This window comes from Streptomyces antarcticus, from assembly GCF_026627255.1.
GTDB classification, from domain to species: domain Bacteria; phylum Actinomycetota; class Actinomycetes; order Streptomycetales; family Streptomycetaceae; genus Streptomyces; species Streptomyces antarcticus.
In genome coordinates, this window is sequence record NZ_JAPNLM010000029.1 from 1 (window position 1) to 89,321 (window position 89,321).

Sequence of the window (89,321 nt, forward strand, 5' to 3'; positions counted from 1 at the left end):
GTCCCGCCGGGGGCGGGAGGGACGCCGGGGGCGGGCCGGACGCCGCCGGGGGCCGCGGGGACCGTCGGGCTCGCCCGGCGAGAACCGTCGGGCTCGGCCCGGCGAGAACCTCCGGCGCGGTTTGTGGGGGCGGCGTCGCCGGGAGTTGTCCCAGAATTCCGCGGACCGCCGCAGGAAGCGCACTCCGGACGGCCGGTCGTCTCGCAGGGTTTCTCGAACAGCGACAGCCAACAGGGCTGTCGGAGAACCAAGTTCCCGATATCGGCCTCTCTCTGACTGCCGGCGGTTTCCCCGCCCGGACCGAACCCGAGGCGAGACCCATGCCGAATCCGAGGCCGATCCCGAGGCGGATACCGATGCCGAGCCCGAGCCCGAATCCGAGCCCGATACCCGGGACGCGGCAGACATCCGAGCCCGGGCGGATACCCGGGCCGGTGCCGGTGCCGGGGCTCGGAACAGGGCCGGTGCCGGCATCCACACCCGGGCCCGGACCGGCACCCACACCCGGGCCGGTGCCGGTACCCGGGCCAGGGCCCGCACCCACGCCCGGGCCGGGGCCCGCATCCACGTCCGGATCGGGGTTCGGGACCGTACCCCGGTCGGGGCCGGCACCCACGCCCGGGCCGGTGCCGGTACCCGGATCAGGGCCCGCATCCACGCCCGGATCGGGGCCCGGGACCGTACCCCGGTCGGGGCCCGGGCGCGTACCCGCAGCCGTACCCGCAGCCGGTCCCGGACCCGGACCCGGGCCCGGCCCGTGGGGGGCGGTGCGCCGCGGCGTGCGGGGCGCGGCGCTGGTCGCCGTGCTCACCGCCGCGGCCACCGGTGTCCTCAGCGTGGCGTCGGGCCGGCAGACGTCGGCCGGGGCCGCCCAGGAGCAGGGCCCGGCCGCGCTCCCCGCCAGCACCACGGCCGGCTCGGTCGTGCAGATCGTCGCCCACCCCGACGACGACCTGTTCTTCATGAACCCCGACCTCAGCCGCTCGCTCCTGTCCGGCACCGCCGTGACCACCGCGTACCTCACCTCAGGGGAGTCCGACGGCCGCAACGCCGCGAACGGCAAGCACCTCAAGGACCCCGAACAGCCCGCCGACCGCGCCCACTACGCGGAGGCCCGGCAGAACGGCATCCGCGCCGCGTACGCCCAGATGGCCACCGGTGACCGCACCAGCACGTGGCGCCGTACGGTCGTGCCCACCGACGGCGGCGGCCGGGCCGAGGTCGACGTCCTCATGGCGAAGCCGCAGGTCAACCTGGTGTGGCTGCAGCTGCGCGAGGCCCGCAGCACCACCGGGGACAACCCCGACAGCCTGCGCGGCCTGTGGAACGGCCGGATACCGGCGCTGGGCTCCCAGCTCGCCTCCGGCACGCCCGTCCGGGAGCCGTCCGCGTACACGAAGGACCAGGCGGTACGGGCGATAGCCGGGGTCCTGGAGCGGTACCGGCCGACGACGATCCGGATGCAGGACCCGACGCCGGGCCGGTACCCGGCGACCGGCCGCTACACCGACCACCAGGACCACATGTACGGGGCGCGCTTCGCGCAGGCCGCGGCCGCCGCGTACGCGGAGCGGGTGCGGGACCGCCCGCGGTTCACGGTCCAGAACTACCTCGGCTACCACAACGGCGCCCTCCCGCACGCGCTGGACCCGCAGACGGCCGCGACGAAGACCCGCTTCCTGAAGACGTACGCCTGGCTGGACCGCGAGAACCACTGCGGCAGCCCCTCGGGGTGCGGCGACCGTAAGGTCGCGGGCAGCCCCACCGGGCGCGACTGGGCCCAGTCGCTGCGCTACACCCGCGCCGACCACACCTCCTGGCTGACGGAGGGCACGCCGGGCCGCCTCTGGGCGTTCGCCACCCTGGACGGCCGGACCGCGTACTGGACCCGGTCCCCCGGCGGCGCGTGGACCGGGCCCGTCCTCCTCCCGGGCACGGGCATCGACCCCGGGGCCACGAGCGTCCGGCTCCCCGGCGGCCGGATCGCGGTCCTGGCCACCCGTACGGACCTCGGCGCGGGCCCGGCCGGCTACCGGCGGGAGGTGGTGTACGCCGCCCAGTCCGCGCCCGACGGGCCGTTCGGGCCGTGGCACTCGCTCGGCACCCCCGAGGCGGCCGACGAGGACGGCACCTCGGCGATCAGCGCGCCCGCGGCGGCCGCGGACGCCGACGGCCGCCTCACGGTCTACCTCCGCGACGCGGACCGCACCCTGCGCGCCGCCGTCCAGCAGCCGGACGGCGGCTTCTCGCCGTGGCGGCGCCTGGGCGGCCGGGACCTCCAGGGCGACCCGGTGACGGCGGCCGACTCCGCCGGGCGGCGCCACGTGTACGCCACCACCGCCACCTCCGTCACCGCCTGGACGCAGCGCACCCCGGACTCCCCCCTGTCCGGCCCGTTCCGGACGGGCCTGCCCGCGACGACGGTCCCGCTGTCGGCGGCCCCGGACGGCGCGGGCGTCCGGCTCTACTTCCGCCGCCCCGACTCGGGGGTCGTGCGCACCGCCCTGGTCACGGCGGGCCCGGCGGCCCCGCGGGTCTCCCACCTCGCGGAGGCGGGCGGCCGGGCCGGGTACGGCGCGGTGGGCGTGGCGGGCCGTCACCTGGCGGGCCGCGCCGGCACGGGCACCATCGGCGGCACGGACCCGGGCGGCCCGCCGGCCTGGGCGGAGTCCCGGCTGCTCTACGCGGGCGCCCCGGCGGCGGTCCTGGAACCCACCGGCGCCACGACGACGGCGGTCCTCGGCCTGGACGCACGCCTCCACGTCACGGCCACCCCCGCGGACCGCTCCCCCACCCCACCCGCCTGGCACCCGGCGACCGGCTGAAGCGGGGGCCGGCCGCGGCCCTTGCCTCAGGCCACCAGGTCCGCGTAGAGAATGATGTTGTCGGGGCGGTGGCCGTCGGTGAGGGCGCCGCCGCAGGTGATCACGCGGAGTTCGGGCCGGACGGTGTCGCCGTAGACCTTCTCGGTCGGGAACGTCTTCTTGTCGACCTGCTGCACCTCGCGCACGCGGAACTCGGCCTTCCGGCCGTCGGCGCGCTCCACCTCGACGACGTCGCCCGTGTGTACCCGGGCCACGTCCTTGAGCACCGCCGGGCCGCGCACGGTGTCGAAGTGCCCGCTCCCTGCCTCGGCGGGCATTGAAGAACGTACGGATCTTGCTTGCGGGAACGGTCCCCTCCATGTCCCAGCCGTGCGACCGCCCCCGCGTCCTTGCCGGTGACACACCTCCGGGCCGGCGGTCGGTGACCGTCGGCCCGGAGGGGTGGAACGTGCCCGGTGGGGTGTTGGGCCGCCGTTACAGCACCGGCATCATCTTGCGGAGTTCGAAGGCCGTGACCTCCGAGCGGTATTCCTCCCACTCCTGCTTCTTGTTGCGCAGGAAGAAGTCGAAGACGTGCTCGCCCAGGGTTTCCGCGACCAGTTCGCTGCGCTCCATCAGGGAGATGGCCTCCCCGAGGTTCTGCGGGAGGGGTTCGATGCCCATCGCGCGGCGTTCCGCGTCCGAGAGGGCCCAGACGTCGTCGTCGGCGCCCGCCGGGAGTTCGTAGCCCTCCTCGATGCCCTTCAGGCCGGCCGCCAGGAGGACCGCGTACGTCAGGTACGGGTTGGCGCCCGAGTCGATCGAGCGGACCTCCACGCGGGAGGAGCCCGTCTTGCCCGGCTTGTACATCGGCACGCGGATCAGGGCCGAGCGGTTGTTGTGGCCCCAGCAGATGTACGAGGGGGCCTCGCCGCCGGAGCCGGCGGTGCGGGAGGAGCCGCCCCAGATGCGCTTGTAGGAGTTGACCCACTGGTTGGTCACGGCGGCCGTCTCGGCGGCGTGCCGCAGCAGGCCCGCGATGAAGGAGCGGCCGACCTTGGAGAGCTGGTACTCGGCGCCCGACTCGTAGAACGCGTTGCGGTCGCCCTCGAAGAGGGACAGGTGCGTGTGCATGCCCGAGCCCGGGTACTCCGAGAAGGGCTTCGGCATGAACGTGGCCTGCACGCCCTGCTCCAGGGCGACCTGCTTCATGACCAGGCGGAAGGTCATGATGTTGTCGGCCGTGGACAGCGCGTCCGCGTAGCGGAGGTCGATCTCCTGCTGGCCCGGGGCGCCCTCGTGGTGGCTGAACTCCACCGAGATGCCCATCGATTCGAGCATCGTGATCGCCTGGCGGCGGAAGTCCATGCCCACGTTCTGCGGGGTGTGGTCGAAATAGCCGGAGTTGTCCGCCGGGACCGGGCGGGAGCCGTCCAGCGGCTTGTCCTTCAACAGGAAGAACTCGATCTCCGGGTGGGTGTAGAAGGTGAAGCCCAGGTCGGAGGTCTTGGCCAGGATGCGCTTGAGAACGTAGCGCGGGTCCGCGAAGGACGGCGAGCCGTCCGGCATCAGGATGTCGCAGAACATCCGGGCGGTCCCGGGGGCCTCCGCGCGCCACGGCAGTATCTGGAACGTGCTCGGGTCCGGCTTGGCGATCATGTCGGACTCGTAGACCCGGGCGAAGCCCTCGATCGCGGAGCCGTCGAAACCGATGCCCTCGTCGAAGGCCTGCTCCAGCTCGGCCGGGGCGACCGCGACGGACTTCAGGAAGCCCAGTACATCGGTGAACCACAGGCGCACGAAGCGGATGTCGCGCTCCTCGAGCGTCCGGAGGACGAATTCCTGCTGCTTGTCCATGCCTTCATCCTCGCAGTTCAGACGGCCTGTGCACCACCGCCCCGAGGGCCGGGGGCACAGAGGGGCCGGCCCAGTATCGCCAGCGGTGGTTTCCGCCACATTACGCACCCGCCAAAGCCCGCCGCACCCCCGCACTGACCGTGGACCCGTCATGAGCATTACCATCTGCGCCCATGGGGGGCCGGGAGCACACGCGGGCAGGGCGTCAGGTACGCCCCGTCCCTCGGCGTGCCTTCCTCCTGACGGCCCTCGGCCTGCTCGTCGGCGCGCTGTTCCTGTGCGCGCGCCCCGGTGAGGTGTCCGTCCCCGCGGCGGCGCCGGAGCACGGGGCGCACGCCGTCTGTACCTCCCCGTACGAACTGCCCGGCTGCTCGCCCCTCGCGCACGTCGTCCCGGCCGTGCTGCCCGTGCCCCCGCCCGCCGTCGTCCTGCACGCCGGCGGGCCGCCCGCCGCGCCCGCGGCGGCCGCGCGGGGGATGGTCAGGCCGCCGCGGGCGCTGGCGCGCGCCCCCGACCTGCATGCCCTCCAAGTGCTGCGGACCTGACGGGTCCGGTTTTCGCGTCCACCCACCCCCCTCAGCAGAAGGAACCAGGGCACATCATGGCCAGCCAGCCCCGCAGGTCCGACCGGACCTCAGACAACCAGTCCCGCCAGGCGCGCATAGCCCAGATGCGCCGGGCCGACAAAGCGCGCGACCGGCGCAACAAGGCCATCGCGATCACCGCCTCCGCCGCCGTCGTCGTCGGACTCGTCGGCTTCGGATCGTGGGTGCTGATCGACCGGCAGGAGGCGCAGCAGCGCGAGCAGGACAAGGCCGCCGCCGCCCGCAAGGCGCCGGTCGACGGCGAGCAGACCTGGGAGGCCAAGAACCTCGGCCGCAACCACGTCGAGACCCCGGTGAAGTACGAGATGAACCCGCCGGTGGGCGGCGACCACCACCCCCGCTGGATGAACTGCAACGGCGACGTCTACAAGAACCCGCTGCCCGAGGTGAACGCCGTGCACTCGCTGGAGCACGGCGCGGTCTGGGTCACGTACAACGAGAAGGCCGCCAAGGGCGACGTGGACAAACTCGCCGAGACGGTGGCCAAGACCCCGTACACGCTGATGAGCCCGGTCAAGGAGCAGGCCGGCGCGATCATGCTCAGCGCGTGGGGCAAGCAGCTCACGGTGGAGAAGGCGGACGACCCCCGGGTGGCGCAGTTCTTCACCAAGTACGTGCAGGGCCCGCAGACCCCCGAGCCGGGCGCCGCCTGCACGAGCGGGCTGGCGGACAAGTGAGCCGTAGGCCGCGCACGTACTGGGCGGCCGGCACCGCCGTCCTGCTCGCGCTGCTGTTCGCGGCGGCGGCCACGGTGGCCGCCGCGAGCGGTGACCCGGACACGGCGGACCGTACGCCGGCGCTGCACTCGGCGGACGCCGGTTTCGCCCGGGACATGGCGGTGCACCACCAGCAGGCGGTGGAGATGTCCTTCGTCGTCCGGGACCGCACCCAGGACGAGGCGGTGCGCACCCTCGCCTACGACATCGCCAACACGCAGGCCAACCAGCGGGGCATGCTCCTGGGCTGGCTGGACCTGTGGGAACTGCCGAAGGTGGTGGCGGGCGAGCCGCCGATGACGTGGATGGCGCCGTCCGAAGGCTCGGGCGGGCACGGCGGGCACGGCGGGCACGGGGCGGCCAAGCCCGGCGCCCTGATGTCCGGCATGGCCACGAAGGAGGAGATCGCGCAGCTGGGCGCCGCCTCGGGGCGGGACGCCGAGGTTCTCTACCTCCAGCTGATGACCGACCACCACGTGGGCGGCGTCGCGATGGCCCGGGGCTGCGCCGACCAGTGCGTGACGCCGGCCGAGCGGGACCTGGCCCGGGGCATGGTGGCGGCGCAGCAGTCCGAGCTCACCCTGATGGCGGACATGCTGAAGCAGCGCGGGGCCGCGCCGCGCGGGTGACGGGACACGCCCGTACGGTGAGGGGAGGACATCCTCTCCCCCGTACGGGCGTACGCACGCACGCCGCGCGCCGCCCCAGGAGGGGGAGGGCGCGCCGGGACCGGCGCGCCCGCGCCCGGGGCCACCAGACACCAGATCAAGCGGCTGCCGGTGATCTAGGACGACAAGTCCGGCGGCATGATCCGCGAGGCCGATCCGGCCGAGCACCTGACGGACGCGCGGACAGCGGGCTGGGCGGAGAACGTCTACGCCCGGGACTGATCCGCGGCGTGCCGGACCGCCCGCGCCACCTGGTCCGGGCGGTCCAGCATGACCAGGTGCCCGGACGGCTCGGCGACCTCGAAGCGGGCGCCGATCCGGTCGGCGAGCGCGGCCTGCCGGGACAGCCAGCCGAGCGCGCCCCGGCCCGGGGAGCCGTCGTGGCCCACGAGCACGGTGGCGGGCGCGGTCAGCGGGTGCGCGGCGCGCAGGGCCGGGAGTTCGGCGGCCATGTCCGGGTAGCGGGAGTTCTCCAGCAGGGCCCCGCGCCAGACGCGGCCGGTGCGGTAGCAGCGGCGTACGAGGTCCCGCGCGGCCGGGTCGCCGCCGCCGGTCCGCGAGAGCCGTACGGTGGCCCGCCGGGCGGCGGGCCCCAGCGCGGCGGGCAGTCCGGCGGCGGTCGCGACCCGCCCCAGCGTGCGGGCGGCGCCGGTGCGCAGGGCGGCGGGCAGCACGGTACGGGGGTCTTCCTCGACGCTGGAGTCGAGCAGCACCAGGGCGGCGGTGCGGTCCGGGTACAGCCGGGCGAAGGCCTCGGCGTGGAACCCGGCGAGGGAGTGCCCGGCGACGGTGACGGGGCCGGGCAGCCCCAGTGCGTCCAGCAGGGCGGCGATCCGGTGGGCCTCCCCGGCGGTGGTCGGCGCGGTGCGCGCCGGGCCGCTCAGGCCGTGCCCGGGGCGGTCGAAGCGGACGACGGTGCGCCCGGCGGCGACCAGCGGGGCGGCGACCGGGTCCCAGTCGAACCAGGCCATGGCGAGCCCGGCGCTGAGCACGCAGACGGGTCCCCGGCCCTCGACGACCACGTGCAGCGGGACCCCGTCCACCCGGACGAAGCGGCCGCCCCGCGCGGGGCCGGTCACGTACGGCGCTCCTGGTGGACGGAGTACGCGAGCAGCCCCAGCCAGAGGGCCACCAGCAGCACCTGCGTGCGCTGGCCGGCGCCGAGGGCCCAGGTCCCGTGCCCGGCGGTGAACATCGCTATGGCGGTCAGGGTCCAGGCGGTGGCGAGCAGTTCGAGGATGACGAGAGCGGGCCCGTAGCGGGCGAGCGGGGCGAACCAGCCGTAGCGGCGCGCGGCGACGGTGAGGGCGACGATCCCGACGAGGGCGCCGCACATGGCGAGGCTGCTGCTGATGGCGTGGGCCTGATGGGTGGCGGGAACCAGCCCGGCGGTCTCGCGGGCGGCGCACTCGGGGTCGACGGTGGGCGTGCAGCTCAGCGGCAGCCACGCGTCGGCGGCGGTGGCCGCGCCGAACAGGGTGATCCCGGCCCAGCCGAGGACGGCCCACGGGCGGCGGGACTCCGCGTACCGCACCAGCCGGAGCAGGGCGAACAGGCCGCCGGCGAACGCGAGCAGGCCGGCGACGAAGTCGGTGGCCCGGAAGAGGCCGCCGAGCGGCTGGTTCTGGGCGGCGAGCTCGCTGACGTACGTCTGGATGGGGTTGAGACCGGTGGAGAGGACGACTTCGAGGACCCACGCGGTGTAGGCGGCGGCGCCGAGTCCGATGAGCAGCGCGACCGGCCAGGCGGTCCGCCGAGAGAGGCCGTGTGGGGACATCGTGTGACTGATCCTATGCAGACGCGGGGTCGGTCCTGCGGTCAGATACCCACCCCGGGTAGGGTACCGATCATGAAGCGCGGAGCCCGGCGAGCCGCCCCCTGGCGCCGCCTGCTGCTGCTCGCCGCGCTGCTGCTCGGCATCGTCACCATGCACACCCTGGGTCGTCCGGCTGAGTCCCACGCCATGGAAGACGGCCCCGCGGCCCACTCCGTTGCCCCGGCGGCCCCATCCGGCCCGTCCGCCCACCGTGAGCCTCACCACTCCGAGCCGGCGCCGGGGCCCTTGCGAGCCGGGACCGGACCGGCCGCGGCGGCGGCCCACGCGGCGCCGTGAACCACGGCGGCGGCGCCGCCGACACCCCCGCCCCGGCGGGGCCCGCAAGGACACCGGCGTCGTCCTGCCGCACGGAAGGCTGACCGCGGACTTCGACGCGGACAACCCGGGCCTGTGGACGATGCATCGCCACGACGTCTGCCACTCCGAGTCCGGGATGATGACGGTGCTCGACTACCGGCCCTGACGCCGGCCGTACGGTACCGGTCAGGCTCCGGCCGGGCCCGTACCGTACGGAAATCACGTGGACGCGGTGCGGCGGCGTGGGACTCTTACGGAGATCACGACAGCCGCGACAGAAGGACGTCTCCGCCGGTATGAGCACTCCGCCGAATCCGCCCAGCAACCCGACCGGCCCGCCGACGGAGCCGGACGGTACGCCGATACCCGAAGCGGCCTCCATACCGGCGCCGCCCGCGCGGACGCTGTCGTTCGACAAGACCCCGTCCCCGGAGCAGGCCCCGGCCGCCCCCGGGACCCCGGCGGACGCCACCCCGGCCGACGCCCCCGCCGCCCCCGCCCGGGACGATGCCGCCGCCGCGCCGTCCACTCAGGACGCGCCGCCCGCCCAGGACGCGCCGCCCGCCCAGGACGCCTCCGGTGCCGCCCCCGCGCCCGCCGACGCGCCCGCGTTCGGCCCGGCCCCCTCCGCGTTCGCGCCGCCCACCCCGCCCGCGGCCCCGGCCCCGCCGCCGTTCGGCGCGGCCCCCGGCGGCCCCGGGGCCCCCGCGGGTCCCGGCGGCGGCAACCCCTGGGCGCAGCCCGGCCCGGGCTACGGGTACGGCGACGGGGCCGGGTACGTCCAGAGCCCGCCGACGGCCAACGGGATGGCCGTCGCCTCCCTGGTCCTCGGCATCGCCGGCGTCCTGCTCGGCCTCGTCCCGCTGTTCTTCTGGGTCGGCGGCCTCCTCGCCGCCACCGGCCTGGGCCTCGGCATCGGCGCCCTCGTCCGCGCCTCCAACGGCGCCCCGCGCAAGACGATGTCCATCATCGGCACCGTCCTGGGCGTCCTCGGCCTCGGCGCGTCCGTCGGCGGGTTCTTCCTGACCGCGTACGTCGTGGGACGGGCCTCCGACAGCATCGAGCGCAGCGTCGAGCGCGAGCAGCGCGAACTGGACGAGCTCTACCCCGAGGACGACGCGTGGCCGTCGCAGTCGGCGTCCCCGTCGCCCTCCCAGGTCCCCGGCCTGGACACCGCGCTGCCGTTCGGCGAGTCGTTCACGTACGAGGACGGCGTCAAGGTGAGCCTCTCGGGGCTGAAGAAGTACAAGCCGGAGACGCTGTACGGCCAGGAGAAGGTGAAGAACGCGGTCCAGATGACCGTCACCATCACCAACGGCTCGACGAAGCCGCACGAGGTGGTCTACGCCGTGCCCAACGTCCGCGACGACAAGGGCATGACCGCCAAGCTCCTCTTCGACGGCACCGTGCCGAAGATGATCAGCGGCACGATCCTGCCGGGCGCCTCCGCCAGCGGGATCGTGGCGTTCGAGGTCCCCGAGGGAACCAAGAGCGTCAGCGCGGACATCTCCGCGGGCACCCTGCTCGACGACGTGCAGTACGCCGGTCCGATCGGCTGAGCCGACCCCGGAAAGGGCGGGGCCCAGGACATCGCGTCAGAAAGACGATTAGACTGGGCCCCGTGCCTCAACTACGCCTCGCTCTGAATCAGATCGACTCGCACGTTGGCAACATCGCCGCCAATGCCGACTCGGTCGTCCACTGGACCCGGCACTCCGCCGAGCAGGGCGCCCATCTGGTGGCGTTCCCGGAAATGATGCTGACCGGGTACCCCGTCGAGGACCTCGCACTGCGCGGGTCCTTCGTCGACGCGTCCCGCACCGCGCTGCGCGAGCTCGCCGAGCGCCTCGCGGCCGAGGGCTTCGGCGAGCTGCCGGTCATCGTCGGCTACCTCGACCGCACCGAGCAGGCCGTCCCCCGGCTCGGCAAACCGGCCGGCTCGCCGGAGAACGCGGCGGCCGTCCTGCACCGCGGGCGGGTGGCGCTCCGGTTCGCCAAGCACCACCTCCCCAACTACGGCGTCTTCGACGAGTTCCGGTACTTCGTGCCGGGCGACACCCAGCCGGTCATCCGGGTCCGCGGGGTGGACGTGGCCCTGGCCATCTGCGAGGACCTGTGGCAGGACGGCGGCCGCGTCCCGGCCACCCGCTCCGCCGGGGCCGGGCTGCTGATCTCGATCAACGCCTCCCCCTACGAGCGCGACAAGGACGACCTGCGCCTCGACCTGGTCCGCAGGCGGGCCCGGGAGGCCGGCTGCACCCTCGCCTACCTGGCCATGATCGGCGGCCAGGACGAGCTGGTCTTCGACGGCGACTCGATCGTCGTGGACGCCTCCGGCGAGGTCCTGGCCCGCGCCCCGCAGTTCTCCGAGGGCTGCGTGCTCGTCGACCTCGACCTGCCGGCGGCCCGCGCCGACGCCCCCGAGGGCGTGGTGGACGACTGCCTGCGCATCGACCGCGTGATCCTCTCCGAGGAGCCCGTGGAGCCGTACGAGCCGGTGGTGGCCGGCGGCTACGCCGACCGTCTCGACGACGACGAGGAGGTCTACGACGCGCTGGTCGTGGGCCTGCGCGCGTACGTCCGCAAGAACGGGTTCCGTTCCGTCCTGATCGGGCTCTCCGGGGGCATCGACTCCGCGCTCGTCGCCGCCATCGCCTGCGACGCCGTCGGCGCGCAGAACGTGTACGGCGTCTCCATGCCCTCGAAGTACTCCTCGGAGCACTCCAAGGGCGACGCCGCCGACCTCGCCGACCGCACCGGTCTGAACTTCCGGACCGTGCCGATCGCGCCGATGTTCGACGCGTACATGGGCTCCCTGGGCCTCACCGGCCTCGCCGAGGAGAACCTCCAGGCCCGGCTGCGCGGCACCCTGCTGATGGCGCTCTCCAACCAGGAGGGCCACATCGTGCTGGCCCCGGGCAACAAGTCCGAGCTGGCCGTCGGCTACTCCACCCTGTACGGCGACTCGGTGGGCGCGTACGGCCCGATCAAGGACGTCTACAAGACGGACGTCTTCCGGCTCGCCGCGTACCGCAACCGGGCCGCGGCGAGAGGCGGGGAGATCCCGCCGATCCCGGAGAACTCGATCGTGAAGCCGCCGAGCGCCGAGCTGCGCCCGGGCCAGGTGGACACGGACTCGCTGCCGGACTACCCGGTGCTCGACGCGGTCCTGGCGATGTACGTGGACCGCGACCAGGGCCTGGACGCCATCGTCGCGGCCGGCTTCGACCCGGAGATGGTCGCCGGGACGCTGCGGATGGTGGACGCCGCCGAGTACAAGCGGCGCCAGTACCCGCCGGGCACCAAGATCTCCGCGAAGGGCTTCGGCAAGGACCGCCGGCTGCCCATCACCAACGGCTGGCGCGAGCAGGCGTAACACCACGGGAAAGGGGCCCGGCCGCTCCCTGGGGGCGGTCTCCAGCAGCCGGGCCCTTTTCGCGTGCGGTACGGCTCCGGCTTACGGCCTGGCCGTGACCCGGGCCGCGACCGGCAGGTGGTCGCTGCCGGTGCGCGGCAGGGTCCAGGAGGCCTCCGGCTTCATCCCGCGGACCATGATCTGGTCGATCCGGGCCATCGGGAACTGCGCCGGCCAGCTGAAGCCGAAGCCGTCGCCCGCCGCGCCCTGCGTGGAACGCATCTGCGAGGTGACCTCGGACAGGGCCCGGTCGTTCATGGTTCCGTTGAGGTCTCCGAGCAGGATGACCTTCTTCAGCGGCTCGGAGGCCAGCGCCGCGCCCAGCGCGTCGGCGCTGTCGTCGCGCTGGTTGGCGGTGAATCCGGCGTTCAGCTTGACCCGTACGGAAGGCAGGTGCGCGACGTAGACACCGACGTCCCCGACCGGGGTGGTCACGGTGGCCCGCATGGCGCGGACCCAGCCCATCTTGATGTCCACGGGCCGGCTGGAGGACAGCGGGTACCTGCTCCACACGCCGACGGTGCCCTCGACGGAGTGGTACTTGTACGTGGCCGCGAGGGCCTTCTCGTAGACCGGGACGGCACCCGACTTCAGCTCGGTCAGGGCCAGCACGTCGGCTCCGGCCGCCGCCACCGACACGGCGGTGCCGTGGGGGTCGGCGTTGTCCGCGTCGACGTTGTGGGTGGCGACGGTGAGGTTGCCGCCGGCGCCGGACTTGTCGGTGACCAGGCCGCCGAAGATGTTCGCCCAGACCACGGCCGTGAGCAGTATCGCGATCAGCGCGGTCGCGGACTTCCGGTACACGGCGCAGGCCAGCAGCACCGGAACGGCCAGGCCCAGCCAGGGCAGGAAGGTCTCGGTGAGGCTGCCGAGGTTGCCCACGTCGTTGGGCAGGTCGGCGTGGAAGACCATGACGAGTGAGATCAGCGCGGCGACGGCGGCCAGCACCAGCCCGCGCCGCCAGATTCCCCGGTCGCCGCGCAGGGCGACCAGACGCCGCCGGAGGCGGGATTCGGAGGGCTCGGGCTCCGAGCCGCCGTTTCCCGTTTCCGTCATGTACGCCTGTGCCATGCCACTGCCCTCACTGCCGTGCTCGCGCTGCGTCCCCGCCCCTTGACCCTAGGCGATGGACGCGGCCTTCCGTGCCGTACGTCACGGCCGCTTTTCGCGACCGTACGTTCCGGAGGACGAACGACCGTGCGCACGGGGTTCCGCTTGTCACGAAACGCGCACATTGGGATCGCGCGGGTCGGGCGTGGCCCGTACCACTTCCGTCCGGGGCCGCCCGGATGCCACCATGGTGGGTGAGTCCGGGGACGCCGTGAGGGCGCCTCGAGATGACACAAGGAGCAGTTGCCATGACGCATGCCGTTTCGCCTGCCCGCGAACCCGCATCAGCGGCCTCCCCCACCCTGTACGGAGGCACGGGCACCCGGCGCATCACCGTCCGCGACCTGACCCTCGCCAAGGAACGCGGCGAGAAGTGGCCCATGCTCACCGCCTACGACGCGATGACCGCGTCCGTCTTCGACGACGCCGGCATCCCGGTCATGCTCGTCGGCGACTCGATGGGGAACTGTCACCTCGGCTACGAGACGACCGTTCCCGTGACGATGGACGAGATGACCCTGTTGTCGGCCGCCGTCGTCCGGGGCACCAGCCGCGCGCTGATCGTCGGCGACCTGCCGTTCGGCTCGTACCAGGAAGGCGCCGTGCAGGCGCTGCGCAGTGCCACCCGCCTGGTCAAGGAGGCCGGGGTCGGCGCGGTCAAGCTGGAGGGCGGCCAGCGTTCGCTGGCCCAGACCGAGCTGATCGTGCAGTCCGGCATCCCGGTCATGTCCCACCTGGGCCTGACCCCGCAGTCCGTCAACGCCATGGGCTACCGGGTGCAGGGGCGCGGGGACGAGGCCGCGCACCAGCTGCTGCGCGACGCGAAGGCGGCGCAGGACGCGGGCGCCTTCGCGGTGGTGCTGGAGCTGGTGCCCGCCGAGCTGGCCGCCGAGGTCACCCGGTCCCTGCACATCCCGACGGTCGGCATCGGCGCCGGCTCGGAGTGCGACGCGCAGGTGCTGGTGTGGACCGACATGATGGGTCTGACCGGCGGGAAGATGCCGAAGTTCGTGAAGCAGTACGCGAACATCCGCAAGACCATGGGGGACGCGGCGAAGGCGTTCGCCGAGGACGTCGTCGGCGGAACGTTCCCGCAGGCGGAGCACGCCTTCCACTGACGAGGTGAGCGGAGCGCACGGCCCGTCGGCGGGAAGGCCGGCGGGCCGTGCGGCTCCCGGCCGCCGGGCCGCCGGGCCGCGCCGGATCCGTGTGCGCCGGCGTCGGTTCCCCGTCGGCCGTCTGTCGGTGCTTTGTCAGTGGCGGATGCTCTGATGGTGGCCATGACGCGAAACGACAAGAATCCCAACGCCGTAGAGGTGCGGGGACTGGTCAAGCACTACGGCGAGACCAAAGCCCTGGACGGGGTCGACCTGGACGTCCGCGAGGGCACCGTCCTCGGGGTGCTCGGACCCAACGGCGCGGGCAAGACCACCCTGGTGCGCTGCCTGTCCACCCTGATCGTCCCCGACGCCGGCACCGCCTTCGTCGCCGGCTTCGACGTGGTCCGCCAGCCCCGGCAGCTGCGCCGGACCATAGGCCTGACCGGCCAGTACGCCTCGGTCGACGAGAAGCTCTCCGGTTGGGAGAACCTCTACATGATCGGCCGGCTGCTGGACCTCTCCCGCAAGGGCGCCCGCCTGCGTGCCGACGAGCTGCTGGAGCGGTTCTCCCTCACGGACGCCGCGAAGAAGGCCGTGATGAACTACTCCGGCGGCATGCGCCGCCGGCTCGACCTGGCCGCCTCGATGATCGGCAGCCCGGCCGTGCTGTACCTGGACGAGCCGACCACCGGACTGGACCCCCGTACCCGCAACGAGGTGTGGGACGAGGTGCAGCGGATGGTCGCCGAGGGGGCCACCGTCCTGCTCACCACCCAGTACATGGAGGAGGCCGAGCAGCTCGCCAGCGAGCTGACGGTCATCGACAAGGGCAGGGTCATCGCGAACGGCAAGGTCGACGAGCTGAAGGCGCGCGTCGGCGGCCGGACCCTGCGGATCCGCCCCTCCGACCCGGCCGACCTGCCGGGCATGGCCCGCTCGCTGGCCGAGGCCGGTCTGGACGGGGTCGCCGGTTCCCAGGCCGTCCCGGACGAGGGCGCCCTGCTGGTCCCGATCCTCGCCGACGAGCAGCTGACCGCCGTGGTGGGCCTGCTGGCCGCGCGCGGGTACGGCATCACCGACATCAGCACCTACCTGCCCAGCCTGGACGAGGTGTTCCTGTCCATCACCGGACAGAAGCCCTCCGCCGAGGACTCCGTTCCCGCCGAGAAGACCGAGGAGGTCGCGGCATGAGCACCGTAACCACGAAGCCCGCTCCCGTCGCGGCCCCCCCGGCCGCCGGGCCCGTCCTGGCCGGCGAGGGCCGGATCGGCCTGCGCGGCAACCTCCGCCACATCGGCGCCCTGGCCCGGCGCAACGTCCTGCAGATCAAGCAGGACCCGGAGTCGATGTTCGACGTCGTGTTCATGCCGGTCATCTTCACGCTGCTGTTCGTGTTCGTCTTCGGCGGCGCCATCGCCGGCAAGGGCAACCAGGGCGAGTACGTCAACTACGTGGTCCCGGGCCTGATGGCCATGATGGGCATGAACATCGCCATGGGTGTCGGCACCGGGGTCAACGACGACTTCAAGAAGGGCGTGATGGACCGCTTCCGGTCCATGCCCATCGCCCGCTCCTCGGTGCTCATCGCCAAGATCGTGGTCGAGCTCGGCCGGATGATGGTCGCCATCGCGATCCTGCTCGGCATGGGCTTCCTGCTCGGCCTGTCGATCAAGTCCTCCGTGCTGGACCTGCTCCTCTCCATCGGGCTGGCGGCCGTCTTCGGTTCCTCGCTGATGTGGATCTTCATCCTGCTGGGTCTCACCATGAAGACCCCCCAGGCCGTCCAGGGCATGGCGATGCTGGTCCTGATGCCGCTGCAGTTCGGCAGCTCGATCTTCGCCCCGACGACGACGATGCCCGGGTGGCTGCAGAGCTTCACCGACGTCAACCCGCTGTCCAACCTGGCCGACGCGGCGCGTGCCCTGATCAACGGGACCCCGCTCGGGAACTCCGTGTGGATCACGCTCGCCTGGTCGGTCGGCATCACGCTGGTGACGATGCCGCTCGCCGTCCGCAAGTTCCGCCAGAAGACCTGACCCGCGGACCGGTCCGTTCCGGATCGCGTCCCGGACGGACCCCGGCGAGGCCGGGTCAGATGAGGGCGGTGGCCTCCTCCAGGGTGAGGCCGCCGCCTTCGGCGTACGCCGCCTCGTACGCCGCGTCGCCCAGCGCCGCCCGCGCCAGCTTCTCGGCGAGGGCGGCTTCCGCGCGCTCGGTGGTGACCGGGACGTGCCCGGGCGGCAGGTGGCACCGGTAGGCGCCGACGAGGCGCGCGGCGTCGTACGGCCGCTCCGGGCCGCCGGGGGAGGCGAGGGAGACGGACGCCGTCAGCAGGTAGACGGCGGGCAGCTGCGGGGCCACCATCAGCGCCAGCGGGTCCCGGGCGGCGGGCGCCCCGCCGCGGAGCACGCCGAGCGCGTCCTCGAACTCGCCCTCCTGGTTGTCCAGCCAGGCGATCGTGGCGAGGAGGAACACCTCGAAGACGGCGTAGGCACCGAAGGAGAAATCCTCGCGCAGCGTCTGGATCTGGACGCGTGCCTCGGGGATGCGCCCGGTCCGGCCGAGGATGGTCGCGAGGAACATACGGGCGGCGGGCATGGCGTCGTTGCCGGACATCCGGACGGTCGCGGTGATCTCCGTGAGGATCTCCTCGGCCTCCTCGGACCGGCCGGCCTCGGCGAGGGCCCCGGCCATCCGTACGCGCAGCACCGTGACCTGGGCCTTGGCTCCGAGCCGCTCGGCGTGCTCGATCGCGGCCCGGAAGTCCCGGGTGGCCGCCGCGTACAGGCCGCGCTTCTCCAGCGACTCGGCGCGGGCGGAGAGCGCCTCGGCGCAGCCCCAGTCGTCGCCCAGCGCCCGGAAGAGGGCCAGGCTCTGGTCGGCGTCGCGGGCGGCGTCGCCGCCCCAGTCGGCACGGTTGGCGAGGATGTTGGCGCGTATCTGGAGGGCCGAGGCGAGCTCCCAGTCGTAGCCGAGCTCGCGGGCGACGTCCACGGTCTCGTCCACGACCCGGCGCAGCAGGTCGGCGTCGCCGGCGATCATGACGGCGTAGACCCAGAGGCCCGCGGGGGTCCGGCAGGTCTGCGGGAGCCCCGGCCGGTACACGTCGAGCATCCGCTCGACCTGGGTGCGGACCTCGGGCGTGTCCCAGGAGCCGTCGGCCTGGTCGCGGGAGGCCAGTCGGATCATCTGGATACCGCGCCAGCCCTCGGTCAGCAGCTCCCCGCCGTAGGGCGGCGGCGCGTCCACGATCCGCTCGTACACGGGCCCGGCCGGGACGGCGGGCGCCGCGAAGGGGTCGGGGCCGAGGGCGGCGGCCGCTTCGGACCAGTGGCGGGACTCGGCCCGCAGGTCGTGCATGTGCCAGTACCAGACGAGGGAGTGGACCAGGCACAGCACCTCTTCGGCGGCGCGGGCGGCGACGGCCCGGCGCAGGGCGGTACGCAGGTTCTCGTACTCGGTGGCGACGAGGCCGGCGGCCGCGCGCTGGCCGTGGCCGCGCAGCCGCGGCTCGGTGGTGCGGGCGAGTTCGCGGTAGTGGACGAGGTGGCGGCGCTCGGTGGCCGCGCGGTCGTCTCCGGCTCCGGCGAGGCGTTCGGCGGCGTACTCGGCGACGGTCTCCAGCAGGCGGTAGCGCATGCCGGAGCCGTCCGGGCCGGGGGCGGCGACGACGAGGGACTTGTCGACGAGGGAGCCGAGCACGTCGGCCGTGTCGTACGAGGGGTCGGCGCAGACCGCCTCAGCGGCGGTCAGGTCGCAGCCGCCGGCGAAGACGGAGAGCCGGCGCAGGACGGCACGCTCGGGCTCGTCGAGGAGGTCCCAGGACCAGTCGACGACGGCCCGCAGTGTCTGCTGGCGGGGCAGGACCGTACGCGCGCCGCTGGTCAGGAGCCGGAAGCGGTCGTCCAGCCGGTCGGCGATCTGCCGCGGGGTGAGCAGCCGCAGCCGGGCAGCGGCCAGCTCGATCGCCAGCGGCAGCCCGTCCAGGCGCCGGCAGATCTCCACGGCGGCGTCCGGGTCCTCGTCCACGCTGAAGCCGGGCCGGGCGGCGGCCCCGCGGTCGTTCAGCAGCTGCAGCGCCACCGGGTCGGGCAGCGGCTCCACCGGGCGCAGGGACTCCCCCGGCACGCCGAGGGGCTCGCGGCTGGTGGCGAGGATCTGCACGCCCGGGCAGTGGGTGAGGAGCCGCTCGGCGAGTACGGCGGCGGCGCCGATGACGTGCTCGCAGTTGTCGAGCAGCAACAGGAGCCGGCGCCGCGCGCAGTGCTCGACGAGGCGGTCGAGGGCGTCGTCCCCGACGCGGTCGGTGAGCGCCCGCATCTCCTCGACGGAGGCGCCGCGCAGCTTGGTCTCGCGTGCGCCGAGCGCGGCGAGGGCGGCCTCCGCGACGTCCTCCGGGTCGTCGACGGGCGCGAGCTCGACCAGCCAGACCCCGTCCGGCCAGGCCCCGTCCGGCCGGCCGGTGCCTGCGTGGGCCTCGGCGGACTCCTGGGACAGCCGGGTCTTCCCGGCACCGCCGGGGCCGAGCAGGGTGACGAGGCGGGCCCGCGCGAGGTCGGCCCCGATGACGCGGATGTCGTCCTCGCGTCCGACGAAGGTGGTGAGCCGGGCCCGCAGGTTCCCCGGCCGGTCCGGGCCGCCGGGGCGGGCGTCGGCGGCGTGCGCCGCGGGGGCCGGAGCCTGCGGTACGGCGCCCGGGGCGGGCCCGGGGCCGGAAGCGGGCGGGGCCGCGGGGGCCGGGGGCGGGGGCGACAGGAGTGCGGTGTGCAGGGCGCGCAGCTCGGGGCCCGGGTCGGCGCCCAGGCGGGCGGCCAGGTCCCGGCGGACCTCGTCGTAGGCGGCCAGTGCCTGTGCCGGCCGGCCGGTGTCCCGCAGCGCGCGGATGCGCAGCGCCTGGAGCGGCTCGTCCAGCGGCTGCCCGGCGCACAGCGCGGTCAGCTCGGGCAGGACGTGCTCCGCCTCGCCCAGGGCGAGGGCCGCGGCGAGCCGGCCGCGGCGCGCGTCCGTCCGTACGGTGTCCCAGCGCGCGGACTCCGCGGCCGCCGGGTCCGGCAGGCCGGCCAGGGCGGGGCCGCGCCACAGCGCGAGCGCGTCCTCGTAGAGGACGGTGGCCTTGGCCGCGTCCCCCTCGGCGAGCGCGGCGGCGCCGGCCCGGGCGAGCCGCTCGAAGCGGTACAGGTCGACGTCCTCGCGCTCGGCGGCCAGCAGGTAGCCGCCCTCCGCGGACCGCACGGCCGTGTGCCCCAGCGTCCGCCGCAGCCGGGCGACCAGGGCCTGGAGGGCGGCGGGCGCGTCGGCGGGCGGGTCGCCGTCCCACACCTGGGCGACCAGCAGGTGCACCGGCACCGCCCGCCCCGGCCGTAGCGCGAGGGCCGTCAGGAGCGCCCGCAGGCGCGCTCCGCCGACGGCGACGGGGCTCCCGTCGTCGCGGAGGGCCAGGGTGGTGCCGAGGATCGCGTAACGCACCGGGCCATTGTCCCCGGATCGGGACCCTGACCCGAACCCCTTTACGCCCGGGTCACGGGATAGGTTTCGCCGCATGGGTCATCAGGGAGGCCGCGGCGAGCGGCGGATCAGCGCAGTGTTCCTCGGCATCGCGGCCGTCATGGCGGTCACCGGGTGGGCGGTGTGGACGGGGTACTCGACGAGCGCCGGCCTGGCCGTGTTCCTCTTCGTCACCTCGGCGTGGATCGTCTCCCTCTGCCTGCACGAGTACGCTCACGCCCGCACCGCGCTGCACGGCGGTGACCTCTCGGTGGGCGCCAAGGGCTACCTGACGCTGAACCCCCTGAAGTACACGCACGCGCTGCTCAGCATCGTCCTGCCGGTGCTCTTCGTGATCCTGGGCGGGATCGGCCTGCCCGGCGGCGCCGTGTTCATCGAGCGCGACCGGATCCAGGGCCGCTGGAAGCACAGCCTGATCTCGGCGGCGGGCCCGCTGACGAACGTGGCCTTCGCGGTCGTCTGCACCGCCCCGTTCTGGCTGGACGCGCTGGACGGGGTCCCGCTGGAGTTCCGCTTCGCGCTCGCGTTCCTCGCCCTGCTCCAGGTCTCGGCGGCGATCCTGAACTTCCTGCCGGTGCCGGGCCTCGACGGCTACGGGGTCATCGAGCCGTGGCTGTCGCACCGGGTGCGCCGCGAGATGGCGCCGCTGGCGCAGTTCGGCCTGATCGCGGTGTTCGCACTGCTGTGGATCCCGGAGGTGAACACGTTCTTCTTCGACGTGGTGCGCGGGCTGCTGTCCGCGCTGGGCGTCCCGGACCTGGACACGTACTGCGGCCGCGAGCTCTACCGCTTCTGGCAGGACGCCGACGGCGTCTGCGCGCTGCCCCGGAGCTGACCGGGCCGGTCACGGCAGGATCCGGTCACATCACTAGGCGGTGGTGCGGGCGGCGGCGGCCTTCTCGGCCTTGGCCTTGCGCTGGTAGTACCAGGCCAGGTTGGACGTGAGGCCGGCCAGCAGGACCCAGATGATCCCGAGGAAGCTGCCCTCCACGAAGGCGACGACGGCCGCGGCCACGGCGAGGACGCAGACGACTACGGCGAAGACGGCAAGGCGGGGCATGGGAAGAGCTCCTCGGAAACACGGAACGGGGTAGAGCCCCACCAGTGTCCCCCATGCCCCGCTGTGCTTCCGTAAAGCGCGCGACCCGGGGATCCTGCGGCGACTGACCTGGGCCGCCGGGGTAGGCGCGCACCAACGACAGCACCGGAAGGCGACACTTTCGGTCACATCCGGTCCCTATTGGTCTTTTCCCGGTCTTCCGTGTGACCCGGCACTACGGTTCGGCGGTACGCGCCCCGCACGGGCGTGCACGGAGCGACAGCCCTGCCCCGCCCGGCCCGTACCGGCGGCGCCGGGAGTGGGGGGAAGACATGCAAGAGATCCCGAAGGGTGCGAACGTCAGCCTGACCGCCCTCGGCGAGGACGCCGGCTCGGTGGTCGTGAGCCTGAGCTGGACCAGCGCCTCCGGAGCCGGCGACGCCGACGTGTCGGTACTGCTCCTCGACGGGAACGGACGGGTCCGCAGCGACAACGACTTCTACTTCTACAACAACCCGGCCGCCGCCGACGGCAGTGTGCAGTTGCTGGGGAAGACCCCCGGCGAGAGCGGCGACGAGGACCGGATCAGCGTCGACCTCGCCGCGGTCCCGCAGGACGTCGTACGGATCGTGATCGCCGCCAGCCAGTACGGCGGTGCCCGGTTCGGGGACCTCGACGACCTGCGGATGACCGTCGCGGACCGCTCGGGCGAGCCGCTGGTCGGCTTCTGCATCGACGACGCGAGCGTGGAGACGGCGTTCATCTTCGGCGAGCTGTACCGGCGCGGCGAGGAATGGAAGTTCCGGGCCGTCGGCCAGGGGTACGAGACCGGCCTCGCGGGGCTGACCACGGACTTCGGCATCTCCGTCGAGGAGGAGTCCGACCTGCCCGACGCGCACGATGCCGACGCGCACGACGACCCCGACACGCACGAACCGGCCGAGCGGGAGCCGGCGGCCGCCCCGTCCCCGGAGGCCGTCCCCAAAGCACCGGCCGCGGCCGCACCGCCCGTCGCCGCGCCACCGGCCGGGGACCTGGCCGCCGCACCGCCATCGGCCGCACCCGCGGCCGACCCCGTTCCCGTTCCGGGTCAGACGCGCGGCCGCGGTCCCCGCACGACGAAGAAGAAGGTCACCCTGCCCAAGGTGGCCGGGAAGTCGCTCGCCGAGAACGACTCCTGGCGGCCCGCCCGGCTGTTCCCGGTGCCATCCCTCAGGAGCGACAAGGAACGCGAGGTAAGGGCGACCTCGGTGCTGCTGTCCGTCATGGCACAGGTACCGGAGCTGGGGCGCCGCCTCACGGCGGGGTTCGGTGCGCCCGCCGGGCGCATGCAGACGTTCACCGAGGTCGCCCTCCCCCACGGCGACGCCCCCCGGCGCCCCGACGGCGTGATCCGGGTGGAGCGCGCGGGGCGGCTGTGGACCGCCCTGGTGGAGACCAAGACCAATGGCAACCCGCTGAAGGCCGATCAGGTCCAGGGGTACGCGGACATCGCCGCGCGCCGCGGCTACGAGGCGGTCATCACGCTCTCGAACGACGTGGCGCTCGAAGGCGCCGCCGTGGTCGACGTCAAGATCGACGGCCGACGCAAGCACAAGGTCAGCCTCTGGCACCTGTCGTGGGCCGAGGTGGCCCACCAGGCGCAGCTGCTGATCCGCCACGAGGGCGTGGGGAACGCCGCCCACGCCTGGCTCCTACAGGAGCTCCTCGCGTACCTGCAGCACGAGAACTCGGGATGTCACGGATTCCAGAACATGGGCCCCGCGTGGGTGCCCGTGCGCAACGGGATCGAGGACGAGACCCTGTGCCGGGGCGACGCCCGCGCCGTGGACGTCGTGGAGAACTGGGAGCGTCTGATCCGCCAGGTCTGCCTGCGCCTCGGCGGGGAGCTGGGCCAGAAGGCCCTGCCCGTGCAGCGGGCCCGGCGCGGCAGCGATCCGCGGGCGCGCCGGGAGGAGGCGGCTGAGGTGCTGTGCGCGGACGGCCGACTGACGGCGGAGCTGCGTGTCGACGGGACCGGCGGGGTCATCGCGGTCAGCGCCGATCTGCGGACGGGGAAGGTGCGCACGTCCGTCGACGTACCCGCGCCGGAGGCTGCGTACCCGCTGGCCGGCGCGAAACGGCTGATGCGGCTGCTTGCACAGGCTCCGGCGGACCTCCACGTGCAGAGCCTGCTCGGCGCGGAACAGGGGCCGCGCGGCACGCTGGAGCGGCTTCGTCCGGAGCCGGGCGACCTGCTGCCCCGGGACGGCGCGCCGGTCACCGGGTTCCGCCTGTCGCTGATCAAGGGCATGGGCAACACACGCGGCAACACGGAGTCCGGGTTCATCCGGAGCGTGGACGATTCCGTCGACCGCTTCTATCACGGTGTGATCGCGCACCTGGGCGCCGCCGAGGGCCGTCCGGGCCGCCGGAACTGACGGCCTTGGGCGCCCCGGCGGCCGCCCGGTTCAGATGTCCGTGACGCGCAGACCGGCGTGGGCCTTGTAGCGGCGGTTCGCGGAGATCAGGTTGGCGACCAGGGACTCCACCTGGTGGGCGTTGCGCAGGCGGCCCGCGAAGACCCCACGCATGCCGGGGATGCGGGCGGCCAGGGCCTGGACGAGGTCGGTGTCAGCGCGGGACTCGCCCAGCACCATCACGTCGGTGTCGATCTCGTCGATCGACTCGTCCTGGAGCAGGACAGCCGAGAGGTGGTGGAAGGCCGCCGTGACGCGGGAGTCCGGGAGCAGGGCGGCCGCCTGCTGGGCCGCGCTGCCCTCCTCGACCTGGAGGGCGTACGCGCCCTGCTTGTCGAAGCCGAGCGGGTTGACGCAGTCCACCACGAGCTTGCCGGCGAGGTCCTCGCGCAGCGATTCGAGGGTCTTGGCGTGACCCTCCCACGGGACGGCGATGATGACGATGTCGCTGCGCCGGGCGCAGTCGGCGTTGTCGGCGCCTTCCACGCCGAGGCCCAGTTCGGCGGCGGCGCCCTGCGCGCGGTCGGCGGCGCGCGAGCCGATGATCACCTTCTGGCCGGCCCGGGCGAGCCGGTAGGCCAGGCCCCGGCCCTGGTCGCCGGTGCCGCCGAGGACACCGACGACGAGGCCGGAGACGTCGGGGAGGTCCCACGGGTTCTTCGCTGGCGCCTTGGCCGGGGGCTGCTGAGTGCTGTCTGTGGAGGTCATGGGGGCGAGGGTAACCGTTCCTAATCAGCGTGCAGGAGTGAGTCTTGGACCCATTCCTGGTCACGGCGGACACCCCGAACGGTTTTGGGTGTCCTGGTTGCCCGCGTTCCTTGTGTTGTCCCTGTCCGGGTACGCAGCTCTCGGCTGCGGTCCGTGACGGGGCGGCGGGTTTCCTCGCGCCGCCGGTCACCTGATCCGGCCTGGGCGCTCCGATGCCCGCCGGCATCGCTCTGGTGCTGGCGGGGCGGTGTCGTCCGTCGCCGGATCGGGTGTCCGAGGGCGCGTCGTGCGATGGCCACGCTCGCCGCCTGGTGGCGGGTCACGGGCCTGGTCTTGGTGGTGAGGGGCTTCTGCCAGTGCTGGCCGCCCCACATGCTGGTGTAAGCCGGGTCTACGGCGATCACCCGAATTCCGGCCTCGGTGCACATGCTCAGGAGCCGGGCCTTGAGTTTGCCGGTGGGGATACCGGACATCAACTGGCGGAAGCGGCGCTTGCGGCCGTGCTTCTCCCTGGTTGTGGAGTCGGTGAAGTCGAGGTCTTCGACCGCGATAGCGCGGACCCCGGTCGCGCCTGCCCAGTGGAGGAGCCGGGTGAGGGCGTGGCGGAGCTGTGCGTCGCGGTGGCCGGCAGTGCCGGTCAGGTTGTAGTCGAAGCGGCGGGGTTCGCCGACCGGGTTGCCGTGGGTGTCGAGGTGCCAGGCGGCGAGGTGGTCGGCGTTCATGTCCACGCCGATGATCTCGCCGGCCCGCAGGGACTCCAGCGGCACGACGGGGGCGTCTTTGCGCTGCCAGGACGCGTCCAGGTACCAGCGGCCCCGGGTCACATCCAGGTGGATGCGGTAGGCGACAGCTCGGTTCTGCGATACACGCTCACGCCATTCGTCGACCCGGTGCGGGAAAGCGACGCGGGCCGTCAGGGTGTACCGGCCGTGCTTGCCATTGGCGTATCCGGCGAGCGGAGCCGGGAGCTTGACACTGATCTCGCCGTCGGGGGTGACGCGGATCGTCTCGTTGCCGTACCGCTTGCCGGACTCGCCATCAGAGGCGAGGAACCAGCGTGCCGCTTCCCAGCGTTGACGCCACTGCGGCTCGGTGAGTTGCGCGGCGGCAAGGTTGTGGCGGGTGATGGCGAGATTCCGGCCGCCCCGCACCACACGGACACGCCCGGCTTCCCGGTCGGCCCTGACAGCCTCAAGCCGGTCCTCAAGAACATGCAGGCGGCGCGTTTTCTGGAACCACTCCCCCTTGGACCGGTAGCCGCCCGGGGCCCGCTTGCTTCCCTTCTCCCCGATCGGGAGAGACAGCCGGTGCGCAATCGTCTTGATACCGGCGTCGAGGGATTGCAGGTGGGCATGCTGAGCCCGGCGGGACAACGCCCACTGGTCGTGGCTGGCCTTGGTGATACTGCCCGCCCAGCGCGACGACGACAGGGCAGTCAGGTCCCGCTTCCGCCCGGCCCGCGTATCCGTGGAGTGCTCCAGGCCGTCGCGGACACGCACGGCGAGATCCTTCGACGCCAACGATCCGAGATGCGCGCCGACCAGGCGCAGCACCTTCTCGTCCTGGACGGTGAAACCCTTGAGACGGTCACGGACACACACGCCCGACGCCGGGTCGGCGACGAACGCGCGGGCGATCTGCCGCAGCTTCTTCGGCTCAGCCATCGGCGGCAGCCGCCTCAAGAGCTTTCTTCGCCCGGTTCTTCGCGCAGCGGCGGCCATACAGGCGGGCCCAGAACGAAGTCAACACCTCAGCCATGTCCCGGACCAGGTCGTCTTCGGCCGCACCGTCATCGAGAACCACCAGGCGACGGCCGGTCGCGGACAGGGCGGCTTCCACCAGCTCGATGTTCATTCGCCCGAGGCGGTCCTTGTGCTCGACCACGACCGTGGTCACCTCGGGATCGGCCAGCAGACGCTTCGCCTTGGAACGGGCGCCGTTCACACCCGAGCCGATCTCCGACTCGACACGCACCACACGGTGACCGGCCTTCGCAGCCAACCCGGCAACGACGATGACGTATGTGCGTCGATGTTCACCAGAATTGTTCGCGGTCCAACGCGCTCCGCCGGGACCGGCAACGTCCCCTCACGGAACCAGCGATAGGCGGTATGCGGGTGCACACCCTGCGCCTTCGCCCACTCCTTCAGGTTCATGGACACAACGTAACGACACTCACCAAAACGCACTATCACTCACAAGACTGAGCCAAAACAACAACAGCTCCCAACCCCGAGATCATCAGAGTCGAACGGCCGCGGCGCCCGCCGGCCGGGCGGGGCGTCGCGAACCGGCCACGCGCGTCCCGCGCATGGTGCAGGATGCCGCTCATGGATGCCGTGAGAGTCGCGCTGCTGCGCGAGGTCCTCGCCGGTACGCAGTGGCCGGGCGCCGCGCGCCGCTTCGCCGGGTCGCTCCGGCGTTCGGTGGCGCCGGCGGGCGGGAACCTGCTGCTGGTGGGGACGGAGCAGTACGAGCCCTGGCACCTGGCGGCGCACCTGGTGGACGAGGCCGCCTGGTCGGGCCTGCCGGAGCTGGCCCCGACGCTCGTGCGCCACCGGGTGCCGGCCGGGGAGCCACCGCACCTGTCGGTGGGGCTGGGCAGGCTGGAGGCGGCCCGGCGCGGGCACACGCTGCTGGTGGTGGCCCCGGAGCCGCCCGGCGAGGGGCTGCTCCAGCGCGTCCACGACGCCCGGCGCGCCGGGGCGACCGTACTGTCCCTGGACGGCGGGGATCCGGATCTCGGGGCCCTCGCGCACGAAGCGCTGTCGGTGGCGGAGGGCAGCGGCGAACTGGACCTGGACACGGTGCAGCACCTGGTCAGCGCGGCCGCCGGGGAGAACAGCCTGCCGGCGCAGCGCGGGCCGCGCCGCTTCCGGGACCGGCTGGCGCGGCTGGCCGATCAGCTGACCGCCCCGCCGCCCAGCCGCTGGTAGGAACCGCGGCCGCAGCCGGCACCGGTCCCGGTCGGCACCGGCCGGCACCGGTCCCGTCCGGGCCCGACGGCCCGCGGAACGCCCCCCGGGGTGCGCCCCGGGGCTCCCGCGGCTGCGCCCCGGGGCGGTCGGGCACACCCCTACGGGGTGGCCGTGCCCCCGGCGTCCCCTTCTTCCCCGCACGCCTTGTCGTTCCACTTGGGGTCGTTCTGCCATTCGAGGTTGCGCTCCTGCGCCGTCTCCATGGCGTGGTTCGCCTCCTCCGGCGTCCCGTACGGGCCGAATCGGTCCTTGGCGGGGCAGTCGGGGCCCTCTTCGACCTTCTTGTGGACCAGGCAGTAGTACCACTCGCCCGGTTTGCCCACCTGTCGCTTCTTGAACAAGGCCATCGCCGTCAGGCTCCTCTCGATGCGGCTCTTGCCGCCATGCTCTCCCATACCCGCTGGATACACTCGCTTGCATGTCCGGTCAGTCACTGCTCGTACCAGGCGAGCTCTCTCCCGTCCGTTCCGTTCCCGGAAACATCCGCCGGCCCGAGTACGTGGGCAGGCCCGCGCCCACTCCGTACACCGGACCGGAGGTGCAGTCGGCCGAGACCATCGCGGCCATGCGCACCGCCGGCCGGATCGCCGCCCAGGCGATGGAGGAAGCCGCCAAGCTGATCGCGCCGGGGGTGACCACCGACGAGCTCGACAAGGTCGCCCACGCCTACATGTGCGACCACGGGGCCTACCCCTCGACGCTCGGCTACCGGGGCTTCCCCAAGTCGCTGTGCTCCTCCGTCAACGAGGTCATCTGTCACGGCATCCCCGATTCCACCGTCCTGCGCGACGGCGACATCGTGAACCTCGACGTGACCGCGTACATCGGCGGCGTGCACGGCGACAACAACGCCACCTATCTGTGCGGGGAGGTGGACGAGGAGTCGCGGCTGCTGGTGGAGCGCACCCGCGAGGCGCTCGCCCGCGCCATCAAGGCCGTCAGGCCGGGCCGCCAGATCAACATCATCGGCCGGGTCATCGAGTCGTACGCGAAACGGTTCGGCTACGGCGTCGTCCGGGACTTCACCGGACACGGCATCAACTCGTCCTTCCACTCCGGCCTGATCATCCCGCACTACGACAGCCCGCACGCCACCACCGTCATCGAGCCCGGGATGACCTTCACCATCGAGCCGATGCTGACCCTGGGCACCCACGAGTACGACATGTGGGCGGACGGCTGGACGGTCGTCACCAAGGACCGCAAGCGCACGGCGCAGTTCGAGCACACGCTGGTGGTGACGGACACCGGGGCGGAGATCCTGACCCTGCCGTAGGGCGGGCCGCCGGAAGAGGCGGTCGTTTTACCGACAGGACGTCGGGAACACATTGACTTAGGCATGCCTAAGTAGGAAGATCGGTGTGGCGGCTGAGCCGCCGCGCCTGTTTCCCTTTTCTTGGAGGTCCGTCTTGGACGCCTTCTCTACGGTCATCCGCGTCGCATCGCACGAGCAGCACACCGAGGCCGAGACGTCGACCTTCATGAGCGACCTGCTGGGCGGCCGGCTCGGAGTGGACGCCTACACGCGGTACACCGAACAGCTGTGGTTCGTGTACCGGGCCCTGGAGGACGCGGCCGACTCCCTGAAGGACGACCCGGTCGCGGGTCCCTTCATCCAGCCCGAGCTGATGCGCGTCGCCGAGATCGAGCGCGACCTCGAGCACCTGCTGGGCGCCGCCTGGCGCGACAACGTGGTGGCGCTGCCCGCGACCGAGGCGTACGCCGCCCGGGTCGCCGAGTGCGCCGCCCAGTGGCCGGGCGGGTACGTCGCCCACCACTACACCCGTTACCTGGGCGACCTCTCCGGCGGACAGATCATCCGCGACAAGGCCGAGCGCACCTGGGGCTTCGAGCGCAAGGGCGACGGCGTCCGCTTCTACGTCTTCGCCGACATCTCCAACCCGGCCGCCTTCAAGCGGACCTACCGGGAGCTGCTCGACGCCATCGCCGCGGACGACCTGGAGAAGCAGCGCATCGTCGACGAGTGCAAGCGCGCCTTCGACTTCAACGGCGCGGTCTTCCGCGAGCTGGGCGAGCGGTTCCCGCTCAGCGCGTAGGCGTGACGGGGGAAGGGGCCGGCCCGGTGCGTGACGCACCGGGCCGGCCCCTTCGCCGCGATCAGCCCACCCGCGCGAAGCGGACGCGGCCGCCGACCTCGATCGTGCCGTCCGGGCCGGGGGCGGTGAGGATCTGGGAGCCCGCGCCCTGGATGATGTTCAGGGCGCGGTTCAGCTGGGCCGTCAGCAGGATCGCCGCCGACCCGGTGGCCTCGTCCTCGACGACGGCCCCCCCGGGGCAAGCCCCGGCTCCACAGGAGCGGCTGTCGCCGCACGAATGCCTGCGCGGGAAGCCGCGGGCGCGCACGCGGCCCGCGGTCTCGTCCTCCCAGGCCCAGGCGTACAGCCAGCCCTCGCCCGGGGGCGGGGCGGGCAGCGCCTCGACCTCGGCCGCGCTCGCGTACTGCTCGGTGCGCTTGTCCCCGACCCACTCCGGGCGGGCCGTGATCCAGGTGAACTCCCCGTCGTCACGGGCCCATACGGAGCCGGCCGGCGGGTGCAGTTCCTCGATGTCCAGCAACCACGCGACCCCGACCAGCGGGTGTCCCGCGAAGGACATCCGCGTGCCGGGGGTGCGGATGTCGACGACCCCGCGCTCGGGGTCGTCGACGAACACCGTCTCGCTGTAGCCGAGTTCGGCGGCCAGGGCCTGCCGCGACGCGTCGTCGGGGCAGGTCCGGCCGTCGCGTACGACTCCGAGCGGGTTGCCGTACCGGCCGTCACCCGCGCAGAAGACCTTGAGGACGTCGAGATCGTTCACGCGGGCATTGAAGCACGGCTCAGTTCTGGGCCGTACGGCGGCGGGCGAAGTACACCGCGCCCGCGCCGGCCGCGATGACCATGCCGGAGGCGCCGAGCAGGGCGCCGGCCGGGATCTCGGCGCCGGTGGCGGCGAGGTTGCCGCCGACCGAGCCGCCGCCGACGGAGCCGCCGCCCGCGGTGCTGCCCGTACCACCGGTACCGCCGGTGGAGGAGGAGCCGCCGGTCGAGCCGCCCGCGGCCGGAAGGATGGCGTCCTTGTCCACGGCCACCGAGAAGCTCAGCGGGTCGATGGCGTCGCCGGCCTTGTACGCGGAGCGTGTGGTGTCGTTGGCGAAGACGGCCGCGCCCTCGGCGGTGAGGGCCGCGGGGACGCCGCCCAGGGCGAGCACGCCGCCCTTGGTCTTGTAGTCGGTCTTCGACAGGTCGAGCGTGGCGAACGGGACGGCCGCCTTGCTGCCGGAGGCGTTCTTGACGTCCACGTACAGGGTGCCGGTCTTGCCCGTGGCGTCGACGCGGGGGTTGCCGAAGCTCATGTCGATGCCGTGGCCCGTGTACTGGAAGCGGAGGCTGCCCTCGAAGGACACGTTCAGCTTCTGCTTGGCGGCGTCGAGCTCGCCCTTGGCGAGGGCGAAGTCGTACAGGTCGCCGCTCTTGGCGGCGCCGCCGGAGGGGGTGATGGAGCCCGCGCTCAGGACGTATGTGCGGAAGGACTCCTTCACGCCCCACGTCAGCTTGGCGCTGAGGACCTTCTGCGCGCCGGCCGGCGTCGTGGGCTGTGCGGTGGCGGTCGCGGTGGGCGTCGCCGCAGGCTTCGTCGCGGTCGGCGTCGGGGTCGGCGTCGGCTTCGTCGCGGCCGGCGTCGGGGTCGGGGTAGGGGTCGGCGTGGGGGTGGGGGTCGGCGTGGGGGCCGGCTTGGGCTTCTCGAACTCCAGCTTGGCGGTCAGCGGATCGCCGGGCTTGCCCTCGTAGCCCGCCGAACCGAGCGCGTCGGCGGCCTCCTTGGTGAGCGTGGTCGCCAGCTTGTCCATCGCCTGGCCGCCGAAGGCGACCGCGGCGAGCGGTACGTCCTGGGTCGTGGCCCCGCTCTTGGTGACGTCGGCGGTGAGCTTCTTGGTGCCGGTGTCGATGCGGAAGTCCGAGAGCTTGACCTCGAAGCCGTGACCGGCCGGCGGCGCGGGCGAGGAGAAGGTGACGCTGCCCTTGAAGGCCGCCTTCACCACGTGCCCGGCGGTCGGGTCGTACTGGCCGGTGGCCTCGCCGAACTGCAGGGTGCCGTCCGCGTTGGCCTGGGCGCCGTCGGCCGGGGTGATGGCGCCCTTGGCCATGCCCGTCACGTACGCGCGGTAGCTGGCGAGCACGCCCCAGTCGAGGGTGCCGCCGACGATCTTGATCGGCGCGGTCGGGGCGCCGCCCGCCTGCGGGGCGAGGGCCGGAGTGCCCGCGGCAGTGGCGGGCAGGACGAAGGCGGTGGTACCCAGCGCGGCGGCGGTGAGGATGGCGGCCGCGACGGCGATCGGGCGACGGGTGGACGACATGGCGCGGTTGCTCCTGAAGCGAGGAAGGAAAAAGGGGAAGGGGGGTGCGCTACTGCGCGTCGGCGGGCGCGGCCTCGGCCGCCGCCGTACGGCGCCTGCGCACCACCAGGAAGGCCGCGCCGCCGGCCAGGACCAGCAGGGCCACGGCGAGGGCGGCGTACAGCCCGGTGTTCGAGGACTCCTCCGCTCGGGCGGCCGGAGCGGGGGCGGGAGCGGGGGTCGACGGCGCCGCAGCGGGCGCGTCCGTGGAGCCCAGGTCGGGGAGGGCCGGGAGCTTCGCGGTGGCGTCGAGTGCGACGGCGAGCGAGACGGGGTCCATCTCGGTGCCCGCCTTGTACATGGAATTGAACGCCTGGGAGCCGCCCTCGGTGAGTGTGGCCGGGGCCTCGGCGAGGGTGACGAGGCCGCCCTCGGCCTTCAGGCCCTTGGCGTCGAACTCGACGAGCGCGACGGCGGGCTTCGTCTCGGCGGCGGCGGTGGTGACGTCGGCGGACAGGACGCCCTTGCCGTTCTCCACCTTGACGCTCACCTTGCCGAGCTTGAGGTCCAGGTGGGCGCCGGTGAACTGGACGCTGCCCGCGAAGGCCGCGTCAAGCGTGCCCTTCTGGCCGTCGTACGCGCCCTTGCCCTGGGGGAAGCGGAACAGCGCGCCGCCGTCCTGGGCACCCTCGGCGAGGGTCCACCCGCCCTGGCCGATGGAGCCGGTGACGTACTCGCGGAAGGTGCGCCGGACGCCCCAGTCGACGGCGGCGTCGGTGAAGGCGCCCGCCGTCCGCGGGGTCTCGGCGGAGGTGCTCGGCTGCGGGCCGGCCGACGCGGCGGGCCGCGCCGGGTCGGCGGCCGGGGCCTTGACGTCGGCGGAGAGCGAGACGGGATCGAGCTGCGCGCCGGCCGCGTAGTAGCCGGCGAACGCCTTGGCCCCCTGCTCGGTGAGGGTGGCCGGGACATTGGAGAGGGCGATCGGGGTACCGCCGCCCTTCATGTCGATGCCGCCGAGGCCGAGCGAGGCGAAGGCGACCTGGGACTGGTTCGTGACGGAGCCGCTGTCCTTGGCCTTGCTGGAGACGTCCACGTACAGCGTGCCGCGACCGCCGGAGATCTTGACGGTGGGGCGGCTGACGGTCATGTCCAGCTCGTTCGTGCCGTCGGGCTTCTGATGGCCCTGGAAGGTCACCCCGCCGCTGAAGGAGGCACTGAACTCGCCGCTGTCCGGGTCGTAGGAGCCGGCCGCCGAGTGGAAGCGGAAGAGGCTCCCGCCGACGGTGGCGGCGCCGCTCTTCAGCTTGAATCCGCCTTTCGCGATGGGCCCCGTGACGTAACTCTGGAACGACGATTTGATGCCCCAGTCCAGCCGGCCCCCCTGTACGACGCGGTCGGCGGCCTGGGCGGCGGTGGCGGGAAGCAGGGCACCCAGCAAGGCCGCCAACAGGGCGACTGCGAACGTACGGGCGGGCCTTGCGGACATGACGGTCCCCTCCAGGGGCTAGCAACTCAGGTTAGGCTAACCTAAGCTACCTCAGCCCGGATAGGGAACCCCCGGGTTGGTTGAAAGTTCACCAGTCAGCCAGCCGCACGAACAGGACGGTGCATTCGTGCCTACGCCCGCCGCGTCTTCCCGCCCCTCCCGCGCGCGCCTCGCCCTGACGACCACTCTGGTCGCCCTGGCCCTGGCCGCGACGGGATGCGGGGGTACGGCCACACCCGCGGGCAAGCCCGCCCACTCCGCTTCGGCCGCTCCGGACCGGGTCGAGCCGCTGTCCCCGTCGCCCACCCCGGTCCTTCCCGTCACCGTGTCCTCGTTCGACGGCGCCCGGGTGACGGTCGCCTCGGCGGACCGCGTCGTCCCGCTGACCGGCAGCCTCAACGAGATCGTCCACACCCTGGGCCTCGGCGAGCAGGTCGTCGCCCGGGACATCACCGCCACCTTCGAACAGGCCGCCCGGCTGCCCGTGGTGACGCGCGGCCACGACGTCTCCGCCGAGAGCGTCCTCTCGCTGCGCCCGACGCTCGTGCTCGCGGAGACCACCAGCGGCCCCGGTGAGGCCGTCCAGCAGATCCGCGACGCCGGCATCCCGGTCCTCGTCGTCGCTCCGGCCAAGAGCCTGGAGGACGTCCCGAAGCGGATCGACGCGGTCGCCGCCGCGCTCGGCGTCAAGGACGCGGGCACGCAGCTGAACCAGCGCACCGCCGACCGGATCGCCTCCGTCCGCAAGGGCATTCCGGCCGCCTCCGGGAAGAAGCCCCGGGTGGCGTTCCTCTACCTGCGCGGCACCGCCTCCGTCTACCTGCTGGGCGGCTCCGACTCCGGCGCCGCCTCGCTGCTGGAGGCGGCCGGCGCCGTCGACACGGGCAAGGACTCCGGTCTCGGCAAGGACTTCACCCCGATCACCAGCGAGGCCCTGGCGGCCGTCGCGCCCGACGCGATCCTGGTCATGTCCAAGGGCCTCGAATCGGTCGGCGGCGTCGACGGCCTCGTCAAGATCCCGGGCGTCGCCCAGACCCCGGCCGGCATGGACCGCCGGGTACTCACCGTCGACGACGGCGTCCTGCTGAACTACGGGCCGCGCACCGACCAGGTGCTGTCCTCCCTGGTCACCCAGCTCTACGGCAAGGGCGCCTGATGTGACCCTGCCCTACGATCCCCACCCGACGGACACCACCCCCGAACCCACCCCCGCGAAGGCGGCGGCCCCGGCCCGAGCCGGACTTGCCGCGCCCGTCACGAAGCGGGACGCCGGGTCCGGGCGGGTGCCGGGGCGCTCCCCGCAGGGTGCCGAACACAGTGCCGCTTCACCCTCCGACGCCCCGTCACGTTCTGCATCCGAGGAAACGCCCCGGCGCCCGCCCGAACCCGGCACCCCCCGCAAGGCCCGCCCCCGCGAGCCCCGCCGCCGCGAGCCCCGCCGCCGCAAGGCCCTGCTGCTCACCGCGGCCCTGGTGGCCGCCCTCGTCGTGCTCGCCCTGGTCTCCGCCGGCATCGGCGCCTACCGCATCCCCCTCGGCGACGTACTCGCCTCCGTCCAGCACCGCGCCGGGCTCGGCGGGGCGCCGCTCGACCGGGTCGGGGAGAGCGTGCTGTGGAACGTACGCCTCCCCCGCGTCGTCCTCGCGCTGCTCGTCGGCGCCAGCCTCGGCTGCGCGGGCGCGCTCATGCAGGGCGTGTTCGGCAACCCGCTGGCCGAGCCCGGAGTCATCGGGATCTCGGCCGGCGCGGCCGTCGGCGCGGTCGCCGCCATCAGCCTCGGGCTCAGCTTCTTCGGCAACTGGACGATCACGGTGTGCGCGTTCGTCGCGGGCCTGATCACCGTCAGCGCCGTCTACCTGCTCTCCCGCAACGGCGGCAGGACCGAGGTCGTCACCCTCATCCTCACCGGCATCGCCGTCAACGCCTTCGCCGGCGCCCTCATCGGCCTGTTCGTCTTCTTCGCCGACAGCGGCCAGGTCAACCAGATCACCTTCTGGCAGCTCGGCTCCCTCGCCCAGGCCACCTGGCCCAAGGTCCTCGCCGTCCTGCCCTGCGCCTTCGCCGGACTGATCGTCGCCCCGTTCTACGCCCGCCGCCTCGATCTGCTGGCCCTCGGCGAGCGGCCCGCCCGCCACCTCGGCATCGACGTGGAGCGGCTGCGCCTGGCCCTCGTCCTCGTCGTCGCCCTGCTGACCGCGGCCGCCGTCGCCGGCGTCATCACCTTCATCGGCCTGCTCGTCCCGCACCTGCTGCGCATGGCCAACGGCCCCGGCCACCGCTTCCTCGTCCCCGGCAGCGCCCTCGCCGGCGCGGTCGTCCTCGTCGCGGGCGACCTGGCCGCCCGGACCATCGCCCAGCCCGCCGAGCTGCCGCTCGGCGTGCTGACCGCCCTGATCGGCAGCCCGTTCTTCTTCTGGCTGCTGCGCCGCACCCGCCGCAAGCAAGGAGGCTGGGCGTGACCAGCAGGCTGACCGGGCTGCTCACCCGGAACAAGCGGACCGTCCCGGCCCGGCCCGCCCCCGGCGCGGCCCTCGCCGAGGTCACCGGCCTGCACGTACGGCTCGGGCAGCGCGAGGTGCTCGCCGGGATCGACCTGACCGCCCGCGCCGGGGAGGTGCTGGCACTGGTCGGCCCGAACGGCGCCGGCAAGTCCACGCTGCTGGCGGCGCTCGCCGCCGACCTGCCCGCCGCCTCCGGCGAGATCCGCGTCGACGGCCGGCCGGTGGGCGACTGGAGCGCCGCCGACCTCGCCCTGCGCCGCTCGGTGCTCCCCCAGTCGGCCGTGCTGTCCTTCCCGTTCCCGGTGGAGGACGTCGTACGGATGGGCCGCGCGCCCTGGGCGGGCACCCCGTTCGCCGAGTCCGACGAGGAGGCGGTGGCCGCGGCCATGGCCGCCACCGAGGTCACGGACTTCGCCGAACGCCCGTTCTCCGCCCTGTCCGGCGGTGAACGGGCCCGTGTCGCGCTGGCCCGCGTCCTGGCCCAGCGGGCCCCGCTGCTGCTGCTCGACGAGCCCACCGCCGCCCTCGACCTGCGCCACCAGGAGCTCGTGCTGCGGATCTGCCGGGAACGGGCCGCCGCCGGGGACGCCGTGGTCGTCGTCCTGCACGACCTGGGGCTGGCCGCGGCGTACGCGGACCGGGCCGCCGTCCTGCACGACGGGCGGATGGCGGCGGACGGACCGCCGTCCGAGGTCTTCGAGGACGCCCTGCTGAGCCGGGTCTACCGGCAGCCCGTGGAGGTCTTCGCGCACCCCCGCTCCGGGGCTCCGCTGGTGGTTCCCGTACGCGGGACGGCTCCCCTCGCGGAGTCCTCCCCGCCGCGCGCCAAACCGGGTTTGACGAGCGCTTGACCTGCCCGTGGGGCCGTCGTGGGGCGTCCGTGACACGCCTGTGTCCGGCACGGAGAGGTGAGAGCGGAATCACTGTACGGGCGGGTATGGGTGAGGTAAGCCTCGGTTAAGTTAGGTCCGCCTCACTGGCCTGCCCCACCCCTGGGACGGCCCTCGTCCGAAGCCCAGGAGTCCCGTATGCGCCCCGCCCGCCTCACCGTCGTCGCCGCCGCCTCCCTGGTGGCCGCGCTCACCGCCGTCACCGGCTGCGCCGAGAAGAGCGGCTCCGGCGGCGACGGCGCGATCAAGGTCGCGGCCTCGGACACCGCCTGCGACGTCTCGAAGACGGAGTTCCCGGCCGGCAAGGTCCAGATCGACGTCGAGAACAAGGGCGCCAAGGTCACCGAGCTCTACGTCCTGTTCCCGGACGACCGGATCGTGACCGAGCGCGAGAACATCGGCCCCGGCACCAAGGCCTCCATCACCGCCGAGATCAAGGCGGGCGACTACGAGATCGTCTGCAAGCCGGGCATGAAGGGCGACGGCCTGCGCACGCAGGTCAAGGCCACCGGCCAGGGCGGCGTCGAGAAGCGCAGCCCAGAGGCGGACGCCGCGGTCGCCGCCTACCGCCAGTACGTGGTCGCGCAGTCGGAGGAGACCCTCCCCAAGGCGCAGGTCTTCGCGGACGCGGTCAAGGCCGGCGACGTCGAGGCCGCGAAGAAGGCGTACGCGCCCTCGCGCATCGGCTGGGAGCGCACCGAGCCGGTCGCCGAGTCCTTCGGCGACATCGACCCGAAGGTCGACGTCCGCGAGGACGGCTTGGAGCCCGGCCAGGAGTGGACCGGCTGGCACCGCCTGGAGAAGGCCCTGTGGGCCGACAACACGATCGGCGACGCGGAGAAGAAGCTCGCCGACACCCTGATCGCGGACCTCACCGACTGGCAGAAGAAGGTCGGCCAGGCGGAGATCACCCCCACCTCGATGGCCAACGGCGCCAAGGAGCTCCTCGACGAGGTCGCCACCGGCAAGGTCACCGGCGAGGAGGAGCGTTACTCCCACACCGACCTGGTCGACTTCAAGGCGAACGTCGAGGGCGCGGAGAAGGCGTACGCGCTCCTGAAGCCGATCGCCGCGAAGAACGACCCCGAGCTGTCCAAGCAGCTGGACACCCAGTTCGCGGCCCTGAACACGCTGCTGGACAAGTACCGCGCCGACAAGACCGGTTACGACTTCACCGCGTACGACAAGGTCGGCGAGCCCGAGCGCAAGGAGCTGTCGGACGGCGTCAACGCGCTCGCCGAGCCGCTCTCCAAGCTGGCCGCGGCGGTCGCGAAGTAAGCGGTACGGGCAACCGAGCAGGCGGGAGAGCACGATGACCGAGCAGAAGCCGGAGCAGCGGCCGGAACCGGAGGACCGCGGCACGGGCCCGGACACCTCCGCGAGCCCGGACCCCTCCGCGGCGGGCCCGGACACCCCCGCGGCGGCGCCCTCCGCCGCCGCACCCTCCCGGCGTGCCGTACTCGGCTGGGGCGGCGCCGGGCTCGCGCTCGGCGCCGCCGCGGCCGGCGGCGCGGCGGTGGCCTTCGGCGGCTCCCCGGACACCGTGCCGGTGGCCGCGGCCGGGGGGTCCGTACCGTTCCACGGCGCGCACCAGGCGGGGATCGCGAGCGCCGTGCAGGACCGTCTGCACTTCGCTGCCTTCGACGTGAAGACGAAGGACCGAGCCGAGCTGGTGGAGCTCCTGAAGGAGTGGACCGAGGCGGCCCGGCTGATGACGGCCGGTCTTCCGGTCGGCGAGGGCGGCTTCGGCGGCCTGCCGCAGGCTCCGCCGGACGACACGGGTGAGGCGCTGGGCCTGAAGGCCTCCCGCCTCACCCTGACCGTCGGCTTCGGCCCGGGGCTCTTCGCCAGGGACCGGTTCGGGCTGGAGGGCAGCCGCCCCGCCGCCCTGGTCGACCTGGAGCAGTTCCCCGGCGACAACCTGGACCCGGCCCGCTCCGGCGGCGACCTGTGCGTCCAGGCCTGCGCCGACGACCCCCAGGTCGCCGTGCACGCCATCCGCCAGCTCGCCCGCATCGGCTTCGGCCGGGTCGCGGTCCGCTGGTCGCAGCTCGGCTTCGGCAAGACCTCCTCGACCACTCCGGACGAGCAGACGCCCCGCAACATGATGGGCTTCAAGGACGGCACGCGGAACATCGCGGGCACCGACGCCGCCGCCCTGGACAAGCACGTGTGGGCCGGGGCCGGCGACGGCAGCGCCTGGATGGCCGGCGGCTCGTACCTGGTGGCCCGGCGCATCCGGATGAACATCGAGACCTGGGACCGCACCTCGCTCCAGGAGCAGGAGGACATCTTCGGCCGCGACAAGGGCGAGGGCGCCCCCGTCGGCAAGTCGAAGGAGCGCGACGAGCCGTTCCTGAAGGCGATGAAGCCGGAGGCGCACGTGCGCCTCTCGCACCCGGACAGCAACGCCGGGGCGACGCTCCTGCGCCGCGGCTACTCCTTCACCGACGGCACGGACGGGCTGGGCCGGCTCGACGCGGGCCTGTTCTTCCTGGCCTACCAGCGCGACGTCCGCACGGGCTTCGTCCCGATCCAGCGCAACCTGGCACGTCACGACGTGCTCAACGAATACATCCAGCACGTGGGTTCGGCCGTCTTCGCCGTCCCGCCGGGCGTCCGCGACAAGGGCGACTGGTGGGGCCGGACGCTGTTCGCGTAAGCACCCGCCGGAGAGGAAGAACCGCCGTGTTCGGCAACTATCTGATCGGCCTGCGCGAGGGGCTGGAAGCCAGCCTGGTCGTCTGCATCCTGGTGGCCTACCTGGTCAAGACCGACCGCAGGGACGCGCTGCGCCCCGTGTGGCTGGGCATCGCCATCGCCTGCGGGATCTCGCTGGCCTTCGGCGCGATGCTCGAATTCGGCACGCAGGAGCTGACCTTCGAGGCGCAGGAGCTCCTCGGGGGCACCCTGTCGATCATGTCCGTGGGCCTGGTGACGTGGATGGTCTTCTGGATGAAGCGCACCGCGCGGCACCTGAGGGCCGAGCTGCACGGCAGGCTCGACGCGGCGCTGGCCATGGGTACCGGCGCGCTGGTCGCCACCGCGTTCCTCGCGGTCGGCCGCGAGGGCCTGGAGACCGCCCTGTTCGTGTGGGCGTCGGTCCGGGCGAGCGGCGAGGGCACCTCGGCGCCGCTGATCGGGGTGCTGCTGGGCATCGCCACCGCGATCGTGCTGGGCTGGCTGTTCTACCGGGGCGCCCTGCGGATCAACCTGGCGAAGTTCTTCACGTGGACCGGCGCCATGCTGGTGGTCGTGGCGGCGGGCGTGCTCGCGTACGGGGTCCACGACCTCCAGGAGGCCCGTTTCCTGGGCGGGCTGGGGAACAAGGCCTTCGACGTCAGCGCCGCGGTCCCGCCGGACAGCTGGTACGGAACCCTGCTCAAGGGCGTCTTCAACTTCCAGCCCGACCCGACCGTGCTCCAGCTGACCGTGTGGGTGCTGTACCTGGTTCCCGTGCTGGCCCTGTTCCTGGCGGGACCGCGCACACCGCGCCGGCCGTCCACCCCGGCGGCGCCGTCCACCCCGTCCGCGGGCGCGGGCGCCGCCCAGGGCGGCTGACCCCCGCCGGGGCCTGCCCCGTCAGGGGATCCGGACGCCCGCGCCGCCGACCCGCACCCGGGGGTCGCCGGCGCGCAGCTCCACGGTGAGCACTCCCGGGCGGCCCATGTCCTCGCCCTGGTGCAGCGTGAGCACCGCGTCCCGCGGGACCAGGCCCAGCTCCCGGGCGTACGCCCCGAACGCCGCGGCCGCGGCCCCCGTCGCCGGGTCCTCCACGACGCCGCCGGCGGGGAAGGGGTTGCGTACGTGGAACTCCGCCGGGCCCGACCGGTGCACGAGCTGGACCGTGACGAGGTCCAGGCGCCGCGTCAGCGCCTCCAGCCGGGCGAAGTCGTAACCGAGGTCGGCGAGCCGGGTCCGGGTGGCGGCGCCGAGCACCAGGTGCCGGGCTCCGGCGTAGGCGATCCGCGGCGGGAACGCCGGGTCCAGGTCCGCCGCCGGCCAGCCGAGCGCGGCCAGCGCCTCGGCGAGGTCGGCGTCGGCGATCTCCTCGGTGTGCGGCTCGACGCTGGTCAGCACGGCCCGCAGCCGGCCTCCCTCGGAGGTGACCGAGACCGGTACGGTCCCGGCCCGCGTGGCGAACAGCAGCTCCCCGGGGCCGATCCGCTCGGCCAGCGCCACCGCCGTGGCGACGGTGGCGTGCCCGCAGAAGGGGACCTCGGCCTTCGGGCTGAAGTAGCGGACGGTGAACGCCCGCCCGGGCTCGCCGCCCAGCCCCTGCGGGGGCGCGGTCAGGAAGGCCGTCTCGCTGTAGCCCAGCCCGGCGGCGATCTCCAGCATCGCGGCGTCGTCCAGCCCGGCCGCGTCGGGCACGACCCCGGCGGGGTTGCCACCCTCCGGGTCGTCGGAGAAAGCGGTGTAGCGCAGCACTTCGGTCGTCATGACCGGCTCAACCTCCGCCGTCCGCAGGCCATTCCCGGGCCCGGACGGCCCGCCCGGCTCCGGTGCCTCAGCCGCGCCCGACGTACGGCATGTTCGTCGCCATCACCGTCGCGAACTGCACGTTCGCCTCCAGCGGGAGCTCCGCCATGTGCAGCACCGTGCGGGCCACGTCGGCCGCGTCCATCACCGGTTCGACGGCGAGCCGCCCGTCGGCCTGGAGGATGCCCGTCTGCATCCGCTCGGTCATCTCGGTCGCCGCGTTGCCGATGTCGATCTGGCCGCAGGCGATGCGGTAGGGGCGCCCGTCCAGCGACAGCGACTTCGTCAGGCCGGTCACCGCGTGCTTGGTGGCCGTGTAGGCGATGGAGTGCGGGCGCGGCACGTGCGCCGAGATGGAGCCGTTGTTGATGATCCGGCCGCCCTGCGGGTCCTGGGCCTTCATCAGGCGGAAGGCGGCCTGGGCGCACAGGAACGCGCCGGTGAGGTTGACGTCGACGACGGAGCGCCAGGCCTCGTGGGTGATGTCCTCCAGGGCGACGCCGCCCGGGCCGAAGGTGCCCGCGTTGTTGAAGAGGAGGTCGAGGCGCCCGTACCGCTCCCGCACCGCCCCGAACAGCGCGGTCACGTCGTCCGGATCGCTCACGTCCGCCCGTACGGGAAACACGTCCGCCCCCGCCCCCGCCGCCGCGGCCGTGTCCTCCAGCGGCCCGGTCCGGCGGCCGGCCGCGGCCACGGCCCAGCCGGCCGCCGCCAGGGCGAGGGCCACGGAGCGGCCGATCCCGGAGCCGGCCCCGGTCACCACGGCGGTCTTCTTCCCACTTTCGTTCATGGGGCCGCAGGCTACGTCACACCGGGCGCCGGCCTCCGGACGTTCCGACAGCTGAGAGCATGGGTCGGTCAGGGGTCAGAAAACACACGAGATGACTGGAGTTCCGCATGTCGGAGAGAGGCCCCGCGACGGCCCCGTCGCACGAGTCGTCGCCCGAATCCACCTCCGCCCCCGCGGCCACCGCACCCCTGACGGCCGCCCGCCGCACCGGTCTGCTGGTCACCTTCATCCTCGGCGGGCTCACGGCCCTCCCGCCGCTGTCGATGGACATGTACCTCCCGGCCCTGCCGCAGGTCACCACCGCCCTGAACAGCCCGGCCGCGACCGTACAGCTCACGCTCACCGCCTGCCTCGCCGGCATGGCGCTGGGCCAGCTCGTCATCGGCCCCATGAGCGACAAGTGGGGCCGCCGCAGGCCCCTGCTCGCGGGCATGGTCGTCTACGTCCTCGCCACCGCGATCTGCGCGCTGGCCCCGACCACCGAGCTGCTGATCGCCTTCCGGCTGCTCCAGGGCCTGGCCGGCGCGGCGGCGATCGTCATCGCCCGCGCCGTCGTGCGCGACCTGTACGACGGCGTCGAGATGGCCCGGTTCTTCTCCACCCTGATGCTCATCTCCGGGGCCGCCCCGATCGTCGCCCCGCTCATCGGCGGCCAGGTGCTCCGCTTCGCCGACTGGCGCGGGGTCTTCGTCGTCCTCACCGCCGTCGGACTGGTGCTCACCCTGGTGGTGTGGCGCCGGCTCGACGAGACGCTTCCGCCCGAGCGGCGGCACACCGGCGGCGTCGGCTCGGCCCTGCGCACCATGCGGGGGCTGCTCGGCGACCGGGTCTTCGCCGGCTACACCCTGGCCGGCGGCTTCGCGTTCGCGGTGCTCTTCTCGTACATCTCCGCCTCCCCCTTCGTGGTGCAGGAGATCTACGGCGCCTCGCCGCAGACGTTCAGCCTGCTCTTCGGCCTCAACTCCGTCGGCCTGATCATCGTCGGCCAGGTCAACGGCAAGCTGCTCGTCGGCCGGGTCAGCCTGGACAACGCCCTGGCCGTCGGCCTCGGGGTGATCACCGCCGCCTCGGTGGTGCTGCTGCTGATGTCGACCGGGGTGTTCGGGGAGGTCGGGCTCGTCCCGGTGTCCGCCGGGCTGTTCGTGCTGATGTCGGCGATGGGCCTGGTGCTGCCGAACACCAACGCGCAGGCCCTGATGCGGACCCCGCACGCCGCCGGCTCGGCCTCGGCGCTGCTGGGCACCTCCTCGTTCCTCGTCGGCGCGATCGCCTCCCCGCTGGTCGGGATCGCTGGCGAGGACACGGCGGTGCCCATGGCGGTGGTACAGCTGGTCTGCTCGCTGCTGGCGGTGGGCTGCTTCCTCGGGATGTGCCGCCCCTGGCAGAGCCGCGAGCCGCAGGCCGCGTAGCCCGTACGGACCGGGCCGCCGCCCGTTCGCGGCCCGGGGCCCCGTGGGGGCGCCGTAAACTTCGCGGGTGAACGCCACCACCCCCACCACCAGCGCCGAGTCCCTCCGCAGCGTGCTCGGCGGGCTGCTCGACGGGCTCCCCCCGAAGCAGGCCACCGCCGCCGTCGAGCGGCTCATCGCCAGCTACCGGGGGCAGACCCCGACGGACACGCCCGTCCTGCGCGACCGCTCCGACGTGGTGGCGTACGCGGCCTACCGGATGCCCGCCACCTTCGAAGCCGTACGGTCCGCCCTGGACGGGCTCGCGGAGGCGGCGCCCGGCTGGGCCCCCGCCTCGCACGTGGACGTGGGCGGCGGCACGGGGGCCGCGACCTGGGCGGTGGACGCCACCTGGGACGGCCCCCGCGAGACGACGGTGCTGGACTGGGCGGAGCCCGCGCTGGCCTTGGGCCGCGAGCTGGCGGGCGCCTCCTCCTCGCAGGCGCTGCGCGGGGCCGGGTGGCGGCGGGCCGTCATCGGCGCCGGGATGGCCGTGCCCGACGCCGACCTGGTGACGGTCTCGTACGTCCTCGGCGAGCTGACCCCGCAGGCGCGCACGGCCGTCGTCGCGGAGGCGGCGCGGGCCGGGCAGGCCGTGGTGCTGATCGAGCCGGGCACGCCGGAGGGGTACCTGCGCGTCCGCGAGGCCCGCGAGCAGCTGATCGCGGCCGGGATGCGGGTGGCCGCCCCGTGCCCGCACGACGGGACCTGCCCGATCGAGGTCGGCCAGGACTGGTGCCACTTCTCGGCGCGGGTCAGCCGGTCCTCGCTGCACCGGAAGGTCAAGGGCGGCTCCCTCGCCTACGAGGACGAGAAGTTCAGCTACGTCGCCGCGACCCGCTTCCCGGTGCGGCCCGCCGCGTACCGGATCACGCGGCGGCCGCAGATCCGCAAGGGGCTCGTCCTGCTGGAACTCTGCGGTCCGCGGGACGCGGACGGGGACGGTACGGGCCTGACCCGGGCCACCGTGACCAAGCGCCATGGCGACCTCTACAAGGCGGCGCGCGACGTCGACTGGGGCCGGGAGTGGCCGCCGGCCCCGTAGGACCGCCGGCCCGGAGCTGCCCGCCGCCGGGCCGCCGCCGGGCCGCGGGCAGCCGTACCCGGCCCTAGGGCCGCAGCTCCTGGGTGCAGCACTTCACGCTGCCGCCGCCCTTGAGCAGCTCTCCCAGGTCCATCGGAACGGGCTCGAAGCCCCGGTCCCGCAGCGGCTCCAGCAGTCCGGTGGCCGCCTGCGGGAGCAGGACGTGCAGGCCGTCGGAGACGGCGTTCAGGCCGAGCGCGGCGGCATCCTGCCCGTCGGCGATCAGGGCGTCCGGGAAGAGCCGCCGGAGCACGGCCCGGCTGCCCGGCGAGAACGCGTCCGGGTAGTACATGACCTCGTCGCCGTCCAGCACGCTGAGCGCGGTGTCCAGGTGGTAGTAGCGCGGGTCGACCAGGTCGAGGCCGATGACCGGGCGTCCGAAGAACTCCTGGGCCTCGTCGTGCGAGAGCGGGCTGGAGCGGAAGCCCCGGCCGGCCAGCAGGTAGCCGGCGGTGACGGCGAAGTCGCCCTCGCCCTCGTTGACGTGGGCCGGCTCGTGGACGTCCCGGTACCCGTGGGACCGGAACCAGTCGAGGTGGATCGCGGCCTCGGCGGTCCGTTCCGGGTGGGCGAACCGGGCGCCGAGCACCCGGCCGTCGACGACGAGGGCGCCGTTCGCCGCGAAGACCATGTCCGGCAGCGCGGGGTCCGGTACGAGGGTCTCGACCGTGTGCCCGAGCGAGCGGTAGCGGTCCCTCAGGTCCTCCCACTGGGCGAGGGCGAGGGGCAGGTCCACCGGTTTCGTGGGATCCATCCACGGGTTGATGGAGTAGGTGACTTTGAAGTGTGCCGGTGGGCACATCAGGTAGCGCCGGGGTGTGGCGTCTCTGCGCAAAGAAGGCTCCTCACGACTTGCACGACGTGCGCGACCACGCGTCGCGCGTGAAGAGAATCGTCTCCCCTCCGAGGGAACGGCGCAGTCAACTGACCGGGTGGTTTAGGGAACGCCGGGAAAAGACGAGACGTATCGGGTTGGTACGTTCCCGGCATGACCAAGACCCCTGACGCCGCCCGCCGCAGCGACCGCTCCCGGCGCGCCATCCTCGACGCCGCGCTCGCCCTCGTCGGGGAGGTCGGCTACAACCGGCTGACCATCGAGGCCATCGCGGCCCGCGCCGGGGTCGGCAAGCAGACCATCTACCGCTGGTGGCCGTCGAAGGCCGCGGTCCTCCTGGACGCCTCGCTGGCCCTCGCCGGGGACGCGGAGACGGAGGGCGGGTGGACCGGCTTCCCCGACACCGGGGACCTCGCGGCCGACCTGAAGTACGTACTGCGGGCGACCGTGGACGAGTTCGGCGACGCCAGGTACGAGGCCCCCGCGCGCGCCCTGGCCGCGGCCGGGGCGACCGACCCCGGGCTCGGCGCCCGCTTCACGGAGCAGCTGCTGGAGCCGCAGCTCGCACTGTACGAGGAGCGTCTGCGCACGGCGCGGGAGGCGGGCCGGATCGCACCGGACACGGATCTACGCCTGACGGTGGAGATGCTGCTCGGGCCGCTGACGTACCGCTGGCTGCTGCGCACGGGCCCGCTCACGCACGCGTACACCGACGCGCTCGTCGACCGGGTGCTGGGCGGGGTGTCAAACGTCACCGGGGGCTAGGCGGGGCGGGACGGACGGCACCTCGGGAACATATGCCCGAATAGTGTGCTTATCTTGGGGTTGTCCACTGCCCCTCCCCAACCCCCCGGTTGAGGAGTCCGGTCACCCGGGGCGCAGGATGGTGGGAGCATGGAAACGTCTGCCGGGTTAACGGTTCGGTTTGGTGAGGGGATAGATGGGGTCTGAGTCCGGCCGCGTCCAACGCGGCGAGAGCAGGATGTCCCAGTGGCTGCGCCGGCGGCAGAAACCCACCGCCGAGGATCCCGGACGCGAGCGCGAGGCGCTCCTCCTGGCCGTCGCCGCCGCCGGCCTGCCGATCTCCCCCGCCGCCCATCCCGTCGGCTACCGGTGTTCGTGCGACCGGATCGGCTGTCCGACGCCCGCGCGGCACCCCGTCTCCTTCGCCTGGCAGACCCAGTCCACCACCGACCGCGCACAGGTCGAGCGGTGGGCCCGCAACGAGCCCCAGGCCAACTTCATCACCGCGACGGGCATGGTCCACGACGTCCTCGACGTCCCCCTCGAAGCCGGCGCCGCCGCACTGGCCCGCCTGCTGGAGGCAGGGATCGACGTCGGCCCGGTCGCCGAGTCGGGCGGTACGGGCGACCAGGCCCGGATGCTGTTCTTCACCGCCACCCGCGGCACCCCCGAGGACGAGGACGAGTGGTGGCCCTGCGAGCTGGACTGCCACCCCGAGACCATGGACGAGCATCCGGGCCTGCGCTGGCACTGCCGCGGCAGCTACGTCCTGGTACCGCCGGCGGCCCTCCCCGGTGACGAGGCGGTGACCTGGCTCCGCGGCATCGAGCACCCCCTGCCGGACCCGCTGACCCTGCTGGAGACCCTGACCGACGCCTGCGCCCAGTACGCCGGTGCCTCGGACCAGGTCCCGGCCACGGTCGCCTGGCCCCTCGGCCGCGCGTAGCCCCGGCGGGCGGCGGACCGACGACGCGTGCGGCCCCGTCGGACGGACGGGGCCGGCCGCGGCGCCTCACCGGATCAGGCTCAGTGGATCCGGCTCAGTGGATCCGGCTCAGTGGATCCGGCTCAGTGGATCTGGGAGACGACCACGTCGAGCGGCCAGGCCTTGCCGGCCTTCGCGGGGGCCTCGGCCTCGACCGTGTAGCCCAGGTCCCGCAGGGCCTCGACCAGCTCGGCGGGTCCGGCCGGAACGGCCCCCGCCAGCAGCAGGTCCCGGACCATCCGCCCCTTCGTCGCCTTGTTGAAGTGGCTGACCACCGACCGCTTCTCCACGCCGTCGACGATCTGCGCGTGCAGCACCCGCACGGTCGCGGTCCGCCCCGCCACCTCGCCCTTCGGCTTCCAGGCGGACGCGTACGCCGACGAGCGCAGGTCCAGGACCAGGCCCTCCCCGGCCGTCCGCGGCAGCACTTCGGCCATCGGGCCGCGCCAGTACGCGCCGAGCGCGCCCAGCCCCGGCAGCTTCACACCCATCGAGCAGCGGTACGACGGAATGCGGTCGGTGACCCGTACCGCGCCCCACAGGCCGGAGAACACGAGCAGCGCGTCATCGGCGAGCTTGCGCGCCTGCGGGGTCAGGCCGGCCAGGTCCAGGGCGTCGTACAGGACGCCCGTGTAGACCTCGCCCGCCGGGCGGGCCGCCGCCGTGCGCAGCTCCGCGTTCTTGGCGACCTCGCCGCGCAGTCCCTCGCTCAGGCCCAGCACCTCGCGCGCCGCGGTGTCTTCGCCCGCGCCACACAGGGCGACCAGTTCCTCCAGTACCGCCGCACGCGCCGGGGCCAGTCCGGGCAGGGACAGCGACTCGGGCTTCAGCGGTGCGCCGGAGCCGCCGGCGGCCTTTCCCTCGGAGGGCGGCAGCAGCACGAGCACGGTGGTTCTCCTTCGGTACGGCACGGCGCGGGGATGCGGCCCCGGAGCCAGGGTAGACGGCTCGCCGTGCCGCTCCGGCCGGACGGCCCTAGGCTCGGTCCATGCCACGCCGTCACCTGCACATCACCGGCACAGACGGGGCTGCCCTGCGGGCGGCGCTGCGTGACCTGCGGACGAAGCTGGGGGTGCCGCGGGAGTTCCCGGCCGAGGTGCTCGCCGAGGCGGAGCGGGCCGCCCGCGGCCCCCGGCTGCCGGAGTACGACGCCACCGAGCTGCCCCTCTTCACCATCGACCCGCCGGCCTCCGTCGACCTCGACCAGGCCATGCACCTGGCGAGACGGCCCGGCGGCGGCTACCGCGTGCACTACGCCATCGCCGACGTCGCCGCCTTCGTCACCCCCGGCGGCCCGCTCGACGCGGAGGCCCACCGCCGCGTCACCACCCTGTACTTCCCCGACGAACGGGTCCCGCTGCATCCCGCCCCGCTCTCGGAGGGCGCGGCCAGTCTGCTGCCCGACCGGACCCGCCCGGCGCTGCTGTGGCGGCTCGACCTCGACCCGGACGGCCGGGCCGAGGCCGTCGACGTCCGCCGCGCGCTGGTCCGCAGCCGGGCCAAACTCGACTACGACGGGGTCCAGAAGGCCATCGACACCGGCACCGCCGAGGAACCCCTCGCCCTCCTGAAGGACATCGGCCGGCTCCGCGAGGCCCTGGAGCGCGAGCGCGGCGGCATCTCGCTGAACGTGCCCGAACAGGAGATCGTCGGGCACGACGGCGGCTACCGCCTCGGCTACCGGGCGCCGCTGCCCGCCGACGGATGGAACGCGCAGATCTCCCTCATGACCGGCATGGCCGCCGCCGACCTGATGCTCGCCGCCGGGACCGGCATCCTGCGCACCCTGCCCACCGCGCCCGACGGCGCCGTCGGGCGGCTGCGGCGGGCGGCGAAGGCCCTGCGCATCGACTGGCCGCACCACGTCCCGTACGCCGAACTCGTCCGCTCGCTCGACCCGCACCGCCCCGCCCACGCCGCCTTCCTCCAGGAGTGCACGTCGCTCCTGCGGGGCGCGGGCTACACCGTCTTCACCGGCGGCCAGACCCCCGATCCGGCGGTCCACGCCGCGGTGGCGGCCCCGTACACGCACTGCACGGCGCCGCTGCGCCGGCTGGTCGACCGCTACACCGGCGAGCTGTGCGTGGCGGCCGCCGCCGGGGCCGGGACCCCCGAGTGGGTGCTGTCGGCGCTGGCGGCCCTGCCCCGGGAGATGACCGAAGGCACCCGGCTGGCGAACACCGCCGAACGGGAGTCCGTGGACCTGGTCGAGGCCGCCCTGCTCCAGGACCGCGTCGGGGAGGCGTTCGAGGCGACGGTGATCGACGTCAGGGACGCCGAGCCGCTGGTCGGCACGGTCCAGCTGGCGGACCCGGCGGTCGTCGGCCGCGTCGAGTCCGCCGGTCCGGCGCTCCCGCTGGGCGAACGCGTCCGGGTCCGGCTGACGCACGCGGACCCGGGCACGGCGAAGGTCCTGTTCGCCCTGGCCTGAACGGGCGGGCGCCCGGCTGCTCGGCCGTCAGGCGGGCTGCCGCAGGGCGCCGACCAGAGCGCGCGGATCGTCGGCGTGGAAGCGGATCGTACGGGCCTCGCCGCGCCCGCCGAGCGGGCGGGTGAAGGGCAGGGGCCGGTTCAGCTCCACGGTCACCGTGGTCTGGCTGCCGACGATCAGGTCGAGCACCCCGTCCTCGGAGAGGGTGACGAGCCGGCCCTCGGGGTAGCGCCGGTCGACCCGGACCGAGGCCACCGCGTCCGGCGGGACGGCGAGGTCGAAGAGGGCTCCGTAGCGGATCCGCAGCGAGCCGTCGGGGCTCACCACGTGCGGCCGGGTGACGCAGGCGGCGTGCAGGGCGAGGACGGCCACGATGCCGTACAGGTCCAGGACCAGCATCACCCGGTGGACGGCCGGCCAGGGGATGAGGAAGGCCAGGGCCACCGTCTCGATCACCGACACGAAGAGCAGGCCGTACATCATCGCCGTCTGGGGTCCGGTGTACGCGCCGGCGAGGTCCCCGGGGCGCACCCCGTGCTTCCTGCGCAGCGCCCACCGGCCGAGGGAGCCGGCGGAGCGCAGCTCGTGGACGAGCAGGCGGCGCACCGCCACCGGCACCACCTGCCGCAGCGCCGACCGCCGGGCCGCCCCGCGGTCCTCGCCGCGGGCAAGGGCGGCGGCGTACAGGGAGTACAGCACCCAGGCCTCCAGCAGCAGCACCGCCAGGACGAGGATCTCGGCGCCCGCCAGCGCCCATCCGGGCGGCCGGACCCCGGCCACCAGGCAGACCGCCAGGGCCAGTTCCCCCGGCAGGACGGCGGCGACCGCGATCCGTGCCGCCCGTACGCCCCGTGCCCGTTCCCGTGCCTGTTCACGTGCTCCGCCGTCGCTCATCCCCGGCCCCTCTCCATGAAAGCGTCCATGAGCCGGCGGACGACCTCCGCCTGCGCGGGCGCGTACTCGGCGAGCAGCGCCTCCTTGAATCCGGCCACGACCGCCCCGTCGGCGGGGATCGCGGCGAACAGTCCCTCGGGGACAGCCGCCATCAGGTCGTCGGCGAGGGGGGCGATCCGCGGATCGTCGGCGGGGGCCCCGGCGAGCGCGTCGAGGCGCTCGTACAGGGCGAGCATCGCGGGGTCGGCGGCCACCGCGCCGAGCACCTCGTAGACCTGGCGGCCGCCGGTGCCGGTGGTGTCCAGCAGGGTCAGGTACTCGCGGTCCTTGGCGGCGCTCGGCGAGGCCGTCTCGGGGGCCCGCGCCAGCAGCGCGGCGAGCGCGGGCGACACGGGCCCGGTGTCGCCGGGCGGCTCCGCGAGCAGCGCGGCCAGCCGCAGGCGCCGCTCCCGCAGGGCGGCCTCCTGGCGCGCCAGGTCGGCGTCGAGCTCGGCCAGTACGTCGGCCAGCTCGCGCCCGGCGTCGTCCGCGAGCACGTCGCGGACCTCGTCGAGGCTCAGGCCGAGCTCGGTGAGCCGGCGCACGCGGGCCAGCAGGATGGCGTCGCGGACGCTGTAGGCCCGGTATCCGTTGGGGCGCCGCTCCGGTTCCGGGAGCAGCCCGACATGGTGGTAGTGCCGGATCGCCCGGGTGGTGAGCCCGACGAGCGCGGCGATCTCTCCGATCCGCATGCCCCCAGTAGAAACCTTGCCGTTGCGTCAAGGTCAAGGCACGGCGCGGCCCCGGGTAGCATGGTCGGCACGACAGACGAGTCGGCCGGGCGGCCGCGTCGGGGTCTCCGGATCCCGCCGAGGAACGTCCGGGCTCCACAGGGCGGGGTGGTGGGTAACGCCCACCCGGGGTGACCCGCGGGACAGTGCCACAGAAAACAGACCGCCGGGGGCTTCGGTCCCCGGTAAGGGTGAAACGGTGGTGTAAGAGACCACCAGCGCCTGGGGTGACCCAGGCGGCTAGGTAAACCCCACCCGGAGCAAGGTCAAGAGGATCCGTCCCCGGACGGGTCTGCGCGAACGCTTGAGGGCTGCCCGCCCGATGTTCGCGGGTAGACCGCACGAGGCCGGCGGCAACGCCGGTCCTAGATGGATGGCCGTCTCCCCGGCGACCGCGAGGTCTCCGGGAGACAGAACCCGGCGTACAGGCCGGCTCGTCTGCCGCTTTCCGCCCCGCCCCGGCTCACCCCGGGCCCGGGGCGGTTTTTTCACGCCCGGTCCCGTCCGGCCAGGCCCCGTCCGGCCCGGTCCGCCGCCTGCCCGGCCCGGCCCCCCGCGGGAGGGCGGCGGTCTCGCCTGGCGGACCGGGTCGCACCGGGTCCTCCCCGGGACGGATCCTTGACCCATGAGCAGAGAACGGTGCGACAGGTGTGAACTGATCGTCGGCGAAGGGTGCGACTGTCCCGCCAACGGAAGCAGCCCCCGCGCGGTGGACGCGGCCACGGCCGCCCCCCGGGCCCGTCAGGGTTTCGCCTTCGACAGGATCCTGATCTCTCCCCAGGGGTACGCGCACGTCCCGCAGGGCTGCGTCCACTGCGTGGAGTCCCCGGAGGAGGCCGGGTGGGGGTGGATCCCCGACCCGCCGGCCGGGCAGTGGGCGGGGCTGGGCGAGGACCGCCCGGCGCGGGCCACCGCGGGCAACCTCGCCCTTACGGCCCGGCGGCGCTGTCCGGACTGCGAGCACTTCCTCGGCTGATCCGGCCCGGCGGGACCGCGCCCCGGCCGACCCGTGCCCCGCGCGGCCCGTGCCGCCGGGCCGGTGGCGGGGCGACGGCCGGTGGCGGGACGGGGCGTCAGCGCAGGTGCGAGGTGTCGTTGAGCAGGCGGACCGAGGCGTTGCCGTCGGCGTAATAGGCCACCTCCGACACCGAGGCCGCCGAGAGCTCCATGCGGAACAGCGACTCCGGCGGGGCCCCCAGGGCCAGCCGGACCAGGATCTTGACCGGGGTCACGTGCGTGACCAGCAGCGTCGTGCGGCCCGCGTGCGCGGCCAGCAGCCGGTCCCGGGTCGCGGAGATCCGGCGGGTGGCGGCCGCGAAGCTCTCGCCGCCGCCCGTCGGGGCGGCCCGGGGGGAGTCCAGCCAGGCCTGGAGGTCGTCCGGGAAACGTTCCCGGACCTCGGCGAAGGTCAGGCCCTCCCAGGCGCCGAAGTCCACCTCGCGCAGGCCCTCTTCGACCGTCACGGTGAGCCCGAGGCGGTCCGCGACGGCCTGGGCGGTCTCGCGGCAGCGGCGCAGCGGCGAGCTGACCACCGCCTGGACGGTGCCGCGGGCCGCGAGGGACCCGGCGACGGCCGCCGCCTGGCGACGGCCGGCCGGGGACAGCTCCGGGTCGGAGCCGCCACTGCCGGAGAAACGCTTCTGCGGGGTGAGGGCGGTCTCGCCGTGGCGCAGCAGCACGAAGGTGGCGGGGGCGCCCATGTCGGGTCCCCAGCCGGGAGCGGCCGTACCCGCCGCGGCCGCCGTCGCCGCAGCCGCCGTCCCGGAGGTCCCGGAGGCGGGAGCCGTGCCCGCGTACCCGCCCGCGTCCGCCTCCTCGTCCGCGAACAGCGTGTCGGCGCGGGCGGGCTCCGCCGCCGCGCGGGCGCGCGTGCCCGCGCCGGAGGCGAGGGCGGCCCGTACCGCCGCCGCACCGGCCGTCGCGTCCCCGACGGGGCCCGACGGCGGCGGGGTCACCAGGGCGCGGGCGGCGCCCCGGTCGAAGACGGCCGTGGAGCCCGACGGCTCCCACCGCTCGCCGCGCTTGCCCGCGTCCATCGCCTCGTTGGCGAGCCGGTCCGCGTGCTTGTTCTGCTCGCGCGGGATCCACTCGTACGTCACCTGCGCGCGCGGCAGGATCTTCGCCGCCTCCGCCGCGAGCGGCTTCATGTCCGGGTGCTTGATCTTCCAGCGGCCCGACATCTGCTCGACGACGAGCTTGGAGTCCATCCGGACCAGCACCCGCGCGTCCGCGGCGAGTTCGCGCGCCGCCCGGAGCCCGGCGATCAGGCCCCGGTACTCCGCCACGTTGTTCGTCGCGACGCCGATCGACTCGGCGCGCTCGGCGAGCGTCTCGCCCGTCGCCGGGTCGAGGACGACCGCGCCGTAGCCGGCGGGCCCCGGGTTGCCCCGGGAGCCGCCGTCCGCCTCCACGACGACCCGGGCGAGCCTCTGCATCAGACGCCCGAGTCGGCCGTACGGACCAGGATGCGGCCGCAGTTCTCGTGGCGCACGACCTGGTCGCGCGGCTGGGCCTTGATCTCGTTGACCTCGGCCATGTCGAGCTCCAGGCGGCAGCCCTCGCAGCGGCGCTGGTACAGGCGCGCGGCGCCGACCCCGCCCTGCTTCACGCGGATCTTCTCGTACAGCGCCATCAGCGCGTCCGGCATGGAGCCGACGATGACCTCGCGGTCCTTCTCGATCTTGGCGACCTCGGCGTCGATCTCGGCGGTGGCCGCGTCGCGGCGCGCGGTGGCGTCCGCCGTCTCGGCCTCCAGGGAGGTGACCCGCCCGGTCAGACCGGAGACCCGCTCCTGCGCGGCCTCCAGACGCTCCATGACCTCCAGGACCAGGTCCTCCAGGTCGCCCTGGCGCTTGGCGAGGGAGACGACCTCGTTCTGCAGGTTCGCCAGGTCGCGCGCCGAGACGCCGACGCCGGAGTCCAGCCGCTGCTGGTCGCGGGCGGCGCGCGTGCGCACCTGGTCCACGTCCTGCTCCGCCTTGGTCTGCTCGCGCGCGGTGTCGCTGGCCTGGGTCTGGGCGGCGACGAGCAGGTCGCGCTGCTGGACGAGGTCCTTGGTGAGCGTGTCCAGCTCGGCGTGCACGGGCAGCGACTTGCGCTTGTGGGCGAGCTGAGACAGCCGGACGTCCAGGGCCTGGATGTCGAGAAGTCGGATCTGGTCGGCGGGCTCGGCGTTCAGTTGGGGGCTCCAGAGATAGAAGGGGTGCTCACGGACGGCGCGTGCGCCGTCCACGGGTCGGTGACCGTGCGCGAGACGTGGGTCCGCAGACCCCAGCCGTGGCGCTCGGAGATCGCGTCGAGCTGCGCGGCGGCCTGCTCGCACCAGGGCCACTCGGTGGCCCAGTGGGCGGCGTCGACGAGGGCGAGCGGGCTCTGCTCGCGGGCCTCGGACACGGGGTGGTGGCGCAGGTCGGCGGTCAGGAAGGCGTCGACGCCGGCGGCCCGCACCTGATCGAAGAGGCTGTCGCCGGAGCCGCCGCTGACGGCGACGGTACGGATGACCGCGTCCGGGTCGCCCGCGACGCGGACGCCCTGCGCGGTGCGCGGCAGCCGGGCGGCGGCGCGGGCGGCGAACTCGCGCAGGGTCTCGGGGTGGTCCAGCTCGCAGATCCGGCCGAGGCCGCGGCGGCCGGCCGGGTCGCTCGGGTCGGGCACGAGGGGTCCGGTGATCCGCAGGTCCAGGGCCCCCGCGAGGGCGTCGGAGACTCCGGGGTCGGCGCTGTCGACGTTGGTGTGGGCCACGTGCAGCGCGATGTCGTTCTTGATCAGCGTGTGCACGACACGGCCCTTGAAGGTGCCGGCCTCGACGGTGGTGGTGCCCCGCAGGTAGAGGGGGTGGTGGGTGACGATCAGGTCGGCGCCCAGCTTCACCGCCTCGTCGGCGATCTCCTGGACCGGGTCGACGGCGAACAGGACACGGGTGACCTCGGCATCGGGGTCGCCGCAGACGGTGCCGACGGCGTCCCACTGCTCGGCCCGCGAGGGGGGCCAGAGAGCGTCCAGCGCGGCGATGACTTCAGAGAGACGGGGCACGGGCCAAGGCTACCGTCCGTGGCGACCGGCCCACGGCCCCACCGGCCCCGGAGGCCGCGGGGCCGCCGGGCGGCGGCCGGTCCACGCGTCGTCCGGGCCGGCGGCGGGCGTGGGCCGGGCCGGCCGCCGGCCGGGGGCGGGCCGGGGGTCGGACGGAGCCGCCCGGCCGCGGGTCGGGAGCGGGTCGAAGGCCGGCCGGACGTCCGGTACGGCCCGCCTAACCGATTCTGCACCCCAAACGCCCCGTTATCGCACAGCACAATCGCCGCCTCCCGTACAGCCGAATCCCCGCGCGGCCACCCGTATGTGTGAAGCGGAGTTGCTGGTGTTGTTCGGCGTGACGTGCGAAAACTAGCTTCCACTCCGGAGGTGACGCACGGATGACTGTCTGTGCCATCGAGATGACGACCACGACCCCGTTCACGATCGCCGCGGACGGGTCGTACGCCGCCCGGCTCGCCGGGGACGGGCAGGCGCGGTACGTGGAGCGCTGGACCCTCGCCGGGCCCGAGGCGTACGCGGTGCCGCTGCCGCTCGCGCAGCCCGAGGAGGCCGACAGCGAGGTGCTGCCGCTGGCGGACGGCCGGGTGCTGATCCACCGGCGGGTGGCGGACCGGCACGCTTTCGCCCTGCTGTACCCGACCGGCGCCGCCTCCGGGCCGCGCACCGGGCAGCTGTCCCTCGGGGCGGTGGACTGGGAGGAGGGCGTCCTGGTCACGATGCTGCCGCCGTCGCCGGACGGCCACTCGGCGTTCGCCCTGGCCGCGTCCGACGCCGGGACCACGGTCTGGCGGGTGGCCGGCGGTCCCTTCGGGCCCCAGCAGGTCGCCCGCGTCGCGGGCCGGTGCTCCGGCGGCGTCTGGCTGGACCGGTCCGGCCGGCTGCTGGCCCTGGACCGCGAACTGGACGGCGCCGTCAAGGCCGTCGCCGTGGACCTGGGGTGCGGCGAGGTGTCCCCGCTGCTCCAGATCACCGAGGACAGCGACGACCGGCTGCTGCTGGCCGACCCCGACAGCGGGCTGCTGCTGCTCCGCTCCGACGCGCCGGGCGAACCGCGCCTCGGCTGGGGGGTGCTGGGCAGCTCCCTTCCGGTGCGCTTCCCGGACTGCCTGCGCGCGGACGGGGCCACGGCCGTGCCGTTCGCCGTGCAGCCTGGCCAGGCGCTGATGCCGGAGACCTGCGGGGTCGCGCTGCGGCTGGAGGGGGGCGGGCTCGCCCTGTGGCGCCCCGCCGACCGGCACGTGTTCCGGCTCGGCGCCCCGGTGGGCTGGCTCGGGGGGACGGGCCTGTGGAGCGCGGAGGGCCGGCTGCACCTGCCGTACGCGACGCCCGAGGTGCCCTGCGGGGTCCTCGGGATGAGCCTGCCGGTGGCGCCCCCGGCGCCGGTCCGCGTGGACCCGCCGCCGCCGGCGGCGCCGCGCCCGGTGCCGCTGCAGCAGGCTCCGCTGCGGTGACACCGGGCGCGCGGGGGCCGGCGGCGGCATCGGCGACCGGCACCGGCACCGGCACCTGTGAGGGCACCGGTACCGGTCAGCCGTGCTTGAGGCCCAGCACCTCCGTCGCCGCGAAGGTCTCGTTCGCGGGGCGCGCCTCGTAGTGCGGGGTGAGGAGCTCGTCGAGTTCCTCGTAGGAGAAGGACTCCTTGGCGGTGTCGAACTTGGCGGCCACCCTGGGGCGTTCCATCACGACGACGATCCCGCCGTGCACGACGAACAGCTGCCCGTTGGCCTTGGCGGAGGCCGGCGAGGCCAGGTATCCGACGAGCGGCGAGACGTGCTCGGGGGCGAGGGCGTCGAGCTTGCCCTCCTCCGGGACCTGGAACCCGGCGAAGACGTCCTCGGTCATCCGGGTGCGGGCGCGCGGGCAGATGGCGTTGGCCGTCACCCCGTACTTCGCCAGGGCCAGGGCGGTGGAGGTCGTCAGGCCCACGATGCCGCCCTTGGCCGCCGCGTAGTTCGGCTGGCCGGCCGAGCCGCCGAGGAAGGCCTCGGAGGAGGTGTTGACGATCCGGCCGTAGACCGGGCCCCCCGCCGCCTTCGAGCGCTCCCGCCAGTGCACGGAGGCGAAGTGGGTGGTGTTGAAGTGGCCCTTGAGATGGACCCGGATGACCGAGTCCCACTCCTGCTCCGACATCGAGAAGACCATCCGGTCGCGCAGGATGCCCGCGTTGTTGACCAGGACGTCCAGCTTCCCGAAGCTGCTGACCGCCAGCTCGACGAGCTCGCGCGCCTGCTCGAAGTCGGCCACGTCGCCCAGGTGCGCCACCGCCTGCCCGCCCGCGGCGCGGATCTCCGCGGCCACCTCCTCCGCCGGTGCGGCCGAGGCCTCCCCGGAGCCGTCCCGGCCGGGCTGGCCGAAGTCGTTGACGACCACGCTCGCGCCGAGCCGCGCCAGTTCGACCGCCTCGGCCCGTCCGAGGCCGCGGCCGGCGCCGGTGACGATGGCGGAGAGTCCCTCAAGTGGCAGTGACATCCGTACGGTTCCTCTCGAGACGGGTCAGAGTTCGATGCATGTGCGCAGGGCGGTTCCGGTGCGCATCTGGTCGAGGGCGTCGTTGATCTCGGCGAGCTGCACCCGGTGCGTGATCAGGCTCTCCAGGTCCACCCGGCCGGCCCGCCACAGGGCGATGGTGCGCTCGTAGGAGCGGAGCACGTCGCCGCCGCCGTACATCGACGGCAGGATCCTCTTCTCGTCGAAGAACAGCGAGAACATGTCGATCTGGAAGGTGTCGTCCATGGCGCCGGCGCCGACCACGCACACGGTGCCGCCGCGGCGGGTCATCTTGTACGCGGTCTGCGCGGTGGCGGACTTGCCGACGACCTCGAAGACGTAGTCGAAGCCCTCGCCGCCGGTGATGCGGTTCTTGGCGTCGTCGAAGGCGTCCGGGGCGACCGCCTCGGTGGCCCCGAAGCGCAGGGCCGCGTCCCGCCGCGACTCCACCGGGTCGACGGCGACGATCTGTGCGGCGCCCTGGATCTTGGCGCCCTGGATGACGGAGATGCCGACGCCCCCGCAGCCGATGACGGCGACGGAGGAGCCCGCCTCCACCTTGGCGGTGTTGATGGCGGCGCCGAGGCCGGTGGTGACGCCGCAGCCGATGAGGGCGGCGATGTCGAACGGCACGTCGTCGGGGATCGGTACGGCGCACGCGGCGTCGACGACCAGTTCCTCGGCGAAGGTGCCGGTGGCGGCGAAGCCGAAGATGTCGCCGCCCGCGCGGCGGAAGTTGGGGGTGCCGGCGTTGACCAGGCTGGCCAGGCAGAGGTGGCCCTGGCCGCGCTTGCAGGACGGACACCGGCCGCACGGCGGCAGCCAGCAGACGAGGACCCGGTCGCCCTGCTTCAGGTCCGTGACGCCGTCACCGACGTCGGCGATCACCCCGGAGCCCTCGTGGCCGGGCACGAAGGGGGCGGGCTGCGGCAGGATCCCGCTCATCGCGGAGAGGTCGGAGTGGCACAGGCCGGTGGCCTTGACGCGGATCTTCACCTTGCCGGGACCGAGGCCCACGGCCTCCATGTCGTCGACGACCTCCAGCTTGTCCTGGCCGATCTCGCTCTGCAGTGCTGCGCGCACGGTGCGGCTCCTTCTGTCGGTCTGTCTTACGCGTGTTCGACGACGGTGTCGGCGAGGACCGGCGCGTCGTCCCGGTCGGCGACGGTCACCGACACCAGGACGCGGCCGGGCTCCCGCCACATCCGGATGCGCAGCGTCTCGCCCGGGACGACGATCCCGGCGAAGCGCGTGCGGTAGGCGCGGACCCGGGAGACGTCCCCGTCCAGCGCCGTGTCGACGACGGCCTTGAGGGTCATGCCGTACGAGCACAGGCCGTGGAGGATCGGCCGGTCGAATCCGGCCAGCTTGGCGAACTCCGGGTCGGCGTGCAGGGGGTTCCAGTCGCCGGAGAGCCGGTAGAGCAGCGCCTGCTCCTCGCGGATCGTGCGCTCCTCGGTCCGGTCGGGCGCCCGCTCGGGCAGCTCCTCCCTGACGGAGGGCCCGCGCTCGCCGCCGAAGCCGCCCTCACCGCGTACGAAGATCTGCGCGTCGCTGGTCCACAACGGCCCCTCGGCGTCGGCGACGTCGGAGCGCAGCACGATGACGGCCGCCTTGCCCTTGTCGTACACGGCGGCGACCTTGGCCGTGGTGGTGGCCTCGCCCTTGACGGGGATGGGCCGGTGCAGCCGGATGGACTGGCCGCCGTGCAGGACGGCGGCGAGGTTCACGTCGATCCCGGGGGCGGCGAGGCCGCCCATCATGGCCATGCCCGCGCCGGCGACGGTCGCGAAGCTGGGGAGGACGTGGAGCTTGGACTCCAGGGTGTAGCGCAGCTCGTCGGGGTCGGTGGCGGGCAGGCCCGCGCCGAGGCCGAGGTGGTAGAGCTGGATGTCCTTGTGGTCCCAGCCGATGTCCCCCCGGCGGGGGTCTGCGGCGAGGGCCTTGGCGGCATCGATCGGCATGAGGATGCTGCTCCTTGTCCTGTGGAAGACCTCGGTGCGGCCGTCCGCACCGTCGGTCGCACCGAGGTCGTATGCGGGACCGGCTCGGTGAGCACGTTCTAGAACGCGTTCTAGGACTGGGCCGGTGAAGGAATGTATAATGCACCCCCCAGCAGTTGGGAAGACTCGCGGCCCGACTCCTGATTGGACGTCAGATGTGATGTCCGGCTGGCGCCCCCTGGCCTGATCGGAGGTCGGAGGCCTACCCTGACCAGGTGGACGAAATGCCCGTTGCGCACCGGCCTGCCCGATCCCTGCGCGTGCTGCTGCACCCGCCGAACCCCGCGCTGGCCATACAGCTGGGCCTCCAGCCGGACATCGAGGTCGTACGGGACCAGCTGGCCCGCCCGGCGGTCGCGCTGGTGGAGGAGGCCGACTCGGTCGGGGAACTGCTGGCCGAGGACCCGGAGTGCCGGGTGCTGGTGCTGACGGGGTCCGCGCACCCGGGGCTGGCCGCCGCCGCACTGGCCGCCGGGGCGGCGGGCCTGGTCCTGCGGGACGGTCCGGTGGACGACCTGGCCGACGCGGTCCGCCGCGCCTCCCGCGGCGAAACGGTGGTGGACCCGACCCTGACGGGCCCATAACCCGGCCCGGGGCTCCGCCCCGAACCCGAACGCCCGGCGCCCCGTAACCCCCTGGGGCTCCGCCCCGAACCCCCGGGGCGCTGCCCCCGGACCCCCGCGCCTCAAACGCCGGCGGGGCTGAATGTGCCTGGCGTCAGCCGAAATCCGGTGGCCGCGCCGGCCAAATCCAGCCTCGCCGGCGTTTGAGGCGCGGGGTCCGGGGCGGAGCCGGGTCACGCCGATATTCGCCCCGGATTGAACGCTAAGGATTGATCATGGTGTGGCGGTCCTGTCGAGGTGGCGGTAGATGGTGGGGCGGGTGACGCCGAACTCGTTGGCGATCTGTTGGACGGTGCAGTCGCCGGAGTCGTACATCTCGCGGGCGAGCTGGACCTGGCGGGGGCCGAGTTTGGGCTTCTGTCCGCCGGTGCGGCCCCGGGCGCGGGCGGCCTCCAGGCCGTCCACGGTGCGCTCGGACATCAGGGCGTGCTCGAATTCGGCGACCGCGCCCAGAATCTGGAAGAACATCCGGCCGGCCGCGGTGGAGGTGTCGATGCCCTGATCGAGCACGACCAGGTCGACGCCCTCGGCCTCCAGCCGTTTGGACAGCTCGATGAGGTTTTCCAGAGAGCGGCCGAGCCGGTCGAGCCTGGTCACTACGAGCTGGTCGCCATCGCGGGCGACCATGAGCGCTTTGTCGAGCTCGGGGCGTCGGGCGAGCTTGCCGGACGCTTTGTCGGTGAAGACCTTCTCGCAGCCGGCGGCTCGGAGCGCGTCCTGCTGGGCTTCGGGATGTTGATCACGGGTGCTGACCCGGGCGACGCCGATTCTCATGCCCGCACTGTAACGTGAACGGGGTAGTACGTTACATAGGTGCGTACGCGGGAAGCGTTACAGTCGCGACCCGGGGGAACGTCATGTGGATCTTTGTGTATCGCGAACGATCGTTTCCGTACGCCGGGGCCCCCGCTGAGCGGACATGCGCTCTTCGCCAGCGAGGTCCGTTACCGGCGTCAGGCTGTGGCTGGGTTGTGCTGTTGCGCCTGGTGAGCGGTGAGTGCTTCGGTGGCGGTGGGGTGGGTGGGCAGGACGGTGTCCAGGCCGGTCATCTGGAGCAGGTGCAGCAGGCGGTCGGGGACGGCGGCCAGGGAGAGGGTGCCGCCTTGTTCCTGGGCGCAGCGCATGATGCCGATGAGGGCGTTGAGGCCGGAGGAGTCGCAGAAGCTGACGTCGGCGACGTCCAGGATCAGGTGGTGGTGGCCTTGGGCGAGGAGGTTCAGAGCGCGGTCGCGCAGGCTGGGGGCGGTGTCGAAGTCGATGTCGCCGGTGACGGCGGCCAGGGCGAGGGGGCCGTCGGTGTGGTGGCAGGTGAGGTGTACGGCGGGAGCCATGGTGGTCAGTGCTCCTGCTCGTTCGGGCGGCGCTGGGCGGGGCCGGCGGTGGTGTGGGCGGTGGCTGCCGCGGTGGGTGCGGGGCCGGCCGGTGAGGTGGGCAGGGCGGTGAGGGCCAGGAGGGCCACGTCGTCTCCGGGGCCGTCGGGGAAGGTGTCGAGCAGGGCGGCGAGGTCGTCGATGAGGGTGACCGCGCTGACGCTGGGGCCGCAGGCGGCGGCGTGGCGGGTCAGGTGATCATTCAGGGCGTCATCGCCGAACAGTTCGCCCTTGGCGTTCCGGGCTTCGGTGATCCCGTCGGTGTAGAGCAGGAGGGCCTGGCCGGGGGCCAGGTGCACGGTGTGTGAGGCGAAACGGGCGCCGGCCACGGCCCCGATCAGCATGCCGCCCTGCGCCCGCACCGCATCCACATGGGCGGGTGAACCCTCGTCGGCGGGATGGAGGTGGTAGGCCGGGGGATGGCCGCCGGTGCCCAGGGTGACAGCGAAGCCCCCCTGCGCCGCGGGTTCCAGGGTGCCGAAGACGGCCGTGCAGAAACGGCTGCCGACGCTGGGGTCCATGAGCAGGGCTGCGTTCAGGGCTTGAAGGACCGTGACGGGGTCCGGGTCGTGCCAGGCGGCGGCGCGCAGGGTGTAGCGGGTCAGGGAGGTCACCGCGGCGGCGTCGGCGCCTTTGCCGCACACGTCACCGAGGAAGAATGCCCACCGGCCGCCGCCCAGGGAGAACACGTCGTAGAAGTCTCCGCCGACCGCGCGGGCGGACGCGGTGAAATAATGGCAGGCCAGCTCCATGCCGGGGATCGCCGGCAGGGCGGGCGGCAGCAGGGTGCGCTGCAAAGTGGAGGCGAACGCGGCGAGCTCAGCCTTGTCCTTCTCCGCCTGCTGGCGCATCACGCGTTCGACTTCCGCGCGCTCGCGCTCGGCGCGTACCAGGCGCAGCGCGGAGAGGCGCAGTTCCAGCTCACTCATCACCATCGCCGCCAGATCGGCCAGGGTGGCGGTGTCGGCCTCGGTGATCTTACGGGGTGTGGTATCGAGGATGTTGACGGTGCCCAGGCGGTGCCCGTCGGAGGTGATGATCGGGGCGGCCGCGTAGAACCGGGCTCCCAGAGCGCCGGTGACCAGGGGGTTGGCGCAGGCGACGGGGTCGGTGAGGGTGTCGGGGATCACCAGGGTGTCGTCGCCGAGGATCGCCGAGGCGCACAGCCCCGGGTCGCGGCCGATCTGGGTGACTCCGTCCAGCCCGCGGGTGGCCTTGAACCAGATCCGGTCGCTGTCCACGATCGTCACCGTCGCCACCGGCACGTCGAACAGGCGGGCCGCCAGCGCCGCGACCCGGTCGAACGCCCCGTCCGGCGGGGTATCGAGGATGTCGTAGCGGCGCACCGCCTCCATCCGACGGTCCTCCACCAGCGCCTTCGGCGCACGCGGTATCCGGCTCAGCTTCGGGACGGGCTCCGGTACTGCCATCGAACTCTTCCCCTCCCGACAGGCACCCCGGCCACCTGGGCGGTAGCCGTAGAAGAGCCTAGCGCCCTCCCCTTCCCCTCCCATGTGCCGGTCTGAGGGCAGCGGTGCATCGGGAGTCGCCGACCTGCCCCACGCTGTCTGACCCCCGTGGGCCCACGGAGGCGGGGCCCTGACCGGCCCGTGGCCGGTCGCCAGTTCCTGACGCCAAGGGCTTAGTCCTCGGCACCACCGGGATCGCGCAGGGGCCGCAGCGCGTCGGCGCCGTGGGAGCGGACGATCGGATACCGTCCGTGAAAGTTAATGTGATCATGGATCAGCGGGGAGAGCCGGGAGCGGACTCGGGGGAGACGGTCAGCCCTCCGGCCTCCAACTCCGTGACGGCGGCATCCATGTACAGGCTGTTCCAGAAAACGACGGCGTTGATCGCCATGCCCAGCGCCCCAAGCTGGTTCTCCATCCCGTCCCGGTAGGCATGACGGACCTCGCCCAGGCGGCCGAAGAACATCGCGCGGCCCAGCGCGTGGCGGCCCTCGCCGATGTTCAGCTGAACGCCGATCATCCTGCGGTACACCTCGGAATCGATGAACTGCAGCAGATGCAGGGTCTTGAAGATCCGTCCGTAGGCGGCGAACGCGTCTCCCAGGCCGGTCATCCGGTCGCCGTTGTTCATCATCCGCAGCAGGTCGTAGGCGCGCACGGTCCCGGTGGTCAGGGAGCCGGCCACGCGGAGCATGTCTTCCCAGTGGTCGCGCACCCTGGCCACCTGGATTCGCTGGCGCGAGACCAGTCGACTCGGGGCATCATCGCCTGCACCGCGTCGTGGACCACCTGGTAGCCCGCCGGCAGCGGGTCGGCGTCCAGGCGGTCCAGGCGGATCTTCCCGTCCACGATGTCGACGGCCGCGTTGTCGGGCAGGTTCTCCGCGACGTGCCGGTACATCTCGTCCAGCAGCACTTCCAGCTCGCCCAGGTGCTCTTCGGCGGTGCCGGGCAGCTCCAGCGCGGTCAGCACCCTGGGCCGGGTGACAGCCCAGGTCGGACCGGACAGCAGCCGCGCCCTGGGGTCGCCCCAGACGTCGCCGCCCACCGCGAAGACGTCCCGGCGTTTGAGCGCGGTCAGCAGCGCGTCCAGGACTCAGAACGTCCAGGCGTGCTTGTCGATCAGGCCGTTCACCGCCAGGCCGCCCCGGCGGATCGGGCCCCGCACGGCACCGCACGGCAAGGCACCGCACCGCACGGCACCGGCCGAGCCTCGGGGGCGGCTCCGCTACCTCCGGAGCAAGGTCACCACCGCCGCACCCCCCAGCCCGATGTTGTGGGCGAGGCCCACCCCCGCTCCCGGCACCTGGCGCGGGCCCGCCTCGCCCCGCAGCTGCCACACCAGCTCCGCCGCCTGCGCGAGCCCCGTCGCCCCCAGCGGGTGCCCCTTCGAGATGAGCCCGCCGGACGGGTTGACCACCCACCGCCCGCCGTACGTCGTCGCCCCGCTCTCCACCAGCTCCCCGGCGGCGCCGTCCCCGCACATGCCCAGCGCCTCGTACGTCAGCAGCTCGTTGATCGAGAAGCAGTCGTGCAGCTCCACCACGTCCACGTCCTCGATCCCGAGCCCCGACGCCTCGTACACCTGCCGCGCCGCCGCGGCGGTCATCGGCTTGCCGACCACGTCGATGCACGAACCCGAGGCGAACGACGCCTCCGTGTCCGTCGTCATCGACTGCGCCACGATCTCGACCGCCTTGTCGTGCAGCCCGTGCCGCACCACGAACCGCTCCGAGACCACCAGCGCCGCCGCCGCGCCGTCCGAGGTCGGCGAGCACTGGAGCTTGGTCAGCGGGTCGTGGATCGGCTTGGCCGCCAGGATGTCCTGCACCGAGTACACGTCCTGGAACTGCGCGTTCGGGTTGTTCGCCGAGTGCCGGTGGTTCTTGGCGCCCACCGCCGCCAGCTGCGCGGCCGTGGTCCCGTACCGCTCCATGTGCTCGCGCGCCGCGTTCCCGAAGATCTGGGCGGTGGGCGGGGACATCTCGAAGCCGTGCCCGGCGGCCATGATTCCGTAGTGCCGGGCCACCGGCGAGGTCTTGAAGTCCCCGCCGTCGGCGCCGCCGCCCAGCGCGCCGCGCTTCATCTTCTCGAAGCCGAGCGCGAGCACGCAGTCGTTGATCCCGCCCTCGACGAACTGCCGCGCCATCATCAGCGCCGTCGAACCGGTCGCGCAGTTGTTGTTGACGTTGTAGACCGGGACCCCGCTCAGCCCCAGTTCGTACGCCGCCCGCTGGCCGGCCGTGGAGGCCTGGAAGCAGTAGCCCACCGGCACCTGTTCCACCAGCCCGTAGTCCACGCCCGCGTCTGCGAGCGCCGCCGACCCGGCCTCCTTCGCCATGTCCCAGTACTGCCAGTCCCTCGACTCCGGCTTCTCGAACTTCGTCATGCCGACGCCCACGATGTACGACTTCATGTCCCTGCTGTCCCTTCAGTCCCTGTGAGCCCGGTCAGTCCCGGGGCAGGCCGAGGATCCGCTCGGCGACGACGTTGAGCTGGACCTGCGTGGTGCCCCCGGCGATGGTCAGGCAGCGGGACATGAGCATCCCGTGCACCGCCCGCTCCCCCGCCCCCTCCCGCACCGCCCCCGCGGGCCCCAGCAGTTCGAGCGCGAGCTCGGCGGTCCGCTGCTGGTGCGGGGTCTGGACGAGCTTGCGTACGGACGCACCCGCGCCCGGCTCCAGCCCCGACACCTGCTGGAGGGTGGTCCGCATCCCGATGCACGCCAGCGCGTGCGCCTCGGCGGCCAGGGCCCCGATCCGGGCCCGGTACGCGCCGTCGAGCGCGTCGGAGCGGGCGATCAGCGCCTCCAGGCCGGTGTCGAAGGTCATCTGGTCGGCCATGTGGACCCGTTCGTTGCCCAGCGTGTTGCGGGCGACCTTCCAGCCGCCGTCGGCCGCGCCGACGAGCGCGTCGGCGGGCAGTGACACGTCGTCGAAGTAGACCTCGTTGAAGAGGGCCTCGCCGGTGAGCTCCTTGAGCGGCCGGACGTCGATGCCGGGGGTGTTCTTCATGTCGACGATGAAGTAGCCGAGGCCGTTGTGCTTGGGCGCGGCCGGGTCGGTCCGGGCGAGGAGGATCCCGAAGTCGGCGCTGTGCGCGGAACTCGTCCACACCTTCTGTCCGTTGACCTTCCAGCCGCCGTCCCCGGTGCGCTCCGCCCTGGTCCTCAGTGAGGCCAGGTCGGAGCCGGCTTCCGGTTCGGAGAACAGCTGGCACCAGGTGGCGTCCCCGCGCAGGGTCGCCGGCAGGTGCGTCCCGATCTGTTCCGGGGTGCCGTAGGCGAGCAGCGAGGGCACGACCCAGGTGGCGATCCCCAGGTCGGCGACCTTGACCCCGGCCGCCCGCAGCTCCTGCTGGACGACGAGCTGCTCGACGGGTCCGGCGCCCAGCCCGTACGGCGGCGGCAGGTACGGCGCCGCGTAGCCGGTGGGGGCCAGGACCCGCCGGGCGGCCGCCGGGTCGAGGCCGCGCGCGTCCTCGACGGCGGCCCGGGCCCGCGACCGGTGCGCCTCGGCCTCCGGCGGGAGTTCCAGGCGCAGCTCGCGCCGGGCACCGGCCGCCGCGAGCCGGGCGGCCCGTACGCGGTGCCCGTCGCCGGGGCCGAGGAGCTGGCGGGCGACGAGGGCCCGGCGCAGGTAGATGTGGGCGTCGTGCTCCCAGGTGAAGCCGATGCCGCCGAGGATCTGGATGCAGTCCTTGGCGCAGGAGTACGCGGCGTCGAGCGCGGTCCCGGCGGCCAGCGCGGCGGTCAGCGACCGTACGTCGGCGCTCTCGTCCGCCGCCCGCGCGGCGTCCCAGGCGAGCGCCCGGGCCTGTTCCAGGCGCACCAGCATGTCGGCGCACAGGTGCTTGACCCCCTGGAACCGCCCGATGGGCCAGCCGAACTGCTCGCGCACTTTGGCGTGCTCGGCGGCGGTGTGCACCGCCCAGGCGGCGGTGCCGCAGGCGTCGGCGGCGAACAGCGTGCACGCCAGGTCCCGTACCAGGGCGGCGTCCAGCTCCAGCAGCCGCCCGGCCGGCACGGTGACCCCGCGCACCCGCACCTCGGCGGTGGGCCGGGTGGGGTCGGCGGCCTCGTGCGTACGGATGTCCAGCGCGGCGGCGTCCACGGCGAACCAGCGGGTGCCGTGCGCGGCCTCCGCCGCGAGCAGCACGAGGTCGGCCTCGCCGGCGCCGAGCACCGGGGGCGCGTCCCCGTCCAGCAGGTGGCCGCCGCCCTCGACGGCTACGGCGGTCAGGCTGCCGGGCCCCAGCGCCACCGCGCCGACCCGGCCGGCGAGCGGCTCGGCCCCGGCCCGGTCCAGCAGTACGGAGGCCAGCGCGCTCGGCAGGTACGCCCCCGGCAGCGCCCCCCGCGCGGCCTCCTCCACCACGACGGCGAGGTCGAGCAGGGTGCCGCCCTCCAGGTGCGGCTCCAGCAGCCCGGACTCGGCCAGCGCGTCCCAGTAGGCGGGCCGCACCCCGGTCCGCGGCGGGCTGTCGAGCAGCTTGCGCACCTCCTCGGGCGGCACGACCCGCGCGACCCAGCCGCGCACGGCTTCGGCCAACTCCCGCTGTTCCTGCGTGATTCCGATGCCCATGCGCGGCAGACTAGAACACGTTCCAATCTGACGGAAGGTCAGATTGGAACGTGTTCTTCGACAGCGGGTCGCATACACGCGCAACCGCCGGGGCGGGGCGACGCCCGCGCCCCGGCCCGAGCAGTGGTGGAAGTGCCCCGGGTACGGCCGGCTCGGCTACCGGCGCGCGGAGGGCGTACCGCTGCGGCCGGTACGGAGCCTGCCGGGCGACGGGGGCGACTGCTTCTTCTGCGGCGACGAGGAGTGCGACGTCGCCGGGAAGCCGTGAATGCTGGACGACGGGGACGTGACTGGACCGGCTGGTCCGCCTCGGATGCGGTACGAGCAACCCCCGCCGCGCCGAACCCCCTCGCGGGCAGCCCGGCCCGGCGGGCTGATCGGGGCCCCGCCGTCAGCGGGGCCGGCACGGAACCCGTCGCCCACGGGCGACCCCGCGTGCACGTGCTCGACGGCGACGAGCCGCCGGTCCGACCCGGCCCCCCAGCGGCTTCGCGGCGACACCGCCGGGGAGTCCTCCAGGGCGGGGACGCGGGTGCTACAGGGCCCTGACGAAGGCGGCGAAGGCGGCGGGGCCGACGGTGAAGGCGGGCCCGCCGGGATTCTTGGAGTCCCGCACGGCGATCCGGCAGGGCTGCGCGGCGACCTCGACGCACTCACCGCCGGTGTCACCGCTGTACGAGGACTTCTGCCAGGCGGCGCCGCCCAGGGGGGCGCACTCGACGCACTGACCGCCGGTGTCGCCGCTGTACGAGGACTTACGCCACCGCACGCCCATCAGTTTCTGGATGGTTTCCATAGCGCTCCTCCATTACGCGGGCGATCAGCGCCGCCGAATCCTCCAAGGACAGGGCGGCGGCCTGCACGTGATCGTAACGGAGCGAACCTTCCCTGAACGCTTGCGGATTGGCCGTCATGTGGCCCTGCACGAAGTCCTCGGTGTAGACGAGATCGGGATCGTCGTCGAACCGCAGCAGGTTGAAGGAACCCATCAACCCGGCGTGGGCGCCAGCCTCGAAGGGCAGGATCTGCACCTTCACCCACTCCCGTTCTCGCTCCGCCAACAGGTGGGAAAGTTGATTCCGCATGACCTCCCGGCCACCGATCTCCTGGTGTAGCACCGCTTCGCTCAGTACCACCCACATCAGTGGCGGGTTTTCGCGGTCCAGGATGCGCTGGCGGTCCATCCGAGCCTCCACTTTCGCGTCGAGTCCCCTTGGAGACCGTCCGCCCAAGAGGGCCCGCGCGTACGCCGGGGTCTGCATCAGCCCGTCCACCAGCTGCGCCTGGAACGAGGAGATGTACGCCGCCCTCGCCTCCATCTCGGCGTACGCCTGAAACCACGTCGGGAGTTGACTCCGCAGCACCAGGCCCACCAGCCGCGAGAACATTCCTCCCGTCCCCAGCGCCGCGTCCACCCGTTCCGAGAAGTCCCGGGTTGGAACCTTGCGAGCCGTCTCGATCTGCCCGATAAGAGAGCCCGTACAGAAGATGATGCTGCCGAGCGCACCCTGTTTGAGTCCGGCACCCTCCCTCAGACGGCGGAGTTCCGAGCCGTAGTAGTCCAGCGGCGAGGCGCTGGGGTCCAGATCACGGATGTTGACCATGAGGCGGTCACCCCCAAGTTCACGCGGTGCGGCGTTCATTTCAGGCCGTAGCCGAGCGTAACCATCCCTCTCCATTCTGGTGACATGAATCACGCAACTGACCTGTTCCCCACAGGCATGGGCGACAGCTACCGCATGGGCTTCACCGTCGGTGAGCACTCGGCCCGGCCGATACGGCGGATCCTGCGGGCGTTCCTGCGCCACTGGGACATGGCCGGGCTGGCCGGGGACGCGGAGCTGGCGCTGTCCGAGCTGGTCGCGAACGTCGTGCGGCACGTGCCGGGGCGGGTCTGCCGGGTGGTGATCCTGCGGCAGCCAGGCGGCCTGCGGGTCGAGGTGTCGGACGCCTGCCCGGACCCGGTTCGCCCCGCTCCCGCGCACACGGGACCGGGGGAACCCGACGAGGGAGGCCGGGGCCTGCTCCTCGTCGAGGCGCTGACCGACCGCTGGGGCTGCCTGCCGCTGCCCGTCGGCAAGACGGTCTGGTTCGAGTGCGACGCCCCGGGCGCCCCGGCCACCTGAGCCACCCCCATCTGAGCCACCCCCACCTCAGGCGCTCCTGTTCGAGCCGCACCCTCTCACCCTCGCCGGTCATGGAGGCACGGGTTCCGGGGTGGCGCCCCGGCGGCAACGCCGCAGCCACCCACGGCCCGCGGCAGCCCTGCCCCTCCCGCCCGGCCCCCGCCATGGACCGCTACCGGGCGGTAGGGCAACATGAGCGCCCAGGCCCGACCACCCCTCACCCCGCCGGAGACGACATGGCCACGCCCAAGCCGGAGACCCTCGCCGCCTTCGAGGCCGCCAAGGGGTTCATGCCCGTACGGGAGGGCCTCGCCCTGTACGAGGCGGCCGTCGGCGCCGCCGCGCTCGGGCTCCCGCTGCTGGAGGTCGGCACGTATTGCGGGCGCTCCACGATCCTGCTCGCCGACGCCGCCCGCGAGGCCGGGGTGGCCGCGATCACCGTCGACCACCACCGCGGCAGCGAGGAGCAGCAGCCCGGCTGGGAGTACCACGACCCGACCGTCGTGGACCCCGAGGTCGGCCTGATGGACACACTGCCCACCTTCCGCCGCACCCTCCACGCGGCCGGCCTGGAGGACCACGTCATCGCGGTCGTCGGCCGCTCCCCGCGGGTCGCCGCGGCCTGGGCCGGTCCGCTCGGGCTGGTCTTCATCGACGGCGGCCACACCGACGAGCACGCCACCGGCGACTACGAGGGCTGGGCCCCGCACGTCGCGGTGGGCGGGACGCTCGTCATCCACGACGTGTTCCCGGACCCGGCGGACGGCGGGCAGGCCCCGTACCGGATCCACCAGCGCGCCCTGGCCTCCGGGGCCTTCGAGGAGACGTCCGTCACGGACTCGCTGCGCGTACTGCGCCGGACCGGCCCCGGCCTGTAGCCGGGCCACCCCGGCACAACCGCCCCGGCACATAAGCACACCGCGCCCCCGGATGGCCCAGGGTCCGTACGGGGGCGGGAGGGCCGGTCTAGCATCGCCGCGTGCGCTACGACGGCAGTTCCCCGACCCCCGAGTCCGGCTCTTCGGTCAGCCCGGACCGTCCCTGGTACGCCCGCCGCTCCACGCTCGTCGTCGCGGCCGCCGCGGTCGCGCCGGCCTGCCTGGCGGGCTGGCTGCTGACCCAGGTGCTGGCCTCCGGCGGAGCCGAGGAGCGGCCCGCCGGGGCGTCCGCGGCGTCCGGCCCGGACGCGAAGCCCGGCGCCCCGGCGACGGGCAGCCCCTCGGCCTCCGCCTCGACGTCCGCGTCCGTCTCCGCCTCCACATCCGCGTCACCCTCCCCGGCGGCCTCCGCGCCCGCTCCGGCCAAGGGGCCGCTGACCGGCCGGACGGTCGTCATCGACCCCGGCCACAACACCGGCAACTTCAAGCACGGCACCGAGATCAACAAGCAGGTGGACATCGGCACCAACCGCAAGGAGTGCGACACCACCGGCACCACCACGAACTCCGGTTACATGGAGGCCGAGTTCACCCTCGACGTCTCGCTGCGTGTCAAGGCCGTCCTGGAGGCCCAGGGCGTCAAGGTCGTCCTCACCCACCAGGCCGACCGCCCCTGGGGCCCCTGCATCGACGAGCGCGCCCGCATCGGCAACGAGGCCGCCGCCGACGCCGTCGTCTCGGTCCACGCGGACGGCGTCTCGGCCGGCAGCCGCGGCTTCCACGTCATCCTCCCGGCCACCGTCAAGGCGGGCGGCGCCGACACCGCGAAGATCGTCGGACCCTCCCGCGAACTCGGCGAGCGGATCGCCGGGAACTTCGCCCGGACCACCGGTTCCGCCCCCGCCAACTACCTCGGCAGCGGAACCGGACTGGTCGTCCGCGACGATCTCGGCGGACTGAACCTGTCAACCCGCCCCAAGGTGTTCATCGAATGCGGCAACATGCGTGACGCCAAGGACGCGGCGCAGCTGACGAGTCCGGAGTGGCGGCAGAAGGCGGCCCAGGGCATCGCGAACGGCATCGTCGGCTTCCTCGGCGGGTAGTCCCCACGGGCGGTCCCTCCGGGACCGCTCGCCGCCCCGATCCCCTCGGACCCCGGTGACCTCCGTACCATGGTGCCGCCCGCCCCGCTCCAGGCACGCTCTGCGACCGCGGCACCACGACACGACCGAGACCGAGAAGGACACCTAAGACGTGAACATCCGCTCCCTCACTCGAGGCGACGGCGTGGTGATCGGAGCAGCGGTGCTGCTGTTCATCGCCTCGTTCCTCGATTTCTACTCCTCCCCCCGCATCGACACCCCGAGCGCGTGGGACACCGACGCCTACCGGCTCGTCCTCCCCAGCGTCTTCCTGATCGGCTTCATCGCGGCCGGCCTGCTCGTCGCCGCCCGCTTCCAGCCGGAGACCCGCAAGGTGCTGGGCCTTCCGCTCGGCGCCTGGGGCACCGTACTCGCGGTGTCGGCGGCCTGGTCCGCGCTGTGGGCGCTGATCACCTGCCCGAGCGGGATCGACCTGGGCGCGGGCGCCGTCATCGCCTTCCTGGCGACGCTGCTCCTCGCCGGCGTTGCCCTGTTCGGCTCGAAGGTCCCGGCGCTCGCCGGCGGCCTGGTGCCGGAGCCGAAGCCGGCCGCGATCCCGCCGTACGGCGGCCAGCCCCAGCCGGGCGCCGGCTACGGCTACCCGGGCGGTCAGCAGCAGCAGCCGTACGGCAGCACCCCGCAGCCCGTCCCGCCCTACGGCGGCTCCCACGAGCCCACCCCGGCCCCGGCCCCCGGCCCGGGTCCGCAGGACGCGTCCCGCGGGGGCCAGCCGGCCCCGGCCCCGGCCGCGGACTTCACGCCGTTCTGGTTCGCGGTCCCGGTGGCCCGGCCCCTCTTCGGCGAGGACGGCTCCCCCGCCCCCATCGCCGAGCTCGCCCCGGGCACCTGGTACCTGGCCGTCGACCAGCGCGGCCCGGCCACGCTGATCGCCCAGACCCAGGACGGCCGCCGCGGCGTCCTGAACGACACGTCGAACATCCAGCGGGGCTGAGCCCCCGCGCCCTCCGCGCCTCGGCCCGTCGGCAACGGCCCCCCGCCCCCTTCCGGGCGGGGGGCCGTTGCCTTACAGTCGCCTGACGCACCGTCAGATTTGGCATCGCGGAGGGGACCGTACATGCGTCTGGGACTCGCACTCGGCTACTGGGGCCGCGGCCCCGCCCCCGACCACCTCGACCTCGCCACCGAGGCGGAGCGCCTGGGCTACGACTCCGTGTGGACCGCCGAGGCCTGGGGCTCGGACGCCTTCACCCCGCTGACCTGGATCGCCGCTCACACCTCACGCATCCGCCTCGGCACGGCCATCGCGCAGATGGCCGCCCGGTCCCCCACCGCCACCGCCATGCACGCGCTCACCCTGGACCACCTCTCCGGCGGCCGCATGATGCTGGGCCTGGGCCTGTCCGGACCGCAGGTCGTCGAGGGCTGGTACGGGCGCCCGTTCCCCGCGAGCCCGCTGACCGCGACCCGCGAGTACGTCGACGTCATCCGCCAGGTCCTGCGCCGCGAGGGCCCGGTCGCCCTGGACGGCCGCTTCCACCAGCACCCGTACCGAGGCGGGGACGGCACCGGCATCGGCAAACCGCTCAAGCCCATCACCCACCCGCTCCGCGCCGACCTGCCAATCCTGCTGGGCGCGGAGGGCCCGAAGAACATCGCCCAGACCACCCGCATCGCGGACGGCTGGCTCCCCCTCTACTGGTCGCCGACCCGCACCGACGTCTACCAGGCCTCCCTCACGGACCTCCCCGACGGTTTCATGATCGCGCCGATGGCCCGCGCCAAGGTCTGCGACGACGTGGCCGAGGGGCTGCTGCCGGTCAAGGCCATGCTCGGCTTCTACATCGGCGGCATGGGCCACGCGGCCCGCAACTTCCACGCCGACCTGATGGCCCGCATGGGCTACGAGGACGAGGCCCGCCACATCCAGGAGCTGTTCCTCGCCGGCCGCAAGGAGGAGGCGGTCCTCGCCGTCCCGGACGCCTTCGCCGACGAGATCTCCCTGATCGGCCCCCGGGAGCGGATCGCCGAACGCCTGGAGCTGTGGCGCAAGGGTCCGGTCACCGACCTGCTCCTGGCGGCCCCGGACCCCCACACCCTGCGCGTCCTGGCCGAACTCAACAGCTAGCCCTCCGTCGCCGCTCGGCCCACCGGGTGGAAGTTGATGCGTTCACGGACGACGGGGAAGCCGGCCCTGGCAAAGTTCGCGGCCATGGGGAAGTTGCCCTGGTCCGTCGCCCCGCTGACGAACTCCGCGCCCTGCCCGACGAGGAGGTGGGTGCACTCGGCGAGGAGGTCGTAGGCGTAGCCGCGACCGCGCTGTTCAGGGACGACTCCGATGAAGCCGATGGTCGGGCCGGAGGGGTTGTGGGCCGGGATGTGGATGCCGGCCAGGTCGCCCTCCGGCGTGTGCGCGGTCTGCCACCACTCCCGTGGGGAGGGGCACCAGTGGAAGAAGTCGAGTTCCTCCTGGGCGGCCTGGTCGGGGCCACCCTCCTCGATGGCCCTGAGCGCGTGGGCGTCCAGGGTGACGGAGTGGATGCGGCGCAACGCGTCGAAGAACACGGTGTCGTCGGGTTCTGTGCTGAAGCGCAGGCGTCCGGGCCGCTCGGGCAGACCTCGCTCGGGGGTCCAGCGGTACAGGAAGCGTTCCACGAGGCGTTCGTACCCCGCGGCTCGTGCGGCGGCGAAGCGCGCCTCGGCGCCGGCGCGCAGGCGGCTCTCCTCCCGCCAGCCGCCGGGCAGGTTGATCTCGAGTTCGACCTGCCAGGGAGCGGAGCGCAGGAGTTCGGCCCCGGCCTCCTCCTCGCCCTCGGCCACGTCGAACCAGTTGATGTTGACGGGCTCCGAGTCGTCGGGGCCGCCCCACCACGCGCCGCGTGCGACGACCTCGCCGTCGCGCAGGGCGACGCGCTTCCAGTCGGGGCGGAACCGGGTACGCCGGTGGCCTTCACGGGCGCCCAGGGGGTCGGGGAGTGCGTCGAAGAGATGGGCGTCGCTCGCGGAGAGCGCGCGGATGACCGGATCGGTCATGGATTCCTCCGGGATAAAGGCTGCTTGGAGCGCTCCCGGTCAGAACTGGCGAACCACGCAGGGAGGGCGGAAAAGGGAGCGCTGGAAAGGTGTGAACCGCACGGCACTCGCCTCCTTCCGTCCATCTCAGGGCGTGGAGCCACACCGTACGAGATCTTCCGCGGGTCCGTCCACGGATTTCCGTCGACGCACGGACCTCCGCACGCCCTGGCCGGTCGCCCGGGTGGACGTGGCCTTCGGTGACGGCACCAAGAAGGGCGCCGACGGGCCGGACCCCGTCCCGCGCCACCGGTTCCCCGCCCCCGCAGCACACCGGAGCCCCGGCCACCGCGACCACGCGGCGGCCGGGGCTCCGGCCGTACGCCCGCGGACCCGGCAAGATCCGAAAGGGACGCCCTAGCTCGGGGACTCGGTCTCGGACCGCGGAATCGCTTCCAGGAGTTCGCTCAGGTCCAGGGCCATGACGGCGATCTCGATGGTCCCGCCGTCCCCGTCCCCGTACGCGCAGGTCACGATCCGCGAGCCGGGGTTGATGGACATCCCCTCCTTCACGGAGGGCGCCCGTACGGCGGTGGCGCGGCCGCCCGGCAGCGGGACGGGGTCGCCCCGCCCGGGGACGCAGCGGGCCGTGCCCTGGTCGGCGTACACCCGGCCCGGGCGCCAGCGGCCCGCCCCGGCCGGGTTCCGCACCATGCAGGGGATCCCGGCCGCCGGTCCGGCGGCCGCCCGGCGCAGGTGCTTGCGGCGGAGCAGCCAGCCGGCCCCGGCCGCCCCGAGGACGACAGCCACGATTTCGATCACGCCCCATTGAAACAGGCCCGACGACGCTCCGCGCAGCCGGAAGGAGCAGCCGGAAGGGGCGGCCGGGACCGCCGGCCGCCCGACTCCCGATCGCGGGGCCGCCGGCTAGCCGCCGAGCTGGGAGACGCTGGGGACCTTGTCGGTCACCGTGGCTCCCGCGCTCTTGCCCGCTTCCTTGACGCCGTTGATGACGTCCTGGAAGGCGCCGACGTCGGCGTCGCCCGACTGGCCCTTGCGGAGCTTGGTGCCGAGGCCCTTGAGGGACTCGATGCCCGCCGTCAGCGGGACCATGGCCTTGGACAGCAGCGGGTCGCCCTTGGCGTTCTCGCCCGCGGCCTTGAGCCTGTTGTAGGCGAAGGCACCGGCGAGACCGGCCTTGACCAGCGCGAACGTACGTCCCTTCGTGCCCTTCTTGAACTTGCCCGCCTGGTACGGCTTGATGATCCACTGGTACGTCGCCCCGGCCGCGAGCCCGGCGTTGGCCACGAACCGCGTCTTGGCGAACTTCTGCTTCTCGGCGCTCGTACTGGGCGACGGCGTCACGGCGGCGGCCTCGTCGGCCTCGTTCGCGGCCGGCACGGCCGCGGCGAGGGCCGCCAGTTCGGCGGCCGAGGCCATCGAGACGCTCTCGCCCTGGGCCCTGCTCTCACCGCCGCCGCCGCACGCGGTGGCACCGGCCAACAACGACGTGGACAGGACCACGGCGGCGAGGGATCGACGGAATCGGACGGTTGTGGGTACGGACACGATTGCCTCCGGGGACTGAGGTGTCTTCCGCAGCCTCGCCCGGGATGTCCTGATCCGCCCTCCAGGACGGCCCGTTCGGGTGCACGTTCGTCTTTACGGCACGTTTACGACACGCCCGGGCGGCAACACGGGCTGTATGACATCACACACGCGGACGCGTACCCGGGGAAGCAGTCAGGCAGGCCGTGCCGTCGCACTGGTGGCGGACGTGCTCGCCTTCGTGATCGGCCTCTGGATCCTGCTGTACCTGCTGGAGGCCAACCAGGCGAACGGCCTCGTCGACTTCATCCACGACGCCGCCTCCTGGCTGGCCGGATGGTCCTACGACCTGTTCACCTTCAGCCGCGAATGGGTCCAGGTCGTCGTCGGCTACGGCGTCGCGGCCGTGGCCTATCTCCTCATAGGCCACGCCGTCGCCGGCTGGCTCTACCGCCGCTGACGCCCCGCTGATGACACCCTGCCGCTGACACCCCAGCCGGTCCGGTCCGGTCCGACGCCGGCGTCGGCGTCGGCGTCGGCGGCGTCCGGTCAGCCGCAGCAGTCGGGCTCCAGCCCGGTCGGGAGCGAGGCCCCGCCGAACACCTCGGTGGTGGCCTCGTCCCCGCCCAGCGCCGCGACGGCGAGCAGCAGGGACCCGGCGGTCCAGGTCGTCTGCTCCACCGGCCAGACCGCCCCGTCCTGGAACACGTAACCCGTCCAGTACATGCCGTTGTCGGCGCGCAGGTGCGTGATCGACCTCAGGACCTCCAGCGCCCGGTCGGACTGCCCCGTCGCCCACAGCGCGAGCGCCAGCTCGCAGGACTCCCCGCCCGTGACCCACGGGTTCGGCAGGACGCAGCGCACGCCCAGACCGGGGACCACGAACTCGTCCCAGCGCTCCGCGAGGCGCTCCGCCGCCTCGGCGCCGGTCAGGGCGCCGCCCAGGACCGGGTAGTACCAGTCCATCGAGTAGCGGTTCTTGTCGAGGAACCGCTCCGGGTGGCGCCGGACGGCGTGGCGCAGGGCGCCCGCCGCAAGCTCCCAGTCGGGCTGCGGCTCCTCGCGGTGCTCGGCGATGGCCAGGGCGCAGCGCAGCGCCTGGTGGATGGAGGAGGAGCCGGTCAGCAGGGCGTCGGTGACGGGCGTGCCGTCGGCCTCCCGCTTCCAGCCGATCTCCCCGCCGGGCTGCTGGAGGGCCAGCACCCACTCCACGGCCGCGCGGACGGCCGGCCACATGCGGTCCAGGAAGGCGTCGTCGCCGGTGGACAGGTAGTGGTGCCAGACGCCGACGGCTATGTACGCGGTGAAGTTGCTCTCCCGGCCCGCGTCCTGCGGCTCGGCGGTGTCCACCCCGTCGGGCCGGTCGGCGTAGGCCGCGTACCAGGAGCCGTCCCGGTTCTGGTGGCGGACCAGCCAGGCGTACGCCCGCCCGGCGGCCTCGTGCTCGCCGGCCGCGTCCAGGGCCATCGCGGCCTCGGTGTGGTCCCACGGGTCGAGGTGGTGGCCGAGGAACCACGGGATGGCGCCGTCCGGCCGTTGCGCGGCGAGGATGCCGGCGACGGTCAGCGCGGCCTCTTCGGCGGTCAGTACGCCGTCCAGGACCAGGTGTTCCGGTTCGGTGCGCCCGGGTGAGGTCACTGGGCGGCGCCGACGGGGAGGTGCGGCTTGGTCGCGTACGCCACGAAGGACTTGCCGATGACCGGGTTGAGGGCCTGCTCGGCGAGGCGGGTGGCGAGGGGCTTCTTCATGATGTCCCAGACCAGGAGCTTGTGGTACGCCTTGACGGGCAGCGCCTGGTCGTTGTCGACGCCGAAGGCGCACTTGAGCCACCAGTACGGGGAGTGCAGCCCGTGGGCGTGGTGCGTGCCGTACGGCTTGAGGCCGGCGGCCTCCATCTTGCCGAGCAGCTCGTCGGCCTTGTAGATGCGGATGTGGCCGCCCTCGACCTCGTGGTAGGCGTCGGAGAGCGTCCAGCAGATCTTCTCCGGGCCGTAGCGCGGGACGGTGATGGCGATGCGGCCACCGGGCTTGAGGACGCGGACCATCTCGGCGAGCACGCCCTTGTCGTCGGGGATGTGCTCCATCACCTCGGAGATGATGACGACGTCGAAGGAGTCGTCGGGGAAGGGCAGCGCGAGCGCGTCGCCCTCCATGGCGGTGGCAGTGGCGCCGGCCGGGGCCTCACCGGCCTCCTTCATGGCGGCGAACCACTTGGCGACCTCGCGGATCTCCTCGCCGTTGCGGTCGACGGCGACCACCTGGGCGCCTCTCCGGTAGCACTCGAAGGCGTGCCGGCCTGCGCCACAGCCCAGATCGAGTACGCGGTCGCCTGCGGCGAGCGGGAACCGGGAGAAATCGACGGTCAGCACGGGGTCCTGCCTTCGCGGTCGCGGGAGTGGAGGGGGTGGGGGTGGGGCGTGGATCGGGGGGACCGGGGAGACCGGGGGGACCGCGCGGAGCGGAAGGTCACCGGGTACCGGGGGTACGGGCGACGGCCGCCGCCGCGATGGCGGCGCGGTAGTGCGCGGCGGTGCCCTCGGCGGCCTTGGCCCAGGTGAAGCGGGTCAGGACCCGCTCGCGCCCGGCGGCGCCGAGTCTCGCGCGCAGCTCGGGGTCGCCGAGCATCCGGCCCAGCGCGGCGGCCAGGGCGCCCGCGTCGCCGGGCGGTACGGCGAGGCAGGTCTCGCCGTCGGTGCCGGCGACCTCGGGGATCGCGCCGCCGGTGGTGGCGACGAGCGGGGTGCCGGTGGCCATGGCCTCGGCGGCCGGCAGCGAGAAGCCCTCGTACAGGGAGGGGACGCAGGCGATCTGGGCGCTGCGGACGAGGTCGACGAGCTCGGCGTCGGTGATGCCCTTGACGAAGCGCACGGCGTCCTGGAGCCCGTACGTCTCGATGGCGCGGGCGACCGGCCCCTTCTCGGCACGCTTGCCGACGACGACGAGGTGCGCGGCGGGCTGCTCGGTGCGCAGCTTGGCGAGCGCCTCGACGAGGTGGACGAGGCCCTTGAGCGGGACGTCGGCGCTGGAGGTGGTGACGATGCGGCCGGGGACCTCGGCGACGGACGCGTCGGGCGACCAGAGGCCGGTGTCGGCGCCGATGTGGACGACGTGGATGCGCTCGTCCCGGACGCCGAGGTGCTGGGCGATCTCCTGCTTGGAGGAGCCGGAGACGGTCAGTACGGAGGGCAGGCGGCGGGCGACCCGGCCCTGCATGCGGGTGAAGCCGTACCAGCGGCGCACGGAGGCGCGCTTGCGGCGGTCCTTGGCGGCGTCGAGGTCCAACTGCCGGTCGACGGTGATGGGGTGGTGGATGGTGGTGACAAGGGGCGCGCCGAGGTCGCCCAGCAGGCCGTAGCCGAGGGTCTGGTTGTCGTGGACGACGTCGAACTCGCCCGCGCGGGCGGCGAGGTGGCGCCGGGCCCGGAGCGAGAACGTCAGCGGCTCGGGGAAGCCGCCGGTCCACATGGTGGCGACCTCGACGGCGTCGATCCAGTCCCGGTACTCGTCGCGCCCCGGGGTCCGGAAGGGGTCGGGGTGCCGGTAGAGGTCCAGGCTCGGCAGCTCGGTGAGCGTGGCGCCCGTGTCGAGGACCGGGTAGGGCTGCGCGCCGATGACCTCGACGGAGTGTCCCAGGCGTACGAGCTCGCGCGAGAGGTGACGGACGTAGACGCCCTGCCCGCCGCAGAACGGGTTCCCCTTATAGGTGAGCAGTGCGATGCGCATCGGACGGTCGCCGTCAGTGGCGGAACCCGCGAAAGGGGTTGTCACCATGGCCTCAGCGGTCACTCTCGGCCCCCATCTCCCTGCACTTTCGCCGGAGCGTAACCGCTCGGATAATGTAGAACAAGTTTCAGACTTGATCCGTCGAAGACCATTGAATCTACCGGCCGGAAACTACACCGTAAGAGGCGGAGCAGGTGATTCGCGCCACGACTCCGGCGCCTGGCATGCTGGCCCCGGATCAGCCCGGAACCTGCCCCCCATCTGCCCCCATCTGCCCCCCGCACACGACACGGAACGCCATGGAACGGGACACATGACAGCGGAAGCGAAGGGCGTCACCACGCCGGCGTCCCCGCCCCTGACGGAGCGCCAGGAGGCGCGCCGCCGCCGGATCCTGCACGCCAGCGCCCAACTGGCCAGCCGGGGCGGTTTCGACGCGGTGCAGATGCGCGAGGTCGCGGAGTCGTCCAGCGTCGCGCTCGGCACGCTCTACCGCTACTTCCCGTCCAAGGTGCACCTGCTCGTCGCCACCATGCAGGACCAGCTCCAGCACATGCACGCCACCCTGCGCAAACGCCCGCCGGCGGGCGACGACCCGGCGGCCCGGGTCGCGGAGACGCTGATGCGCGCCTTCCGCGCCCTCCAGCGGGAACCGCACCTGGCCGACGCGATGGTGCGGGCGCTGACGTTCGCGGACCGCAGCGTGAGCCCCGAGGTGGACACGGTGTCCCGGCTGACGACGGCGATCATCCTGGACGCGATGGGGCTGGAGGCCCCGCCGACGGCGGAACAGCTCTCGGCGGTCCGCGTCATCGAGCACACCTGGCACTCGGCGCTGATCACCTGGCTGTCAGGCCGCGCCTCGATAGCCCAGGTCAAGATCGACATCGAGACGGTCTGCCGCCTGATCGACCTGACGTCCCCGGAAAAGGCCTGATCCTGCCGGTGCCCGCCCCCTCCGTCGCCTTGGATGACGTGGTGGCCGTCAGGACGACGGGCTCCCGCTCCCGGCGTTCCTCACCACGGTTTCCGAGAGCGCGTCCAGGCACTCGACGGTGCGCTGAGTCGCGATCAGCGACAGCCGGCCGTCAGCACCCGGGGCGACATGGGCGACCTCCATCTCCCAATCCGCCCTGGTCATTCCGAGAGTCCGGGTCCCGTTCTGCTCGTACCAGCCCCCGCTGGCGGGAGTCCAGCCCCGGCGGGCCAGGTCGTCCGCCAGGGCGTCGACGGTCTCGGCCGTGGCATCCACGCGGCTGTCCCAGGCCGCGATGCACTCGCCCGTGGCGGCACGCATGTCCCGCTGGTGCGGCAGGTCGAGCTGCGGCGCCGAGCTCAGTCCGGCCCGCTCGGCCACCTCCGACAGTTCGGCGGCCACCGCCGACCGCGCCGGCTCCGCCTCGGCGCCCAGGGTGGCGCCCGCGGCGGCCGGGCCGGGGTCACAGGCCGTCAGCAGGGCGGCCGCCGCAGCCGCCGCGGCCCCTGCCCATGTCCTCGCGCGCATGTGGCCCCCGCCTCCGGCGACGTCGCCGGAGGCGGGTCCGCCGGTGATCGTCGCAGGAGTGTGCCACAGGCCCCGGACCGGGTCTGAACGGGGTATAGAGGCGGCCTAGTCCTCCGGCGGGAAGACCGGTTCGCCCGTGGCGGCCAGGGTGATCAGGATGGCTTCGACCGGGCAGCCCTCCGCCGCCGTGAGGACCGGTTCGTTCGCGTCCGTCTGCGGCGTGCGCGGGTGCGACTGGCGCGCCGTGTCGAGGGCGAAGCCGTCCGGGGCGTGGTTGACGCACATCCCCGAGCCGATGCAGACCCCGCGGTCCACCTCGACCTGCCAGCGGTCGCCCATCAGGCCCCCGCCTCGGCAGCACCCGCCGCATAGCCCGCGGGCAGGTGGATCATCTTGTGCTCCAGGTACTCGGCGAGCCCCTCCGGGCCGAACTCCCGCCCCAGGCCGCTGTTCTTGTAGCCGCCGAAGGGGCCCAGCATGTCGAGGCTGAAGGTGTTGACGTTGAAGGTGCCGGTGCGGACCTGCCGGGCGAAGTCGATGCCGTGCTCGACGTCCCCCGTCCAGACGCTCCCGCTCAGGCCGAACTCCGAGTCGTTGGCGATGCGCACCGCCTCCGCCTCGTCCCCGTACGGAATCAGGCAGACGACCGGCCCGAAGATCTCCTCCCGCGCGATCCGCATGGAGTTGTCGACGTCGCCGAAGAGGGTGGGCTCCACGTACCAGCCGCGCTCCTGGTCCGCCGGGCGGCCGCCGCCGGTGAGGATCTTCGCGCCCTCCTCCTGGCCGATGCGGATGTAGTCCAGGGAGCGCTGCTGCTGCCGCCGGGCCACCAGCGGGCCGAGCTGGGTGGCCGGGTCGAGGGGGTCGCCGACGACGAGGGCGCCCGCAGCGGCCGCGAGGGCCTCGGCCACCTCCCCGTACCGGCCGCGCGGTGCGAGGACGCGGGTCTGGGCCACGCAGGCCTGGCCGTTGTTCATCCAGGCTGCGGGCACGATCCCGGCGACGGCGGCCGCCACGTCGGCGTCCGGCAGGACGACGGCGGCGGACTTGCCGCCGAGTTCGAGGGTGACGCGGGTGAGGTTGCGGGCGGCGACCTCCATCACGCGCCGGCCGGCGGCGACCGAGCCGGTGAAGGCCACCTTGTCGACGCCGGGGTGCCCGACCAGGTACTCGCTGACCTCCCGGTCGGCGGGCAGGATCGACAGCACGCCCTCCGGCACCCCGGCCTCGCGTGCGATGTCGGCGAGGATGTAGGAGTCGAGGGGGGCCTCCGGGGAGGGCTTGAGGATGACGGCGCAGCCGCTGAGCAGCGCGGGGCCGAGCTTGGCCGCCGCCACGAACTGCGGCACGTTCCACGGGATGACGGCCGCGACGACCCCCACGGGCTCGCGGCGCACCAGGATCGGCCCGAGGGCGCCCTGGCGGTGCTCCTCGTACGGGTAGGCGCGCGCCACGGTGATCGCGGCGTCGTAGACCATCATCGGGCCGAGTGCCTGGGCCAGGACGCTCCAGGAGTACGGGGAGCCGTTCTGGGAGCTGATCGAGCGGGCGATCTCCTCGTGCCGGACGGCGATGGCGTCCTTGATCCGGGAGACGACCTCGATCCGCTCCTCCAGGCTCATCCGCGGCCAGGGCCCGGAGTCGAAGGCCTTGCGCGCCGCCGCGACCGCGCGGTCGACGTCCGCCTCCGAGGCGTGCGGGACGGAGCCGATGACCTGCTCGGTGTGGGGGGAGACGACCTGGATCGTCCCGGTGCCCAGTGGATCCGTCCACTCCCCGCCGATGAACAGCTGTCCGTGTTCCACGAGCTCCGTCATGGCTGATGCCTCCTGCGGCTTGGCGTTCCCGAACTGATACCAGTTCTAGTTCCAGGAGTCCACGGACAGGACAGAACGGCGGAGAAGATCCAACGACTAGTCAGACGCGCCCGGAGATGGTCGACTTGGGCGACTACTGCAACAAGTTCTCGTTCGCCGTCGGGTGTACGGACAGGTGCACCGACAGGTCACAGACAAGGGGCCCTCATGCCGGAGGACACGTCGCACACCACCCCGCAGGCACCGCCACGGGCGACGCCGGAAGCACCGCCGCAGGCGGCCCCGCACCCCGCCCCGCCTGCGGCCCCGACGGCGGCCCCGCAGGTCACCGACCACGGCGGGGGCGTCTGGGCCGTCAAGGTCCCCATCCCCGACAACCCGCTCGGGCACACCCTCGTCCACGTCCTCGACACCGACCGCGGCCCGGTCCTCATCGACACCGGCTGGGACGACCCCGACTCCTGGGACGCCCTCGCCGGCGGCCTCGCCGCCCTCGGCACCTCCGTCTCCGACGTCCACGGCGTCGTCATCACCCACCACCACCCCGACCACCACGGTCTGTCCGGCCAGGTCAGGGAGGCCTCCGGGGCCTGGATCGCCATGCACGCCGCCGACACCGAAGTCGTCGTCCGCACCCGCGCCTCCGAGCCCGGCGTCTGGTTCGACTACATGAGCGAGAAGCTCGCCGCCGCCGGAGCCCCCGAGGAACACGTCGCCCCGCTCCGCGCCGCCCGCGCGAGCGGCCGCATGCGGACCCTGCCCGGACTGCGGGCCGCCGTCCCCGACCGGGAGATCGTCCCCACCGAGCTGCTCCCCCTCGCCGGCCGCCGGCTGCGGGCCATCTGGACCCCCGGCCACACCCCGGGCCACGTCTGCCTCCACCTGGAGGAGGAGCACCCCGCCCGGCTCCCCGGCAACGGCCGCCTCTTCTCCGGGGACCACCTGCTGCCCGGCATCTCGCCCCACATCGGCCTGTACGAGGCCCCCGACGAGCACGGCGTGACCCGCGTCACCGACCCCCTCGGCGACTACCTCGACTCCCTCGAACGCATCGGCCGGCTGCGCCCCGCCGAGGTCCTCCCGGCCCACCAGCACGCCTTCACCGACGCCCCCGCCCGCGTACGGGAGCTGCTGGACCACCACGAGGAGCGGCTGACCGGGCTGTGGGAGCTGCTCGCCGAGCCGCTGACACCGTGGGCGCTGGCGGAGCGGATGGAGTGGAACCGGCCCTGGGAGCAGATCCCGTACGGCTCCCGGAACATCGCCGTCTCGGAAGCGGAGGCGCACCTGCGGCGCCTGGTGAAGCAGGGCCGCGCGGAGGCGGTCCCGGGCAGCGACCCGGTGGCGTACCGGGCGCTGTGAGCCGTACGGGCACCCCCGCGGCCGCGGCCCGGTAAGGGGTGCGGCAGGCCGGCGCCCCGGGCACGGGAGCTACGGGCCGGTACAGTGGGCAGGTCGTCCACACTTCCGTACGGGGGGAAGCCGGTGCGATTCCGGCGCTGACCCGCAACCGTGACCCGCCCCGGCTCCCACCGGGACGGGGAGCCGGAATGCCCCGTAGCGGAGTGCGCGGCTCGTGCCGCCGGGCCCCCCGGCGGCCGGCACCGTCGAGGTATACGGAGCCGGAGCCCGGTGCCTGCGCGTGCCTGCCTCCCGCTCCCCAGCACGAGAGGCACCCGCCCCATGACCGTCCGCCGCAGCGCCGCCGCGCTCGCCGCCTCCGCCGTGCTCTGCGTGGGCGCCGCCCCCGCAGCCCTCGCCGACACCGCGCCGCCCGCCTCCCCGTCCGCGCCTCCGGTGATCCCCTCCGGCCTGTACGGCAAGAGCGACCCCACGTACGACGGCGTGTGGCGGCAGTCCTTCGCGCTGCTCGCCCAGCACACGGTGGGCGTCAAGCCCGCCCCGCAGGCCGTCGACTGGCTGGTCGGCCAGAGTTGCGCCAACGGCGCCTTCGCCTCCTTCCGCGCCGACACGGCCGCGGCGTGCGACGACAAGACGATGTACGACACCAACGCCGCCGCCGCGGCCGTGCAGGCGCTGAAGGCCCTCGGCGGCCAGGACGCCGCGGTCGCGAAGACCGTGGGCTGGCTGAAGTCGGTGCAGAACGAGGACGGCGGCTGGGCGTACGTCCCGGGCTCCCCGAGCGAGGCCAACTCCACCGCCCTGGTGATCAGCGCGCTCGCGGTGGCCGGCGAGAAGCCGGCCGAGGTCCGCTCAAAGGCGGGCAAGACGGCGTACGAGGGCCTGTTCCCCTTCCAGCTCGGCTGCGCCGCCGAACCGGCCGCCGACCGGGGCGCGTTCGCGTACCAGCCGGTCGACGGCAAGCTCCTCGCCAACCCCGACGCGACGGCCGCCGCGACGCTCGCCGGCCTCGGCAGGGGCGCGGCCGTACCCCGGTCGGCCACGGACACCCCGGCGGCCCCGCTGGTCTGCCCGGCGGCCGCCGCCGACCCGGCGGCCGCCGCCCAGGGCGCGGCCGGCTACCTCGCGGAAGCCCTGAAGAAGGACGGCCACCTGACGGCCCTGACCCCGGGCGCGGACCAGCCGACCGCCGACACCGGCAACACCGCCGACGCGGTGATCGCCCTGGCCGCGGCCGGACACGAGCAGTCGGCGGCGGGCGCACTGGAGTGGCTCAAGAGCAACTCGGCGGCGTGGGCGAAGGACAGCCCGGCGGCCCTCGGCACGCTGATCCTGGCCGCGCACGCCACGGGCACGGACCCGAAGTCCTTCGGCGGCGCCGACCTCGTCGCCCAGCTGAACGCGACGGGCCCGGCCCCGATGGGCGCGGACACCGGCGCCACGAAGGTGGACAGCGGCAAGGACGGCGACTCGGGCGGCGACAACCTCTGGTGGATCATCGGTGCGGGCGCCGCGGCCGGCATGGGTATCGGCATCCTGCTGAGCGGCCGCCGGAAGAAGAACCAGCTCTGATGCGCCGCCGTCCGCCGCCGCACCCGACCGGCCCGGAGGGGCACCGCTCCCGGGGGCCCGTCCCGGGCCGGCCCGCCGGCAGGCGCGGTCCGGCCGCCCGGGTCCTGGCCTTCGCCCTGGCCCTCGGTACGGTCCTCTCCCTCCTGGCCGCCGGCCCGGCGCTGGCGGCGGGCTACCGCTACTGGTCCTTCTGGGACGGCGCGGGCGGGCCGTGGGCGTACGCCACCCAGGGCCCCTCGCTGGCCCGCCCGGCGGACGGCTCCGTACAGGGCTTCCGCTTCGCGGTGAGCAAGGACGCCGCGGACCAGGCGGCCCGGCCGCGGTCCCCGGCCGACTTCGCGGCGGTCTGCGGGAGCACCGACCCGGTCGCGGGCCGCAAGCGCGTGGCCCTGGTCGTCGACTTCGGCGTCCCCGCGGACGCCCCGGCGGGCGACGCCCCGCCGCAGGACGCGCCGCGCACGGCCTGCGCCCAGGTGGCCCCGGACGCCACCACGGCCGAGGCCCTCGCGGCGGTAGCCAAACCGCTGCGCTACAACAGCGCGGCGCTGCTGTGCGCGATCTCCGGCTACCCGAAGCAGGGCTGCGGCGAGCCGATGGCGGACGCCCCGGCGGCCACCGGCTCCCCCTCCGCGGCGCCCTCGTCCACGACGTCCTCGTCCACGGCGTCCCCGGGCGGCGGCCCCTCGGCGGGCCTGCTGGCGGGCATCGCCGCGGTGGCGGCCCTGGCCGCGGCCGGCGTCTGGCAGTCCCGCCGCCGCAACCGATGACCCCGCCCACCCCCAGCCCGGACCGGGCCCCCGGCTCGCGGGGCAACCCGGCGGTCGCGGCGCGGTCCGCGCACCCCGCCCCCGACGACACCCACCCCGCCCCGCCCGGCCCTGCGCAGTCCGACGCGGCACAGCCCGGCGCGGCGCGAGCTGCCGCAGGACAGCCCGACGCGGCACAGCCCGGCGCGGGGCAGCCCGACGCGGCACGAGCTGACGCGGGTCGGGCCCGTTCCGGCGGCGGCCCCGCGGCCGGGGCGGAGCCGGGCGCGGCCCAGGCCGGTCCGGACGGACCGGGTGGACCGGGTGGACCGGGTGGACCGGGTGGACCGGGTGGACCGGGTGGACCGGGTGGACCGGCCGGCCCGCCCGCCGGAGCGCCGGACCGTCCCCGCCCCCACGCCGGCTCCGGCCCCCGCCCCGCCCGGCCGGACAACGGGTCCGCGCGCGGGGTTCCGTACAGTCGGCGCGGCGGTGGCGCCCGGCCGCAGGGCGGCCCCGCGCGGGGGGTCCCGTACGAGCACCCGCGCCGCAGGCCCTGGCAGCCGCCGCGGGCGACCCGCGGCAACGCCCTGCACGCGGGTGCGTGGTGGCTCTGGGCACTCGGCCTGGCCACCGCCGCCTCCCGCACCACCAACCCCCTCCTCCTCGGCCTGATCGTCGGCGTGGCCGGCTACGTCGTCGCGGCCCGCCGCACCGCCGCGCCCTGGGCCCGCTCCTACGGGGCGTTCCTCAAGCTCGGCCTGTTCGTCATCGGCCTGCGCCTCCTCTTCTCCATGCTGCTCGGCTCCCCCATCCCCGGCTCGCACACCCTGTTCACCCTCCCCGAGGTCCCGCTGCCCGCGTGGGCGCAGGGCATCCGGTTCGGCGGCAGGGTCACCGCCGAGCAGCTGGTCTTCGCGTTCTACGACGGGGCCAAGCTCGCCACCCTCCTCGTCTGCGTGGGCGCCGCGAACGCCCTCGCCAACCCGGCCCGACTGCTGAAGTCCCTCCCGGCCGCCCTGTACGAGGCCGGGGTCGCCGTAGTCGTCGCCATGACCTTCGCGCCGAACATGGTGGCCGACGTCGTCCGGCTGCGGACCGCCCGACGGCTGCGCGGCCGCCCCACCGGCGGGGTCAAGGCCGTCCTGCAGATCGGCCTGCCGGTGCTGGAGGGGGCCTTGGAGCGTTCCGTCGCCACCGCTGCCTCGATGGACGCCCGCGGCTACGGCCGCACCGCCGACGTCCCGTCCGCCGTCCGGCACACCACCAACGTCCTCACCCTCGGCGGCCTGCTCGGCATGTGCGCGGGCACATACGGGCTGCTGGCCGCGCAGGGGGCGGCGTACGGGCTCCCCGTACTCGGCATCGGCCTGGTCCTCGCCCTCGGGGGCCTGCGGCTCGGCGGCCGCCGGTCGGTGCGCACCCGCTACCGCCCCGACCGCTGGGGCGCGCGCGCCTGGCTGGTCGCCGGGTCGGGGGCGGCCGTGGCGGCCCTCCTCGTCTACGCGGGCACCCTCGACCCGGAGGGCCTGCACCCCGGTGTGGTCCCGCTGGTCGCCCCCACCCTGCCGGTCTGGCCTGCGGCCGCGGTCCTGATTGGCCTGCTGCCCGCCTTCGTGGCACCCGTACCGCCCAAGGAGTCTTCGCAGTGATCCGCTTCGAACAGGTGTCGGTCACCTACGAGGGAGCGGACGCCCCCTCCCTCCGCGGCGTCGACCTGGAGGTCCCGGAGGGCGAGCTGACGCTCCTCGTGGGGCCGTCGGGCGTCGGCAAGTCCACCCTGCTGGGCACGGTCTCCGGGCTGGTCCCGCACTTCACGGGCGGGAGGCTGAGCGGCCGGGTGACGGTCGCGGGCCGCGACACGCGCACGCACAGGCCGCGCGAGCTGGCGGACGTGGTGGGCACGGTCGGGCAGGACCCCCTGGCCCACTTCGTGACGGACGTGGTGGAGGACGAGCTCGCGTACGGGATGGAGTCCCTGGGCCTGGCGCCCGCGGTCATGCGGCGCCGGGTGGAGGAGACCCTCGACCTCCTCGGCCTGAACGAGCTGCGCGACCGGCCCATCGCCACCCTCTCGGGCGGCCAGCAGCAGCGGGTGGCGATCGGCTCGGTACTGACCCCGCACCCGAAGGTCCTGGTGCTGGACGAGCCGACGTCCGCGCTGGACCCGGCGGCCGCGGAGGAGGTCCTGGCCGTGCTCCAGCGACTGGTGCACGACCTCGGCACCACCGTGCTGATGGCGGAGCACCGGCTGGAGCGGGTGGTGCAGTACGCCGACCGGGTACTGCTCCTGCCCGCCCCGGGGGCGCCCCCCGTCCTCGGCACCCCGGCCGGGATCATGGCCGTCTCGCCCGTCCACCCGCCGGTGGTCTCCCTGGGCCGCCTGGCGGGCTGGTCCCCGCTCCCCCTGTCGGTCCGCGACGCCCGCCGCCTGGCCACCCCCCTCCGCACCCGCCTCACCCCTACCCCGGACGGGCACCACCCCCCACGCCGACCGCCCAGCCCTCCCAACAAACAGCAACCGGCACATCCAGCCCCGCCCCACACCACGCAACACCCCACCCCCACCCGACCCACCCCTTCCGGCGAACGG

Annotated in this window: 83 protein-coding genes, 1 other RNA gene, 4 pseudogenes and 1 riboswitch; of the genes and pseudogenes, 44 read left to right on the top strand and 44 right to left on the bottom strand. The window is 73.7% G+C overall.

Annotated elements, in window-relative coordinates:
- The first annotated feature begins 767 nt into the window (after nt 1-767).
- The gene (locus OTB16_RS32050) at nt 768-2,825 is read left to right on the top strand and encodes a PIG-L family deacetylase (protein ID WP_267725272.1); all 2,058 of its coding nucleotides are present in this window, start codon (nt 768-770) and stop codon (nt 2,823-2,825) included.
- Between the two features lie 26 nt (nt 2,826-2,851).
- Here OTB16_RS32050 and OTB16_RS32055 read toward each other — a convergent pair whose 3' ends face one another.
- Nucleotides 2,852-3,142 carry a sortase domain-containing protein gene (locus OTB16_RS32055; RefSeq protein WP_324290905.1) on the bottom strand — a complete coding sequence of 97 codons (291 nt, stop codon included), beginning with the start codon at nt 3,140-3,142 and terminating at the stop codon, nt 2,852-2,854.
- Nucleotides 3,143-3,299: 157 nt separating this feature from the next.
- Complete coding sequence (gene glnA, locus OTB16_RS32060; RefSeq protein WP_073914665.1) at nt 3,300-4,661, bottom strand: type I glutamate--ammonia ligase; 1,362 nt, start codon at nt 4,659-4,661, stop codon at nt 3,300-3,302.
- Between the two features lie 173 nt (nt 4,662-4,834).
- Here glnA and OTB16_RS32065 point away from each other — a divergent pair, with 173 nt between their 5' ends.
- Genes OTB16_RS32065 through OTB16_RS32075 form a run of 3 tightly spaced genes read left to right on the top strand, consistent with a single transcriptional unit; the run spans nt 4,835 to nt 6,611 of the window.
- The gene (locus OTB16_RS32065; protein ID WP_267725275.1) at nt 4,835-5,206 is read left to right on the top strand and encodes a hypothetical protein; all 372 of its coding nucleotides are present in this window, start codon (nt 4,835-4,837) and stop codon (nt 5,204-5,206) included.
- A gap of 56 nt (nt 5,207-5,262) precedes the next feature.
- The gene (locus tag OTB16_RS32070) at nt 5,263-5,943 is read left to right on the top strand and encodes a DUF3105 domain-containing protein (RefSeq protein WP_267725277.1); all 681 of its coding nucleotides are present in this window, start codon (nt 5,263-5,265) and stop codon (nt 5,941-5,943) included.
- Nucleotides 5,940-6,611: a DUF305 domain-containing protein gene (locus OTB16_RS32075; protein ID WP_267725279.1), complete on the top strand. Its 672-nt coding sequence runs from the start codon at nt 5,940-5,942 to the stop codon at nt 6,609-6,611. The genes OTB16_RS32070 and OTB16_RS32075 overlap by 4 nt, the downstream gene beginning before the upstream one ends.
- 245 nt (nt 6,612-6,856) lie before the next feature.
- Here OTB16_RS32075 and OTB16_RS32085 read toward each other — a convergent pair whose 3' ends face one another.
- Together OTB16_RS32085 and OTB16_RS32090 are read right to left on the bottom strand one after the other, a co-directional pair.
- The gene (locus OTB16_RS32085; protein WP_267725281.1) at nt 6,857-7,729 is read right to left on the bottom strand and encodes an alpha/beta fold hydrolase; all 873 of its coding nucleotides are present in this window, start codon (nt 7,727-7,729) and stop codon (nt 6,857-6,859) included.
- Nucleotides 7,726-8,427 carry a DUF998 domain-containing protein gene (locus OTB16_RS32090; RefSeq protein WP_267725282.1) on the bottom strand — a complete coding sequence of 234 codons (702 nt, stop codon included), beginning with the start codon at nt 8,425-8,427 and terminating at the stop codon, nt 7,726-7,728. The genes OTB16_RS32085 and OTB16_RS32090 overlap by 4 nt, the downstream gene beginning before the upstream one ends.
- 72 nt (nt 8,428-8,499) lie before the next feature.
- Between OTB16_RS32090 and OTB16_RS32095 the strand changes: the two genes are divergently transcribed.
- From OTB16_RS32095 to OTB16_RS32110, 4 genes and pseudogenes are all read left to right on the top strand, one after another.
- Nucleotides 8,500-8,763, top strand: coding sequence for a hypothetical protein (locus OTB16_RS32095; protein ID WP_267725427.1), 264 nt, complete (start codon nt 8,500-8,502; stop codon nt 8,761-8,763).
- Nucleotides 8,764-8,797: 34 nt separating this feature from the next.
- Nucleotides 8,798-8,950 (top strand): annotated as a pseudogene (locus OTB16_RS32100) (multicopper oxidase domain-containing protein); the annotation flags it as partial.
- A 130-nt stretch (nt 8,951-9,080) separates the two neighbouring features.
- Nucleotides 9,081-10,343, top strand: coding sequence for a DUF4190 domain-containing protein (locus OTB16_RS32105; RefSeq protein ID WP_267725283.1), 1,263 nt, complete (start codon nt 9,081-9,083; stop codon nt 10,341-10,343).
- A 62-nt stretch (nt 10,344-10,405) separates the two neighbouring features.
- Entirely contained in the window at nt 10,406-12,160 is a 1,755-nt protein-coding gene (locus OTB16_RS32110) for an NAD+ synthase (RefSeq protein WP_267725284.1), read from the top strand.
- An 81-nt stretch (nt 12,161-12,241) separates the two neighbouring features.
- On the opposite strand, the gene OTB16_RS32115 is transcribed toward OTB16_RS32110, so the two are convergent.
- Complete coding sequence (locus OTB16_RS32115) at nt 12,242-13,270, bottom strand: endonuclease/exonuclease/phosphatase family protein (protein WP_267725285.1); 1,029 nt, start codon at nt 13,268-13,270, stop codon at nt 12,242-12,244.
- Nucleotides 13,271-13,557: 287 nt separating this feature from the next.
- Between OTB16_RS32115 and panB the strand changes: the two genes are divergently transcribed.
- The 3 genes from panB (at nt 13,558) to OTB16_RS32130 (ending at nt 16,445) form a co-directional block, all read left to right on the top strand.
- A complete protein-coding gene (panB, locus tag OTB16_RS32120) occupies nt 13,558-14,427 on the top strand; it encodes a 3-methyl-2-oxobutanoate hydroxymethyltransferase (protein ID WP_267725286.1) in 870 nt (289 codons plus the stop codon).
- Between the two features lie 153 nt (nt 14,428-14,580).
- The gene (locus tag OTB16_RS32125) at nt 14,581-15,600 is read left to right on the top strand and encodes an ATP-binding cassette domain-containing protein (RefSeq protein WP_383903177.1); all 1,020 of its coding nucleotides are present in this window, start codon (nt 14,581-14,583) and stop codon (nt 15,598-15,600) included.
- Entirely contained in the window at nt 15,597-16,445 is an 849-nt protein-coding gene (locus tag OTB16_RS32130) for an ABC transporter permease (RefSeq protein ID WP_267725288.1), read from the top strand. Before OTB16_RS32125 ends, OTB16_RS32130 begins: the two co-directional genes overlap by 4 nt.
- Before the next feature lie 55 nt (nt 16,446-16,500).
- On the opposite strand, the gene OTB16_RS32135 is transcribed toward OTB16_RS32130, so the two are convergent.
- A complete protein-coding gene (locus OTB16_RS32135) occupies nt 16,501-19,875 on the bottom strand; it encodes an AfsR/SARP family transcriptional regulator (RefSeq protein WP_267725289.1) in 3,375 nt (1,124 codons plus the stop codon).
- A gap of 73 nt (nt 19,876-19,948) precedes the next feature.
- On the opposite strand from OTB16_RS32135, the gene OTB16_RS32140 reads away from it, so the two are divergent.
- Nucleotides 19,949-20,749 (top strand): site-2 protease family protein, encoded by an 801-nt coding sequence (locus OTB16_RS32140; protein ID WP_267725290.1) that lies wholly within the window; start codon nt 19,949-19,951, stop codon nt 20,747-20,749.
- A 33-nt stretch (nt 20,750-20,782) separates the two neighbouring features.
- Here the strand turns inward: OTB16_RS32140 and OTB16_RS32145 are convergent, their stop codons facing one another.
- A complete protein-coding gene (locus OTB16_RS32145; RefSeq protein WP_267725291.1) occupies nt 20,783-20,974 on the bottom strand; it encodes a hypothetical protein in 192 nt (63 codons plus the stop codon).
- A gap of 311 nt (nt 20,975-21,285) precedes the next feature.
- Here OTB16_RS32145 and OTB16_RS32150 point away from each other — a divergent pair, with 311 nt between their 5' ends.
- Nucleotides 21,286-23,373 carry a TerD family protein gene (locus OTB16_RS32150; protein WP_267725293.1) on the top strand — a complete coding sequence of 696 codons (2,088 nt, stop codon included), beginning with the start codon at nt 21,286-21,288 and terminating at the stop codon, nt 23,371-23,373.
- A 30-nt stretch (nt 23,374-23,403) separates the two neighbouring features.
- Here the strand turns inward: OTB16_RS32150 and npdG are convergent, their stop codons facing one another.
- The 3 genes and pseudogenes from npdG to OTB16_RS32165 form a co-directional block, all read right to left on the bottom strand.
- Nucleotides 23,404-24,120 (bottom strand): NADPH-dependent F420 reductase, encoded by a 717-nt coding sequence (npdG, locus tag OTB16_RS32155; RefSeq protein ID WP_267725294.1) that lies wholly within the window; start codon nt 24,118-24,120, stop codon nt 23,404-23,406.
- Between the two features lie 20 nt (nt 24,121-24,140).
- Entirely contained in the window at nt 24,141-25,784 is a 1,644-nt protein-coding gene (locus OTB16_RS32160; RefSeq protein WP_267725296.1) for a transposase, read from the bottom strand.
- Nucleotides 25,777-26,276: pseudogene (locus tag OTB16_RS32165) on the bottom strand (recombinase family protein). The gene OTB16_RS32160 and the pseudogene OTB16_RS32165 overlap by 8 nt, the downstream one beginning before the upstream one ends.
- Before the next feature lie 174 nt (nt 26,277-26,450).
- On the opposite strand from OTB16_RS32165, the gene OTB16_RS32170 reads away from it, so the two are divergent.
- The gene (locus OTB16_RS32170) at nt 26,451-27,056 is read left to right on the top strand and encodes a hypothetical protein (RefSeq protein WP_267725298.1); all 606 of its coding nucleotides are present in this window, start codon (nt 26,451-26,453) and stop codon (nt 27,054-27,056) included.
- Nucleotides 27,057-27,196: 140 nt separating this feature from the next.
- Here the strand turns inward: OTB16_RS32170 and OTB16_RS32175 are convergent, their stop codons facing one another.
- Complete coding sequence (locus OTB16_RS32175) at nt 27,197-27,445, bottom strand: hypothetical protein (protein WP_267725421.1); 249 nt, start codon at nt 27,443-27,445, stop codon at nt 27,197-27,199.
- 71 nt (nt 27,446-27,516) lie between these two features.
- Between OTB16_RS32175 and map the strand changes: the two genes are divergently transcribed.
- Both map and OTB16_RS32185 read left to right on the top strand, forming a co-directional pair.
- Nucleotides 27,517-28,374: a type I methionyl aminopeptidase gene (gene map, locus OTB16_RS32180; RefSeq protein WP_267725299.1), complete on the top strand. Its 858-nt coding sequence runs from the start codon at nt 27,517-27,519 to the stop codon at nt 28,372-28,374.
- A 133-nt stretch (nt 28,375-28,507) separates the two neighbouring features.
- Entirely contained in the window at nt 28,508-29,155 is a 648-nt protein-coding gene (locus OTB16_RS32185) for a biliverdin-producing heme oxygenase (RefSeq protein ID WP_267725300.1), read from the top strand.
- Nucleotides 29,156-29,216: 61 nt separating this feature from the next.
- Here the strand turns inward: OTB16_RS32185 and OTB16_RS32190 are convergent, their stop codons facing one another.
- The 3 genes from OTB16_RS32190 to OTB16_RS32200 are packed head-to-tail and all read right to left on the bottom strand — an operon-like array spanning nt 29,217 to nt 32,917.
- Complete coding sequence (locus OTB16_RS32190) at nt 29,217-29,915, bottom strand: PhzF family phenazine biosynthesis protein (RefSeq protein ID WP_267725301.1); 699 nt, start codon at nt 29,913-29,915, stop codon at nt 29,217-29,219.
- 19 nt (nt 29,916-29,934) lie between these two features.
- The gene (locus OTB16_RS32195) at nt 29,935-31,452 is read right to left on the bottom strand and encodes an HtaA domain-containing protein (protein ID WP_267725302.1); all 1,518 of its coding nucleotides are present in this window, start codon (nt 31,450-31,452) and stop codon (nt 29,935-29,937) included.
- A 49-nt stretch (nt 31,453-31,501) separates the two neighbouring features.
- Complete coding sequence (locus OTB16_RS32200; protein ID WP_267725303.1) at nt 31,502-32,917, bottom strand: HtaA domain-containing protein; 1,416 nt, start codon at nt 32,915-32,917, stop codon at nt 31,502-31,504.
- Between the two features lie 127 nt (nt 32,918-33,044).
- On the opposite strand from OTB16_RS32200, the gene OTB16_RS32205 reads away from it, so the two are divergent.
- The 6 genes from OTB16_RS32205 (at nt 33,045) to efeU (ending at nt 39,869) form a co-directional block, all read left to right on the top strand.
- Nucleotides 33,045-34,073 (top strand): heme/hemin ABC transporter substrate-binding protein, encoded by a 1,029-nt coding sequence (locus OTB16_RS32205; protein WP_267725304.1) that lies wholly within the window; start codon nt 33,045-33,047, stop codon nt 34,071-34,073.
- Between the two features lies 1 nt (nt 34,074).
- Complete coding sequence (locus tag OTB16_RS32210; protein WP_267725305.1) at nt 34,075-35,376, top strand: FecCD family ABC transporter permease; 1,302 nt, start codon at nt 34,075-34,077, stop codon at nt 35,374-35,376.
- An 8-nt stretch (nt 35,377-35,384) separates the two neighbouring features.
- Nucleotides 35,385-36,269 (top strand): heme ABC transporter ATP-binding protein, encoded by an 885-nt coding sequence (locus tag OTB16_RS32215; protein WP_420717842.1) that lies wholly within the window; start codon nt 35,385-35,387, stop codon nt 36,267-36,269.
- Nucleotides 36,270-36,446: 177 nt separating this feature from the next.
- Nucleotides 36,447-37,586, top strand: a complete 1,140-nt coding sequence (gene efeO / locus OTB16_RS32220) for an iron uptake system protein EfeO (protein WP_267725306.1) — start codon at nt 36,447-36,449, stop codon at nt 37,584-37,586.
- A gap of 34 nt (nt 37,587-37,620) precedes the next feature.
- Nucleotides 37,621-38,970: an iron uptake transporter deferrochelatase/peroxidase subunit gene (gene efeB, locus OTB16_RS32225; protein ID WP_267725307.1), complete on the top strand. Its 1,350-nt coding sequence runs from the start codon at nt 37,621-37,623 to the stop codon at nt 38,968-38,970.
- Between the two features lie 26 nt (nt 38,971-38,996).
- A complete protein-coding gene (efeU, locus tag OTB16_RS32230; RefSeq protein ID WP_267725309.1) occupies nt 38,997-39,869 on the top strand; it encodes an iron uptake transporter permease EfeU in 873 nt (290 codons plus the stop codon).
- Nucleotides 39,870-39,890: 21 nt separating this feature from the next.
- Here efeU and OTB16_RS32235 read toward each other — a convergent pair whose 3' ends face one another.
- Both OTB16_RS32235 and OTB16_RS32240 read right to left on the bottom strand, forming a co-directional pair.
- Nucleotides 39,891-40,751: a PhzF family phenazine biosynthesis protein gene (locus OTB16_RS32235; RefSeq protein WP_267725311.1), complete on the bottom strand. Its 861-nt coding sequence runs from the start codon at nt 40,749-40,751 to the stop codon at nt 39,891-39,893.
- 67 nt (nt 40,752-40,818) lie between these two features.
- Entirely contained in the window at nt 40,819-41,580 is a 762-nt protein-coding gene (locus OTB16_RS32240) for an SDR family oxidoreductase (protein WP_267725313.1), read from the bottom strand.
- A 107-nt stretch (nt 41,581-41,687) separates the two neighbouring features.
- On the opposite strand from OTB16_RS32240, the gene OTB16_RS32245 reads away from it, so the two are divergent.
- Together OTB16_RS32245 and OTB16_RS32250 are read left to right on the top strand one after the other, a co-directional pair.
- Nucleotides 41,688-42,989 (top strand): Bcr/CflA family multidrug efflux MFS transporter, encoded by a 1,302-nt coding sequence (locus tag OTB16_RS32245; RefSeq protein WP_267725314.1) that lies wholly within the window; start codon nt 41,688-41,690, stop codon nt 42,987-42,989.
- Nucleotides 42,990-43,056: 67 nt separating this feature from the next.
- Entirely contained in the window at nt 43,057-44,073 is a 1,017-nt protein-coding gene (locus OTB16_RS32250; RefSeq protein ID WP_267725315.1) for a small ribosomal subunit Rsm22 family protein, read from the top strand.
- 64 nt (nt 44,074-44,137) lie between these two features.
- Here the strand turns inward: OTB16_RS32250 and ddaH are convergent.
- Nucleotides 44,138-44,959: pseudogene (gene ddaH, locus OTB16_RS32255) on the bottom strand (dimethylargininase); the annotation flags it as partial.
- Nucleotides 44,960-45,100: 141 nt separating this feature from the next.
- Between ddaH and OTB16_RS32260 the strand changes: the two are divergent.
- The gene (locus tag OTB16_RS32260; RefSeq protein ID WP_267725318.1) at nt 45,101-45,712 is read left to right on the top strand and encodes a TetR/AcrR family transcriptional regulator; all 612 of its coding nucleotides are present in this window, start codon (nt 45,101-45,103) and stop codon (nt 45,710-45,712) included.
- A 175-nt stretch (nt 45,713-45,887) separates the two neighbouring features.
- Nucleotides 45,888-46,637 carry a bifunctional DNA primase/polymerase gene (locus OTB16_RS32265; RefSeq protein ID WP_267725320.1) on the top strand — a complete coding sequence of 250 codons (750 nt, stop codon included), beginning with the start codon at nt 45,888-45,890 and terminating at the stop codon, nt 46,635-46,637.
- A gap of 122 nt (nt 46,638-46,759) precedes the next feature.
- Here the strand turns inward: OTB16_RS32265 and yaaA are convergent, their stop codons facing one another.
- Nucleotides 46,760-47,563 carry a peroxide stress protein YaaA gene (gene yaaA, locus OTB16_RS32270; RefSeq protein WP_267725322.1) on the bottom strand — a complete coding sequence of 268 codons (804 nt, stop codon included), beginning with the start codon at nt 47,561-47,563 and terminating at the stop codon, nt 46,760-46,762.
- A gap of 101 nt (nt 47,564-47,664) precedes the next feature.
- Between yaaA and OTB16_RS32275 the strand changes: the two genes are divergently transcribed.
- Nucleotides 47,665-49,107, top strand: coding sequence for an RNB domain-containing ribonuclease (locus OTB16_RS32275; protein WP_267725325.1), 1,443 nt, complete (start codon nt 47,665-47,667; stop codon nt 49,105-49,107).
- A 27-nt stretch (nt 49,108-49,134) separates the two neighbouring features.
- On the opposite strand, the gene OTB16_RS32280 is transcribed toward OTB16_RS32275, so the two are convergent.
- A complete protein-coding gene (locus OTB16_RS32280; protein WP_267725327.1) occupies nt 49,135-50,001 on the bottom strand; it encodes a hypothetical protein in 867 nt (288 codons plus the stop codon).
- Nucleotides 49,998-50,732: a MerR family transcriptional regulator gene (locus OTB16_RS32285; protein WP_267725330.1), complete on the bottom strand. Its 735-nt coding sequence runs from the start codon at nt 50,730-50,732 to the stop codon at nt 49,998-50,000. The genes OTB16_RS32280 and OTB16_RS32285 overlap by 4 nt, the downstream gene beginning before the upstream one ends.
- A gap of 77 nt (nt 50,733-50,809) precedes the next feature.
- Here OTB16_RS32285 and rnpB point away from each other — a divergent pair.
- Nucleotides 50,810-51,212: RNase P RNA component class A (gene rnpB / locus OTB16_RS32290), an RNA gene on the top strand.
- 184 nt (nt 51,213-51,396) lie between these two features.
- Nucleotides 51,397-51,747 carry a hypothetical protein gene (locus OTB16_RS32295; RefSeq protein ID WP_267725332.1) on the top strand — a complete coding sequence of 117 codons (351 nt, stop codon included), beginning with the start codon at nt 51,397-51,399 and terminating at the stop codon, nt 51,745-51,747.
- A gap of 97 nt (nt 51,748-51,844) precedes the next feature.
- Here the strand turns inward: OTB16_RS32295 and OTB16_RS32300 are convergent, their stop codons facing one another.
- From OTB16_RS32300 to OTB16_RS32310, 3 genes are read right to left on the bottom strand one after another with little or no spacing between them, the layout of a single operon-like run.
- On the bottom strand, nt 51,845-53,206 hold the full coding sequence (locus OTB16_RS32300) for a bifunctional RNase H/acid phosphatase (RefSeq protein ID WP_267725334.1): 1,362 nt from the start codon (nt 53,204-53,206) through the stop codon (nt 51,845-51,847).
- Nucleotides 53,206-53,949, bottom strand: coding sequence for a zinc ribbon domain-containing protein (locus OTB16_RS32305; protein ID WP_267725425.1), 744 nt, complete (start codon nt 53,947-53,949; stop codon nt 53,206-53,208). The genes OTB16_RS32300 and OTB16_RS32305 overlap by 1 nt, the downstream gene beginning before the upstream one ends.
- Nucleotides 53,946-54,803, bottom strand: a complete 858-nt coding sequence (locus OTB16_RS32310) for a Nif3-like dinuclear metal center hexameric protein (protein WP_267725336.1) — start codon at nt 54,801-54,803, stop codon at nt 53,946-53,948. Before OTB16_RS32310 ends, OTB16_RS32305 begins: the two co-directional genes overlap by 4 nt.
- A gap of 380 nt (nt 54,804-55,183) precedes the next feature.
- On the opposite strand from OTB16_RS32310, the gene OTB16_RS32315 reads away from it, so the two are divergent.
- A complete protein-coding gene (locus tag OTB16_RS32315) occupies nt 55,184-56,257 on the top strand; it encodes a hypothetical protein (protein WP_267725338.1) in 1,074 nt (357 codons plus the stop codon).
- A 76-nt stretch (nt 56,258-56,333) separates the two neighbouring features.
- On the opposite strand, the gene OTB16_RS32320 is transcribed toward OTB16_RS32315, so the two are convergent.
- Genes OTB16_RS32320 through OTB16_RS32330 form a run of 3 tightly spaced genes read right to left on the bottom strand, consistent with a single transcriptional unit; the run spans nt 56,334 to nt 59,257 of the window.
- On the bottom strand, nt 56,334-57,275 hold the full coding sequence (locus tag OTB16_RS32320) for a 3-oxoacyl-ACP reductase (RefSeq protein WP_267725340.1): 942 nt from the start codon (nt 57,273-57,275) through the stop codon (nt 56,334-56,336).
- Between the two features lie 24 nt (nt 57,276-57,299).
- Nucleotides 57,300-58,376 (bottom strand): Zn-dependent alcohol dehydrogenase, encoded by a 1,077-nt coding sequence (locus OTB16_RS32325; protein ID WP_267725343.1) that lies wholly within the window; start codon nt 58,374-58,376, stop codon nt 57,300-57,302.
- A gap of 26 nt (nt 58,377-58,402) precedes the next feature.
- Nucleotides 58,403-59,257 (bottom strand): MaoC/PaaZ C-terminal domain-containing protein, encoded by an 855-nt coding sequence (locus OTB16_RS32330; RefSeq protein ID WP_267725345.1) that lies wholly within the window; start codon nt 59,255-59,257, stop codon nt 58,403-58,405.
- A gap of 263 nt (nt 59,258-59,520) precedes the next feature.
- Between OTB16_RS32330 and OTB16_RS32335 the strand changes: the two genes are divergently transcribed.
- On the top strand, nt 59,521-59,880 hold the full coding sequence (locus OTB16_RS32335; RefSeq protein ID WP_267725426.1) for a response regulator: 360 nt from the start codon (nt 59,521-59,523) through the stop codon (nt 59,878-59,880).
- Between the two features lie 252 nt (nt 59,881-60,132).
- On the opposite strand, the gene OTB16_RS32340 is transcribed toward OTB16_RS32335, so the two are convergent.
- The 7 genes from OTB16_RS32340 to OTB16_RS32370 form a co-directional block, all read right to left on the bottom strand.
- On the bottom strand, nt 60,133-60,693 hold the full coding sequence (locus OTB16_RS32340; protein ID WP_267725347.1) for a recombinase family protein: 561 nt from the start codon (nt 60,691-60,693) through the stop codon (nt 60,133-60,135).
- A 179-nt stretch (nt 60,694-60,872) separates the two neighbouring features.
- Nucleotides 60,873-61,250, bottom strand: a complete 378-nt coding sequence (locus OTB16_RS32345) for an STAS domain-containing protein (protein ID WP_267725349.1) — start codon at nt 61,248-61,250, stop codon at nt 60,873-60,875.
- A gap of 5 nt (nt 61,251-61,255) precedes the next feature.
- A complete protein-coding gene (locus OTB16_RS32350; protein WP_267725351.1) occupies nt 61,256-62,719 on the bottom strand; it encodes a PP2C family protein-serine/threonine phosphatase in 1,464 nt (487 codons plus the stop codon).
- 313 nt (nt 62,720-63,032) lie between these two features.
- Nucleotides 63,033-63,473, bottom strand: coding sequence for a Tn3 family transposase (locus OTB16_RS32355; protein ID WP_267725353.1), 441 nt, complete (start codon nt 63,471-63,473; stop codon nt 63,033-63,035).
- The gene (locus OTB16_RS32360; protein WP_267725354.1) at nt 63,428-63,805 is read right to left on the bottom strand and encodes a hypothetical protein; all 378 of its coding nucleotides are present in this window, start codon (nt 63,803-63,805) and stop codon (nt 63,428-63,430) included. Before OTB16_RS32360 ends, OTB16_RS32355 begins: the two co-directional genes overlap by 46 nt.
- Before the next feature lie 180 nt (nt 63,806-63,985).
- The gene (locus tag OTB16_RS32365; protein WP_267725356.1) at nt 63,986-65,173 is read right to left on the bottom strand and encodes a lipid-transfer protein; all 1,188 of its coding nucleotides are present in this window, start codon (nt 65,171-65,173) and stop codon (nt 63,986-63,988) included.
- Between the two features lie 34 nt (nt 65,174-65,207).
- The gene (locus tag OTB16_RS32370) at nt 65,208-67,340 is read right to left on the bottom strand and encodes an acyl-CoA dehydrogenase family protein (protein ID WP_267725358.1); all 2,133 of its coding nucleotides are present in this window, start codon (nt 67,338-67,340) and stop codon (nt 65,208-65,210) included.
- A gap of 43 nt (nt 67,341-67,383) precedes the next feature.
- Between OTB16_RS32370 and OTB16_RS32375 the strand changes: the two genes are divergently transcribed.
- Nucleotides 67,384-67,608, top strand: coding sequence for a hypothetical protein (locus OTB16_RS32375; protein ID WP_267725374.1), 225 nt, complete (start codon nt 67,384-67,386; stop codon nt 67,606-67,608).
- Between the two features lie 267 nt (nt 67,609-67,875).
- Here the strand turns inward: OTB16_RS32375 and OTB16_RS32380 are convergent, their stop codons facing one another.
- Entirely contained in the window at nt 67,876-68,136 is a 261-nt protein-coding gene (locus OTB16_RS32380) for a DUF397 domain-containing protein (protein WP_267725376.1), read from the bottom strand.
- Entirely contained in the window at nt 68,096-68,944 is an 849-nt protein-coding gene (locus OTB16_RS32385) for a helix-turn-helix domain-containing protein (RefSeq protein WP_267725378.1), read from the bottom strand. The genes OTB16_RS32380 and OTB16_RS32385 overlap by 41 nt, the downstream gene beginning before the upstream one ends.
- 84 nt (nt 68,945-69,028) lie before the next feature.
- On the opposite strand from OTB16_RS32385, the gene OTB16_RS32390 reads away from it, so the two are divergent.
- The 5 genes from OTB16_RS32390 to OTB16_RS32410 all read left to right on the top strand — a co-directional run bounded on the left by OTB16_RS32390 (nt 69,029) and on the right by OTB16_RS32410 (nt 73,572).
- Entirely contained in the window at nt 69,029-69,466 is a 438-nt protein-coding gene (locus OTB16_RS32390; RefSeq protein WP_267725380.1) for an ATP-binding protein, read from the top strand.
- A 236-nt stretch (nt 69,467-69,702) separates the two neighbouring features.
- Nucleotides 69,703-70,344: a class I SAM-dependent methyltransferase gene (locus OTB16_RS32395; protein ID WP_267725381.1), complete on the top strand. Its 642-nt coding sequence runs from the start codon at nt 69,703-69,705 to the stop codon at nt 70,342-70,344.
- 101 nt (nt 70,345-70,445) lie between these two features.
- Entirely contained in the window at nt 70,446-71,447 is a 1,002-nt protein-coding gene (locus tag OTB16_RS32400) for an N-acetylmuramoyl-L-alanine amidase (protein WP_267725383.1), read from the top strand.
- Nucleotides 71,448-71,598: 151 nt separating this feature from the next.
- Nucleotides 71,599-72,438, top strand: coding sequence for a DUF5336 domain-containing protein (locus OTB16_RS32405; protein ID WP_267725385.1), 840 nt, complete (start codon nt 71,599-71,601; stop codon nt 72,436-72,438).
- 123 nt (nt 72,439-72,561) lie between these two features.
- On the top strand, nt 72,562-73,572 hold the full coding sequence (locus OTB16_RS32410; RefSeq protein WP_267725387.1) for an LLM class F420-dependent oxidoreductase: 1,011 nt from the start codon (nt 72,562-72,564) through the stop codon (nt 73,570-73,572).
- Here OTB16_RS32410 and OTB16_RS32415 read toward each other — a convergent pair.
- From OTB16_RS32415 to OTB16_RS32425, 3 genes are all read right to left on the bottom strand, one after another.
- Nucleotides 73,569-74,477, bottom strand: a complete 909-nt coding sequence (locus OTB16_RS32415; RefSeq protein WP_267725388.1) for a GNAT family N-acetyltransferase — start codon at nt 74,475-74,477, stop codon at nt 73,569-73,571. The two genes, OTB16_RS32410 and OTB16_RS32415, sit on opposite strands and share 4 nt — an antisense overlap.
- A gap of 396 nt (nt 74,478-74,873) precedes the next feature.
- On the bottom strand, nt 74,874-75,278 hold the full coding sequence (locus OTB16_RS32420) for a hypothetical protein (protein WP_267725390.1): 405 nt from the start codon (nt 75,276-75,278) through the stop codon (nt 74,874-74,876).
- Nucleotides 75,279-75,383: 105 nt separating this feature from the next.
- A complete protein-coding gene (locus OTB16_RS32425; RefSeq protein ID WP_267725392.1) occupies nt 75,384-76,025 on the bottom strand; it encodes a hypothetical protein in 642 nt (213 codons plus the stop codon).
- Between the two features lie 136 nt (nt 76,026-76,161).
- Between OTB16_RS32425 and OTB16_RS32430 the strand changes: the two genes are divergently transcribed.
- Complete coding sequence (locus tag OTB16_RS32430; protein WP_267725394.1) at nt 76,162-76,464, top strand: hypothetical protein; 303 nt, start codon at nt 76,162-76,164, stop codon at nt 76,462-76,464.
- An 89-nt stretch (nt 76,465-76,553) separates the two neighbouring features.
- On the opposite strand, the gene OTB16_RS32435 is transcribed toward OTB16_RS32430, so the two are convergent.
- The 3 genes from OTB16_RS32435 to OTB16_RS32445 all read right to left on the bottom strand — a co-directional run bounded on the left by OTB16_RS32435 (nt 76,554) and on the right by OTB16_RS32445 (nt 79,790).
- Nucleotides 76,554-77,642, bottom strand: a complete 1,089-nt coding sequence (locus tag OTB16_RS32435) for a prenyltransferase/squalene oxidase repeat-containing protein (protein ID WP_267725398.1) — start codon at nt 77,640-77,642, stop codon at nt 76,554-76,556.
- Nucleotides 77,639-78,373 (bottom strand): class I SAM-dependent methyltransferase, encoded by a 735-nt coding sequence (locus OTB16_RS32440; protein WP_267725400.1) that lies wholly within the window; start codon nt 78,371-78,373, stop codon nt 77,639-77,641. Before OTB16_RS32440 ends, OTB16_RS32435 begins: the two co-directional genes overlap by 4 nt.
- 97 nt (nt 78,374-78,470) lie before the next feature.
- A complete protein-coding gene (locus OTB16_RS32445; protein ID WP_267725402.1) occupies nt 78,471-79,790 on the bottom strand; it encodes a glycosyltransferase family 4 protein in 1,320 nt (439 codons plus the stop codon).
- 250 nt (nt 79,791-80,040) lie between these two features.
- Between OTB16_RS32445 and OTB16_RS32450 the strand changes: the two genes are divergently transcribed.
- Nucleotides 80,041-80,664 (top strand): TetR family transcriptional regulator, encoded by a 624-nt coding sequence (locus tag OTB16_RS32450; protein ID WP_267725404.1) that lies wholly within the window; start codon nt 80,041-80,043, stop codon nt 80,662-80,664.
- A gap of 48 nt (nt 80,665-80,712) precedes the next feature.
- Here OTB16_RS32450 and OTB16_RS32455 read toward each other — a convergent pair whose 3' ends face one another.
- From OTB16_RS32455 to OTB16_RS32465, 3 genes are all read right to left on the bottom strand, one after another.
- On the bottom strand, nt 80,713-81,231 hold the full coding sequence (locus OTB16_RS32455; protein ID WP_267725406.1) for a hypothetical protein: 519 nt from the start codon (nt 81,229-81,231) through the stop codon (nt 80,713-80,715).
- Between the two features lie 105 nt (nt 81,232-81,336).
- On the bottom strand, nt 81,337-81,570 hold the full coding sequence (locus tag OTB16_RS32460; protein WP_267725408.1) for a ferredoxin: 234 nt from the start codon (nt 81,568-81,570) through the stop codon (nt 81,337-81,339).
- The gene (locus tag OTB16_RS32465; protein WP_267725410.1) at nt 81,570-83,048 is read right to left on the bottom strand and encodes an aldehyde dehydrogenase; all 1,479 of its coding nucleotides are present in this window, start codon (nt 83,046-83,048) and stop codon (nt 81,570-81,572) included. Before OTB16_RS32465 ends, OTB16_RS32460 begins: the two co-directional genes overlap by 1 nt.
- Before the next feature lie 207 nt (nt 83,049-83,255).
- On the opposite strand from OTB16_RS32465, the gene OTB16_RS32470 reads away from it, so the two are divergent.
- From OTB16_RS32470 to OTB16_RS32490, 5 genes and pseudogenes are all read left to right on the top strand, one after another.
- Complete coding sequence (locus tag OTB16_RS32470) at nt 83,256-84,410, top strand: MBL fold metallo-hydrolase (protein WP_267725413.1); 1,155 nt, start codon at nt 83,256-83,258, stop codon at nt 84,408-84,410.
- A gap of 77 nt (nt 84,411-84,487) precedes the next feature.
- A riboswitch (cobalamin riboswitch) is annotated at nt 84,488-84,587 on the top strand.
- Nucleotides 84,588-84,731: 144 nt separating this feature from the next.
- A complete protein-coding gene (locus tag OTB16_RS32475) occupies nt 84,732-85,982 on the top strand; it encodes a prenyltransferase/squalene oxidase repeat-containing protein (protein WP_267725415.1) in 1,251 nt (416 codons plus the stop codon).
- Entirely contained in the window at nt 85,982-86,749 is a 768-nt protein-coding gene (locus tag OTB16_RS32480) for an SCO2322 family protein (RefSeq protein WP_267725417.1), read from the top strand. Before OTB16_RS32475 ends, OTB16_RS32480 begins: the two co-directional genes overlap by 1 nt.
- Before the next feature lie 545 nt (nt 86,750-87,294).
- Nucleotides 87,295-88,380: pseudogene (locus OTB16_RS32485) on the top strand (energy-coupling factor transporter transmembrane component T); the annotation flags it as partial.
- On the top strand, nt 88,377-89,321 hold a 945-nt coding region (locus OTB16_RS32490), incomplete at its 3' end, for an ABC transporter ATP-binding protein (RefSeq protein WP_267725419.1). The pseudogene OTB16_RS32485 and the gene OTB16_RS32490, both read left to right, overlap by 4 nt.

What these genes read in the sequence shown, in the direction of transcription:
- OTB16_RS32055 (WP_324290905.1), bottom strand. Translation starts at nt 3,142, where the DNA reads ATGCCCGCCGAGGCAGGGAGCGGGCACTTCGACACCGTGCGCGGCCCG.
- glnA (WP_073914665.1), bottom strand. Translation starts at nt 4,661, where the DNA reads ATGGACAAGCAGCAGGAATTCGTCCTCCGGACGCTCGAGGAGCGCGAC.
- OTB16_RS32065 (WP_267725275.1), top strand. Translation starts at nt 4,835, where the DNA reads ATGGGGGGCCGGGAGCACACGCGGGCAGGGCGTCAGGTACGCCCCGTC.
- OTB16_RS32070 (WP_267725277.1), top strand. Translation starts at nt 5,263, where the DNA reads ATGGCCAGCCAGCCCCGCAGGTCCGACCGGACCTCAGACAACCAGTCC.
- OTB16_RS32090 (WP_267725282.1), bottom strand. Translation starts at nt 8,427, where the DNA reads ATGTCCCCACACGGCCTCTCTCGGCGGACCGCCTGGCCGGTCGCGCTG.
- OTB16_RS32095 (WP_267725427.1), top strand. Translation starts at nt 8,500, where the DNA reads ATGAAGCGCGGAGCCCGGCGAGCCGCCCCCTGGCGCCGCCTGCTGCTG.
- OTB16_RS32105 (WP_267725283.1), top strand. Translation starts at nt 9,081, where the DNA reads ATGAGCACTCCGCCGAATCCGCCCAGCAACCCGACCGGCCCGCCGACG.
- OTB16_RS32115 (WP_267725285.1), bottom strand. Translation starts at nt 13,270, where the DNA reads ATGGCACAGGCGTACATGACGGAAACGGGAAACGGCGGCTCGGAGCCC.
- panB (WP_267725286.1), top strand. Translation starts at nt 13,558, where the DNA reads ATGACGCATGCCGTTTCGCCTGCCCGCGAACCCGCATCAGCGGCCTCC.
- OTB16_RS32125 (WP_383903177.1), top strand. Translation starts at nt 14,581, where the DNA reads ATGGTGGCCATGACGCGAAACGACAAGAATCCCAACGCCGTAGAGGTG.
- OTB16_RS32130 (WP_267725288.1), top strand. Translation starts at nt 15,597, where the DNA reads ATGAGCACCGTAACCACGAAGCCCGCTCCCGTCGCGGCCCCCCCGGCC.
- OTB16_RS32140 (WP_267725290.1), top strand. Translation starts at nt 19,949, where the DNA reads ATGGGTCATCAGGGAGGCCGCGGCGAGCGGCGGATCAGCGCAGTGTTC.
- OTB16_RS32145 (WP_267725291.1), bottom strand. Translation starts at nt 20,974, where the DNA reads ATGCCCCGCCTTGCCGTCTTCGCCGTAGTCGTCTGCGTCCTCGCCGTG.
- OTB16_RS32150 (WP_267725293.1), top strand. Translation starts at nt 21,286, where the DNA reads ATGCAAGAGATCCCGAAGGGTGCGAACGTCAGCCTGACCGCCCTCGGC.
- npdG (WP_267725294.1), bottom strand. Translation starts at nt 24,120, where the DNA reads ATGACCTCCACAGACAGCACTCAGCAGCCCCCGGCCAAGGCGCCAGCG.
- OTB16_RS32160 (WP_267725296.1), bottom strand. Translation starts at nt 25,784, where the DNA reads ATGGCTGAGCCGAAGAAGCTGCGGCAGATCGCCCGCGCGTTCGTCGCC.
- OTB16_RS32170 (WP_267725298.1), top strand. Translation starts at nt 26,451, where the DNA reads ATGGATGCCGTGAGAGTCGCGCTGCTGCGCGAGGTCCTCGCCGGTACG.
- OTB16_RS32175 (WP_267725421.1), bottom strand. Translation starts at nt 27,445, where the DNA reads ATGGCCTTGTTCAAGAAGCGACAGGTGGGCAAACCGGGCGAGTGGTAC.
- map (WP_267725299.1), top strand. Translation starts at nt 27,517, where the DNA reads ATGTCCGGTCAGTCACTGCTCGTACCAGGCGAGCTCTCTCCCGTCCGT.
- OTB16_RS32195 (WP_267725302.1), bottom strand. Translation starts at nt 31,452, where the DNA reads ATGTCGTCCACCCGTCGCCCGATCGCCGTCGCGGCCGCCATCCTCACC.
- OTB16_RS32200 (WP_267725303.1), bottom strand. Translation starts at nt 32,917, where the DNA reads ATGTCCGCAAGGCCCGCCCGTACGTTCGCAGTCGCCCTGTTGGCGGCC.
- efeO (WP_267725306.1), top strand. Translation starts at nt 36,447, where the DNA reads ATGCGCCCCGCCCGCCTCACCGTCGTCGCCGCCGCCTCCCTGGTGGCC.
- efeB (WP_267725307.1), top strand. Translation starts at nt 37,621, where the DNA reads ATGACCGAGCAGAAGCCGGAGCAGCGGCCGGAACCGGAGGACCGCGGC.
- OTB16_RS32235 (WP_267725311.1), bottom strand. Translation starts at nt 40,751, where the DNA reads ATGACGACCGAAGTGCTGCGCTACACCGCTTTCTCCGACGACCCGGAG.
- OTB16_RS32240 (WP_267725313.1), bottom strand. Translation starts at nt 41,580, where the DNA reads ATGAACGAAAGTGGGAAGAAGACCGCCGTGGTGACCGGGGCCGGCTCC.
- OTB16_RS32245 (WP_267725314.1), top strand. Translation starts at nt 41,688, where the DNA reads ATGTCGGAGAGAGGCCCCGCGACGGCCCCGTCGCACGAGTCGTCGCCC.
- OTB16_RS32260 (WP_267725318.1), top strand. Translation starts at nt 45,101, where the DNA reads ATGACCAAGACCCCTGACGCCGCCCGCCGCAGCGACCGCTCCCGGCGC.
- OTB16_RS32265 (WP_267725320.1), top strand. Translation starts at nt 45,888, where the DNA reads ATGGGGTCTGAGTCCGGCCGCGTCCAACGCGGCGAGAGCAGGATGTCC.
- OTB16_RS32275 (WP_267725325.1), top strand. Translation starts at nt 47,665, where the DNA reads ATGCCACGCCGTCACCTGCACATCACCGGCACAGACGGGGCTGCCCTG.
- OTB16_RS32280 (WP_267725327.1), bottom strand. Translation starts at nt 50,001, where the DNA reads ATGAGCGACGGCGGAGCACGTGAACAGGCACGGGAACGGGCACGGGGC.
- OTB16_RS32285 (WP_267725330.1), bottom strand. Translation starts at nt 50,732, where the DNA reads ATGCGGATCGGAGAGATCGCCGCGCTCGTCGGGCTCACCACCCGGGCG.
- OTB16_RS32295 (WP_267725332.1), top strand. Translation starts at nt 51,397, where the DNA reads ATGAGCAGAGAACGGTGCGACAGGTGTGAACTGATCGTCGGCGAAGGG.
- OTB16_RS32300 (WP_267725334.1), bottom strand. Translation starts at nt 53,206, where the DNA reads ATGCAGAGGCTCGCCCGGGTCGTCGTGGAGGCGGACGGCGGCTCCCGG.
- OTB16_RS32315 (WP_267725338.1), top strand. Translation starts at nt 55,184, where the DNA reads ATGACTGTCTGTGCCATCGAGATGACGACCACGACCCCGTTCACGATC.
- OTB16_RS32320 (WP_267725340.1), bottom strand. Translation starts at nt 57,275, where the DNA reads ATGTCACTGCCACTTGAGGGACTCTCCGCCATCGTCACCGGCGCCGGC.
- OTB16_RS32330 (WP_267725345.1), bottom strand. Translation starts at nt 59,257, where the DNA reads ATGCCGATCGATGCCGCCAAGGCCCTCGCCGCAGACCCCCGCCGGGGG.
- OTB16_RS32335 (WP_267725426.1), top strand. Translation starts at nt 59,521, where the DNA reads ATGCCCGTTGCGCACCGGCCTGCCCGATCCCTGCGCGTGCTGCTGCAC.
- OTB16_RS32340 (WP_267725347.1), bottom strand. Translation starts at nt 60,693, where the DNA reads ATGAGAATCGGCGTCGCCCGGGTCAGCACCCGTGATCAACATCCCGAA.
- OTB16_RS32345 (WP_267725349.1), bottom strand. Translation starts at nt 61,250, where the DNA reads ATGGCTCCCGCCGTACACCTCACCTGCCACCACACCGACGGCCCCCTC.
- OTB16_RS32350 (WP_267725351.1), bottom strand. Translation starts at nt 62,719, where the DNA reads ATGGCAGTACCGGAGCCCGTCCCGAAGCTGAGCCGGATACCGCGTGCG.
- OTB16_RS32365 (WP_267725356.1), bottom strand. Translation starts at nt 65,173, where the DNA reads ATGAAGTCGTACATCGTGGGCGTCGGCATGACGAAGTTCGAGAAGCCG.
- OTB16_RS32370 (WP_267725358.1), bottom strand. Translation starts at nt 67,340, where the DNA reads ATGGGCATCGGAATCACGCAGGAACAGCGGGAGTTGGCCGAAGCCGTG.
- OTB16_RS32380 (WP_267725376.1), bottom strand. Translation starts at nt 68,136, where the DNA reads ATGGAAACCATCCAGAAACTGATGGGCGTGCGGTGGCGTAAGTCCTCG.
- OTB16_RS32385 (WP_267725378.1), bottom strand. Translation starts at nt 68,944, where the DNA reads ATGGTCAACATCCGTGATCTGGACCCCAGCGCCTCGCCGCTGGACTAC.
- OTB16_RS32390 (WP_267725380.1), top strand. Translation starts at nt 69,029, where the DNA reads ATGAATCACGCAACTGACCTGTTCCCCACAGGCATGGGCGACAGCTAC.
- OTB16_RS32395 (WP_267725381.1), top strand. Translation starts at nt 69,703, where the DNA reads ATGGCCACGCCCAAGCCGGAGACCCTCGCCGCCTTCGAGGCCGCCAAG.
- OTB16_RS32410 (WP_267725387.1), top strand. Translation starts at nt 72,562, where the DNA reads ATGCGTCTGGGACTCGCACTCGGCTACTGGGGCCGCGGCCCCGCCCCC.
- OTB16_RS32415 (WP_267725388.1), bottom strand. Translation starts at nt 74,477, where the DNA reads ATGACCGATCCGGTCATCCGCGCGCTCTCCGCGAGCGACGCCCATCTC.
- OTB16_RS32430 (WP_267725394.1), top strand. Translation starts at nt 76,162, where the DNA reads ATGACATCACACACGCGGACGCGTACCCGGGGAAGCAGTCAGGCAGGC.
- OTB16_RS32450 (WP_267725404.1), top strand. Translation starts at nt 80,041, where the DNA reads ATGACAGCGGAAGCGAAGGGCGTCACCACGCCGGCGTCCCCGCCCCTG.
- OTB16_RS32455 (WP_267725406.1), bottom strand. Translation starts at nt 81,231, where the DNA reads ATGCGCGCGAGGACATGGGCAGGGGCCGCGGCGGCTGCGGCGGCCGCC.
- OTB16_RS32460 (WP_267725408.1), bottom strand. Translation starts at nt 81,570, where the DNA reads ATGGGCGACCGCTGGCAGGTCGAGGTGGACCGCGGGGTCTGCATCGGC.
- OTB16_RS32465 (WP_267725410.1), bottom strand. Translation starts at nt 83,048, where the DNA reads ATGACGGAGCTCGTGGAACACGGACAGCTGTTCATCGGCGGGGAGTGG.
- OTB16_RS32470 (WP_267725413.1), top strand. Translation starts at nt 83,256, where the DNA reads ATGCCGGAGGACACGTCGCACACCACCCCGCAGGCACCGCCACGGGCG.
- OTB16_RS32475 (WP_267725415.1), top strand. Translation starts at nt 84,732, where the DNA reads ATGACCGTCCGCCGCAGCGCCGCCGCGCTCGCCGCCTCCGCCGTGCTC.
- OTB16_RS32480 (WP_267725417.1), top strand. Translation starts at nt 85,982, where the DNA reads ATGCGCCGCCGTCCGCCGCCGCACCCGACCGGCCCGGAGGGGCACCGC.